This is a genomic window from Microbulbifer maximicatervae (SeqCode) (genome assembly GCF_052468295.1).
The window spans coordinates 920,977-1,036,319 of sequence record NZ_CP174340.1 but is presented as its reverse complement, the minus strand read 5'-3'; the positions used below and the strand labels follow the sequence as shown (position 1 = coordinate 1,036,319).

83 protein-coding genes (2 of these 83 only partly in view) are annotated in these 115,343 nt (G+C 48.6%); 40 read left to right on the top strand and 43 right to left on the bottom strand.

The features are described from left to right. The 6 genes from ACJJIQ_RS04890 to ACJJIQ_RS04865 all read right to left on the bottom strand — a co-directional run. Positions 1-1,315, bottom strand: the 5' end (the start) of a protein-coding gene (locus tag ACJJIQ_RS04890) for an ATP-binding protein (protein WP_445363880.1). It extends 2,333 nt beyond the left edge of the window; only the first 1,315 of its 3,648 coding nucleotides appear in the window; its start codon is at positions 1,313-1,315; the stop codon falls past the left edge of the window. 154 nt (positions 1,316-1,469) lie between these two features. Beyond that, entirely contained in the window at positions 1,470-2,234 is a 765-nt protein-coding gene (locus tag ACJJIQ_RS04885; protein ID WP_445363879.1) for a DUF4194 domain-containing protein, read from the bottom strand. Further along, the gene (locus ACJJIQ_RS04880; RefSeq protein ID WP_445363878.1) at positions 2,227-3,654 is read right to left on the bottom strand and encodes a Wadjet anti-phage system protein JetA family protein; all 1,428 of its coding nucleotides are present in this window, start codon (positions 3,652-3,654) and stop codon (positions 2,227-2,229) included. Before ACJJIQ_RS04880 ends, ACJJIQ_RS04885 begins: the two co-directional genes overlap by 8 nt. Positions 3,655-3,669: 15 nt before the next feature. Further along, positions 3,670-3,858 (bottom strand): DUF3012 domain-containing protein, encoded by a 189-nt coding sequence (locus tag ACJJIQ_RS04875; RefSeq protein WP_108733723.1) that lies wholly within the window; start codon positions 3,856-3,858, stop codon positions 3,670-3,672. Between the two features lie 114 nt (positions 3,859-3,972). Beyond that, complete coding sequence (gene cysS, locus ACJJIQ_RS04870) at positions 3,973-5,349, bottom strand: cysteine--tRNA ligase (protein ID WP_445363877.1); 1,377 nt, start codon at positions 5,347-5,349, stop codon at positions 3,973-3,975. Between the two features lie 87 nt (positions 5,350-5,436). Then, positions 5,437-7,110, bottom strand: coding sequence for a glutamine--tRNA ligase/YqeY domain fusion protein (locus ACJJIQ_RS04865; protein WP_445363876.1), 1,674 nt, complete (start codon positions 7,108-7,110; stop codon positions 5,437-5,439). 213 nt (positions 7,111-7,323) lie between these two features. On the opposite strand from ACJJIQ_RS04865, the gene ACJJIQ_RS04860 reads away from it, so the two are divergent. Both ACJJIQ_RS04860 and ACJJIQ_RS04855 read left to right on the top strand, forming a co-directional pair. Further along, on the top strand, positions 7,324-7,833 hold the full coding sequence (locus tag ACJJIQ_RS04860; protein ID WP_108733726.1) for a peptidylprolyl isomerase: 510 nt from the start codon (positions 7,324-7,326) through the stop codon (positions 7,831-7,833). Between the two features lie 35 nt (positions 7,834-7,868). Continuing rightward, positions 7,869-8,594 carry a UDP-2,3-diacylglucosamine diphosphatase gene (locus ACJJIQ_RS04855; protein WP_445363875.1) on the top strand — a complete coding sequence of 242 codons (726 nt, stop codon included), beginning with the start codon at positions 7,869-7,871 and terminating at the stop codon, positions 8,592-8,594. Here ACJJIQ_RS04855 and ACJJIQ_RS04850 read toward each other — a convergent pair. The 3 genes from ACJJIQ_RS04850 to ACJJIQ_RS04840 are packed head-to-tail and all read right to left on the bottom strand — an operon-like array spanning position 8,591 to position 11,696. After that, on the bottom strand, positions 8,591-9,532 hold the full coding sequence (locus ACJJIQ_RS04850) for an NAD-dependent epimerase/dehydratase family protein (protein WP_444936194.1): 942 nt from the start codon (positions 9,530-9,532) through the stop codon (positions 8,591-8,593). The two genes, ACJJIQ_RS04855 and ACJJIQ_RS04850, sit on opposite strands and share 4 nt — an antisense overlap. A 24-nt stretch (positions 9,533-9,556) precedes the next feature. Next, on the bottom strand, positions 9,557-10,357 hold the full coding sequence (locus tag ACJJIQ_RS04845) for a glycosyltransferase (RefSeq protein ID WP_445363874.1): 801 nt from the start codon (positions 10,355-10,357) through the stop codon (positions 9,557-9,559). A gap of 34 nt (positions 10,358-10,391) precedes the next feature. Then, positions 10,392-11,696, bottom strand: a complete 1,305-nt coding sequence (locus ACJJIQ_RS04840) for a condensation domain-containing protein (protein ID WP_445363873.1) — start codon at positions 11,694-11,696, stop codon at positions 10,392-10,394. Between the two features lie 210 nt (positions 11,697-11,906). Between ACJJIQ_RS04840 and ACJJIQ_RS04835 the strand changes: the two genes are divergently transcribed. From ACJJIQ_RS04835 to adiC, 5 genes are all read left to right on the top strand, one after another. Next, a complete protein-coding gene (locus tag ACJJIQ_RS04835) occupies positions 11,907-13,067 on the top strand; it encodes a saccharopine dehydrogenase family protein (RefSeq protein WP_445363872.1) in 1,161 nt (386 codons plus the stop codon). Between the two features lie 98 nt (positions 13,068-13,165). Beyond that, a complete protein-coding gene (locus ACJJIQ_RS04830) occupies positions 13,166-14,848 on the top strand; it encodes an FMN-binding glutamate synthase family protein (protein ID WP_282932184.1) in 1,683 nt (560 codons plus the stop codon). Between the two features lie 25 nt (positions 14,849-14,873). Then, complete coding sequence (locus ACJJIQ_RS04825; RefSeq protein ID WP_444911097.1) at positions 14,874-16,586, top strand: thiamine pyrophosphate-dependent enzyme; 1,713 nt, start codon at positions 14,874-14,876, stop codon at positions 16,584-16,586. 41 nt (positions 16,587-16,627) lie between these two features. Then, positions 16,628-18,931, top strand: coding sequence for an Orn/Lys/Arg family decarboxylase (locus ACJJIQ_RS04820; protein ID WP_445363871.1), 2,304 nt, complete (start codon positions 16,628-16,630; stop codon positions 18,929-18,931). 50 nt (positions 18,932-18,981) lie between these two features. Continuing rightward, entirely contained in the window at positions 18,982-20,421 is a 1,440-nt protein-coding gene (adiC, locus tag ACJJIQ_RS04815; protein ID WP_445363870.1) for an arginine/agmatine antiporter, read from the top strand. Positions 20,422-20,423: 2 nt separating this feature from the next. Here adiC and ACJJIQ_RS04810 read toward each other — a convergent pair whose 3' ends face one another. Further along, entirely contained in the window at positions 20,424-20,894 is a 471-nt protein-coding gene (locus ACJJIQ_RS04810) for a YpsA SLOG family protein (RefSeq protein ID WP_445363869.1), read from the bottom strand. 141 nt (positions 20,895-21,035) lie between these two features. Between ACJJIQ_RS04810 and ACJJIQ_RS04805 the strand changes: the two genes are divergently transcribed. Continuing rightward, positions 21,036-21,479 carry a DUF2269 family protein gene (locus tag ACJJIQ_RS04805; RefSeq protein WP_445363868.1) on the top strand — a complete coding sequence of 148 codons (444 nt, stop codon included), beginning with the start codon at positions 21,036-21,038 and terminating at the stop codon, positions 21,477-21,479. Between the two features lie 18 nt (positions 21,480-21,497). On the opposite strand, the gene ACJJIQ_RS04800 is transcribed toward ACJJIQ_RS04805, so the two are convergent. From ACJJIQ_RS04800 to ACJJIQ_RS04790, 3 genes are all read right to left on the bottom strand, one after another. Then, entirely contained in the window at positions 21,498-22,478 is a 981-nt protein-coding gene (locus ACJJIQ_RS04800) for a hypothetical protein (protein ID WP_445363867.1), read from the bottom strand. A 74-nt stretch (positions 22,479-22,552) separates the two neighbouring features. After that, the gene (locus ACJJIQ_RS04795; protein ID WP_445363866.1) at positions 22,553-23,182 is read right to left on the bottom strand and encodes a malonic semialdehyde reductase; all 630 of its coding nucleotides are present in this window, start codon (positions 23,180-23,182) and stop codon (positions 22,553-22,555) included. A 54-nt stretch (positions 23,183-23,236) separates the two neighbouring features. Further along, complete coding sequence (locus tag ACJJIQ_RS04790; RefSeq protein ID WP_445363865.1) at positions 23,237-23,701, bottom strand: DUF3429 domain-containing protein; 465 nt, start codon at positions 23,699-23,701, stop codon at positions 23,237-23,239. Positions 23,702-23,771: 70 nt separating this feature from the next. Here ACJJIQ_RS04790 and ACJJIQ_RS04785 point away from each other — a divergent pair, with 70 nt between their 5' ends. After that, complete coding sequence (locus ACJJIQ_RS04785; protein WP_445363864.1) at positions 23,772-24,032, top strand: DUF3081 family protein; 261 nt, start codon at positions 23,772-23,774, stop codon at positions 24,030-24,032. A gap of 515 nt (positions 24,033-24,547) precedes the next feature. Here the strand turns inward: ACJJIQ_RS04785 and ACJJIQ_RS04780 are convergent. After that, positions 24,548-25,225: a hypothetical protein gene (locus ACJJIQ_RS04780; protein ID WP_445363863.1), complete on the bottom strand. Its 678-nt coding sequence runs from the start codon at positions 25,223-25,225 to the stop codon at positions 24,548-24,550. A gap of 1,827 nt (positions 25,226-27,052) precedes the next feature. Further along, positions 27,053-27,679 (bottom strand): MiaE family protein, encoded by a 627-nt coding sequence (locus tag ACJJIQ_RS04775; RefSeq protein WP_445363862.1) that lies wholly within the window; start codon positions 27,677-27,679, stop codon positions 27,053-27,055. Positions 27,680-27,899: 220 nt separating this feature from the next. On the opposite strand from ACJJIQ_RS04775, the gene ACJJIQ_RS04770 reads away from it, so the two are divergent. Further along, positions 27,900-28,835, top strand: coding sequence for a hypothetical protein (locus ACJJIQ_RS04770; protein ID WP_445363861.1), 936 nt, complete (start codon positions 27,900-27,902; stop codon positions 28,833-28,835). 43 nt (positions 28,836-28,878) lie between these two features. Here the strand turns inward: ACJJIQ_RS04770 and ACJJIQ_RS04765 are convergent, their stop codons facing one another. Then, positions 28,879-29,328: a DUF1289 domain-containing protein gene (locus ACJJIQ_RS04765; RefSeq protein WP_413662547.1), complete on the bottom strand. Its 450-nt coding sequence runs from the start codon at positions 29,326-29,328 to the stop codon at positions 28,879-28,881. A gap of 305 nt (positions 29,329-29,633) precedes the next feature. Between ACJJIQ_RS04765 and acnB the strand changes: the two genes are divergently transcribed. After that, the gene (gene acnB, locus ACJJIQ_RS04760) at positions 29,634-32,249 is read left to right on the top strand and encodes a bifunctional aconitate hydratase 2/2-methylisocitrate dehydratase (protein ID WP_445363860.1); all 2,616 of its coding nucleotides are present in this window, start codon (positions 29,634-29,636) and stop codon (positions 32,247-32,249) included. 610 nt (positions 32,250-32,859) lie between these two features. Then, complete coding sequence (locus tag ACJJIQ_RS04755; RefSeq protein WP_445363859.1) at positions 32,860-34,659, top strand: alginate lyase family protein; 1,800 nt, start codon at positions 32,860-32,862, stop codon at positions 34,657-34,659. 21 nt (positions 34,660-34,680) lie between these two features. Here ACJJIQ_RS04755 and ACJJIQ_RS04750 read toward each other — a convergent pair whose 3' ends face one another. Further along, positions 34,681-36,060, bottom strand: a complete 1,380-nt coding sequence (locus ACJJIQ_RS04750; protein ID WP_445363858.1) for an MFS transporter — start codon at positions 36,058-36,060, stop codon at positions 34,681-34,683. Positions 36,061-36,100: 40 nt separating this feature from the next. Beyond that, complete coding sequence (locus ACJJIQ_RS04745; protein WP_445363857.1) at positions 36,101-37,489, bottom strand: MFS transporter; 1,389 nt, start codon at positions 37,487-37,489, stop codon at positions 36,101-36,103. 201 nt (positions 37,490-37,690) lie between these two features. Between ACJJIQ_RS04745 and ACJJIQ_RS04740 the strand changes: the two genes are divergently transcribed. The 4 genes from ACJJIQ_RS04740 (at position 37,691) to ACJJIQ_RS04725 (ending at position 42,739) form a co-directional block, all read left to right on the top strand. Then, on the top strand, positions 37,691-38,161 hold the full coding sequence (locus ACJJIQ_RS04740) for a hypothetical protein (protein ID WP_445363856.1): 471 nt from the start codon (positions 37,691-37,693) through the stop codon (positions 38,159-38,161). A 201-nt stretch (positions 38,162-38,362) separates the two neighbouring features. Then, positions 38,363-39,586 (top strand): hypothetical protein, encoded by a 1,224-nt coding sequence (locus ACJJIQ_RS04735; RefSeq protein WP_445363855.1) that lies wholly within the window; start codon positions 38,363-38,365, stop codon positions 39,584-39,586. A 352-nt stretch (positions 39,587-39,938) separates the two neighbouring features. Then, on the top strand, positions 39,939-41,162 hold the full coding sequence (locus tag ACJJIQ_RS04730; RefSeq protein ID WP_445363854.1) for a hypothetical protein: 1,224 nt from the start codon (positions 39,939-39,941) through the stop codon (positions 41,160-41,162). Positions 41,163-41,512: 350 nt separating this feature from the next. After that, on the top strand, positions 41,513-42,739 hold the full coding sequence (locus tag ACJJIQ_RS04725) for a hypothetical protein (protein ID WP_445363853.1): 1,227 nt from the start codon (positions 41,513-41,515) through the stop codon (positions 42,737-42,739). 180 nt (positions 42,740-42,919) lie between these two features. Here ACJJIQ_RS04725 and ACJJIQ_RS04720 read toward each other — a convergent pair whose 3' ends face one another. From ACJJIQ_RS04720 to ACJJIQ_RS04655, 14 genes are all read right to left on the bottom strand, one after another. Next, on the bottom strand, positions 42,920-44,698 hold the full coding sequence (locus ACJJIQ_RS04720; RefSeq protein WP_445363852.1) for a sulfatase-like hydrolase/transferase: 1,779 nt from the start codon (positions 44,696-44,698) through the stop codon (positions 42,920-42,922). Positions 44,699-44,950: 252 nt separating this feature from the next. Further along, positions 44,951-46,324: an MFS transporter gene (locus ACJJIQ_RS04715; RefSeq protein WP_445363851.1), complete on the bottom strand. Its 1,374-nt coding sequence runs from the start codon at positions 46,322-46,324 to the stop codon at positions 44,951-44,953. A gap of 315 nt (positions 46,325-46,639) precedes the next feature. Next, positions 46,640-51,832: an OmpA family protein gene (locus ACJJIQ_RS04710; protein WP_445363850.1), complete on the bottom strand. Its 5,193-nt coding sequence runs from the start codon at positions 51,830-51,832 to the stop codon at positions 46,640-46,642. Continuing rightward, on the bottom strand, positions 51,832-64,887 hold the full coding sequence (locus tag ACJJIQ_RS04705; protein WP_445363849.1) for an isopeptide-forming domain-containing fimbrial protein: 13,056 nt from the start codon (positions 64,885-64,887) through the stop codon (positions 51,832-51,834). The genes ACJJIQ_RS04710 and ACJJIQ_RS04705 overlap by 1 nt, the downstream gene beginning before the upstream one ends. Before the next feature lie 298 nt (positions 64,888-65,185). Then, the gene (locus ACJJIQ_RS04700; protein WP_445363848.1) at positions 65,186-66,565 is read right to left on the bottom strand and encodes an AgmX/PglI C-terminal domain-containing protein; all 1,380 of its coding nucleotides are present in this window, start codon (positions 66,563-66,565) and stop codon (positions 65,186-65,188) included. Between the two features lie 9 nt (positions 66,566-66,574). Then, positions 66,575-67,114, bottom strand: coding sequence for an ExbD/TolR family protein (locus ACJJIQ_RS04695; RefSeq protein WP_445363847.1), 540 nt, complete (start codon positions 67,112-67,114; stop codon positions 66,575-66,577). Then, on the bottom strand, positions 67,111-67,701 hold the full coding sequence (locus ACJJIQ_RS04690) for an ExbD/TolR family protein (RefSeq protein WP_445363846.1): 591 nt from the start codon (positions 67,699-67,701) through the stop codon (positions 67,111-67,113). Before ACJJIQ_RS04690 ends, ACJJIQ_RS04695 begins: the two co-directional genes overlap by 4 nt. Continuing rightward, positions 67,701-68,432, bottom strand: coding sequence for a MotA/TolQ/ExbB proton channel family protein (locus ACJJIQ_RS04685; protein WP_413662566.1), 732 nt, complete (start codon positions 68,430-68,432; stop codon positions 67,701-67,703). The genes ACJJIQ_RS04690 and ACJJIQ_RS04685 overlap by 1 nt, the downstream gene beginning before the upstream one ends. Positions 68,433-68,501: 69 nt before the next feature. Then, positions 68,502-68,822, bottom strand: coding sequence for a hypothetical protein (locus tag ACJJIQ_RS04680; RefSeq protein ID WP_445363845.1), 321 nt, complete (start codon positions 68,820-68,822; stop codon positions 68,502-68,504). Beyond that, positions 68,819-69,403, bottom strand: a complete 585-nt coding sequence (locus tag ACJJIQ_RS04675; RefSeq protein WP_413662567.1) for a tetratricopeptide repeat protein — start codon at positions 69,401-69,403, stop codon at positions 68,819-68,821. Before ACJJIQ_RS04675 ends, ACJJIQ_RS04680 begins: the two co-directional genes overlap by 4 nt. Positions 69,404-69,435: 32 nt before the next feature. Further along, entirely contained in the window at positions 69,436-72,570 is a 3,135-nt protein-coding gene (locus ACJJIQ_RS04670) for a tetratricopeptide repeat protein (protein WP_445363844.1), read from the bottom strand. Beyond that, positions 72,567-74,597 (bottom strand): tetratricopeptide repeat protein, encoded by a 2,031-nt coding sequence (locus ACJJIQ_RS04665; RefSeq protein ID WP_445363843.1) that lies wholly within the window; start codon positions 74,595-74,597, stop codon positions 72,567-72,569. The genes ACJJIQ_RS04670 and ACJJIQ_RS04665 overlap by 4 nt, the downstream gene beginning before the upstream one ends. Positions 74,598-74,599: 2 nt before the next feature. Further along, positions 74,600-75,109 (bottom strand): hypothetical protein, encoded by a 510-nt coding sequence (locus tag ACJJIQ_RS04660; RefSeq protein ID WP_282932151.1) that lies wholly within the window; start codon positions 75,107-75,109, stop codon positions 74,600-74,602. A 244-nt stretch (positions 75,110-75,353) separates the two neighbouring features. Next, positions 75,354-76,748 carry an MFS transporter gene (locus ACJJIQ_RS04655; RefSeq protein WP_445363842.1) on the bottom strand — a complete coding sequence of 465 codons (1,395 nt, stop codon included), beginning with the start codon at positions 76,746-76,748 and terminating at the stop codon, positions 75,354-75,356. Positions 76,749-77,027: 279 nt separating this feature from the next. On the opposite strand from ACJJIQ_RS04655, the gene ACJJIQ_RS04650 reads away from it, so the two are divergent. Next, positions 77,028-77,456, top strand: a complete 429-nt coding sequence (locus ACJJIQ_RS04650) for a DUF4174 domain-containing protein (RefSeq protein WP_445363841.1) — start codon at positions 77,028-77,030, stop codon at positions 77,454-77,456. A gap of 215 nt (positions 77,457-77,671) precedes the next feature. Then, entirely contained in the window at positions 77,672-78,319 is a 648-nt protein-coding gene (locus tag ACJJIQ_RS04645; RefSeq protein WP_445363840.1) for an NAD-dependent epimerase/dehydratase family protein, read from the top strand. A 109-nt stretch (positions 78,320-78,428) separates the two neighbouring features. Here ACJJIQ_RS04645 and ACJJIQ_RS04640 read toward each other — a convergent pair whose 3' ends face one another. Further along, positions 78,429-79,028 carry a CPBP family intramembrane glutamic endopeptidase gene (locus tag ACJJIQ_RS04640; RefSeq protein WP_445363839.1) on the bottom strand — a complete coding sequence of 200 codons (600 nt, stop codon included), beginning with the start codon at positions 79,026-79,028 and terminating at the stop codon, positions 78,429-78,431. Positions 79,029-79,414: 386 nt separating this feature from the next. Here ACJJIQ_RS04640 and ACJJIQ_RS04635 point away from each other — a divergent pair, with 386 nt between their 5' ends. Then, complete coding sequence (locus tag ACJJIQ_RS04635; protein ID WP_282932146.1) at positions 79,415-79,999, top strand: exopolysaccharide biosynthesis protein; 585 nt, start codon at positions 79,415-79,417, stop codon at positions 79,997-79,999. Between the two features lie 56 nt (positions 80,000-80,055). On the opposite strand, the gene ACJJIQ_RS04630 is transcribed toward ACJJIQ_RS04635, so the two are convergent. Genes ACJJIQ_RS04630 through ACJJIQ_RS04620 form a run of 3 tightly spaced genes read right to left on the bottom strand, consistent with a single transcriptional unit; the run spans position 80,056 to position 82,527 of the window. Further along, positions 80,056-80,667: a CPBP family intramembrane glutamic endopeptidase gene (locus ACJJIQ_RS04630; RefSeq protein WP_445363838.1), complete on the bottom strand. Its 612-nt coding sequence runs from the start codon at positions 80,665-80,667 to the stop codon at positions 80,056-80,058. A gap of 19 nt (positions 80,668-80,686) precedes the next feature. Continuing rightward, positions 80,687-81,214, bottom strand: a complete 528-nt coding sequence (locus ACJJIQ_RS04625) for a GDYXXLXY domain-containing protein (RefSeq protein ID WP_444907808.1) — start codon at positions 81,212-81,214, stop codon at positions 80,687-80,689. After that, a complete protein-coding gene (locus ACJJIQ_RS04620) occupies positions 81,211-82,527 on the bottom strand; it encodes a DUF2157 domain-containing protein (RefSeq protein WP_445363837.1) in 1,317 nt (438 codons plus the stop codon). The genes ACJJIQ_RS04625 and ACJJIQ_RS04620 overlap by 4 nt, the downstream gene beginning before the upstream one ends. 243 nt (positions 82,528-82,770) lie before the next feature. Here ACJJIQ_RS04620 and ahpC (ACJJIQ_RS04615) point away from each other — a divergent pair, with 243 nt between their 5' ends. Then, complete coding sequence (gene ahpC / locus ACJJIQ_RS04615) at positions 82,771-83,337, top strand: alkyl hydroperoxide reductase subunit C (protein ID WP_445363836.1); 567 nt, start codon at positions 82,771-82,773, stop codon at positions 83,335-83,337. An 86-nt stretch (positions 83,338-83,423) separates the two neighbouring features. Here ahpC (ACJJIQ_RS04615) and ACJJIQ_RS04610 read toward each other — a convergent pair whose 3' ends face one another. The 3 genes from ACJJIQ_RS04610 to ACJJIQ_RS04600 all read right to left on the bottom strand — a co-directional run bounded on the left by ACJJIQ_RS04610 (position 83,424) and on the right by ACJJIQ_RS04600 (position 88,246). After that, positions 83,424-84,617: an MFS transporter gene (locus ACJJIQ_RS04610; protein WP_445363835.1), complete on the bottom strand. Its 1,194-nt coding sequence runs from the start codon at positions 84,615-84,617 to the stop codon at positions 83,424-83,426. Further along, positions 84,614-87,970, bottom strand: coding sequence for a Gfo/Idh/MocA family oxidoreductase (locus ACJJIQ_RS04605; RefSeq protein ID WP_445363834.1), 3,357 nt, complete (start codon positions 87,968-87,970; stop codon positions 84,614-84,616). Before ACJJIQ_RS04605 ends, ACJJIQ_RS04610 begins: the two co-directional genes overlap by 4 nt. A 90-nt stretch (positions 87,971-88,060) precedes the next feature. Beyond that, the gene (locus tag ACJJIQ_RS04600) at positions 88,061-88,246 is read right to left on the bottom strand and encodes a hypothetical protein (protein ID WP_445363833.1); all 186 of its coding nucleotides are present in this window, start codon (positions 88,244-88,246) and stop codon (positions 88,061-88,063) included. A gap of 112 nt (positions 88,247-88,358) precedes the next feature. Here ACJJIQ_RS04600 and ahpC (ACJJIQ_RS04595) point away from each other — a divergent pair, with 112 nt between their 5' ends. From ahpC (ACJJIQ_RS04595) to ACJJIQ_RS04550, 10 genes are all read left to right on the top strand, one after another. After that, positions 88,359-88,925: an alkyl hydroperoxide reductase subunit C gene (ahpC, locus tag ACJJIQ_RS04595; RefSeq protein WP_444884410.1), complete on the top strand. Its 567-nt coding sequence runs from the start codon at positions 88,359-88,361 to the stop codon at positions 88,923-88,925. 76 nt (positions 88,926-89,001) lie between these two features. Next, complete coding sequence (gene ahpF, locus ACJJIQ_RS04590; RefSeq protein ID WP_445363832.1) at positions 89,002-90,552, top strand: alkyl hydroperoxide reductase subunit F; 1,551 nt, start codon at positions 89,002-89,004, stop codon at positions 90,550-90,552. 1,332 nt (positions 90,553-91,884) lie between these two features. After that, positions 91,885-92,862, top strand: a complete 978-nt coding sequence (locus ACJJIQ_RS04585) for a right-handed parallel beta-helix repeat-containing protein (protein ID WP_445363831.1) — start codon at positions 91,885-91,887, stop codon at positions 92,860-92,862. A gap of 498 nt (positions 92,863-93,360) precedes the next feature. Next, positions 93,361-94,314, top strand: coding sequence for a NosD domain-containing protein (locus ACJJIQ_RS04580; RefSeq protein WP_444916741.1), 954 nt, complete (start codon positions 93,361-93,363; stop codon positions 94,312-94,314). A 352-nt stretch (positions 94,315-94,666) separates the two neighbouring features. Next, positions 94,667-95,599 (top strand): hypothetical protein, encoded by a 933-nt coding sequence (locus ACJJIQ_RS04575; protein WP_445363830.1) that lies wholly within the window; start codon positions 94,667-94,669, stop codon positions 95,597-95,599. A gap of 399 nt (positions 95,600-95,998) precedes the next feature. Beyond that, the gene (locus ACJJIQ_RS04570) at positions 95,999-97,417 is read left to right on the top strand and encodes an alpha/beta hydrolase family protein (RefSeq protein ID WP_445363829.1); all 1,419 of its coding nucleotides are present in this window, start codon (positions 95,999-96,001) and stop codon (positions 97,415-97,417) included. Positions 97,418-97,482: 65 nt separating this feature from the next. Beyond that, a complete protein-coding gene (locus ACJJIQ_RS04565; RefSeq protein ID WP_445363828.1) occupies positions 97,483-98,589 on the top strand; it encodes a sensor histidine kinase in 1,107 nt (368 codons plus the stop codon). A 3-nt stretch (positions 98,590-98,592) separates the two neighbouring features. Further along, complete coding sequence (locus tag ACJJIQ_RS04560; RefSeq protein WP_444911135.1) at positions 98,593-99,309, top strand: LytR/AlgR family response regulator transcription factor; 717 nt, start codon at positions 98,593-98,595, stop codon at positions 99,307-99,309. A gap of 282 nt (positions 99,310-99,591) precedes the next feature. Then, on the top strand, positions 99,592-100,095 hold the full coding sequence (locus tag ACJJIQ_RS04555; RefSeq protein ID WP_445363827.1) for an ester cyclase: 504 nt from the start codon (positions 99,592-99,594) through the stop codon (positions 100,093-100,095). A gap of 117 nt (positions 100,096-100,212) precedes the next feature. Beyond that, on the top strand, positions 100,213-101,496 hold the full coding sequence (locus ACJJIQ_RS04550; RefSeq protein WP_444911137.1) for a condensation domain-containing protein: 1,284 nt from the start codon (positions 100,213-100,215) through the stop codon (positions 101,494-101,496). Positions 101,497-101,654: 158 nt separating this feature from the next. Here ACJJIQ_RS04550 and ACJJIQ_RS04545 read toward each other — a convergent pair whose 3' ends face one another. After that, the gene (locus ACJJIQ_RS04545; RefSeq protein WP_444913395.1) at positions 101,655-101,984 is read right to left on the bottom strand and encodes an SDR family NAD(P)-dependent oxidoreductase; all 330 of its coding nucleotides are present in this window, start codon (positions 101,982-101,984) and stop codon (positions 101,655-101,657) included. Between the two features lie 320 nt (positions 101,985-102,304). Here ACJJIQ_RS04545 and ACJJIQ_RS04540 point away from each other — a divergent pair, with 320 nt between their 5' ends. Then, positions 102,305-103,546 carry a patatin-like phospholipase family protein gene (locus ACJJIQ_RS04540; RefSeq protein ID WP_444907801.1) on the top strand — a complete coding sequence of 414 codons (1,242 nt, stop codon included), beginning with the start codon at positions 102,305-102,307 and terminating at the stop codon, positions 103,544-103,546. A 50-nt stretch (positions 103,547-103,596) separates the two neighbouring features. Here the strand turns inward: ACJJIQ_RS04540 and ACJJIQ_RS04535 are convergent, their stop codons facing one another. The 3 genes from ACJJIQ_RS04535 to ACJJIQ_RS04525 form a co-directional block, all read right to left on the bottom strand. Beyond that, a complete protein-coding gene (locus tag ACJJIQ_RS04535) occupies positions 103,597-105,324 on the bottom strand; it encodes a SulP family inorganic anion transporter (RefSeq protein WP_445364789.1) in 1,728 nt (575 codons plus the stop codon). A 97-nt stretch (positions 105,325-105,421) separates the two neighbouring features. Beyond that, positions 105,422-105,835 carry a protein tyrosine phosphatase family protein gene (locus ACJJIQ_RS04530; protein ID WP_445363826.1) on the bottom strand — a complete coding sequence of 138 codons (414 nt, stop codon included), beginning with the start codon at positions 105,833-105,835 and terminating at the stop codon, positions 105,422-105,424. A 55-nt stretch (positions 105,836-105,890) separates the two neighbouring features. Continuing rightward, positions 105,891-106,769 carry an MBL fold metallo-hydrolase gene (locus tag ACJJIQ_RS04525; protein ID WP_282932132.1) on the bottom strand — a complete coding sequence of 293 codons (879 nt, stop codon included), beginning with the start codon at positions 106,767-106,769 and terminating at the stop codon, positions 105,891-105,893. A 92-nt stretch (positions 106,770-106,861) separates the two neighbouring features. Here ACJJIQ_RS04525 and ACJJIQ_RS04520 point away from each other — a divergent pair, with 92 nt between their 5' ends. The 9 genes from ACJJIQ_RS04520 to ACJJIQ_RS04480 all read left to right on the top strand — a co-directional run. After that, complete coding sequence (locus ACJJIQ_RS04520) at positions 106,862-107,176, top strand: ArsR/SmtB family transcription factor (protein WP_282932131.1); 315 nt, start codon at positions 106,862-106,864, stop codon at positions 107,174-107,176. Positions 107,177-107,180: 4 nt separating this feature from the next. Further along, complete coding sequence (locus ACJJIQ_RS04515) at positions 107,181-107,624, top strand: YeeE/YedE family protein (protein ID WP_445363825.1); 444 nt, start codon at positions 107,181-107,183, stop codon at positions 107,622-107,624. Next, entirely contained in the window at positions 107,621-108,058 is a 438-nt protein-coding gene (locus ACJJIQ_RS04510) for a DUF6691 family protein (RefSeq protein ID WP_444897844.1), read from the top strand. Before ACJJIQ_RS04515 ends, ACJJIQ_RS04510 begins: the two co-directional genes overlap by 4 nt. A gap of 95 nt (positions 108,059-108,153) precedes the next feature. Beyond that, complete coding sequence (locus tag ACJJIQ_RS04505) at positions 108,154-109,884, top strand: SulP family inorganic anion transporter (RefSeq protein ID WP_445363824.1); 1,731 nt, start codon at positions 108,154-108,156, stop codon at positions 109,882-109,884. 66 nt (positions 109,885-109,950) lie between these two features. After that, the gene (locus ACJJIQ_RS04500) at positions 109,951-112,170 is read left to right on the top strand and encodes an ATP-dependent helicase (RefSeq protein ID WP_445363823.1); all 2,220 of its coding nucleotides are present in this window, start codon (positions 109,951-109,953) and stop codon (positions 112,168-112,170) included. A 61-nt stretch (positions 112,171-112,231) separates the two neighbouring features. After that, a complete protein-coding gene (locus tag ACJJIQ_RS04495; protein WP_445363822.1) occupies positions 112,232-112,639 on the top strand; it encodes a DUF1993 family protein in 408 nt (135 codons plus the stop codon). A gap of 27 nt (positions 112,640-112,666) precedes the next feature. Beyond that, a complete protein-coding gene (locus ACJJIQ_RS04490) occupies positions 112,667-113,692 on the top strand; it encodes an IS630 family transposase (protein ID WP_445362554.1) in 1,026 nt (341 codons plus the stop codon). 420 nt (positions 113,693-114,112) lie between these two features. After that, positions 114,113-114,754: an outer membrane beta-barrel protein gene (locus tag ACJJIQ_RS04485; RefSeq protein ID WP_444897848.1), complete on the top strand. Its 642-nt coding sequence runs from the start codon at positions 114,113-114,115 to the stop codon at positions 114,752-114,754. Positions 114,755-115,057: 303 nt separating this feature from the next. Further along, positions 115,058-115,343, top strand: the beginning of a protein-coding gene (locus ACJJIQ_RS04480) for an outer membrane beta-barrel protein (RefSeq protein WP_445363821.1). The gene runs 356 nt beyond the window's last position; only the first 286 of its 642 coding nucleotides appear in the window; its start codon is at positions 115,058-115,060; its stop codon lies off the right edge, out of view.

The window sequence follows — 115,343 nt, the reverse complement described above, 5'->3', positions numbered from 1 at the left end:
GCAACTTGTGCAAATCCGGCAGGTCTTCCTCGCGGGCTACCTGCTTGATCGCCTGCACCAGTGCCTTATCGGCGAAGGCGGGAATTTCCAGCTCGGCGGAGGTGGAGTTGAGCAGGTTTAATAATTCTTCAGCGGCCTCGCGGTTCTCGCGCCAGCAGGCCTCTTCGGCAGACATGGGGGTGTGCTGCTGGGACAGAAGGCTCAGGGCATTGTTAATGCGCTGTTCCAGTTCGTCCTTATTGCGCAGCGCATCGATACCCAGGCGCTGGGCTTGAAGCTCTACCAGCTGACCATTGAGCTGCTCGACGCGTTCGGAGGCGACGCGCACTTCGCGCTCATTGTTGTCCAGATCGCTGCGCAGTTTTTTCTGATCGTTCTTGCCGCTCAGATAACTCTTTTGTACCCGCTGCTGGCGGTGGCGTGCGCACAAATATTCCTGCACCCGCAACAGCAACCACTGCTCCCGGTAGAGCTCTACCGACTGGGCGATAGCCTCCAGGGAACTTACCCGCTCTACAATCTGACGGGCTTCCTGTTCCATACTGTGAATGGTTTTCATCAGCTCCGAGACGGAGCGGATGGCATCACCCAGATCGCGTTTTTCCAACACTTCCTGGGCGACAAAATCATTGATGCTTTTTACTGGCTTGTAGGCCATAAAATTGGCGAAGGTGCGCGCAGCGTGCATGGCCTCGCGATCGGAGACCGCATCGCGGCGTCCGCGCAGGGCACCGTAAAGGCGGCGCAGGTAGGCCTTTTTCTTGTCGTACTGCTCTACTTTTTCGAACTGCTTGCTTAGGACCTGGTTGAACTTATCCAGCGGCAGCAGGTGTTTGCCATCGGTGTAATCCCGGACAAAATCCCCCATCACCAACTGTTCGCCGGGGAATACGAAAAAGCGCAAATCACTTTGGCGAGCCTGGGCAGGTTTGCTGCTGTTATCCAGGTGCGCGCGAATCCCCATCACTGCGGTAAAAGGCTCAGCATCGTCTTCACCACTGGTGGGATGAAAAATACCGGCGATGTAACAGTCGGTGGGCTCTACACGAGCGTAACTGCCGTCGTCACAACCCAGTACATAGGAAGCTAGCGTCCGCACCTGTTTACCGCCGCGCCCGCGCTGGGTAGTTTCATCCTGCCCGGGGTTAAAGGTAAACAGGGTATCGTGGGCGGCAGTCATCAATGTTTGGATAGCATCGGCCGCCGTAGTTTTACCGGAACCGTTGCCACCGGAAAACAGGTTGATCGGGCCGAAATCATATTCCAACTGCGGGATATTGCCCCAGTTAATCAGGATCAGTTTTTTTAGGAACATAGTCTTTTCAAAAAAACGGTCTTTTCAAAAGCAGGGACTTTTTGCAGGCGGGAAGCCGACACCCCTCTCCGAGGCTCCCGGGCGTGATTTACGCAAGCCCGGGCGGTCGAATGTTTTGATTTTTTATAGCCGCTACTGCGGCCTCTATTTTCAACTAGGAAGCGGCTTCACTCTCAAACAGGCTGTTATCTTCGACTTCTGGAGTGATGCGTTCGAGCGCTTGCTCTTGTTCCGCTTCTTCAGCCTCATCAATTTCATCAGCTTGAGTGGCCCCGCTCTCCACTGCGGGCGGAACTTCGCTGTCGACCAGCTGGTGCAATACCGACTCGCTGACAAAGTGGGCGATGGTCGGGCGCACGCGTAACCAGACTTCCGCACTGGTCTCCACTTCTTCGCTGCTGAACTGCACCAGGCGCAACTGGCGCAATTTCTTCAACAGATTTTTACGCTCGGCGTGCTTATCCGGCAGGGACATTTTCAGCAGGTTGCGCATGCCCAGTTCCAGGGCTTCCATCGATAGCGCGGCGCAACCACTCTCATCCACCTGCCCTTCCCGCAGCGCTTTATCGTATTCCACGCGCAGGGCGAGAATCGCGGCCACTTCCTGTTGGCTGAGACGGGCGCGGAAGCCGCCGTGGTGCGGCTCTTCCTGATCCGGCAGACCCGGCACTTCGGCGCCGGGCGGATACACGCGGATAAACTGGAAACGGCTGTCGTGCTGCAAACGCAATCCCAGCGGGGCCAACCACTCGCGCACCAGCTGCTCGCAGCGCTGGAAGCGATCGTAAAGGGTGGTTTCGATAACGCTTTCATCCCGGCAGATAACGCCGTAATCCAACAGGCGCACCAACAGCTCGGAAAATTCGCTGCGGTTCAGGCGACACTGCGCCAGGGCCTCTTCCAAAGCCTGTTCAATCACTGTTTTTCAACTCCAGGATATATTCGTCAAATTCGGTGAAATAGTCATTGCTGGCGATTTCACCGGTAAATTTCACCTGCAAGTCGGCGGCGCCGCTCTGGTTCACCGCCGCCGCTTCGATCACATGGCTCATAGCGAGCAGATCACGCGCATCGCGCAATGGCAGGTTGCGGCTGTTGATCTGGCGGCCGGTGCCAAGGGCATCACTCAGATAATCGCGCAGGTTACTGTTGTTGAAATTAAACGCCTGGTCGAGCAATTGTTGCAGCTCGATCTCGCGGCGGTTTTCTTCACCGATGGGGGTTTCATCTTCGACCCGGGTATTCACCGGCTGGCGGCGGTTGCGCTGCCACAGCTGGGTTTGCTTGGGGTCAAACAGGCGCAGCTGGAAACCGCCCAGCTGTTCGCCCAGCTGTTCGAGAATTTGTGTTTTTTGCTGGCTCTCGCCGAGGCGCTGGCACAGGTCGGCAAACTCGCCCTCGGCCTGGCTGTGCAGGTAACTGAGCTGGCGAATAATAATATCCGCGCGCTTGGTAAAACCCTGTAGCGCGCGGCGCAAGGCGGGCAGTTTTACCTCGCAGGCGCGGCGCATACGGTCCTCGATGGTATCGAGCATCAGCCACAACAGGGAGTGGCCCGGCTGCATCAATTCCGGCAGCAGCTGGCGCAGGCGCTTCTCCCACTCCGCTTTCTGCATATCCTCCTTGCGGCGAATGCAGTCAATTACCCGGTTGATGGAATCGCGGTGTTTTTCCACGCTGTCCGCAGACAGTCGGATAGCCAGGTCCGGCTGGAAGCGGCTCTCCATAAAGGAGAAAAACTCATCGGTGGCCTGCTGCACCAGCAATTGGGCCTCTACTTCCCGCACCATTTCCCGCTTGCGCTCTTCCAGCTCGGCGATCATATCGGTGAAATCCGCCACGATACGCTCGCAGTATTCCCAGGCATCGATCAAGTCGTGGATTTCACCTCGGCTGGCAAAGGCTTCCAGGGCATTTAAGGTGTTGCGGGTATTGCGGTGGCGGGTGCGCACACGGGTGCCGTTCACTTCAACCAGCGGCTGAGTAAAAAGGCGGCCCCGGCGGCTAAACGGATAGGTGGCGGTGAGCGTGGCGCTGTCCACCTGCTTCTCCAGCCAACCGAACTCCACCAGGCTGTTCAGTACCCAGACGGCCTGATCGCGCAGGTTGCGGAAGCGGCCCTCAGGGTCCTGCACGCCGTCCTCGCTGTCGAGTTGGGGCGCGCGGGTCAGGGCCTCGGCAAAAATTTCCAGAATCTGTTCGCGCAGCAGAGACTCACCGTAGTCAGCCTTGGCGGTGTACAGACGCTCATACAAAAGACGCAAGCACTCAACCACCTGCTCGCGGTATTTACCGGTCAGCGGGCGGAAGAAGTGCTGGTAGGAATCGACGAAGAACAACGACTATAGGCCCGCTTATTCCTCTTCCGGCTTTTGATTGAAGACACAATATTTTGTGTAGTCGCGGGTATCGTCAAAAGTCCACTGCCCTTTGGGAATGCCATCCATTTTCTCGCACCAGGCATCGGAACCCCGTTTGGGCTCACAGCCGGTCAGTGCGATAAGGGCGATAACAGCGCTGGTCAGGACAAATACTTTTTTCATGGTTCGCTTCTACAAATGAAATTCGAATTTCACTTCCCTGGCGACCGCAATATGCCAAACCGGGGAAAATCTATCGGTGTCTCAAGTCTATCCGTGTCTCGGGGAGGGACCGCGCTATTCGCGGCGCCACTTGGTCCCTTCGCGGCTATCCTCAAGCACCACACCTTTGGATTTTAACTCTTCGCGAATCTCATCGGCGCGGGCAAAGTCACGGTTCTTCTTACTCTGTGCGCGCTCTTCGATCAGTGCTTCAACTTCTTCGGCAGAAATACCCTCATCGCCACCACGGGCCTGTTTGAACCAGGCTTCCGGGTCTTGCTGGAGAATGCCCAGCATATCTGCAGCGGCCAGCAGCAAACCTTTCAGGCGTGCTTTATCGGCCTCATCGGCTTTGTTCAGGTCGCGGGCAATCTGGTGCAACTCGCTGATGGCGATCGGCGTATTCAGATCGTCTTCCAACGCCTTGATAAAGGCGGTGTCGTTAAGATCTGCCGCTTCAGCCTCAACCGCTTCCGTTTCACGCAGTGCGCCATAGAGAGTATCCAGGGTGCGCCATGCCTGATCCAGCAAATCAGCACTGAAATTCAGCTCTGAGCGGTAGTGGGCAGACAGCAGTGCAAAACGCAGCACTTCACCGGGGTATTGGCTGAGCAGGTCTTTGACCATGCGGAAGTTGCCCAGGGATTTGGACATCTTTTCGCCATTGATATTCACGTAGCCGTTGTGCATCCAGTAGCGCACAAAGTCCACACCGTTGGCGCAGCAGCTCTGGGCGCGCTCGTTCTCATGGTGGGGGAAGGTCAGGTCGCGACCGCCGCCGTGAATATCGATAGTGTCACCCAGGTGCTTCTTGATCATGGCCGAGCACTCCAAGTGCCAACCCGGGCGCCCACGGCCCCAGGGGCTGTCCCAGCCGGGCTCGTCATCGGTGGACGGCTTCCACAATACGAAGTCGCCGGCGTACTTTTTGTAAGGCGCTACTTCCACCCGCGCACCGGCGAGCATATCGTCGAGGGAGCGCTTGGACAGCTGACCGTACTCCTGCATGGATTCCACGGCGAACAGCACATGGCCTTCGGCGGCGTAGGCGTGACCTTTCTCCAGCAGGCTTTCGATCATCGCGATCATTTCCGGCAAGTGCTGGGTGGCGTAGGGGACAATATCCGGCTCCAAGTTATTGAGCGCGGCCATATCCTCGTAGTAAGCCTGGGCATAGCGCGCTGACAGCACGCCGATTTCCTCGCCGTTATCCCGCGCGGTCTTCATGATTTTGTCTTCAATATCGGTGATATTGCGCGCGTAAATCACATCGCTGAAATTTCTTTTCAGTATCCGGTACAGGGTGTCGAACACCACCACAGGGCGGGCATTGCCAATATGCACGCGGTTGTACACGGTGGGGCCACACACATACATGCGCACCTGATCTTCCACCAATGGTACGAAGGGTTCTTTCTTCCCGGAAAACGTGTTGTAGACTTGTAGAGACATCTTTTCTCTCGAATTCTTTTTGCTGTGTGGCTGGGCCAGTCATTGACCCAGCCGCGAAAACTGCCGCTCGGGCAGCTCTCCGCTTTGCTATTTGTTTTGCTCTTTGGCCCAGCTGTCGCGCAGGCCAATGGTGCGGTTAAACACCGGCGCTTCTGCGCTGCCGTACTTGCTGTCGCGACAGAAGTAGCCGTTGCGCTCGAACTGGTAGCCCTGCTCCGGCTCCGCTTTGGCCAGGCCGATTTCCGCCTTACAGCCTTTTAGGATTTGCAGGTTGTCCGGGTTTACGCAGTCGAGGAAGTTCTTACCGCCGGCATCCGGCGCCGCATCGTTAAACAGGCGATCGTAGAGGCGCACTTCGCAATCGACATTGTTGTCCGCAGATACCCAGTGAATAACGCCCTTTGGCTTAACGCCATCGGCCGGGTCTTTGCCCAGGGTGTCCAGATCAACCGAGCAGATCACCTCAACAATTTCACCGGCATCGTTCTTCACGACTTCTTCAGCAAAGATCACATAGGCGTTGCGCAGGCGAACTTTTTTGCCCAGTACCAGACGCTTGTACTTCTTGTTGGCCTCTTCGCGGAAATCCTCTTTCTCAATATAGAGAGTGCGGCCAAAAGGAAGTTCACGGGTCGGCAGATCATCGCGCACCGGGTGGCCAGGTGCTGACAGCATCTCTTCCTGGCCTTCCGGGTAATTTTTCAGGGTAACCTTCAAAGGCTCCATCACGCACATGGCGCGCGGTGCATTTTTATCCAGATCGTCGCGAATGCTGTATTCCAGCATACCCACATCGACAACGGAATCGGAGCGGGTTACACCGATCATCTCGCAGAAGTTGCGAATGGAAGCCGGGGTAAAGCCGCGACGGCGCATACCGGACAGGGTCGGCATGCGGGGATCATCCCAGCCGTCTACATGGCCTTCGTCTACCAGTTGCTTGAGCTTGCGCTTGGACACCACGGTGTAGTTGAGGTGCAGGCGTGCAAATTCGTACTGACGCGGGCGCGAAGGCACCGGCAGGTTCTCGATCAGCCAGTCGTACAGCGGCTTGTGATCCTCAAACTCCAGGGTACAGATGGAGTGGCTGATACCCTCAATCGCATCACACTGTCCGTGAGCGAAATCGTAGCTGGGGTAAATGCACCACTTATCACCGGTCTGGTGGTGGGCCATCTTTTTGATGCGGTAGATGATCGGGTCGCGCAGGTTGATATTCGGTGCGGCCATATCGATCTTGGCGCGCAAGCTGCACTGGCCCTCTTCCATTTCACCGTTGCGCATCTTTTCAAACAGCGCCAGGTTTTCCTCGACAGAGCGATCGCGGAAGGGGCTGTTTTTACCCGGCTCTTTCAGCGTGCCACGATAGTGACGAGCTTCTTCTGCGGACAGGTCGCAAACGTAGGCCTTGCCATCTTTAATCAGGTGCAGCGCCCACTCGTACAATTGATCAAAATTATCCGAGGAGTACTTCGCCTCGCCATTCCACTCAAAACCGAGCCAGGAGACATCGCGCTTAATCGCATCGACAAACTCTTCCTCTTCCTTGGCCGGGTTGGTGTCGTCAAAGCGTAAATTACAGGTGCCACCGAATTCCTGCGCCAGACCAAAATTCAGACAGATGGACTTGGCGTGGCCAATATGCAGGTAGCCGTTGGGCTCCGGCGGGAAGCGGGTCGCGATCTGCGTAACCCGGCCCTCAGTCAGATCTTCACGGATAAGGTTCTGTAAAAAGTGAGCTGGCTTGCTCTCGGATGTCATAGGATTCTCTTAATTTACAGCTGTGCGAACGTAAACGGCGAATTATAACCTAGTTGAGAGACAGAATATCGAATTTGAAGGAACGCTTTTCATAGAAATTCACTGCAAGCGTTTGATTTTTGTGCAATTGACACAGATATTCCGACACAGCATTTTACAGCTACAGACTACAAGGTATCATGCCGCCCCAAATCAACCCTCATAGGACATTTTATGATCACCCTTCACACAACCCATGGAGATATAGCCATCGAATTGGATTTCGAAAAGGCACCCAAGACTGCTGCCAACTTCTTGCAGTACTGCCGTGACGATTTCTATACCGGCACTGTCTTCCACCGGGTGATCAACAACTTTATGATCCAAGGTGGCGGCATGACTCCGGACATGCAGCAGAAGGAAACCCGCGATTCCATCGAAAACGAAGCCAACAATGGCTTGAAGAACGACACTGGCACCCTGGCCATGGCCCGCACCATGGATCCGCATTCCGCCAGCTCCCAGTTCTTTATCAATGTTAAGGACAACGATTTCCTGAACTTCCGCAGCGAAGACTCTCAGGGGTGGGGTTACTGCGTATTTGGTAAGGTTGTCGACGGCATGGACGTGGTCAACAAAATCAAAGACGTTAAAACCGGCAGCAAAGGCTTCCACCAGGACGTACCCCTGGAGACTATCGAAATCACCGGTATCAGCATCTCTGACGCCTACGCCGATAAGTAATTCCACGGGTCAGTACCGACTCTAAGGCGGGGACATTGTCTACTTATTTTATTTCTGACTTGCACCTCGACGAAAAACGCCCGGATATTACCCGGGCGTTTTTTGATTTCCTGCACGGGCGAGCTGCCGGTGCTGAGGCGCTATATATTCTCGGCGACTTTTTTGAGGCGTGGGTTGGCGACGACGACGATGCCCCGCTGGCCCGCGAAGTGATTGGCGAGCTAAGTCGCTATAGTGGTACCGGCGTAGAGTTGTACCTGATGCACGGCAATCGGGATTTCCTGCTGGGTAGCGACTTCGCCCAGCGCGCGGGAGCCACTTTACTTCAGGACCCGACTGCGTTGTCCCTCGGTAATGAGCGCGTGCTGCTTATGCACGGCGACAGCCTTTGCACCCTCGACAAAGAGTATATGGCGTTCCGCCGCCAGGCCCGGGACCCCAAGTGGCAACAAGAGCTACTGGCCAAGTCCCTACAGGAACGCCGCGCTATTGCCGCGCAGATTCGTATGGCATCCAAGAGTATGAACAGCCGCAAGGCCGAAGACATCATGGATGTAACCCAGGAAGAAGTGGAACGGGTGATGCTCGAGCACAATGTGCTTCGACTGATCCACGGCCACACCCACCGGCCCGCCCGCCACGGGTTGACAATCAACGGTGAACAGGCGGAGCGTATTGTGCTGGGAGACTGGGATAAGAATGCCTGGTGCCTGAAAGCGGACAACGACTCACTGGAGTTGATTCACTGGCCGATCGGCTAGGAGCCGGCGTTTTGGTAGAGGCTCTGCTGTTGCTGCACAGCCTCTACCAATTCCTCAAGCGTCTCCCGCAAACACTGCACACCCCCAAATCGAAAACCTATTCCCTGTAAATAAGCGCAATCCATCACTGCTGGCGGTTTCATTTGTGGCTGGGGAGGTAGCGGTCCCTGCTGTCCGGATATCGATCTTAGAATCTTCACCAACTCGCGACTGCTAACCAGGCAATCACTACAGTTTACTGCCCGCCCCCGAGCATCTTTGTGCTCCAGTAAAAGCTCTACCGCCCGCGCCACATCTTCTCCGTGCACTTCCGTTGAAAGCCGGGAATTTAAATAGGCTTCCCCAGATATCACTGCTCGAGCGATGTCATACCACTTGCTGCGACTTAGCGGACTCACCAGCCCATAAACTCCAGTTAAGCGCAATGAAACTGTATGCCAGCCACGCTGATACGCCCAAGCAGACAGCATGGCTTCCACAGCCGCTTTATAGCCGCCGTAGAAAGTATCCGGCTGAACAACCTGCTCCTCACTTAAAGAACCGCTCAACTTTCCAGTGGCATAAACGGCACGACTGGAAATAAATACAAATTTTTTTACCTTCGCTGCATAGGCGAATTGGATTAATGCCAGGGTTCGATTGAGATTTACATGTAAAAAACCCTCAAGATCACCCCCTTCTCCATTTCGATAGCGACCGGGAAGATGCTCGAAAGCTGCATGCACCACCACATCCAGATTGCTGGCGAATGTCTGTAGTGTTGTATCAGAAGTAATATCCCCGACGCTCCACGCTAATCTGGGTGAAGCAATACTGCGAAAAAGATCTGCACTTTCCTCCCTGCGCAGTAATGCTCGCACTTCATAGCCCTGCCGCAAAAAATGCCTGACCAGAAATTGCCCCACATAGCCACTCGCACCAGTTATCCCTATTCTCACAATTCCCTCTCTCGATTTTATTTTCTAAGCACGGGCTAACTCACCCAGATCAACGGCGATATCTCGCCCTTCGTAAACCGCCCACCATAAGTCGATCAGGGGCTTGAGCTTTTCAACTTTTGAGTGCTGTTTTTGCCAGGGTTTTTCATATTGGTAGTGAATGACATGAATACTGTCCCACTGCCACAGCTGCGGTAAATTCAGGTAGAGGTATTGCAAGGCGTTATAGATATAAGGCAAGCCGTGCCAACGAGGAAAAAAGGACTGCAAAAATGTCTGGTCTGTGCGCCGCCAGAAAACCCCTGGTCGATCCAGTTGCTCAAGCATTTTTTGGTAAGTCGCTTCACTCGGTACCGCAGTAAACAATCCCGAATTCATACGATGAAATCCATCCAAGTCTTCGTAAAGATTGGGCGCTGCGCAAAATTCCGGATAATTCATCAAGTGGTCAATATTGCGCAATACCAGGGTGTCCGCATCCAGGAAAACAAGCTTATCGAATTGGATCAATTGCCACAGTGCCAATTTGCAAAAGTTATTCAATGGGTCATGGAAAGCGGGCTTACTACCCTTGTCAAAGGGCGCGCGCCGGTGCAAAGAATCGCGTTTATGGCGAAGGATAAACTCATCGGAAAAACGAGGCGTATGAACCTCTTTTATCTTACAGCCCGCCGCTTCCAATGGCGCCGGATCACAACTGTTCGGTGGCACCATACAAATTAACGGATAGGCACTGGCCGTACGATCCAATGAGTGTTTCAGTGCCTGCGCACCTATCACATAATCCGGACTATTAACCAGGGTCACAAAGGCACATCTTGACATAACAATTGGCTCTACAGTCCCTATACAGCGTTATTTACAGCGGCGGTAGAATATCTTGAGGTCCGCACAATAATCTGTCACACCAGCGACTTACCATTGCTTCTACTTGTTTTTGTTCAAAGCAATTTTCATTGTAGATAAAGCTCGAGCGCAACTGCTTCCCAAAGACGGTAATAGATAGATAGATGCCATATGGCGTTAAGCGCGTCGCCAGGGGGACAATGCGAATCTTCAAGTGGTCACTCAATTTGACCCAGTCAGAAGTTTCGCCGGTATAGACCGCAAAAAAACCTTCCCGATGTTCTTCTGTTTGCAAGAAAGTCACCAAGTAGCAATGGGATGCATCGAGGTGATGGCCAATCAGGCCGTGAGGCCCAATTGCATCAGCAGCATAAACCGTGCGCATAGCATACTTTATCTCCGCAGACAGGCGCGTGAGCTTCTCCTGCCAGGATTCATCCCTACAAACCATCAGGTTGACATACCGGCACATGGGGCCAAACACTTCCCGATACTCCCTCTTAAGCCGAAGGGATAAATTGCCATTCATCCAAAAAGAGTGAGGTATGAATTCACATAAAACTTGCTGAAATGCGGCCGCTAGATAGGCGAAGAGACTCACATTCTCCGAGCTGGCCAATGCCTTTATCTGCTCCAGCTCAATCTCATCTATGTGCTGGATTACTTCACTACAAATAACCGAGGTCTCTTCCGATTGGGGCAACAGCTCTATCTCATCTTTTTGGGATTGCAACTTTTGCTGCCAAAGATTTCGCGCCTTATCCCCCCTCGGCGATCTCAGATAGGTATTTTCATAATTCACATAATCAGCAAAGTCTGCAGTTTCCACCCTGGGTTGATAATCCTTACCCTTCACACTATCCAAATAGTGAGTCAAGGATTCAGACCAGAGGAGTGACAAGCTAATCCCATCGGCAATGATGTGGTGACACTTGGTCAAGAAAATGTATTCATCTTCTCCACTGCGAAGAACACTGAGTCCCAACAATTGGTCCTGCGTCAAATCCATTGGCGAGCTACCAAATTGACGCAAAAAGCTCTCGAAGTGAGCATCACTTAAGTGGCGGATGTCGATATAGTCCAGTTCAATATCTACAAAGGAGCGAACAGCCGGTTCCCCGCTATAACGACAGCGAAAAATCGGATAGGTGTTTACCACCTCTGAAATAGACTTCTTAAACAGTTCAACATCGAATTCTCCTTTGAAAACCATAGCGCGGGTAATCAGGTCAACCAGATCCTTGCGGTGATGCAAATCATAAATACGCTGCTCAGTGATCGATAGGGGGACCTGAGTCGATAAACTCCAACCGGCCATTCTGGTCTCCAAAAATCATTTGCCCGACACAAGATCACTAATGAGCCTGATAAAACTGCACAAGATCATCGGGAACGTTACTTTTAGAATATACAAAACGGTGAAATGACAACGGCGGTATGCTGAAGGCACAGACAAGATTCTCTTGATTTAAGTCACCGGCACGATGCATGATCTCTACAAACTATAAGGGGCAGGAGTTCCATCCAGGTGATCAATAATCTGAATAAACGCGTATTGATTCTCGGAGGCTACGGCAATTTTGGCGCACGTATTGCACAAATGCTGAGTTCAGAGCCCAATATCCAACTGATTATTGCCGGCCATAACAAATCGTTGGCCGACCGTTGCGCCCAATCACTCGGTGGCCTCGCCGAGGGGTTACGACTGGAGCGGGACTCCATCAACTTGGCTGCGCAACTGAAAGCCTTGCACCTGGATTTATTAATCCACTGCGCTGGCCCCTACCAGAGAGAAACCGATTACCGGGTGGCCAAAGCCTGCATTGAATCCCGCACACCCTACATCGATATTTCAGATGCGCGCCGCTTTGTATGTGATTTTCACCGTCTCTCCCCGGCCGCCGAGGCCGCCGGTATCGCCATGGTATCCGGTGCCAGCAGCTTGCCCGGCCTCAGCTCAGCAGCCATAGCTGAGATTCAGAAAGAACTGCCGGTCATTCGCTCCGTGCAGGCGGCAATTGCTCCGGCACACAAGGTAGAGCGCGGCCTCGCCACCGTGCGCTCTGGCTTTGAAGCGCTGGGGGAGAGCTTCCCCCAATTGCGGGATGGGCGCTGGAGAGAATCATTTGCCGGCAATCATCTGCGCTCGGTAACTCTTGCCCATCCAGTGGGAAAACGCTGGCTGTGTGACTTTGAAGTACCCGACCTGGAGTTGTGCCCAAGATATCTGCCAGATTTAAACACAGCACTATTTTCCACGGGGACAGAGCCCCTGATTCTCCAGGCCGGCCTGTCATTGTGCGCCCAACTCTCGCGCCTAAATTTGCCCGCCACGAGTTCCCGCATCGCACAGATTGCCCATAAATTGAGTGCCCGCTGGCCTGGTGGCAGCTCTCACGGCGGCATGATTGTCCGCGCACTGGGTGAAGATACTGACGGTAGGACAGCTGGTAGGCAGTGGCAAATACTTGGAATGGATGGCGATGGTGTCTGGATTCCTGCAGCACCCGCAGTGGCCTTGGCGAGAAAATTCCTTCGCGGTGAAATTTCAGACAGTGGCGCGCGCGCCTGCTGGCAACTATTAAAGCTGGATGAAATCCTGGATGAACTGAAGGACTACTCCATCGTCACTGCCATCGAGTTTTTACCTGCAGAGCAAAATTCACTGCCTGCGTTGGCGGCGAGCTAGGGGAAAAAGCCCTTTAGTTGACCTTATCAAGGCAGAACCCTTACAAATGATCTAGGTTCAGTATCGGAACTTTATGTAACGATGCTGAACCTGATTTTATGAGTAGCTCCAACCCCTGGTGCGCCTATTCCGGCCGGAATGGTATAAAGCGCGCAATAATCCCCATTACCGCTCTTATCCTGACCCCGTTCTTCTTGGTGCTCACGTTTACAGACAGCGCCTGGTGGCTGGTGGCTCTACTGATTAGCGTTTCACTGGTGCTGCTGGGAATCTACGATATGCTCCAACCCCACTGGAGCATTACGCGGAACTTCCCGGTTGCCGGCCGCATTCGCTGGATATTCCTGAATCTGCGCCCCTATTTCCGCGCCTATATGGTCGAGGGTGATGAGGAGGGGCGCCCTTACAGCATTGAAGCCCGGCGACTGGTTTATGCCCGCTCCGAAGGTTTTTCGGATATGCATCCGTTCGGCACTGAAAAAGATGTGCAGAGTGAGGAATATACCTGGCTCACTCACTCAGTGAAGCCCGAGAAAAATGCAGACACTTCCTGCCGTACTGAAGTGGGCACGGGCCGCTGCAAACAGCCCTACTCCGCCGCCCTGTTAAATATCTCTGCCATGAGCTTTGGCGCTCTGTCCGCTGCCGCAGTAGAAGCCTTGAATAAGGGAGCCTCAATTGGCGGCTTCTATCACGATACCGGTGAGGGAGGTATCAGCCCCTATCACCGCAAGCACGGCGGCGACCTAGTGTGGGAATTGGGTACCGGTTATTTCGGTGCGCGCAACGATGACGGCAGCTTTAACCCGGATCTATTCCGCGAGGCCTGCAACGACCAGGTCAAAATGACGGAAATTAAATTGAGTCAAGGCGCCAAACCTGGGCACGGTGGAGTTTTACCCGGCGCCAAAGTTACCCAGGAGATCGCTTCCACCCGCAAGGTTACACCCGGGCAGAACTGCGTCTCCCCTCGCGCGCACTCCATGTTCTCCACCCCCATTGAAATGCTTGAATTCGCCGAGCAGATGCGCGAACTCTCCGGCGGCAAACCGGTAGGCATAAAACTCTGCGTAGGGCATATCTACGAAGTGATGGCCATTATGAAGGCCATGCACGAGACCGGGAAACTGGTGGACTTTATTGTTGTGGATGGCGCCGAAGGCGGCACCGGCGCGGCGCCGCTGGAGCTGTCCAACCACGTGGGCATGCCGCTGCTGGAGGGGCTGATTATCGTACGAAATGCCCTGGTGGGGGCGGGCCTGAAAGACAAAGTGAAGTTGGCTGCCAGCGGCAAGGTTTATTCCGCGTCCGGCCTGGCACAGTGCCTGGCCATTGGCGCTGACTGGTGCAATGCGGCGCGGGCATTTATGTTTTCCGTGGGCTGCATCCAGTCCCAGCGCTGCCATACGGATACCTGCCCAACTGGTGTTACCACCCAGGATCCTCGGCGCCAGCGCGGGCTGGTGGTGGATGTGCAGAGTAAAAGGGCGGCTGCTTTCCAGGCAAAAACTCTCGAAGCACTGGGGGATATAGTGGCCGGTGCAGGACTTACCGATCCCCGGGACCTGAAACCCTACCACCTGGTTCACCGAATTAATGGCGCTGAATCCAGGCCGATAGACCGTATATGGCATTTTCTCGACACCAACTCCCTAATCGACGCACCGGAAGATACGCCCTACTGGCACTGGTGGCTGGCCGCACAGGCAGACAGTTTTCAGCCTGCGATCAAGCTCGAAGAAGGCAAGTACGCGTCAATCCGCCGCGCTATTAACCGCTAGCCCCACCCAATCTGTGGAGACTGCTATGCAGACCGTTTCAGAAATTATCGTCGATACACTGGTTAAGGCCGGCGCCAAACGGTGTTACGGCATTGTCGGCGATACCATCAACCACTTCACATCAGCGGTGCGCACTTCCGACTTGGAGTGGATACATGTGCGCCATGAGGAAGTCGGCGCTTTCGCCGCTGGGGGTGAGTCTTACCTTACCGGTGAGTTGAGCGTCTGCGCCGGAACTGCCGGGCCCGGCAGCCTGCACTTTATCAACGGCATTTTTGAAAGCCATCGCAATGGCGCCCCGGTGGTACTGATTGCCTCTCGAATCGACCGTGCGGAACAGGGGTTCGGCTATCCACAGGAGGTGGACCAGCAAAAACTCTACGAACAGTGTTCGGTCTTCTGTGAAACTATGACCCACCCGGAACAAGCCCGTCGAATGATTGTGCAGGCTGCACAAACTGCACTTACTCGCGGTGGTGTCGCGGTGGTGCAAATTAGCGGCGACTTGTTCAAGGAGAAGAGCAAAGACAGTCTGCCCTGGTCGGTACATCGCCCTGAATGGCTAGCGCGTCCGTCTGACTCTGAGCTCGACGCCCTAGCAAAGAAAATCAACGCCGCAAAAAATATCACTATTTACGGCGGTATCGGCTGCCGTCACGCTCACGATGAAGTAGTAAAACTGGGACAACACCTGGCCGCTCCTATTGCCCACACCACCAAGTCGAAAGAGTTTCTCGAATACGACAACCCCTGCCATGTGGGCATGACCGGGATTCTCGGCAATCCCGCAGGCTACCGGGCCATGGAGACTTGTGACCTGTTACTGTGCCTGGGTACCGATTTTGCCTACACCCAGTTCTACCCGGAAAAAGCCACCATTATTCAAATTGATGCGGAAGCGCCGCACCTGGGGCGACGCGCTCCTGTGGATATGGGCCTGGTAGGGCATGTGGGTCCCACCATTGAAGCCCTCTTGCCCCGATTAAAGGCCCGCACCGATAGCACCTTCCTCGATGACCTTCTCGAACGATACAAAAAAGATCGGGAAGAGATGAAGAGCCGCGGCAAAGAGAAAGACCCCAGCCTGATCCACCCTCAATTTGTCGCCCAGACACTCAACAAGCTGGCCGATGAGGATGCCGTATTCACCGCCGATGGCGGCGCCTGTATGGTTTGGATGCTCCGCGATCTCACTGCCAACGGCAAACGCTCATTTCTCACCAGCCTTTCCCATGGCACCATGGCCAACGCCTACCCCCAAGCCCTGGGCATGGCCAAAGCCTACCCCGGGCGCCAGGTCATCGCTATGTGCGGCGACGGTGGTATGACCATGTTAATGGGAGACCTGTTGACACTGGTGCAAGAAAAAATCCCATTAAAAGTCCTGGTATTTAACAATAACTCCCTCGGCTTCGTAGAGATGGAACAGCGCATTGAGGGGCTACTCGACAGCTATACCGACTTACATAACCCGGACTTCGGCCGCGTTGCCGAAGCTTGTGGCATCAGCGGTGCCAGTATCGAGAGTGCGGATCAGCTTGAGGACAGCATGAAGCGCTGGCTCGCTACTGACGGGCCGGCACTACTCAGCGTACCGACAAACCGCGTGGAACTGGTGATGCCGCCGGAAGTTACGGCGCAGCAAGTCACCTCCACCGCACTGTTCGGGCTTAAGGCAATACTCAACGGCCGCGCAGATGAGGTGGTAGATCTTTTGCGAGACAATTTTCTGCGCTGAGACTTTTTAGCAGGCCACAACAAAAGGTTTGTGCGGCACTCATGCATCATTTCGGACAGCAACGCCATAACAGCATGCTGGCCCTGATCGCCAGCAGTGAAGTCGACGACAACAGCGCTCCCGGCCGCGCCGCCATGAGGCTACAGGCAGAGTTATCAGAGCGAAAAATTGACGTAATAACAACCACCAGCGGTAGTGATGCCTGCGCCATACTGAGCACTAACACCGCAATCCAATGCCTGCTGATTAATTGGACCCTGCCCGGTGAAGCGGAATGCCCCGCCCTGGTTGTATTGGAAGAACTTCGCGCCCGCAATCCCCAAATGCCGGTATTCCTTCTGGCAGATCAGCAGACTGTCAGCACCATGCCGCGACGGGCCCTGGAATTAGCCAACGATTTTATCTGGATGCTGGAAGATACCCCGACCTTTATCGGCGGTCGCATCCAGAGTGCGATTGAAAGATACCGCCACGCCATTCTTCCCCCCATGTTTCGCGCCCTGACCCACTTTGCCCGGGTCCATGAATATTCATGGCATACACCCGGCCATACTGGGGGAACAGCTTTTCTCAAATCCCCTGCGGGTCGTGCTTTTTACGATTTCTTTGGGGAAAATATGTTGCGCTCGGACCTGTCTGTTTCTGTAACAGAGCTGGGATCACTTTTGGATCACACGGGCCCCATTGCCAAGGGAGAGCAATATGCAGCAAAAGTATTTGGTGCGGATCGCACTTACTATGTAACCAATGGCTCTTCGACTTCGAATAGAGTGATATTGATGGCATCGGTTACCCGGGGGCAACTGGCTCTATGCGATCGAAACTGCCATAAATCCGTTGAACACGCTATCACCATGTCAGGTGCAGTTCCAACCTACCTGATTCCCCTACGCAACAACTACGGCCTCATAGGCCCTGTCCCTCCCCAACAGTTGACGGCCAGCTCTGTTTCCAATGCTATTCGGCAAAACCCTCTGTCCAAGCACGCCAAAAATTCCCGTGCCGTTCACGCAGTCATTACTAATTCCACCTACGACGGTCTCTGTTACAACGTGCGCAGAGTGGAAGAACTTCTCGGCGAGTCCGTTGATCGCCTGCACTTTGATGAAGCCTGGTACTCATACGCTCGATTTAATCCTATCTATCGAGATCGCTTCGCAATGTACGATTTGGGAGAAACCGACACGAAAAATGGCCCGAGCAAATTTGCCACTCAGTCAACGCATAAATTACTTGCTGCATTATCCCAGGCATCGATGATTCACATTCGCGATGGGCGTAAACCCATTGAGCATGGGCGCTTTAATGAAGCCTTTATGATGCATGCCTCAACCTCCCCACTTTATTCCATCATGGCCTCCAATGATGTGAGCGCAGCGATGATGGATGGACCGGGCGGCAAAGCATTAACAGAGGAGTCAATTGCTGAGGCCGTAGCGTTCCGACAAGTATTGGCCCGTTTGCAACAGGAGTATCGCGATAAAGAGGAGTGGTTCTTCGGAGGTTGGCAGCCTGAGCATGTCACCGATCCCAATAACGGGCACAACTACGCCTTTCACAGCGCCCCAGCGGAACTCCTGTGTCATGAGCCCAGCTGCTGGTTATTGGACCCCGGCGAATCGTGGCATGGATTTGGTGATATAGAGCCAGATTACTGCATGTTGGACCCGATTAAAGTATCGATTACCACCCCGGGGATAAACCCTGATGGCAAACTGTCTGCATCTGGAATACCTGCCAACATCGTCAGTAAATACCTGGACAACCTCGGCATTATCGTGGAAAAAACTACCGATTTTACGATTTTGTTCCTGTTTTCTATCGGTATTACCAAGGGTAAGTGGGGCACTCTAATCAATGCTTTGCTGGCCTTTAAGCGCGACTTCGATGCCAACCGGCCCTTAAGTGAATGCCTGCCAAACCTTATAAAAAAGTCCCCAGCCTATCGCAATATCGGGCTGCGCGACCTTGCAGACAATATGTTTGCTTCCATGAAAAAATTGCAAACCACAGTGCAAATGTCTGCAGGATTTTCAGCCTTACCTAGAGCTGACTGCAGTCCGGTACAAGCTTATGAAACCCTGGTTCGCGGCGATGTGGAAATGCTTCCGCTAAGCAAGTTACCGGGACGTACGGCTGCCACGGGCGTTGTACCCTACCCTCCAGGTATTCCTCTGCTAATGCCCGGCGAAAATTTTGGCGATGAAGATAGTCCGGCATTGATTTACTTGAGAACTCTGGAAGCCTTCGACCAGCAATTTCCAGGCTTTACCCACGATAACCACGGAGTAGAGGTACGGGACGGCCACTATCATATTTACGCCCTGCGGGGAGACTCGCCATAGGCTCGCCTATCAAAGAGGAGCATAAAATAGGCCTGGTCCCCGCAACCCTGATGGTTGCAGGCAATATGATGGGCTCCGGGGTTTTTATGCTCCCCGCCAATCTCGCTGCAGTCGGCAGTATTTCTTTGGTCGGCTGGTTGATAACCATCGTCGGCGCTATCTCCCTGGCCCTGATATTTGCCAAGCTCGCCGCTATCTATCCCGCAGCCGGCGGCCCCTATGCCTATGCCCGCCGCGCTTTTGGCGATTACATTGGCTACCAAACCAATCTGGTTTACTGGCTGGCCAATGTAATCGGTAATGTTGCGCTGATTACTGCAGGCCTGGGCTATCTGACCCATTTTTTTCCACCGTTAAAAGACCCACTGACTTTTGCCATGGCCCAGGTTGCTATGGTCTGGCTGCTGACTTACGCCAATGTACTGGGCCCGCGCACCGTCGGTCGCATCCAATCCCTCACCACCGGCCTGGTTTTGCTTCCAATCCTCGGCACCGCTATTTTTGGCTGGTTCTGGTTCGACCAGCAAAACTTTACCAGCAGCTGGAATGTCTCAGGCAAAAGCGACCCCAGTGCTATTATGGCCAGCCTGACCTTCACGCTCTGGGCCTTTATTGGGGTGGAAACCGCCTCTGTATCCGCCGCAGTGGTAAAAGACCCCACCAAGAACGTTCCGATCGCAACGGTTGGGGGAGTTACCCTGGCTTCTATCGCCTATGTACTCAGCTCATCGGTCATTATGGGGATGCTGCCGAACCAGGAATTAATCAGCTCCTCCGCTCCCTTTGCCGATGCTGCTCGCCTGGCACTGGGAAATACTGCGGCCAATGTCGTAGCCCTGTGCGCCGCTATTGGCTGTATCGGTTCATTGGGCGGCTGGATACTGCTGGTGGGGCAGTCTGCCAAGGCCGCGGCAGATGATGGCCTGTTTGCAGCGCTATTTGCCCGCACCAATAACAAAGGCGTGCCTACCGGCGGATTAACCCTGGTGGCCGTGTTGATGTCTGTATTGATACTCACCACCATATCGCCAACGGCCAGCCAGCAGTTTGGCAAAATTGCTTCTGTCGCTGTGATTATGACACTGATGCCCTATATCTATTCTGCGGTAGCTTTGCGGGTTTTGGCCTACGGCAAAATGCCGCCTCAGCAGTACGGACTGTTTACCGTGATTTTGCTGATTGCAGCGGTGTACTGCCTTGTGGCCCTGGTGGGATCTGACGGGCAACAAACCCGCTGGTCCCTGATCTTTGTGATTGCGACAGTCATTTTTTATGCGCTAATTTTAAATCGCCGTCGCAGCGTTGAAGAAAAGCACTTTCTACCCGGTGGGCCAGAACCAGCCTGGGTTCACTACTTCACTCTCTTTGCCACAATTGCTGCCCTGTGCCTGTTCTTCTGGTTTTCCGTAGGGCAATACCCGGACTTGGAATTGCGCCTGCGCGCACCCAACCCCTCGGGTCATCATCTTGAGAGGCACATTGAACCCTAGACTCAGCGGGTTAGCGCCCTCTCGATGGTTTCCGCGGTAATTTCAGTAATCCCTTGGGAGTTGGATTCACGGTTACCCGCCACATTGAGCGTCTGCGGACGATTCTTGAGGATAAAGTCGCGCACCAGTTGTACTCGATTGGCATCAGTCGGATTGACTACCAAGTGTGGCCTCCCCGATGCCTGGCAGAACTCAATAGTAAACAGGGTGCCATCACTACTGGGATTGGTTGTGAAGATAACAGTGGCATCGGAGTTGCGGATATTCTCACGAGTACGCTCTTCCAGATCCGGGGACGTGTTTTCAATCAGCCCAAGCCCTCTCAGAAAATCCGGCCGATCACCGATCTCAGTCCAGTAACCCTGTGGCGCTGTGCCACCGGTGGCAATTCCCAGGCGCTGCCCCGCCAGCAGGCCACCGGTATCCGCCCCCGTCTGACCACCACTAATAATTTTCTCCGGTCGGAATATCACTTTTCTCCCCCATATCGTTCATCGTCCTACTAGCTCGAGCTAGCAGATATCAAACCAGCGATAATTGGCATTGAAATTAACGATCGCAGCCACTAATTTATCTCCAACTTTAGTCTGGCCAGCAGCACTGTGAATTACTATTTGATACTGAAAACACTGCATATCCTCTGCGCCATAATCGTACTCGGCACAGGGACCGGCATCGCTTGGTACACCCTGAGGGGCTGGCTGTCCGGAAATGCCCAAGTTATGCAGTGGGTCAGCCGGGAGACGGTACGGGCAGACTGGATATTTACCGGATCGGCGGTAATTGGTCTATTCGGTAGCGCGGTGGGTATGCTGCTAATTAATCCAAGCTGGATGCTGCAAGCCTGGTTGCAATTGGCCGCCGGTCTCAGCGCAACCGTGTTCTTGTTGTGGCTGCCGGTTGTTTACCTTCAGTACCAGCTGCGTAAACATGCCAAAGAAGACGGTAATATAGACAAAATGCGCAAGCTAATGATGGCTTGGTGCCTGCTCGGAGCTATTGCATTTCCCATGACCGTTGCCATTGTCTATCTGATGGTATCCAAACCAGTACTATAAGGAACTTATGCCTGGCCCTTACCTCCTCGCCCCCCTAAGAGTCTTATAGCTCGCTCGATGGCCAACATCTTTCCATTGCCGCTTGAAGTCATCCAGGACTACGCCAGACACAATTTCTGCATTACCTTCCGCACTTTTATCCAAACGATGTATCGCTTCTTTCTTACATAGCGGAACAATAATCGCCGAGCGTTCATGCCGGTCCATTTTCAACAGACGGCTGCGAATATGCTCTGCCTCACCACCGGTACAACTTGCATCTGTAATCACAAATACATTGGTATCACTGTCTAAATCCGAAGCTATAGTGCCAAAACCGAGATCAAACTGCCGAAATACCACCCCTTTGAACAACCCCTCCCCCACTTCCGAACCCGTTATAAAGGGCCAGGCATGTGCCAGGGTCCACAAGTAGGATTTACTTAAGACATATTGCAGGTGTTGATTGCGAACAAGCCCCAACTGGAATTGACGCTCAAAGGTTTCATCATTCAACTTGGCTTTACTGCAAATGGCCTTGGGAATGAGTTCCCCTTTGTAGCTGGTGGTCGGAATAACCACAATAAAATCATCAGCATCCCGCTTTTTTTCCAATGCCTTAAGAATGGTCGCCTGTAAATGTAAGACAAATTCCTCGGTGGTAATTACATCGTGTGGCAGCGCTGCGTTGTCCATTGCCAGGTTCATATAAAGTGTTTCCGCTCTATATGCCTGAATGATCGGCTCCAGCTCTTCTCGACTAAACAACAACTTTTCATCGAGAATCGCCTGCTCATTAATTTTCTTTGCGTAGCAATCTATCAGCAGTTGGTCTGCGGCATAGATACCGAAATTTCCCGAACTGACACAGCGGAAGTATTCCTCATCTTGCATCGACAAAAATCGCTCAACCACAGCTCGGCTTATGTCCCGCCCAAACAACTCATAAAGCGCGTCCTCTTGCCTAGGTAAAAAATATTCTTCCGGGTCAATCAACCGCTGAGATCGTTTAAGAACCACTTAATCACACCTAATTCTTGATCCACTGCCATTAACTCGTATTAACAAATACGAATTATGTTAAACGCAACAATTTACAGAGTTCTGCACACTTCATCGAAATCCAACCGAGGATTGCGCGGATATAATTTGTCAGTTTCGCCATAGCCAAGATTGCACAAGAAATTGGACTTAATATGACAATCGGGGAAGTGCTCCAGCAGAAAAGCCGGTGCTGAGCATTTGTCACTAAAGAATTCCTCATCAACTAATGCGTTATCAAACCCCGACATTGGGCCGCAATCGAGCCCCAGGGCCCTCGCCGCTAAAATAAAGTAGCCTCCTTGTAAGGAACCATTACGAAATGCTGTAACCTCGGCATATTCGGGGCTATCGGCAAACCATTCCCGCGCAGGAGTCTGGGGGTAGAGCCTCGGAAGGTGTTCATAAAAGTGCATATCGTAAGCAATAATGGCAGTCACCGGAGCCCGCATAGTTTTTTCAATGTTTCCTTCATTAAGCGCTGGCTTGAGCCGCTCCTTAGCCTCCTTACTTACAACAAACACCAATCGCATAGGGCAACAATTAGCACTGGTGGGTCCGAATTTGACCAAGTCGTAAAGCTGTTTCAAAACCTCTTTTGAAACCGGCTTATCCTGCCAATGACTATGGGTTCGGGCTTTGTTGAATAGCTGATCGAGCACCTCAGAGGAAACAGGTTGCATAAGAGCTACCCCAAAATATCTTCGCTGGTAACAGTTTAGTTTGCGCCAGGCACTTCAAAGGAGCAGCAGAATCATAAGAAGATGGCAGGCCATCACTAAATAGGTCACAATACTGCGGGTGCGAAAGTACTGATCCCTCCCGGGCAGATTGGGGTTCAACCGGGCCTCGGCCCAGACCACAAAACCGAAAGCAACTAGTAATACCGGTAGCGCCCAAGTGGTGCGAAACATCAGCAGCGCCACCCACCCCACCAACGTCACCAGGTTACTCAGTAGCGCTAAAATCATCCTGTGCGGATGCCCCACTTGATTGAGTGCAGCACCCCACCAAACACCGCAGAGAAAACTCAGAATCACGGCGCTATAGGCGGTGAACAGCAGGCGCGGAGTCACTCCCCAAAGAGAAAACCCTAACCACTGCATAATGATTCCTGCGACAAATGGAATCAAACCAAGGTAAGCCAGCCATTCAAACAGCCGCGTATCTACTGGTGGGTAGTGATGGATGTCAGTGTCCATGTCGTCTAAGCTTCCAAGTCAAAGACAATTTCGTCTCAAACAACAAGCTTAGCGGCAGGAGCAAGCAGCAATGGATGCCGAACAGAAGATTGACGTCAAACAAGCGCTGCGGGTGTTTGATAGGGCGACAAAGGAGGGGCGTAAGGAAGGTAACGAATGGCATTACCAGGGACTGGCAGTCAGCACTGACTTTGACGGCTATACGGTTTTTATCAACTCCCCAAAAGTGAAACTCACCATATTTTTTCACAATAAATTTTCTGTGGATTCCACCAGCAGTAAAGAGCTTGAAGAGTTTATTCGGCTATTGAAAAAGCTTGATTCAGAGTGAGAAAAAGGAAGCTAGAAACATCAAATAGAGAAAATCTTGAGCTCCGAAATAATGCATTGAATATTGCCAGTCATTCCTCAGAGTAGTACTACTTTAAGAATAACTCTTCGTATTCTTAAAGTAGCGTATTCTACCAAAACCAGCGTCCATGCGAGCCCATTTGAACAGCCTATGAGAGGGCATAAGGCAAAACAACATACTCAATGACAACGTCAACACGGTTTTTATGGTCAAGTATTCGCCGATCTTTTACAAAAAAGAGGATCCACATCGCCATCTGAAACGACTTCCCCGTACTGATAGAGAATTTTTTTCAACACACCAAGTACCTTACAATCGCTGGGGGCATTACAAAGTTCTACTACCAGATTTAACAATCCGACCTTGTATCTAATGACTTGACCATTAATATGGACCTTGTGATTTATTTTTGGTATTGCGTTTAGGTCTAGGCATCTTCAGCAAAACCCTTTTTCCAAGAGAGCAAGATTTAATCAAAAGAAATCCAACTAGAGCTATGAGCTCTTCAATCGATACTCTGTTCTTCTATTTTTATTTTTCCCCCTTCTAGTTTTCCCCTTCATTTCCCAGTCAGAAGCTTTAAAAGCTAGAATTCTTCCTTCGCCTGAATATGTGAAATGATACAACCTCCTCAGCAACACTACATAGGCTGCAATTAATTTTTTATCTATGTGTTTACGACCAGTTTCTGGATTTACCTTTATAAGATCGATAGTCTCCATAAACTCCTTAACAGACTTTAAGACATCCCATCGTTTTTCGGACATGCTTACTGGTTTAATCGACTCATAATCCGACCCAGGATCATTAGGTCTAAATTCCGGCCCTGGCCCTGCAAATAAATTTATAGGTGACCATGCAAACGCATTTCTCAAGGGAGCTCCTCCGGATGTACCAATAAAAGCTACTTTGTCCTCGCTACTATGCTTGCTACTGTTAGGACCACCAGATGCTATTAAAAATAGGAGTTCGAAAATTTCTATAGGGCCATTCTTATTACCACGCATGATATCACACCCTATATCGTAAAACTTCGTCATTTCCCCGATAGGAATAACATGGTGTCTACTATTACCTTCGCCTGTTGGTGGACGACGATTCCTCATCGTACATGCAGGTCTATCCGCCTCGCGATTAGATATTTTTCTCTCAAGGTTAGATTGATTTGTCACGGCAAAATCTCTATTTTTTAGGAAGTTTCGAATTAAACAAAAATAGGTGCTGACAATCAAATAAACAATAAAGTATGTAATAGCCTGTACCCTTACTTCAAAAAAGCAGTGGCAAGTGCGCTGGAAATCGGGGTCAGAGTCGGACCACTGTACCGCTTAGGCTGCTCCACAACCTCAGCTTGCCCTGAACCGATCACAGCGGATGACCTCAACCTATTCACAAGCCTAGCTTTATCCGTAGGTTCTCCCGACTATCACAAATACATCATATCTCGCACCTCTGATAATAGTTATTAATACGCCACCTGATTAGTTCAAAACTAGCAAACTGAGCCTTGATGGGAATGTTATCAGTTGCACTCCAGTAATTATTGAGATCGGTTAGGCCAATATCCTCATCCGGCCGCCATGAGGAAAAGCCAAAGAATAGATGCCTTCCAGCTCGGAAGCTTTCAAGGTTATCGACTAGAAACCCAATCCAAACCTGGTGAAGATTTGATTACATTTGTTATGCGGCAGACATTTAGCTAGACCAGACTTTTAGTCCGGGAAAGGTCCCCTCGCTGCAGAATTCCTGTATGGCAATTCCAGACAGTAGACGAAGCCTTGTGGACGGTACCCTCGTTCAAACACTCTCTAATTCACAAAAGTTACAAATGCTAACAGCTGAATTACAACATATATTTATTTTAATCAGGGCTACATACCCTACTGACGGCCGTGCAATAAAAATCTATAGGCTGACATGCATTGGTAGGGTAATTTTTGCGGAGCTCTTTAAAATCCTCTAGAAGAGGAAGGGGCTAGGCCAAGAGCAAGAGTTTAAGAAGTGTTTGATAATTTCGGACTGAAGGATTTATTGCTAAGCTTCAGCCTATAAGGCTTTCAATTGATGAGGATATCATGAAGCACATTTACTTACAGGATTTATCGAGAAATAGGCAGAAGCTCCCTCGCAAAGGTGGAGAGACGAGTTGATTCATTAATTAAGCTGCAAGCGCTCAGTACCGTAATGTTCGATTCCTTCCAAGGTTTTGATCGATTAGATTAGGCCCTAACGCCCCAGGTAGCTTACTTCTTGTTTAGTTAGATAACCTTTCTCAGCTTTCCGCACCTAGCTGTCAGCCGAGGAAATTTATCTAGAGAGTCATAGGTGATCAGGGGCTATGGATATAGATTTCGGATCATAAAGGATGTATTTATAATATATCCGGTTTTCAATATATTCTTGCTGGACCAGCAATAACCAACTAATAAAAATATCTGGCTAGAAGTTGGCACTTAAACCTCTAGAAATTAACACCAAAAAACCCAGATCCCATGCTCTTAAGATATACAAACCTGGCTTTGTTATTTTAGTAGAGAGGAGGTTCGGAGTAAGCCAGATAATCCGTACAATAAGTAACTTCTCTGTACTGCTGTCGACAGGGAATAATTGGATTGCCCCCGGCATTCCAATTTGATTTTCCAGCACGCAAATGCTGGAATAACTTACAAGTATTCTATAGTGTAAAGTAACTGGCACTTGCCATTTATCTATGACATTCGATTAAGCAGTGCCGAGTAATACCAACAAGATATTAAAGCGATTTGCACTGATTTTTAAAGCACCAACGTAGAGCAGGGCAAACGTAATAGGATCACTAGGCAATCCCAAGATAACACCACGGCCAACGATTAGAGCTACTGCCGGAATGCCCCAATTTAGTGAGCTTAGGCAGCGAGTATCCTGACGTTTTCACTAAAGAATCAGGAAGCTTGTAGCCAATAAACATCAATGCAAAAGCTTCCTGAAAATCTGAGTCAACTTAGCAGGCCGAGCTAGAATTACTGCCCTGCACTCTTCGGCACACCACTGTGAAAGCGGAACTGTCCATCACTGCCTTCCACTAATTCCTTTTCTTTCTCCAGCAGTACCTGAACCCTAGATTGAATATCTTCATCGGAAGCCTTCTGGGCAAGATGTAGGTAATCGCGGAAGTGACGCGCCTCAGATTTAAGCAGGGAGAGATAAAACTTCTGCAACTCATCATCTAACTGAGGCGCAATCCGTGCAAAGCGCTCGCAGGAGCGCGCCTCGATAATAGCGCCACAAATCAGCGTGTCGATCAGTCGCCCCGGCTCCGCACTGCGGACTTCGGCACGAAGACCGGCCGCGTAGCGGGAGGCACTAACGTGGGGATAGGCGATACCGCGCTTCTCCATAATCGCCAGCACCTGCTCAAAGTGGCGCAACTCTTCGCGAGCCAGACGCGACATTTTGTTCAGCAGCTCAAAGTCATTCAGATAGCGAAACATCAGGTTCAGGGCAGTACCCGCCGCTTTTTTCTCGCAGTTGGCATGATCGATCAGCATCATTTCCGGCTCCTTCAATGCAGCCTCCACCCAGGCATCGGGCGTGGGACACAGCAGGAATTCATTGATAGCGGACAGATCTGGGATTTGAGCATTCATAGGGCGAACAAACTTAACCGGAGCAAAATAACTTGGCGCGGGATTATAGCGGCCCCAAGCCACAAACGCCCGCTTTTAAACCTCTAGCGGGCACTACTTCACCGACTGACAGAGCCTGGCAGCAATTACCCAAGAAAGTCCCTAGTGATAAATACACTCAACTTGATAACGATTTATTAAGTGCATTAATATAAAAATCACTTTTTATCCGGCATATCTGATGAATGACTACAGAACCCAGGCAAAAGCTATCCCACCGCTATTAGAAAATGTCCATGGTGCCACCCAAGCCTTGAGAGAATCCCTGGAATTGCTGCAAAATGCCGAGAAACCCTGGCAGCACTATCTACTTCAGCCCCCTTTCGCACAGGATGCCGCACTCAGTCTCAATCAGAGCTTTGAACGCCCCTATTCACTGTCAGGCGCTCTCTACTCGCAACTCGACTATCTGGAGCCCATTAGCGCCGGAGGAGATGCCCGCGCTACTTTACAGGTACCGGGTTTATTGGCGGTGCCGACCAAAGCCCTTGAGTTTGCTCAACAACTCAATAACCACAAAGAGATCTTTGCCAAGGCTATCGCCGAACTTCGCAGCGCCCTGGCGGAGCGGCCAGTAGCAGAGCAGGATCGCACTGTGCGGGAAATCCTTGCGGATGCTGGCTACCCCCGCGCACATCTGCGCCAATGCTATCGCCTAGTGTTGATGTGCCCGAAGCGACCGGATGCCATCACCCTTTCATGGATCAAGGCGCGTAAATCTATTCGCAAGGTCACGGTGAAATGGTGTGAAAAGAAGTTGGTGCAGCTCGACCCTCAAGGGTCCGATCCCGGTATCCAATATCAGCGCCAGCTACTCGCCGGGCTACACAAAAGCCAGCAGGAGGATTTACGCCAGGTGCAGGTACAGAGTCGCCCTAATCTCCAGGTAGCGGAAATCTTCTATGGGCACGAGCTAGGCGAGGAAGAGGAATATCATCAGGTCGGCTATTCCTCCATGCCGATTCTGGTAGAGGCCAACGAAGCCGGGCAACTGCCTGAATTCACCCGAGTTGACCACCAACCGAGCTTGAGTCGGCGGCGCCAGCGGCGGGATCTGGCAATCGCCAGTGAGCCCTTTCTACCGGCGCTCAGAGTATTTTTGCGCCAGCAGCGCTAAACCCAGGCTCTCAAATGGAGCTGCCATCAACTATTGAACCTTCCTATGTAATACCAGGCGCCACATAGCGCTGGTAATAGGCGACAGACAGTGCGTAAAAATCCTCATCGATAAGGCGGCGAATTTCCACCAGTGGGACGCCACGCGCCTGTGCAGTGAGTTGCAACCCAAAAGCCTTGAGGTCTGATATCTGGCTGGCCCCTGCCCTCAACAGTTCGAACACCCAACAGTAGGGATTTTGACTTTCATCAAAACGGACCCGCTGGTGATGAAGCTGCTCCAATAGCAGCTCGCGATCCACGATCTCCAACTGGCTGCGTACCGCATTCACCAAATACCCTTCTCGGCGCTCGGCAATTACCCGGCGCTGCTCTTCACTGTAGGCATTCCAATCAATCACCTCGTGCGCAAAACGCTTGCAGCCACGGCAAACATCATCGCCAATTCCCGTGGAACAAACACCGATACAGGGCGTGCGAACCTTCTTATACATTAACTATCCGACCAACCTATTTATGCCGCCCGCGCGGCCTTCAAATTGCGCGTAGCCTATTTTGTTTCCGCCGCCAAGAAAAGGGGGGGAAGTACCAGCTGCCAAACTACTAAAATTCACCTAGCAAATAGTGATAATTCACTTAAATTATTGATTTTTCGATAAACTTAACAGCAGTAGGGCTTTCCTGTAGTATTCGCCCCCCGCCATCAGCGGCCTCGAAAAAAAAATCCCGGCTGACAGTTAATAGACCGGGAATTCCACCCGCTGTAGGTGCCACCCCACACACCAAGAGGGACTTATCAGTGCTTGAAGCCTATCGCAAACACGTCGCCGAGCGCGCCGAACAAGGCATTCCGCCAAAGCCATTGGACGCCGAGCAAGTCGCCGGCCTGGTTGAATTGCTGAAAAATCCGCCAAAAGGCGAAGAACAGGAACTGGTTGACCTGCTCACCCAACGCGTTCCGCCGGGCGTTGACGAAGCCGCTTATGTTAAAGCAGGTTTCCTGTCCGCCATTATCAAAGGTGAAGCAGAATCCCCGCTGATCGATCGCAAACACGCTGTAGAACTGCTGGGCCAAATGCTGGGCGGTTACAACATCTCCACCCTGGTCGAGCTGCTGGACGACAAAGATCTGGCCGAACTGGCTGCCGAGCAGCTGAAAGGCACTCTGCTGATGTTTGACGCCTTCCACGATGTGGAAGAGAAAGCCAAAGCCGGCAACGAATTCGCCAAAGCGGTAATGCAATCCTGGGCAGACGCCGAGTGGTTCACCAAGCGCAACAAAGTATCCGAGAGCATCAAAGTTGCCGTATTCAAGGTAACTGGCGAAACCAACACTGACGACCTGTCTCCGGCACCGGATGCCTGGTCCCGTCCGGACATTCCCCTGCACGCGTTGGCCATGTACAAAATGAAGCGCGACGGCCTGGAGCCAGAAGAAGCAGGCGTTACCGGTCCGCTGAAGCAGATCGAAGAAGTTAAAGCCAAAGGCCTGCCCGTTGCTTTCGTTGGCGACGTAGTAGGTACCGGTTCTTCCCGTAAGTCCGCCACCAACTCCGTGCTGTGGTACTTCGGTGAAGAAATGCCTGGCGTACCCAACAAGAAAGGTGGCGGTATTTGTATCGGCGGTAAAGTTGCCCCGATCTTCTACAACACCATGGAAGATGCCGGCGCACTGGTATTCGAAGCCCCCGTTGACGAACTGGGCATGGGCGACGTTATCGAGATCCGCCCTTACGACGGCAAGATCCTGGCCGAAGACGGCAAAGTCCTGTCTGAATTCCAACTGAAGTCCGACGTACTGCTGGACGAAGTTCAGGCTGGCGGTCGTATCAACCTGATCATCGGTCGCGGCCTGACCGGCAAAGCCCGTGAAGCCCTGGGCCTGGCGCCTTCCGAGCTGTTCCGCAAGCCTGAGCAACCTGCCGACACCGGCAAAGGTTACACTCTGGCGCAGAAGATGGTTGGTAAAGCTTGTGGCGTTGAAGGTATCCGTCCGGGCACCTACTGCGAGCCGAAAATGACCACTGTGGGCTCCCAGGACACCACTGGCCCCATGACCCGCGACGAACTGAAAGACCTGGCCTGCCTCGGCTTCTCCGCCGACCTGGTAATGCAGTCTTTCTGTCACACTGCGGCCTACCCCAAGCCCGTTGATATCAGCACCCAGCACACCCTGCCGGACTTCATCATGAACCGTGGCGGTGTTTCCCTGCGCCCGGCAGACGGCATCATCCACAGCTGGCTGAACCGCATGCTGCTGCCGGACACCGTAGGTACCGGTGGTGACTCCCACACCCGCTTCCCCATGGGTATCTCCTTCCCGGCAGGTTCTGGTCTGGTAGCTTTCGCCGCCGCTACCGGTGTTATGCCGCTGGATATGCCTGAGTCCGTACTGGTGCGCTTCAAGGGCAAAATGCAGCCCGGCATCACCCTGCGCGACCTGGTGCACTCCATTCCTCTCTACGCCATCAAGCAGGGCCTGCTGACCGTTGAGAAGAAAGGCAAGAAGAACATCTTCTCCGGCCGCATCCTCGAGATCGAAGGCCTGGAAGACCTGACTGTAGAGCAGGCATTCGAACTGTCCGACGCCTCCGCCGAGCGCTCCGCTGCTGGCTGTACCATCAAGCTGTCCGAAGACACCATTTCTGAGTACCTGCGCTCCAACGTAACCCTGTTGCGCTGGATGATCGCTGAAGGTTACGGCTCCAAGCGTACCCTGGAGCGCCGCGCGCGCGCCATGGAAGAGTGGCTGGCCAACCCGAAACTGATGGAAGCGGACGCCGACGCTGAGTACCTGGAAGTAATCGAGATCGACCTGGCCGAGATCAAAGAGCCGATCGTATGTGCTCCTAACGATCCGGACGACGCTCGCCTGCTGTCCGACGTTGCTGGCGACAAGGTAGACGAAGTGTTTATCGGCTCCTGTATGACCAACATCGGTCACTTCCGCGCTGCCGGTAAACTGCTGCAAGAACACAAAGGTGGCATCTCCACTCGCATGTGGATCTCCCCGCCCACCAAGATGGACGAGCACCAGTTGATGGAAGAGGGTTACTACAACATCTACGGCTCTGCCGGTGCCCGCACCGAGATGCCCGGATGTTCCCTGTGTATGGGTAACCAGGCACGTGTGGCGCCGAACGCCACCGTACTGTCCACCTCTACCCGTAACTTCCCCAACCGTCTGGGCGATGGTGCCAACGTGTACCTGACCTCTGCTGAGCTGGCTTCTGTAGGCGCCATTCTGGGCAAACTGCCGACTCCGGCTGAGTACCAGGAATACGCACAGAACCTGGACTCCATGTCCAGCGAGATCTACCGCTACCTGAACTTCGATCAGATTGAAGACTTCCAGAAGTCTGCCGAAGAAGGCAAGCGTATCGCCGCGACTGAGATCCAGGAAGTGAATGTCTAATTGACAACCTGATCCAAACGAAAAGCCCCGCTAACTAGCGGGGCTTTTTTTGCCTATAGGAAAGATCTCAGCTTGCCCTGCACAAAAAAATAACTTTTAAGCTGGCGCACTTTACGTCTACATGGCTCGACACCAAGCTCTAGAATCTAGCCGACTATAATTAACTCCGAATCACGAGAAAAAATTTGATTGCCGGCTTTCCGTCAGCAATCAATGAGCACTCACTAGATTTCTCTATATCTAACTATAAGAATACGCTTCCATGCCAACGCCCGTAAAACAGCTAGCCTCCGAACAGGAAACAACATCACTCCGTGAGCACACTTTTTGGCTAAGGTGGCGAGATCGCTGTATATTTTTTTCTCAAAAGCTAAAAAGAAAAACCCTAAAATATGCCAGGCGCCTAGCCAATATTATTATGCGAAGGTATCGCCACTTTCCCAATTTCCACTATCCGAGCAGTCGTTCCCCCTACCCCAAAACTACGCCAGTCAAATCTCATAAAGCCACAACGAATAGAACCCAGACCTTTATTCTCTACAGAGTCATCGGCAACGACTTAGCTCCCCGGCATAGTGTGGGACAGTCCCGCAAGAATCTCGAATTTATTTTGAAGCATGAGCCTGAACTTGACAACTGCGAAAAAGTATTTATCCTCAATCGAATAGTCGACCCTAATGAAGAAGCAGCCATCATTAAACTGCTCGACGACCATCAACAAACCTTCATCAGAATCCCCTTTAGTTGGGACGACTATCGAAAAATAGAGTGGAATATTCTCGATCACCCCATCAGCTATGCCCCCTATAAATTAAAAGGGCTACGATTACGCCAGGACTTAGCGGTTCAGGCAGAGCTGAGCCTTTACCGCTATAAAAACAATTATGTAATGAACAATAATGGGGCCAGAAATCTCGCCCTTCAGGACGGTAAATCAAAAGCCGACTGGATTTTACCTTGGGATGGCAATTGCTTTGTAACCCCAAAAGCCTGGCGAGCAATAAAGCAACAGGTACTTCACAACAACGCTTACCCCTACCATGTTATTCCAATGACAAGACTGCTGGATAACCAATCCATTCTATGTGAGAACTTCAAACCAACTCCCACTGAAGAGCCACAAATAGTATTTCGATCTGATAGTACAGAGGTATTTGATAGCCGCTACTGCTATGGCAGGCGACCCAAGGTTGAACTTTTATGGCGGCTAGGCGTATCGGGAAAATGGGATGAGTGGGCGATTTTCCCATGGGATCTCCCCTGCCCGGATTACTCGGAAGCCGCAGGTCACTATACTCAAGGAGCCTGGGTAGCCAGACTATTTTCTGGAAAGCCGCACCTGGAGCGGACAGATCAGCAGTCCAGCCGGGATCGAGGCACAACTCGCTCTGAAGCTATCCTTGCCATGCTGGATCAACTCGATGATTCCAGCTTCTCCGCCGACACAAGTACCCCTGGCAGCAAGTTGACCACTGCAAACAGGTGCGACCTTTCCTATCTAATGCTATTAAGAGAGGCCACGCAAAGATCGGTAAAAGCAAAACAGAGGGCATGGCCCAGTTCGATTAACAGCCTGCTTCAGGATTTGACCATTGTCGCCCTTGCGCAATCCCGCTGCTCGAAGCCACAATTCATTCAATTTATCGACAATAGCCTCATCAAGCTATTCCCCGACAAAAATGAAACGAAATACAGTAAACAATTACAATCTGTAAATCCCAACCTACTGGCCCACACCCTTTCTACTTTAAGAGAACTTAAACAAGAACAGCAGATTCGCCTGATAGGAGTTGAGCGATTAGACTACCATCTGGAGCAATACCTTAGCTGGTTGATAGATAGTCATCGCGGGCAATCAATGCGTCCAAAACTTGGGCATCTTGGCACACAGTATGATTTACAAGTTGTAGCTTTAGCGCTATATCTCAATCAAATACAAACTGCCAGAAAAACTCTTAGGGACTCCCGCTTCCGAATATTAGAGCAGTTTGATCACTCAGATAACCAAGTATCGAAAACCAAGAGTAAAAATAGTGTTCATTATGAATGCCTCAATTTTCAATTATGGATTTATCTTGCCAGTCTCGCAGAAACAATTGATGAAAATCTCTGGAACTTCACAGCAAGAAATGGGGCTGGCATCCAGCAGGGAATAGATAATTTTACACAAGCATTCGAAAACAACAAGGGCGCCAAGTATTTCGATCGGCAGAGACTGATCCCAATAGCCTATGCCTACAGACAACATTATGGAGAGCTAAAAATAGAACTTAATGCCATACCAATCAGCCAATGCAAACCTGTTTTCCCAATCGAAACGGGAATTTCCCCATTTTGGAACCTCGGCAAAGAAGCACAAACTTTACCTTCAAAGGCTGCCGATCAATTAACAACTGAAGTGGAAAGATAGATAATGGATAGATTATCAAAGTCAAACTTCAGGCTTTTTATCCCCGACAAATAAAATGCAAATAATAAAAGCAAACAAGGCGAGATAGGCATTTACAGTAAATGCATATTCAATACCCGATGGCATATCAGTGGCCATCGCCACTATCGTAGTATTCAACCCTAATCCTACGGCACCACCCGCTATTTGAAACATAAAAATGATTGCACCCGCTAAACTTGCCCTACTGCTATCAACAACCGTTATAGCTACAGTTGTAATGGTGGAATTGAACAAACCAATACCAGCACCCAATATCACAAGCCCGGGAACTAAAGACATATATTGAGTATCTTTGTGGATATGAGATAGAAGATACATTCCCAGCGTCATCAATAAAGTAGCTGCCGATACTATCTTCTTTGCTCCAATCACATCATATAGTTTCCCTGCCAAAAAGCCGAAAACGCTAAAGGAGAGCATCATAGGGATCAGCCCCATCCCCGCCTTCATTGCTGAGGTGTCACGAACATTGGTTAGGAACTGTGGAATAAAAAACAGTCCAGCAAAGAAAAGCGCTGAAATCAATAACGTGGCAACAGAGGCGAAGACAAACCGTTTATTCCCAGCCACATCCGGTGGAATCAACGCCTGTGCCCCAACTCGTTTCTCAACGACACTAAACAAGCAAATAAGTAAGAAAAAGGCGGCGATAAGGCCGAGGACCAATGGGCTTTTGAAACCGACATCAACAACAAGATCGAACGCCAGTAACAAGGCAAATAGAGCCATCGACAGCGAAGCGATCCCGGCATAGTCAATACGCTCATCACAAGCTTCTGGAGAGTCATCAGGAATCACTCTCCAACAAACATATAAAGCAATTGCCGATACCGGCAGGTTAATAAAGAAAATCCATCTCCAACTGGCATAATCTGCCAGCGCGCCACCCAGTAGAGGACCGACCGAATTAGCGATACCGCAAACAGTGATCACCAATCCACCTGCTAACCCAGCTCGCCGTTCAGTCATCAGGCCATAAGTCATGCCGAGGATAGAGGGCCACATCATCGCTCCCCCAACCCCCATCAGCGCCCTGGATATCAACAACATTCCCATATCGACTGCAAGCCCACCTAAAAGCGAGAACGCCATAAATACCAGGGTTCCAATAAAGAACACCTTCCTCCTGCCATACATATCGGCAAGGCGACCACCAGAAATGATCAGTACCCCAAAAACCAGAGCATAACCATTAATGACCCACTGCGTCGTTGTAAGGTCTGAATGAAATTCATGCTCCATTACCGGCAGTGCTGGAGAGAATGCCGTAAAGTCATTGGCGACAAGAAAAATCGCCAGAGACAGCGCCAGCAGGCCTAGATAAAGGCCTTTATCAACCGCTGGTTTTTGACTATCCATGCCTGGATTCTCAAGTTATATCCTGAGGAAAGAATGGCTTTCACTGGCTACATCTTTCTTTTGAAAGTCCAGAAAAGAAAACCAAGGAAATCAGGAATCCAAGTAGTGCCAGATAAGCATCAACCACAAAGGCCCGCTCAATCCCAACAGAGATATTTGGAGCCATTGCCAGTAAAGTCGCATTAACCCCCAGCCCAAGTGCACCACCCACAAATTTAAACATATAGATAATCGACCCTGCCAAACTGGAGTCACTGGGCTCAACTACGCTAATTGCCGCGGTAACAATCGTAGGGCTATATATGCCAATACTGCTGCCTACTATCAAAAGCCCAGGAACGAAAAAAATATAAGATACTTGAGGCTTCATAGCCGACAGTAGAAATAGCCCTATACACATACCCAAAGCGCCAGAACAAATCAAAATCTTGGCGCCCAACCGCTCGTATAAAGTGCCAGAAATATAGGCGACAACACCAGAGCTGACCATTAATGGTAACAAAGCCAACCCAGCCCCAAAGGCAGAAAAGCCCTTCACCTTGATAAATAGCTGCGGGATATAAACCAGGGTTGCAAAGAATGCGATAGCGACAAAGAACATACTGAGTCCAGCGGCGATAAAACCTCTATTCTTTATCAACTCACCAGGAATTAGCGCGTTATTCGGATCAACAGTTTCAACAAGAGCAAAAACTATCATGAGAAATATGGACAGTACCAATAGGCCCCACACATAGAAGTGGGACAATCCATACTGAACCACCAGATCCATAGCAAGGAGGAAACTAAATAGAGACCCACAGAGGGTAATAACACCCCAATAATCAATTTTCTTAGTGCTTCTCTGCGTATTAGCTGGAGGATATTTTCTCCAGCACAGAAGAATAACCAGCAAAGCAATGGGAATATTGATAAATAATATCCAGCGCCAGCTGGCAAAATCAGCCAACAGACCACCAATCACTGGGCCACTGGCATTGGCCAACCCTGTTGTAGTGAGAATCAATCCTCCGGCCAGCCCAGCCTTATCCCTGGGCAAGAGGGAGAAGACCATACCCAGGATCGCAGCCCAGGCCAAGGCGCCTCCCAACCCCATCCCAGCACGGGCGAATAATAACGTCCCTATATTTCCCGCAAACCCACCAACAAGGGAAGATGCAGTAAAGATATAGATGCCGGTAATGAACATTCGCCGGCGACCATAGATATCAGCCATCCTGCCCGTAGACACAATCAAAACGCCATATACCAGGGTATAGGCATTAACGACCCAATGAATGGTGGTGATATCGACATTAAACGTCTTTTGAATCGCCGGGAGTGCCGGCGAAAATGCCGTATAATCATTGGCAAGAAGAAATGCCGCCAGTAGCAGGGCAAAAAGCCCCCAGTAGTGAGTGGGAGTTAAAGAGCTTTCATTGGATGCCATCGATTAAATCTACCGGTACTTTATATCCAGTATGGTGTATTTATTCCAACATCCACCCCAGCAAAAGCCTCAACTCACGATCAAAAATCTATATAATTCGAGCCACTATCGTATTTACATGACAACAGCTAATGATTACCATTAATTAAGCAACATTCCACTTGAAAAAAACAGATTTAAGCGAGTTTCATCAAGAAGTACATGCCTACAAATTATTACAAAGCGCCTAAGGCCAACCTGGAAAGTAAAACCACTCCTGCACCCAAAACTATATCCTTCCTTATTGCCCTTAAAGCTACTGCGCTAACCTGTGTCGTATTGCCAACTATTATTGCGGTTTTTTCCTTGCCAGGTGCTTCCGGAATTCAGATTCTTAGTGGCACAGTCCCCATGCTGACATTCTATCTGATGACTACCCTGATATCCTTAATCGCCACCCTAACCTACGGGAAGCTTGTAGAGTATTTCCTATTAAAGATGCAGAGATATAACCGAGTTTCTATGATGTTGGGTGGTGCTCTTCCAAGTATTCTCCTTTGCTGTGCTGGAGTTGCAACTGCAGAATCAGGTTTCTTTGCTTCTGCACTTGTTATCGCTTTATATTCAATTCCTATTGCATTTTTATGCCATTACTTTGTTAGAAAATCTGACGATGGCATAGAGAGCAACTAAAAAACTGCCACCTCACCCTCACTCAAGAAAGAAAGAAAGAAATAAAAGCCTACATTCGCGTTTGGGAATTTCTTCTCAGAATATTGATAGTTAATTCCCAGGGCAAACACCCTACCCATAATCAAAAATCGGAGGGTCATCCTATAACGTCATCCGATATCATTTTAACGATAGTGCTTTGGATGCCAGTGGTAACTTTGGGTGAAAATAATTCAAGTAATTACCCAGGGATTTGAGAGCCGTCTTTGCCTAACCAGCTATTCAGCAGAGTCCCAAATCGACAAACAGGCAGTAATCCGCTTGATAGAACTTAATATGTTGATTTGTAAGGAAATAGATATGAAAACCTACGCCTCCATTGCTGCGGCAGTCGCTATCGCCATCAGCGGGCATGCTGCCGCCAATACTACTATCATCAATCAAAATGGTGTTGGGAATACAGCCACATCCAATCAGAATGACGCCTCAACTTCTGGCAACTTTGCCATATTTACGCAAACTGGTGACAATAACGCCTCCACCACATCCCAGCTAGTCAACACTACGAACAGTGTGATAAACAGTACCCAAATTGGCGACAACAACACTGTTTCATCGATTGATCAAAGCGATGCTACCACGTCAGTAGTTACCGTAGTGCAAAATGGTCAATCCAATTTATTTAACGCACTTCAAAGTACTACCACCTCAAGCACCTCGACGACTACGCAAACTGGCACTTCCAACCAATATACAACGGTACAAACCAATTCATCCCTGGATACTACCGTAATCACCCAAAATGGTGATTCCAATAGCGGCTCTATTGTTCAATCATCCGGTTCGGGGAATGGACTTTTTGTCACCCAGTTTGGAACAACTAATGTTGTAGGCGGCTCTCAGTCAAGTGAAACTTCAAGTACTTCCACGACATTTCAGAATGGCACATCAAATTCAGCCTCCTTTGGCCAGGGACTCGGCACGGGGAATAACCAAACTACGACCCAGCTGGGAACGAGTAACACATCATTAGTGGTGCAGTTTACCTCAACCGGCGATACTGCCGAGTTATTACAAGATGGTGATTCAAACGATGCTGATATTTCCCAAGAATTTGGTACCGGTAATAATCTCTACGCCGAACAGCTGGGCACCACCAATACGGTTATGACTTATCAAACTGGTGCAAGTAATGATGGTGAAATTCTCCAGGATGGATTAAGTAACTCAGCAGATCTATCGCAGGATGGCGACTTTCTCGTAGCCTATATAGAACAAATCCAGACCTCGAATACTGCAACAATTACCCAAACATCAACCAACAATAATGCCAGTACTATGCAGATGGGTTTCGCCAACTCCCATGACACCACCCAGGCAACAAGTGGAAACTCAGCAACCGCTACTCAACTAGGGACCAGCAACACAGGTACCATCTTGCAGTAATTCATCGGCCGGCCCCAGTGAGTCTCAAACTGGAGCCGGCCATACCTGATGATATAGTGACATTTACTTTGCTATAGTAAATCTTTCGACAATTAAAGCCACCAAAGTTTTTACCCTCCCCTATTTTAAATGCATAAAATAAATGGCTAACGTCATTAGTCACTTCTTTTTTATGTAAGACAAGCAGCAATAAAGGCCAGCAACTATCTCTTTAGGGATTTCTTCTCAGTAGATTGATAGTTAATTCTCAATGAAAACATTGAACACCTGACCGAAAATCGTGGAGTCATCCTATTACGTCACCCACTATCAGTTTAACTGATAGAGGTTTGTGTGACAGCGGTAACTTTGGGTGAAAATAATTCAAGTAATTACCCAGGGATTTGAGAGCCGTCTTTGCCTAACCAGCCATTCAGCAGAGTCCCAAATCGACAAACAGGCAGTAATGCGCTTGATAGAACTTAATATGTTGATTTGTAAGGAAACAGATATGAAAACTTACGCCTCTATTGCTGCGGCAGTCGCTATCGCCATCAGCGGGCATGCTGTAGCCAATACCACCATTGTCAATCAAAATGGTATCGGGAATACTGCCACAGCTAACCAGGCTGACCCAACCACCTCCGGCAATTTTGCCATATTTACACAATCAGGTGACAACAACTCATCAACCACATCCCAGGTAGTCAATTCTACCAATAGCGTTATCAATAGCACCCAAATTGGCGACAACAACACTGTTTCATCGATTGATCAAAGCGATGCTACCACGTCAGTAATTACCGTATTGCAAAATGGTCAAACTAATTTATTTAATGCAATTCAAATGGGCACCACATCAAGCACCTCAACAACCACACAAAATGGTACATCTAATCAATATACAACGGTGCAAATTGATTCCAACCTGGATAATGTCGTCGTTACCCAGATAGGAGACTCCAATAACGGCTCAATGGTACAAGCCTTAACCTCCAACACATCTCAATTTATTACCCAGCTGGGAACCTCAAATACTACCGGAGGCACTCAATCAAGTGAGACATCTAGTGTCGTCACAGTATTTCAAGATGGTACAACGAATACTGCAAGCTTTGGGGCTGGAGGCGGTTTGGGAAATGATCAAAGCACCACTCAGCTTGGCCTTAGCAATACATCTCTCACAGTACAATTCACAACACTTAATAACACTTTGGATTTAGTGCAGGATGGCGATTCTAATGATGCTGATATAGATCAGGAGTTTGGCTCAGACACATCCATAGAAGTCACGCAACTCGGCACCACTAATATGGTGATGACATACCAAACTGGGTCAACTAATGAGGCAGAACTTGAACAAGATGGCCTCAGCAACACCGCAGACCTCTCTCAAGATGGAGACCTACTTGTAGCCTATATAGAACAAATCCAGACTTCGAATACTGCAACAATTACCCAAACATCAACCAACAATAATGCCAGTACTATGCAGATGGGTTTCGCCAACACCCATGACACCACCCAGGCAACAAGTGGAAACTCAGCAACTGCTACCCAGCTAGGTACCAGTAATACAGGTACCATCTTGCAGTAATTTATCGGCCGGCTCCTGTGAGACTCAAGCTGGAGCCGGCCATACCTGATGATATAGTGATATTTATTTTGCTATAGTAAATCTTTTAACAATTAAAGCCCCCAAGTTTTTACCCTCCCCTATTTTAAATGCACAAATGAAATGACTAACGTCATTAGTCACTTCTTTTTTATGCAAGACAAACTGCAATACAGGCCTGCAACTACCTCTTTAGGGATTTCTTCTCAGTAGATTGATAGTTAAATCCCAAGGAAAATACTGCTCACCTGACCGAAAATCGTTAGGTCATCCTACACCATCACCCAATATCATTTTAACGATAGTATCTTGGGTGTGAGCAGTAACTTTGGATGGGAACAATTCAAGTAATTACCCAGGGATTTGAGAGCCGTCTTTGCCTAACCAGATATTCCGCAGAGTCCCAAATCGACAAGCAGGCGGTAATCCGCTTGATAAAGATTAATATGTTGATTTGTAAGGAAGTAGATATGAAAACTTACACCTATATTGCTTCGGCACTTGCTTTAGCAATCAGCGCGCATGCTGTCGCCAATACCACGATTGTCAATCAAAATGGCACCGGGAATACAGCAACAGCCAACCAAGCAGACCCCACCACGTCGGGCAACTTCGCGATATTCACTCAAACCGGCGACAACAATTCATCAACCACATCACAGATAACCAACTCTACAAATAGTGTTATCAACAGTACCCAAATTGGCGACAACAATACCGTTTCGACGATTGAGCAAGATAATGCGACCACATCGACAATTACTGTACTGCAAAACGGTCAAACTAATTTATTCGATACCACTCAAACCAATACCACATCGGTAACTTCGACAACAACACAAATTGGCACTTCCAATCAATTCACCACAACACAAGCCAATTCCTCCCTGGATACTGCCGCTATTACCCAAAACGGTGATTCCAATATCGGCTCAATTATTCAAGCAAGCAGTTCAGGGAATGGGATTGTTGTTACCCAACTTGGAACATCCAATGAAGTCGACGGTACTCAGGCAAATGAATCCTCTAGCACGGCAACTGTATTTCAGGATGGGACATCAAATATAGCTACCTTTTTTCAGGTCGCCAACGGATCGGGGAATGCTCAGAGCACAATCCAGTTAGGGACGGGTAATACCTCACTCATAACACAATTTACATCTACCGGTGGTACTGCCGAGCTAATACAGGATGGCGATTCAAACGATGCTGATCTTGGACAGCAGGACGGCCTCGGTAATAACCTTTTTGCCGAACAACTGGGTACAACCAATATGGTTTTTGCCATTCAATTTGGTGACAGTAACGATGCTGAGATCGAACAGGATGGCTTAAGCAATTCCTCTACGCTATTCCAGCTTGGAGATTTACTGGTTGCCGATGTGGAACAGATTGGAGATTCCAATACGGTTACGATTAACCAATCAATGACGATGAATACCGCCAACATTATGCAAATGGGCACAACAAACACCCATGATACCACCCAGGCAACATCTGGCAACTCTGCAACCGCTACGCAAGTGGGAACCAGTAACACCGGCACAATCTTGCAGTAGTCCACAGGCCGGTCTCCAGAAACACGAGCGAGGCCGGCCATTTTGTTTGATCTATCGAGGCCTGTATCTCAAGAGAATGACTCCCGCCACCCTATTTAATAGCCGTCAAAATATTACATACTTATACGGCTCAAGCATAAATCCACTTATAGAGTTAAAGCTACATTTCAGGGATCAACTCTAAGGCCAGGGATACTTACCAGTACCCTCTTTCTCAAACTGCTCCAACTTCTCTTTCGCCTGAGGTAAGAGGTCATAGATTGGCGGATTGTTGGATATGAAACCGATCTTGAATTGTGGGGGGTATTTGATGAGTTCTTTCATGTAGTCCCCTGCTGTTGTCATCACCGGCACAAGCATTGGCAAATGACGCACACCGATACTGACATCTTCCTGAGGATTGGAATAAAGGTTAAATAATATTGCCCCGCCACTCTCAACAAAAATGGGACCACTGAACCCGCCCCAGTTTCCCCTCTGTACGACACCATTTTCGATTTCTGCCGTCCATACATATTTGAACTCATCAACACGCATGGCAGAAAAATACTGATTCATCGTATAGGGCCGACTACGGCGTGCAGACTGGCCATTATCCGCCAACAGCATTCCCGTTTGATCGATACCATCGATATATCGATCTTCATTAACAAAACTTGCCACCTCCCTACCGGGCTTGCCCGCTATTGAAATGGCTGTGTTAAAGAGATCAGCCAAATCAAACAACCCTTCAGTTCGGCGCGGCTTTATCATCCCCTTCCAATAGGCAAATGTCGGCACTCTTACTCCACCCTCCCAGCTCGTACCTTTACAACCCCGGAAAGGGGTTCGGCCATAAGGGGGAACCTCGCACTCGGGGCCATTATCCGAGGTGAAGAAAATCAGAGTGTTATCCAGCTGGTTTGTTTCCTGCAAAGCACTAAATAGCTGTGCAAGTACATAATCCATATGAACCATACAGTCGCTATATACTGTACGAGCCCTGGATTTTCCTGCCCACTTATCGGATGGGTAGTTGTCAAAGTGACAACCACGGGGAGCGTGATACAGGAAAAAGGGCCTTTCAGCGTCTTTCATCTGCCTAATGAAGTTTACGCTGTATTCCATCCATTGATCATCAAGCACTTTGATAGTGTCCAGGTCAATCAGATGGAGATCTTCACACCGCTCCGTGTCCTGCGGCGTGCAATGAACCTCACTATGACTAAATGGCTCCTTCTGCATCATGGCAAAGCGCTCTGGAGACAGCGCCACTTCTGGATTGAAATAAACGTCCCGCCATTCCGTATACATATCTGATACACCGAGAAACCCTCGGTAATCGTCATAACCAACATTCTGCGGTAGTGAGCCCTTATTCTCTCCCATATGCCATTTACCGACCCCCTGGGTCACGTAGCCTAACTTTTTGAGTACCGCCGGCATGGTTACTGCTCCGTCCAAGCCGCCAGCCTCACCGTACATTGGGGGGCGTAGGATTCCATGGTGTAGCGGATTTTGGCCGGTATGAATCGTAGCCCGTGTTGGTGAGCATGAAGGTGTTGAGTAGGCAGAGGTTAGAATAAGCCCCTCATTCGCCAATTTATCCATAGTGGGTGTGGCATTGCCGACAGCAATACCTCCACCATTAAAGCCAACATCCATCCAGCCTACATCATCAAGTAAGAAAATCAATATGTTAGGCTTTTTGCCAAACTTCTCCTCCAGAAGAGCCAGCTTCTGTCTAGCTTGCTTTTCCTCTTGCGGATGCTGAATTACCGGATACATGTTGTCAGCCAGCTTTACAGGCTTTAAATGGAGAAACTGATCCGGGTGACTGTATCCAGGTGCAGAGGTCGGTCCCGTGGTGCTTCCCCGCAGGTTTTCTGCCTGGACAGTAAAACTTGATATGACAAAGATTGAAGCAAAGTAAGCAATAGAGAGTTTTCTGCGAAAGAAACACAGCCAAGACAGCTTCATATCCGACATCCCGTTGACGTAAATATTGACTTGCGGCCGCTAAGAGCACAATGCCGTAGAAACCACCAAAGTTAAATTGCCAATAGCCTATACGAATAAAAATAGAGATAGCTTTCCCTAATGTTCATTTAAGGATAGCTCTGAGTGCTGACCATATACTTTACAAAAACATTTGAAAGATATAAGAAAACGAATACGCCTGTGAAAGACAATAAAAAGCTAGATTACCAGGAGTGAATAGATAACCCTTTATCACCTTCCCTTCTTCTCTTGGAAGAAGAGGAGTGAAATCAAGAAACCTATAAGAACAATAAACCCATCTACCAGTAGTGCTCGGTTTACACCGGTAGCAATATCCGGCGCTGATGCCAATATGGCTGAATTGATCCCCAAACCCACAGCGCCACCTAAAAAACGGAACATATAGACAACAGCGCCAGATAAACTGGATTTACTGGCCTCTACGGAAGTTATTGCGGCAGTCACAGCGGCAGGACTAAATATACCTAACCCAATTCCAATCAATAACATACCCGGTACAAAGACCAGATAGACGATATGATTACCGTGAACCGAGAGCATAAAAAGCCCCAGACTCATCGCCAGAGCACCTGAGCAGAGCAGCAGCTTTGGGCCAAGCCGTTCATGAATTGCTCCAGATACAAAGGCAAAAACGCCAGAAGAGACCATAGCTGGCAACAAAGCCAATCCGGCCTGAAATGCGGAATAATGATGCACGCTAATAAAAAGCAGAGGGATATAGACAAGGATTGCAAAGAACGCGATGGCGACAAAAAAGACACTAACTCCTGATACCATGAAAACGCGATTGCTAGCCAAAATCGCTGGAATCAGTGCATCATCTGCCATATGTGATTCAATTATGATAAAGCTAATCGCAGAGATAAGCGACACCACCAACAAGCAAACAATCAATATTCCAGAAGTGGTTTTTTCTGTCATAAAATCTAAGGCCAGCAAAAATAGGAATAATGACAGGGAGAGTGTCAACACACCTAGATAGTCAATTCTCTCCACTTTTTTTTCATATTTTTCTTTGGGGTACTTTAATCCATAAAAAGCAATTACCAAAATAGCAACGGGAATATTTACAAATAGAATCCAGCGCCAACTCAAAAAATCTGACAAGATCCCACCTATAACAGGGCCGCAAGCTGTAGCCACGCCTAGCGCAGCCAAAATAAATCCCCCGACAAATCCAGCACGATCTGATGGCAACATTGTGTAAGCCATCCCCAGCATTGCCGACCAGGCCAATGCACCTCCCAACCCCATCAATACCCTGGCGATTAACAGCACCCCTACCTCACTCGCAAACCCTCCCAATAGCGATGAGCAAGAAAATATACCAACACCAATTAAGAAAACAGTTTCACGCCCATAGATATCCGCCAAACGCCCACTGGTCACAATAATGACTCCATAGGCCAAGGCATAGGCATTCACTACCCAGTGCACAAATGAGATGCGGACAGAAAAGTCTTTGGCGATAGCGGGGAGAGCTGGTGAAAAGGCGGTGAAATCGCTGGCGATCAAAAATACTGATAAAAAGAGAACAAACAGTCCCCAGATTTGCCCCTCTGAGATACTCTTCATTTTTGTCATTTTTCGATACAAGCTCTCTAAGGCCCTACTTAGTGACACTCTAGTCCATGGGGTCAGAGGAAGAGTCTCATAGCTTGTATAGCTCCATATATTGCATCTGGCGACGGTTGATACGTAGACAAGTAGATTGGGAGGCTTACTGGCTGAATCCGTCTAGTGACGGCTAATAACGTCATTTACTCTTTACTTAAAAGTGGAGTTAAATAGTGGGATTAAAAAACCCGACTCTTTTCCGTTTTAATAACTCCACATTATTGTTTGAAGCTCAAACGAAAGGGATAAGAATTAAGGCCCAGCTTGTACCGGGCCCTAGAATCACAACTTGCCAATAATATTAATAAACACCCCATGACTGTCATAGTCCAGCTGGGTGAGGTCATCAGAGAAGTCGGTAAAGTTGTAGCCCACCCCCAACTTAAGGTGGTCGCCAACATGGCGATACAAGCCGATTAGGGCGCCGCTCTTGCTATCCTGGGCATCGGGTAGGTCAAGCAGGCGGGCTTCCAAGAGGAGGTCCCAGCGTTTGATAAAATGCCAGTCGGCACGCAGTACATAAAGGCTGGCACGGCTATCGAAAAACTCCGGGTCTTCCGTGTCCATACTCAGCTGACCCAGACGATAGGCGTACTTACCACCCAAGGTCCACTGTCGATTGAGATCGTAACTGGCGTCTATCGAAAAGATATGACTCTTCTGGATAAATTCAGTGGAGGTATTTTCAACCGTAACCTGATCCTGGGTCGGCACATTATAGAAATAGGTGTACTTCATCAGGGTATTCAGGCGGTCGTTATTCACCGGGCGATAGGCATAACCCATTACCGCTTCGGTAAATTTACCATCGTAGAATTCACCTTCCGAACTTTTGCTGTCTGAATAGTTGAGCTTGCCAACCAAGCGCCAGTCTGGAGTAAACTGGTAGTTAAAGGTATTTTTTAATAACCATGTATTACGCTCATTTTCCGATACGGTATTTTCGTCCGATACGGTTTCCGATATATCCGTACGGTATTCCAGCGCTGATGCTATACGTATAGCATCACGGCCATAGCCCATATTAAAGCCCATGGCATTGCGTTCGGTTTTGGCTCCTGTATCCGGATCTTCGAGCGTACCCGCCTCCAGGGTAGTGCCATAGCTCCAACGGTCATTGGGCGCCAGATCCATACCCAGAGCGTGGGTCAGGCCAGTGGAAACATCGCCGTGACTGTAGCGCTCTTCACCATAAATATTGAGCGTATCGGAATAGCGGCTGCGGAAGCCTGTGCTCATATTGCCCTTGCGTGCACGCACACCGGTATCACTGCGCTCGTTATCCAGCGCATAATTCATATAAAGGCTGGTTCTGTCAGTCACCAGAAAGTCCGTACCGAGCCTGGCAGCTGTGCCGGTATCACCGCCGGAAACCTCACTATCCATTGTCAAACGGTCACTCACCCGATAAGCACCACCAAGTCCGATGCGATTGTTCTCTTCCCGGGTACCGGTCACCTCCATCGTATTCTGCACAAAACCAAAGGCGCTCCAACTCTCACCGGAGTCATAGCTGGCCTCGACAGCAACATCCGTTCGATCCCCTTCTGTCTGGGTTGCGGCGACAACTTCGGATTCATCCTCGCGGCTGTCATTGCGAACCGCAGAGGTGAGACGCCAGTGATCATTGATGCGGTAGCCAAGCATCAAGTCCATGGCATTGGTTTGCAACCCCTGCTCTTCCTCTTTGGTGTCGGCTTTGATTCTTACATCAAAACTTTCGCCGATCGGCAGGTTAACGCCACCGCCATATTGGATGGTATCGCCATCCACAAATTGGCCTGGACCGGAAAAACCAGCTTCACGCTCTTGATGGTAGAAATTACCAGAGCCACGCAAACTCTCGAAGAAATCTCCCAGCTGTAAAACGCCTTCCACTTTGGTTGCACTGGCAGCAACCGTGGAATCCAGGCTTTCGTCATCAAAGGTATAGCCGCCATCGAGTGAACTGACGCTATCGAGATTACTGCCCTCGCTGTCGGCCACTTCAATTTTTACCCAACTACTGGCGCTTTTACGCAAAGTCAGGTCAATACCCTGCAAGGAACTTTCATTCTCATCTTCATCTTGCTGAATACTGCTGAGGCCCAATTTGACGTGATCGCCCAACCAGTAGTGGGCACGCCCACCGACAGCCAGGGTATCCATTTCTTCAAAACCTGGTGTGTATTCGTAGCGTGCTACCAGGTATTGGGGATTGCCGTTGTAAGCGCCATCTTCAATGAGCAGTTCATCATTTGCCAGGGAAGATAAGGGGCTGTTAAGCAGGATACGCCCTTGGATATAGTCGATGTCGTAATCAACTACTGCGGTGAGAGTCTTAACTGCGAGCACCAGCCCGGAATCTTTATCCCGAACTTCTACTCGTAAACTTTCCGAACCGCTGGAAATGTCCTGGTGACGGAGGTAATACAGGGAACCGCCGGTTCCACGATACTCATCGCGCCCGGCAATGGTTCCCGGCTCTGCTCCAAAGGCATCTATTTGAAAGCGCTTCTCACCAAAGCTGGTCATCGCATCGGTTTCAAAGTGACCACTGCCGCCGTAGAGCGTCCGGTCAATTTGGGCGAGCTCATTATCGGCGTAGTTGGCTTTGAAATTACCCCAGAGACCGTAGTCATCGTACTTGGACAATTTCACATAAAACTTGCCTGACGTGGGGGCGTCTTCAACTACGGTGGAGTCATCGCCAAACGTCGGGTAATACAAATCACTATCCAGGCGGCGGAACAAGGCATCGGGAGACTTTTCCATAAAGTTGGAAAACAGATCCTCTACCGGGCCCTCTTCGGTATCTGCACTGGCCGACAGACGCCAACCTTCCCCGAAACCGCCGTTGGTGTAAAACGCCAGACGGCCATCGTAGCTTACTGAATTGTCATAATGAGTTTCATCACCGGTAACCAAGGCTGCTGGGCCATTGGTTTTATCGTAACCCACAGTAAGGTCGGCAATACCTACAGTAAACCAGTCGTTTTTGGCAAAATCCAAATCCCGCAGGAAAAGTTCACCATTACCCTCATCATCAAGTATCGCCACTTCAACCGTGTGCATACCCGGCTCAAAAATTTGCTCGGCGATAAACTGGCCTTGACTGTCGACCGGTACCGGATTGCCCGCTAACCATACGGTGTGCCCGGACGGCACCTGAGTGCCATTGACCAATACACTGTTACCATCCAGAGGAATGTTCCGCTGCGCTAAGCGGTTCTCACCGTAGCCTACTAATAATTCCCTACCAATATCTTCATTTTCTGCAGACTCTTCAATTTGATCTACCAACCACAGGGTCTGTTCCAAGGTCTCGTCATAGCGGCCCTTGTTGTCATAGGCACGCAGTACGTAGTGTAATTTTTTTAGAGGCGCCTGGAATTCAGAAAATTCTGCATGCCATTCCCCTTTGCCAAAGTGATCCAGCGGTACAATTGCCAGAGGTGTATCGCGCAGAGACTGTCCCTCTTCGAACAATCGCACTTCGGTACTTTTAATAAAAGAGGGATAGTTGGTATAGCTACTGAAAAATACCCGGTTCTCTGCCAGGTCGGTATCCGGGTTATCTGCGTAACGGATGGTATTGGGCCATGCTGTCACATTCAGGCGCGGTTGCATTTTTTTATTGTCGAAGCGAAATTGAATATTCGCTTCTTGCAAGGCCACATCAGTACAGCGCTGTAAGTCCGCTGAGTTTTTATAGGGATCGTATTCCGGGCTGCCGTCGACAGTGATACGCATTAAGTTAAGTGCGTAGGGATTATTCGCTATGGCTTCACGATTAATGCGCTCGATTTCCAGGCGATCACTTTCAGTGAGAATTGCCAATTCATCGTACAGGACTTCGATCTCAACCCTGGCGCCATCCCGCTGCTCAAAGCCATTGCTCACTACATCCGCAGATTGGACGTAGCCGCGCCCCTCAAACTCCACCTGGGTGTCTTCGAGATTCAGTAATTCCTGTACCTGTGCCATAGCGCGCTGAGCGCGGGCACCGGACAGTCCCTGGTCATCGCCGTAAACCATCGCTTCGCGGCGATCCATACGCTGGTTATCGCTGTAGCCAATAAAGCTCAGACGAACATTCGCTTTATTGGAAATTTCAGCCATGGCCGCACGTATTTGTGTCAGCTGTGCCTGACTGATAATCGGATCGCCATTATCAAAACGAATCGGCGACAGTTTTCCAGCGGCAGATTCATAGGCAATGGTGAGAGTTTCCGCAGCGGCAGCTTCCGGACAGGCCTGAACAGAATCTGTAGCGACTTCCAATGGGTCGTCATACCAAAATTCCACTTCTACGCGACGGTTGAGGGCTCGGCCTTTCGGAGTATCGTTGGCCGCTATTGGTTGACTTGCCCCCTTGCCACTGCTGGTGACCATGGCCGCAGGCAAATTCAGTGCAGAACCCAGGGCCTGAGCGACACGGCGGGCTTCGCTATAGGATCGCTCCTGATAAGCACTCTGTTGGGCTTCCGGATTTTCACTCACGTCCAGGGGGCGGGCGTCGGTATGACCAATAAAGTGAATGACTAAATTATTTTTATCGGCAAGGTTGGATCGAACCTCGCGGATACGGCGAATAAAGGCTTCCGGCAATTCTGTTTGCCCGGGCTCCATCCTCAGTGGCGTCACCAGGTTTCTAAGGCGTGCCCGCTGTTCACTGCCTGCGGCATAAGTAAGTCTGCACACCGTTTCCTGGCGGCATACTTTCACCCGGTTGAGCAACAATGCTTCCGCACGGGCACGGTCCGCCATGGCTTTTTCATCCAGGGCGTCATAGGTTACTTTTACCTGTACTCGACGATTCTCTTCACGACCTGCGGTAGTAATATTATCCGCTGTGGGTTCTATATCCCCTCGCCCTTCAACAACAATCATTTGCTCAGGCAGTTCAAGGGCCTCTTGAAGGAAGTCCGCCACGAACTGGGCCCGTGCCAAAGTAAATTCTTCTTTGCTGGCAAAGTCTGCTACCTGTTCCCCGGTAAGGGGATCGGAATCTGTATGGCCAATAAAGTGCAACTTAAAATTGGGCGTCTCACCCAAGTCATTCAAGCTCTGGCGCAGTAACTCCACTGCCTCCAGAGGTATTTCATCCTCAACGCCATAGAACAGGATTGGGTCGATAAAATCTTCCACCACGATCGGGTCCAACGGTGCAACAAATTGAGTTGCATCCTGCAACCATTGATTTGTAGGTGCGCGCAGCAGCATACCTTCAGTATTACTGCCTATCGACTGCTCTTCGAGTTCGGATTGAGCTCCACTTTCTTCAGAACTCAGGCTTGGAATATTTTGCCAGACCTGCCACCAACTAGGCTCATCTACTTGCGCACCCGCTTCCTGGGCCTGCGCTGGAAGTGTCAATGCCAACGCGATCGCAGTGGCGAGACGGCAGTCCCGCCGGGGGAAAAAGCGGGTCGTCTTCGCGGCAGTATTTATCGAGCAAGCTCGCTGATCACGATTCCGTTTTGCAAAGGACATCACTCCAAACCTCCTTTACCAGGAGGCGCTCCACGGCGCCAGAAAACTTCAGTTTCTATGGTCAAATCGTAGTCACCTTCACGGCTCTCCCAGTCCTGGGCGACCTGATCTTTAATTGCCTGCAGACGCTCGTCCACCAGATCCGGATCTTCATTCTCCCCAAGATAGGCAAGGCGTAAAACAGAGGGAGCTTCACTGAGTTTTTCCAACAATAAATCCATTCGGGAATGCCATTGCGGGCGCAATTCTGTTGTGCCCGGTTCAAATACCGCTTCGGCAATATCCAGGCGCACTACCCGGTGCAAGCTGGCTCCAAAGTTGAACTTCAGCATCTTGCCTCGGGTGGCTCGCAGCACACGCGGGTTTTCAGTGGTGAGACGATACCCGCTTGGCAAGCTGCGATCGTCGAGCTTGAGCACAAAATTGGAACCTCGATCCCCATTCGGCACCACTGCGCAGGTAATATGGAATCGACCGTGGGAGTCCGCTGTCGCATTCAGGCCGGTAGCAGTCACCACTCGAGCACCCGGTAAACCACCCTCTCCTTCATCCTGGTAGCCATTCATATTTTTATCGTCAAACACTTTGCCGATAACATCGGTACAGTCGAAGGTGGGATCGGGCACCACGCGCACAGTGGCTGAGGCCTCACCAGAGGCTGCCTGTCCAGAGAGCTGATTAAACATACGGGCGCGGTTCACATATTTGCCCTCGCCCACACCGGAACCCACAACCAATAGCAGTTTCAATACACGGGTTTCTTCCGCTTCCACGCGCAGATCTGACCACCTCAATTGCAGGCCTTCGCTTTCAGGCTCAACCGCTTCTCCATCAAGGCGCGCCGAGCCCGCGACATATTTGAAGCCTGCCGGGAAGTAATCGACTAGCTGTAGATCTGTCAGTGGAATTGGCAGTGTATTGCCAAAAGTGATGGTGTAAGGAACCAACTGACTGCGGGTTACGTTGAGCATGGCCGCGGTTTTGGTGATAGAAAGCGCTCCCTCCAACTCCGGGTCCATGGCGACATGATTGTTGAACAGCTGGCTTTCCCCTGGAATCTGACCATCATCCAAAGTCATTCGCAGGTAGTAGTCCGTTGCCGCATCCCGCGCCTCGACATCAAGAGAGGGGTGAGAGAACGATTCCTGCACCTCACAGTGATTTGCGGTCGCAGGAACCATATCGGCGTTGCTGCCCAGGCAACCAGCCACATCAAAACCGGCAGTTTCTCTGTTTGTCTGAGAAGGAATTACCAGTGATTCACCACCCACATAATCCTCATCCGCGATATCCACCTGAATCAGGTAATCCGCGTTGGATGGACAGGCTGCATCGCTGAAGTTGATATCAAACTTGTAGTAACCCCCAGACTGGGTTACCTGCCCTTGTTGTTTCTCATCATCAAAACAACGCGCAGGCAATTCCTGACCGGAACTCACCCTCAACATAGTGAGGGTGGCACCCTCAATGGCAGAGCGGGTTACTGAATCGTAAACCACGCCATTGGGTGTTAGAGGCAAATTCAAGTCCTGCGGGTTCGCTCCCGAATCTACATAAATTTCACTAATGGACTGCGGGCCGTTGGTGAAATCAGAAACAGAGTTACCCAATGAAGCTGTACTTTCAGTAGCATCTGGTGCGGTGTAACGCATTTCATAGCTAAGGCCACCATAGCTGTTCGGTACGAGCCCCTGGAACTGGAAGTAACCATTTTCATCAGACTGAACTGTTTCCATCAATTCGTCATTGAAATACAGGTCTACCGCCCAATTAAGCAACAGGCTCTCATCCGTATCCAAGGCATCATTGAAATTCACATCGTGCCACAGATAACCAGCCAGGTTGGCAATGCCCGGGGTACCGCCAACGTCAATGGCAACACTGGCCTGAGCGCTGGAAGCCGGATCATTCCACTGTACTTCTGCGGTATTTACTACAGTAAAACCATAATCCAGGTTTTCTGACATCTGCGCCTGGAAACGCAGAGTAACCATCTCTCCCGGTTCCAAATCACCGTAAGTTGTGGCGTAGTCTGCAGTGATTAGCGTGTCGACAACCGTTATTCCATCGGTCTGCCCGTTGAGCATGGCCGAATCAGCGATATAGGTAAGAACTCCATCTCCGGCTATAGCCAGGTCATCGGTGATCTCAATATAAGTTGCTGGGACACCGCTGATATTTTCGACGGTTACCAGGTATTCCAATACCGCACCCGCTTCTGCGGCACCGCCACCGACAACCGCAACTTCTTTCACAATGGAGAGCAACTGGGCATCACCCACGACAACGTCAGTTGGCTGTGCACCATTGGCTGGGTTGCCATCTGCATCGGTCAGGGTAAGTGCCAACTCATCTGCTTCGACACTACCCTGGTTACTGATAACTGTGCCTGTCGGGGTGCCAGCATTCACCATTACCTCAAATGTGACAGTGGCAGTTTGACCCGAGGTAATAATGCCTTCATTGGCTCCTGGTAGCGGCGGAGTCAGGTCATCGGATGAAACCGGTAGGGCAGAATCCAACTGTGAATTACCACCACCGTTATCCGCGACCACTTCACCATTTAAAGTGGTGGTGCCAGCAACATAAGTAGTGTCATTTGGTACCTGGTCGGTAAGCGCCACTTCGAGAGCATCTACACCACCCATATTGGTGATTGCGATGGTATAGCGAAGTACATCACCCGGATCGACAATTCCTGCGGAAATATAGTCTTCGGCAATCTCCACCGTCTTGTGGGCAATTAACAGGGGTACATCGCCAACAATATCGATCGTGGGATCATTGGGAGCATCGGTATTCGGATCATCGGAGGGCACTTCATCAAAAGTACCGCTACCCGCACCTTCACCATTTACAAACGCTTGGTTTGAAATAACGGTGCCATCATTAACGTCATTAATGGTGACATCAAAGGTGATGACCACTGCGGCTGCGCCATTGGCCGTTGCGCCGATAAAACCATCGGCTTCACCATCGGTATTAATGCTCATACCTGCAGCCAGAGGAGAGGTGCCGCTGACATCAGACAATGTGGAGCCATTCAGGGTGGTAGAGCCACTGACATAAGTTGTATTAGATGGGATCTGATCCAATATCAGGGCATTGATCGCATTCTCATTACCGGCATTTTCCGCGGTAATGGTATATCGCAGGGTATCCCCAACCATCAGCAGATCTGCATCATCAGTCATATCTGCCGACGTTTTTTCTACCACCAGTAATGGCTCTGACTCAATCAGTACTTCTGTGGGATCTTCATCACCCGCCGTATCCGGATCATCGGTGCCGTTGATGTTGGGATCATCACTGTCTTGCAGTAATTGCCCGGGAAGCTGAACCTGGGCCTGGTTGAAGACTTGGGTCCCACTATCAATAACTGCTGCCAGGGTAACTTCATAAACAATCTGGATAGAATCTCCCGTGGTACCGCTCGCCGTAAGATCCAGATTACTGACTTCCAGATAGCCACTATTCCAGGTACCGGCAGAGGCATCGATAGCACTGCTGTCACTGCCAGTCGGAGCACTTACCAACTGTAAAGTGCCCGATTCAAACAGTGCAGAATTATTTAATCGACCCAGGTCATCGGTAATCTCGACTCCGCTCACATCAACACCACTCGTATTGGTCAGTGTCAATGTGTAACGTAAAACTTCCGTGGGACTGGCTGCAGTGGCCGGGTTTTCTCCACGGCTGATATTTTCCACTACTTTGTAGAAAGTCACTTTCGGCACAGAGGCGCTAATCGAATAAGCGTCCTCATGATCCAGCACACCGGGAGTGCCATCGGTGGGCGCCGCACGGGTGTACTGGCGAACTTCAGTGAGGCTGCTATCCCAGCTGTGCCACTGAGTAACACCAGCAATGTTCGTCAGCGTATCCCCATCGACGGTGTCGGCATCCAAATAGGCATCGTAACCAATCAGCAGATGGTAATCCGCATCCAGCATTGCCACTGAACCAATGGAGGTAATTGTGAGGGTGCAGCTATCGTTATCGAATACCGCGCTAAAGTCGGAACCCTCTGTCAGGGTGGCCGTGGTAGTGCCGGCGCTGTCAGTAATTTGCGCGGTGAAATTGGCTGGGGCCGTTTCACACATTCCACCGGGATTATTATCCGGCAAAATATCGGTAACACTAATATCCCAGGCCGGGCCCGTACCGGTATTGTGCAAATCTAAAGTAAAGGTACCGCCTACACCGGACTGGACACTGGTGGGGCCAGTTTTAGTCAGGGTAATAGCCGTGGGCTCTACTACCGTCATGTCCGCCGTAGTATTGCCGCTACCCGCACCCTGCCCCGCTGAGGCATTATCATTATCGTAGTTGTAGTTGTAGCTGGCACTGGTGGCAAAATTCAAACCGTCCACATTCGGCGGGTCCATATCCAGCAGTCGCAGTGTTACATCAATAACCACTTGCTCGCCGGCGGGCACATCAATTCCGTTAGTGCTATCTGCAATACTGAGACTGGTGGAGCTGCCGTTATTTTCCGGAGTGAAAGATGCACTGCCAGATACTTTACTGGCACTGACAAATTCCAGATCCGCAGCAGACGCAGTTAGATCCATCAGCACAGTAACATCGTGAAGCGCTGTGGTCTGCGCCGTTTCTGGGATGGTAATGCGATAGTTAAACGGCTCGCCAATGGAGGCTGTTAATTGGGTAACTTCAATCAACAGTGGCGCGGCATTAGGAGTATTAAATTGGACACTCACTGGAGAAGTCGGGCCATAGTCCTCGCGTAAATCGTCAGTGACCGCCACGGAATTCAGAGACGGCAAATCGTTATCATCAAGCGAATAATAAACTTCAACATAGGCCGCATTTTGCAGGCTAAGTCCAGCCCCCAAATTAGAATCCGCTTCAACGCGATATACCATTTCCATGGACTCACCAGCGCTGATTCCGTAACCCGTACCTGCGGCAAAATCCCAAAAGGCTTCGCCAGTACTGCTATCGAAAGTAGGTGCAACCACTGTTGCTGCGGCACCATTTACTGTGAGGGATTGGACACTGACACCCCCTTGGCGCAGACCTAAAGGAATCACATCGCGGAATACCGGATCATAGGCTGGTGAAGAACCGTTGTTGGTTATCGTAACGGTATATTCAATGGTATCACCGGCGGAAAGCGTGCTGCCATCTGCGGGAGTTGAGCTAATAGCTACGGCGAGGTCCGGCTGTAACAGATCCAGTGTTTCGCTATCACTGCGGGTTTCGGCTCCTGTGGCGGCATCAAAACCAAACTCTGCGGTATTGATTAGAGCAGTATTCGTTGCCGGCCAGGGGTGGGAATCCTCATTGAGAACCCGGACAAGGTAACGCACAACAAATTCATCGTTGCTGGTATCGTTATCACCCGTGTTGACCAGGTCGGGAATGCTCCAGGTAACCGTAGTGGCACCAGTAGAAGGATCACCAGACTGCACTGGCTCTGCAATATCGGTGTGGGTAAAGGGCGCCGCAGCCGTAAATGGTGCTGAAGTCTGGCCATTAATTGAAAGTGTGCTTACAAACACCATTCCCTGGGGCAAAGTATCGACAATAAGCCCATTGGAGGCCGTGCCCTCTGGTAGGGAGAGGGTAATCTGGTATTCAACCAAGTCGCCCACTCGCAATTGCTCGTCAGCGCTACCATAGCTGTCATCTGAACGGATTTTGCTAATTGTGCTGTCATTGGCAGCATCTAGCTGAGCAGCAATATTTTCCAGCAAGTAATCATTCAGGCCGCCGCTGCCATCAGCACCGTTACGTTCATAAATACTGCTGTTATCTTCATCGAGACTGGTCCATTCCACGCTGGCAGTTGCGGACAGCGCCGCCGCCGGCTGTACATTGTCGAGTACAACCACATCGAAAACCAGTTCACTGTTATCACCAGCGGCAATATCCAGATCACTATTGGCCCTATCCCAAACCAGGTTTTGCGCAGTAGTAATTCCGTCACCAGTTACGATGGGATCTGCCTGGGAGGCTCCGGCAAAGGTCACGGTGCCCGGTACAAACTCAAGTCCCAGGGATAACAACTCATTAACCGAAAGATCGTAAGCTGCAGAATTTTCCGCATTACCCGCAGCACTGAGGTCCAGGGTAAAACGCAGTACATCGCCCGCATCCGGATCGTTACCGGGATTGGTTTGATTTGCGACAGAGGCAATTGCACTTATCTCTGGCTCGACGATGGTGAGTGTCGCTGCAGTGCCGGTGCCTCCGGACTGAGAAGTGCCACCATCAGTCGCGGCATAAGAATAAGTCACCTCATTTTCAAAGCTGTGGCCAGCCTGGGCTGTGGCATTGTTGGCAACCCGGGCGCGAACTTCAAAAATTGCCACGGTACCGGCTGGGATAATATCGATTGCCATATCGATATTATTGCCACTGGTATTATCGGTGTAGGTAAGCCCATTAATTTCCTGCAGTTGCACCAACTCCAGGCTGGGGTCTAATACATCGTAAATTTCAATATCGTAAATGGCCGAGGTGGTGCCGCTACCGGGGACCTGTATCTGGTATACGACCTCGTCACCGACAGCGGCAGTAGTCGCTGTTTGCAGTGTTTTTTGCGGGGCAGTCACACTGGTCGCAACAGTGCCCATCGGATAGGGAGTGCCCAAAGTAACTGCAGAGTACTGTTCGCCATTGCTAGCTTCCAGCGACCAAAATTCATCGACGGTAAAAGTATTAACCCAGCTTTCACCGCCACTAATATCTGTATAGAAACCGATCTCATAACTGATTTCCAAACAGGTACCCGCTTCGACCGGTACCAGGAAATCGAAGCCCATATCAGCACCCCGTGTTGCCGGCGCACTATAGGTGTAATCTGCTCCCTGTGTCAGTACAGCACCGTCGAGACTCACCTGGAGATTGGCAATGGAACTCTCATCCATTTGCGTCGCTAAATCGTCAGTTAGCGATAGGTTGTAGGCGGGGGCAAGACCCGAGTTACAGGCCTGCAGGGTAAACTGCATAATATCGTTGGCCGGGTCCACATTCATATGGGAACTGGGCCAGGTAGCATCGGTCTTGGTGAGATTGTCGATCACCGGTTGCAGTACAGTAATATCGGCACTGTCCTGCAAGGTACTGGCGCCACCGGTGTAATTTAGCTGGGCCGTATTGGTAAGAGTTGCGGTAGGCGCGGTGATTCCCGAACCCGCCACTACTTTAGCGGTGTACTCAATAACAAAGTTATTGGTATTACCGAAATTACTGGTGATATCTCCTAGATCCCAGGAAACTGTACCGGTATCGCCGGCAGTGGGAACCGAAATCGCTGAATAGGTAAAATCATTCAGGCTATCGTCGTAGGGAGCAGTGGTATCCCCATTCACGCTGACAACAGTGTCAAATTCCAAACCACTGGGCAGCGCATCATCAATAGTTACCGCTGGTGTTGTTCCCGCCTGTAAATTCAAGGTGAGCTGGTAAGTGACAATATCACCAACACGCAAGGTACCCACTGCAGTTGCGGTATCTGTATCGGCAATTACTGTTTTTGTAATACTGGTATTGTCTACCGTATTGATACTGGCTTCTGCAGGACCAACACAGTAATCATCAGGTGCGGAAATACTGGGGCATCCAGCACCGTCGCGCTCATAGGCCTGGTCATTGATACTGCCATCGTCCAGGGAGGTCCAGTCCAGCATCACACTGTTGCTGATAGGCGAACCAAAAACGCCTGTAACCTGGGTTCGGTAGGTGAGCACCAGAGTTTGACCCAGCGCTAAATCCAGACTGTTATCGCCGTTGTCACGGCCCCATACGAGTGGACCTGCTGGAGCTGCCGCTGGTGTGGCGACAAAGCCGGATACTGCGGTACCGCCTATTTCTGCGGTGGGTGTAAAGCTGCTGTCAAACGTCAACTCTGTAGGCAGCGCATCGACTAAATTCAGCTCATAAGCTGCGGCACTGGAGCCCGCATCGTGCTCCACAGTAATAACATATTCCAGCACGTCACCACCCACCGGCAGATTGCCGGGATTAGTGGCATTAGTCACTGTCTTGCTAATCTCGAGTAACGGCTCTACTACCGTTACACTATTTGTGCTGTCGTTGATATTTTCTGTGCTGCCACTTTCCCCATTGCTGTAAGTAAGCGCGGCATTATTTTGGCGATTGTCACCATCATTAGTGGCGAGATCATTTTCGATGCGGGCAAAATAGGTAATTCGAATCAGCGGAGCAATTGTGCTTCCGGCCGTGTCATTTTCACTGCTGGTATCGACGGTGCCGATATCCCAGGTAGCATTTCCGGAAGTATTATCCCCCGGAAAACTGTTAAAGGCCGATTCAGACGGCGCGCTGCCATTAATAGTTTCAATACCGACAAAATCGTAAGTGATATCGTAGTCAGCATTGTGAGAGAGCACATAACCCTCGGGGCTACCCAGCTGATCAGTGATAACTACATTTTCACTGATACCTTCCGGTAAACTAATCTCCAGTTGGAATTGTTTATGGGCACCGATGGTGGGGACTACCGAGGTGTCCAAATCCGTTTTAGTCAACGCCAAAGACAGCACTTCGGTCTGGGCGCTGGCAGTGGTTTCATAATCGTTGATGGGATCGCCTACATTAGGCAAAACACCAATACGCATGCCGTCAGCGGCACCATCAATGCCAATAGAGTTGCTACTATTAAGGGCAACATCTATACCAGGTAGGGATTGCCAGCGGGCCTCAATGGTGTTGTCCAGGATTTCATGGGGCTCAACGCCCTGCTCTACCTGGACTTCAAAAGTGAATATTTTTGTATCGCCAACCGCAATAGTGTAATCGCTATTGCTGCGATTCCAGGTAAATATGGGGGCATTGGTGCCCACCGTAGTGACATCGACATTATTGGGGGGATCGTTGCCGCCCACATTGCCCAGGTAAATAAGATTGCTACCGGTGAGATCGTCGAGCACCTGCAAGTTGTAGGCATCGGCACTGCCAATATTTTCTGCTGTAACCTTGACTGTCAAAATATCGTCAGCATCACTATTGGTAACAGCAAAGGATTTGGTCAGCTGTATTTGTGGCTCGAGTACTGTTATTTCATGGGCATCAAATGGCACCGCTACCGCTGCACCGGACTCATCCACATAGGTAACTTGCGCAGTGGTATAGCTGCCGCCATTACCCAAAACATCACCGTCATTGGTGTTACTGCTGTTTTCAATACGGGCAATAAACTCTACCGGAAAATCAAACAGGCTACCGGATACGGTGGTGAGTTCCTGATCACCAAAATCCCACTCAACGTAATCTGCAGTACCTGTACTGGTACAGGTAGCATTAAAAGTACCTCCCGGTACAAAGCCAGCGGCATCATAAGGGGAGGCACTTAAATCGATAGTTTCCCCTTCGATACAGCGCATACCTGCCGGCAACTCATCACGAATCACAAAGTCTCGCAGTTTCGCAGCCGGAATCTGTGCTATCAGTTCGTAACGTACCTCTTCACCGACAACCGCTGTATCACTGCTGGTTCCACTGGCCGTGCCGTTGGAAAACTCAAGGGCTTTCTTCGGCTCCGCCTTCACCTCAATAATCTGCATCTGCGCTTCGGCATTGCCAGACTGGTAGTGACGAGCACGTCCTGCTTCGGGAGCGCCATCACCGACACCATCATTGTCCGTGTCACTGTCAATTTGCGGAGAAGTCTGATTACCAAAATCGCCTTCCAAGCTGTCATAGCGAGTGAAGAAAGTATTGGTAAACAGCTGCAGTGGTGCCACTGACTGATGTGGTTTCACACGGTAATACAGAGTTACGGAGTCACCCGGGTTAATTCGCTCAAGGGCAGTGGAATGCTCATAGGAAAAAGTGATAATCGCCGGTGTACCACCATCACTACAGTGGGTAGCTTCCGAATAGTTATTTGCACCGGAGGTAATTCCCACCAAGCCATCGTCGCCACTGACAGTTTCCGAACTGCCATCAGCATCGTTATCCAGGCTATCGGTATCCATTGCCTGCACACACATCTGGCCGGAAGAATCCAGGGTATCAGTTACGACAACATCGTATGCGGGAGCGCGATCAACACCGCTATCCGCAGCCCGGTTAGTCACCGTGAGACGGAAGATATAAGTCTGGTCCCGGTGCCCTTCATCGGTAAAATCCACAAAATTGCTACAGCTTGTTCCAGTGCCGTAGAGATTTTCATTACAGACTTTTTTATCGACTTCTATCGAGGGTTCAGTAACAGTGACAGATTCCGACCACTCGGTGATATCTGGGAAACCGGGAACCGTGGTTGGAACACCATCAATATTGGTCAGGGTTCCACTGGTATTGTAGTTATCTACGATAATCGTTTCAGTATCAAAAACCGCAGTAAACTGGGCGCGAGCGTAATCGATACTGTCATTTGCGTGTTGATTCGGATCAGTGTTTTCTGTATCCACTGGGTCATTCAACAAGCGGGTTGTCATATCCGCAAGGAACCAGCGATCTTTCGCTGTAATATTGGTAGTAATATCCCACTGTAAATCTGTCTCACTCAGAGAGTTATTCAGACCACCGCCCTCGACAATATCACTGCTCGAAATAACCACACAATTTGCCTGGGAGGTGGGATCAGGAAGGCTGACATCTGAACAATTTAGCGCTGAATCCGCAATATAGCCCTGGCCGTCGGGAAGGTCATCGATCACATCAATGTCCTTCACTTCTATCAAAGTAAATCCCGGTGTATCGAATCCAAACCAACCACCGGCTTGAATTTCAAAACTACACTCTTCACCAATCAATACACTGCTATTTGGGAAAGCAGCTTCACTGGTCAGCTCAGTACATTCATCGGAACGGTCCTTGACCAGGTTAAAACCCATTACCCGCGCGCGCATACCATCAAGGGTGTAATTGTTGGCCAGCTGCAAGTTTGGTGTTGTTTCGGTAATTACGGCAGGGCTCGGAAAGTACAGAGGTGTACCATCATTCAGAGTGATCTCGCCGACCACATCCGCGCGAAAAGTCAGGTCGTCATCGGTGGCCAAGTGATTCTTTTCAACCACAAAAATCACCCGCTCTGTATCACCGGGTCCAATTTCACCACCAAGATCACCACTGTCACAGCGATACACTGTTGAGGAATCTGGCAAGTAATCCGGCTGGTTCCATACAGGGTGCTGAGGTACAGTGCCTACATTCGGATTGCCCAACGCCGTACAGCTGCGGTCGTTAGACAATACCCTCATCGCCTCACCGAAGGTGACATACACTGAATAATCATTCGCATCGTGGCCACCATTATTGGTGATATCCACTGTTAGTTCTGAAGTGCCACTATCGCGAACAATATAGAGGGGGTGAACAGTACTAACATCCAGGTCTTCGGGATCGGGCGTAACCGATTCCGTATCTACCTGAGTAGCAGGGCTGGTTGAAGAACAAAAGTCCTCGTAATCAATAGTGAGAACATTGTTTGCCAGAGCGATATTACTATTAGGATCAGTACTGGTGGTGGAAGACTCTTCCTCTACATCCAGGTCCGCATCCAGGTCATAGAAGTCGGGCTCAATCGTAACGATGCGGAAACGAATTTGAATTTCATCTCCATGTCGCATCATGTGCTCTTGGTCTGAGTATACCGAGTGAACTGTACTACTCAACAAGCGGAATTCCGGTTGGTTGTTATTAAGTGGATCCGTATCCCATTGATTCCAGTTAGAGCCCACACGCCATTCCAGAGTATCAACTTTGCCGTCATAGTCTGAGCCGTAGTTAGCGCTATGGCTATCAATACCGCGGCGCTCTCGGGTAATTTCCGGTGTAAAGGTGGTATCAACCACATACTCATCGGGCAGATCGCTGACAAACTGGATATCTCTTACCGAGCCACCCGTCCGGTTATTTACGGTTAAAGTAACGTAACCGGAAGCACCGAGAGGTTGATTCAAGTTGGTACCGGTAATCTCCTGGGTAATAGTGAGATCAGTTAAAACCTCAACACGCATTTCCGAAGTATCAGAGCCTGGATCTGAGGCTTCTGCAGGGCTTGAAATACCGCCCACACCCGTATCACCATCAATCTCACAACCCCACTGTAAATCTGACACTGTATTAGTGCCATTGCTACAGGAAGTATTTACTTTACCTACTAAATAAATATCCAGGTTGCCACCAGACGGAACGTCAGTGCGTCCTGAGCCACTGGAAAAGTTACCATCCAGCTCAAAGTTATTAATAGAATTACTTGCGGAAACACAGCTACTGCCACCGGGCGCAACACCATTATTATTGGCAACAGCTTCAGCGGCACTTTCACTCGGACAAGCGTAATTGATATCCATGTTGGGGTTGGACATCAAATCATCAAAACGCGCATCCTGCATATCCGCGTCACCATCATTTGAGATACGAATACGCCAGATCACATCATCTTCAATATTGCCATAGACATTATTGGTGTAATTCGTTTGCGCCGCATCAATATTACGGCCCCGCTTGTCCATGGAGGGTTCCGGCTCACGGATCGCCAACTCCATGCTGTGAGTATCTGTAGTGGTGGGGTAACTGCAGTAATCAAAAGTTGCGGTAGCATTTAAGGTGCGATTCTTAACAACCAGCTCTTCCTCTTCGTCATCCTGACTGCGCACATTAAAGGTAATCGTCAAGGTAGTATTTTCGTCGCGCTCAGCGAGTGCCGACAGGTCATTTTGATCCCAAGTTATTGTGGTACCACTAATAGTGGGTTCACCCAGAACAAACCCAGAACTCACTGAAGTAGAGCCAGTCACATACTCGAGACCGGAGGACCCGAGGTTCTCCCTAATAACGATATTCTGAATGGACTGAGTACCTGATAGGCCACTGAAAATACTGGGCACATCAACTTCGATAGTTACCTGTCCATCACCACATAAAACGCACCAACTTTGGCCGGAGCGGTGACTGAGAATATTGAACCCTGCAGGATCATCGGTAATAGAAGGACAGCTAGATTGAGCAAATGCCTGCGGTGCAGCTAATAGGATCGCCGCACAGACCAATAAAAATCCAACAATCACAGACTTGCAGGATTTTTGCTCAACAAATTCCGACTTTATTATCACTTAACGGCCGCCACTTTCTAATACAGATATTTGGAGATAAATCTGGCATTTACACCAGACATTCCACGGTGGGCGAACTTTAATTACAACCCACTTAGGTAGCCGTGAAACAAGTCATAATTAGCCAGCTAGCAAGTGGAACTTTTGTAGGGATTGCCAAGTGGTTCTCAGGCGGGCCCTCTGTGAGGGAAAATTTAGTTCAGAACGGACAAATAATAACTGAATAGGTATGACGAAAATTTCATCAGTTTGAAACGACCGGAACCCACTATTCAGTGGGCTCCGGCCAATTATCAGCCTAGGTTGGTGGGAAGAAGTCAATCGGATAAAGAATGGTAATGGTCGGCACTCCGGCCTTTTCACCAAAGTTAAATCGTTTGACCCTAGCCACAATTTTTGCATTGAGCGACGGCGAATCCACATCACTGGAATCTACACTCACGGCAGAAACCGATCCGCTGGGTTCAATAGTAATCTTCAACACCATCTTACCTTGCAGCGCGGGATTATTACGAAGCTCACGATTGTAGATACGATACAAGGTGGCTTTGTAGCGATCGAAAACAATCTGGATTTCCTCATCTGTCCGCGACGGTCCAGCACCATCACTGAGAGGACGGTCCTCGCCGGCAAAGTCACCTTCAGTACCGATAGAACTCTCAACTCGTGCAAAGGCAACGCCACCCAAGTCCGAACCAGATCCACCCACATTGCGACTCAACTCTGCCGTATTGATACCACCACTTCCCGCGGTAGATGCTGCGATGATCAGTGAGCGCTGACTGCGGTTCTCTTTTTTACCGGCTGTGCTCAGCTGGGTTTGCTGGCCGAGGCGGTTATCCAGATCATCCTGTATCAGGTCCTGGAAATTATCCTTAAAGGCGAGAACACCGGATCGCTCAGCTTTTTTACGCGCCTGCTTTTTCTCCGTCTTGGAGGGTTTCGGGTCCTGCTTGGCCACTTTCTGCTCAGGCTTCTTCTCCGGTTTTTTCTCCTCTTTCTTAGGCTTGGCTTTTTCTGGCTCCGGCGGTGGCTTGGGCTTGGTCTTCTTCTCAATAACCAGCTTGGCCAGGCGCTCGGGAATTTCCACTATTTGAGACTCAGGCTGGGGCACCGTATACAGAGGAATCAGGTAGCCCAGCAAGGCGGCGATAAACAGTGAGGCAAAGACACAGCGGCGAAAACGCTTTTCGTCCTCGCCTTGCTTGTGCCATGGCATCACCATAGGGCGGAACTTAGGCTGTTCGAATTCCCGTGTTATCTCGAACTCGAACTTTGACTCTTCCTCCTCGCGGCGCAGCTCATCCGCTCGTTCATCCAGCGCAAAGATCTCTTCCTGGCACTCGCCTATGCTGCTCTGTAAAGCACTGCGCTCATCGCGCAGCTGCTCCAGACTCTGGTTGAAACTGCGCGTCGACTGACCGATCCGCTCGATAACCTGAGCAGAAGCATTCTCCCGATAATCCTCCGCCCAGAACATTTCTCCCGCACCCGCTTCTTCAAGCTTGCGCAGGCGTTCGGAAATCTCGTCGAGCAACTGGTACTTGGACCCCTGGTCCTGCAATTCAGCCAGCTTCTCTTCGATCTGGTGCCGCTCATCCTCGAGCAGCTGCATGCGATGGTGAACCGCCTCAAGCGCCTCACCTACCGCCCGCTGTTGTTGAAGAAAATTACTCACAAACTTCCATTAACCCTGAGATGCTTTCTGAATAACCGCCAGTGAAACTTTGGTATAGCCAGCGTCTGTACAGCTGGACATCACCTTTTTCAGCAAACTGAACGGAATGCCTCTGTCCGCGAGAATATTAACCTCCGGTGGTTCTGGATCCTGGCCTCCCTCGACGCCGCCCTCACCTGAGTCTGCCGAGGCCTGGGCAACACCAATTGCCTTGGCCAGCTCCGCAACCATCGCTTCCTTAATGGCCGCAATAATGGTTTCCTCACTTTCCAACACTTCGGAAGTGGCAATTACCGAGTTGGATTCCACCAGGATTTCATCATTGGTCACCACCAAGGTCACCGTTTCCCGGGGCTTGGTCTCCACCACTGAGTCCGGCAAGGTAATCACCTTGGGGGGCTCCAGGGCTTCATTGCTGGAGGTATTAGTCAGCAGGAAAAACACCAGGATCGTAAAAACATCCATCAGGGAAGTCAGGTTCATACCTGAGGTTTTCTTGCGCTTATGGCTTCGCGCCATACGCTTCATGCGTCGGCTTTCATTTCTCATGGCGCATCTCCTATGGAAATATCAGGAAATAAAACCACCTTTTCCACCGCATCCAGATCACTGGGATCACTCCCCTCAACCCGCACTTCAGCTCCGCGCACAGTATCCATAATGCCCACCAAATGCTCATAGGCGATTGTGGGCTCCATCAGGATGATGGAATCAGTTTTTTCCGGATAACTGGCCTTAACTTCCAACAAAAACTGCGTAAGCTTCTTTAGGTCATACACCTCTGCTGTGGGCAGCACAGCAAGAATCTCAGTCTGTTCAGTATCTGCTCCAACGGGAGCCTCAATAGGAGCATTTTCACCCTCACCTTCGATATTCAGGTTGGGGAAACGTGCGATAACCTTTTCACCATCACTGATTTCCACGGCCTGTTCTCGCACAACCACCTCCACCGTAACCGTGGGATCATCCGGTGCTCCACCACCGGCACCACTCGGCATATTCAGTTCGAGAATTGTCACCCGCGAAAATACCGCCGATACCAATAGAAAAGGCACCAATACCACCATCAAATTCAAGAAAGCAGTGATATCCAGCTCAGGAGCTTCTTTATCCCGCCCGTGGCGCCGCCTTCTCATTACGCAGTTTCCGCTTGCTGTGCTACTGGATTGGTTTTGGCTGGGGCAGTTTTTTCACTAGACGGCTTGGATTTTGCGGGCTCCACTTCAAAACGGCGACGGGTTGCACCATCAATCAGGTTGGATGCTTTTACTGAGACCATCTCCAGGCTATCGATAATTTCACCGGTGAGTGAGTTCAGCAGTGCGTGGACGATCAACAACGGGATACCAGTCATCAGACCGAAGGCGGTGGTGTTCATCGCCACGGAAATACTGGCGGAGAGCAGGTCCGCTTTTTCTGCCGGGTTGGCATTGGCTACCGCCGTAAAGGCCTCGATCAGACCCATAATGGTTCCCAGAAGCCCGAGCAAAGTTGCGATATTTGAAAACAAAGCGACGTAAGGGGTGCGTTTTTCCAGCTGTGGAGTAATCTCCATCATGCTCTCTTCCATCGCGATTTCGATATCTTCACGACGGCGAACAGCCCCCTGCCGGGCCAGCCCCATAGACAATAATTTGCTCACACTGGATTCGTCCTGTTTTACCAGGTTGCGGGCGCGATCGAAGTCTCCTGAAGCTAATACCGGCTGCAGCTTATCCCACATATTGCGGTTGCTGCGGCGCTCCAAATGCAGTCGGATAAAGCGCTCGATAGCCACTGCACCACCCAGTGCGGCAACCACGAGAATCGGGTACATGAAAGTACCGCCCGTCTGGAAAAACTCGATGACGTTATTGAAAAAGTCCATTACAAACCCTCTTGAGAAATACAGCTAAATCTTGGTGCTACTCCGGCGACAGCCAGAATCAATATGGCGTTAATCGCCGGACAGGCTGAGTTGATAGAACTCCAACTCACGCATGAAAACTTCCTTGTCGAGCGGTTTGAGTTTGTCGTCCATCAAGCTGGAGACAAGGTCGCTTTCGACACCCACTTCGGAACTTTTCCAGGGGACAATATAGAGAGACTTAGGGGCTTCCTTGTTACCGATAATAGAAATACCCGACAACTCCTTAATTTTTGAATCCACCTTATTATCGGTGGATTCTTTTTTCTCCTCTCCCTCAGACTGAGCCAAGGCATAAGGAAAAACCATAAAGCTGGCCACGAATGGCAAAGCCCAACGAAGTTTAATCATTTACCAGCCCTCCGTTGAATATCAGCTAACCAGATAGTGACATCCCGGTCCTCTGGTTCCAATTGAACATATTGTTCGAATTGTGCCAGAGCACACTGGAGATCTTGCAGATACAGATCACACAATATGCCCAGATTTTTTATCAAAGGTAGATATTCTGGATTTTCTGCCAAAGCATTCACATATATTTTTCGCGCTTCGGCAAAGCGCCCTTGCTTTCGGTAGAGAACAGCCAGTTCATTAGTTGCCACCGGATGCTTTTCATCCAGCGCCAATGCCTTTAAAAAAGCCTCTTCCGCTTTTGCCTCATTGCCACTTTTGTAGTGGGCAATACCCAGATTGATATAGGGTGCCGGAAGGCGCTGCTCGCGCTCTACCACTGACTGCAGAAGCTCAATAGCACTCGCATAATCCTGCTCGGCAAGATATTCCAGGGATCGCTCAAAGTCCCGACTCACACTGCCTGATACCCGCACCGAAGAATAATCAGAGATTTTTCCAGACTTGGTTTGGGTGCTGGCGCAAGCTGCTAACAACAAGGCTAAGCCCACCAGAAAAAACAAACGCATTTGTTTTTGCATAACTTTCCACTCCAAAAGGCAAATGCCTGTTATTACTGACCCGAAACTGCTGATCCCGCAGAGGGCAATTCCGGCTCTGGCGGCAGGGGTACAATAGTCTGGAGATACTCTCCAGCCTCTTCCGCCCGTGCATAGCGAGCGGGCATTAAATTGGCAAGCTTGCCAATACTTTTATCAATCCAGGGGTTATAAATACCGACGCCCAGCAACTCGACATTCTTCTGGTGAACAGAAATGGCTTTTTCCTCGAAGGGATAAATCTGCTCCTCCAATGCCAACTCATACTCTTCCAGCTCCAGGGCATTCAGGTTGGCTGGACGTTCAGAGTCCTTCAGGGCCACACTAAAGTGGAGATAAATTTCAGCCAGGTAAAAGGTTGCCGCAGCGGTCACATCGGCCACCTGATAATCAATCAGGTCAGTAAATGCACGGGTGGCTGCTTTCATACGCTTGCGCTTGAGGTTGAGGCTTTTCTCGATAGGCGCAACCAAATCCACCTGGGTGAAAGCCTCAAAACTGGGTTCAGCCAATAGCAGGGCCGCATTACCTGCGAGATAACGGGTGCGGTCGCTGCGCTGGGAACCACCGCGAGACTCAACTTTCACCAGTTCACGAAGCTCTGCCATATAAAGCTTTTGATTCCCCGACACTTTGTAGATATCGGCAATTTTCTGGCGGGTCTCCAGCGCCGGCTCCATGGGTTCGGGGAAATAATCGACGTAGCGACGCAAAACAGACAGCGCTTTAGCGCTATCTTCTGCCGCTGCATAAAGATCTGCCGCCTGGGTTAAGGCCTCACGGCGTATTTCATCGTCCTCGGATTCCCGCTCAATACGCTCAAATTCCGCAGCTGCCAGCAATAGCTCACCGCTCTCCTGGTAAACCACTGCCAACTTCTTGGTGACATCTTTCGCCAGCTCATGCTCCGGGAAGTGACTGCGGAAGTTATTCAATACCGTTGCCGCTTGTACCCAATCCTTAAGCACGATCAATGATGCGGCAGCATCGTACTCCGCCGTAGCCAGAATGGTCGCACCGGGTGCAGCACCTCGAATACGCAGGAAATGATTCGCTGCGATTGCATGATCCTCCTGCTTACGGGCCATATCACCCTGCTGGTAGATAGAAGCCGCCAGGTTATCTACCAGACCTGCCCTATCCTTCGCATCCTGGGCAGTCAGTGTCAAAGTTTCACCGTAAGCGGTTTCTGCATCCGCAAAGGCCGCAGTATCGAAAGAAGCGTGAGCCACCAGCAGCCAGGCAGAACGTCTAATCTCCTGCTCCGCAGTGGGGAACTGCTCCAACAGTGAACGGCCATTGGCGATCGTCGGGGCATAGTCTTTTAACCCGTAGAGATCCTCCACCGCGCCGAGCATGATCTGAGGGGCTTTGGCATGCTCAGGGAATGTGGCTGCAAATGTCAGCGATGAACGGATAATTTCCCGCAATAGTGGTGCACGCTGCTCATCCGTTGCATCTTTTAAGTTATTGGCCAGATGTTCGCGATAAGCGTAAACCGCTGCGTAGCCTGCTTCGCTGGAATCCTTGTGCGCAGGATATTCATAGGCCGTGCGCTCATACTCCAGAGCTGCACCATGGAAATCCCGGTTTTCCAACATCAATCCGGCAAGCTGATAATTGATTTCCGGTGCGCGCTCAGTTTCCCGGAAGGAATCGAGATAGCTTCGATACCAGTGAATCGCCTCGCGATAATTCTCGGCCTTCTTGTCTTTTAACTTCTTATTCTGGTAAGCCGCATGGTAGTGCCCGGCGAGGTCGATCAGGTTGGTCTGCAGGAAGGCAACCACCTCTCCGTATTCATTAATATCGAAGACAGTCCAGTAATCGGCATTAAGTGCATAAGTAGTGGCGAAATCCTTCTTCGCTTCCAGCACCAGTTTGGGGAAGCCGCCTTTACTGTAGATCTCAATAACACGAATTGAGAAATCCGCAGATACTCTGTGTAACTGGTTTCGATCAACAAACGCAATATAGGATTTTGCCGCATCCTGGTAGCGACGCTTCTCCAAATAATATTCACCCAGCTGGCTGTATACCCGGAATTCGTAATCTCTATTACCCTTGCGGGAGAAGTAATCGACAACCGAATCAGGGCCTTCCAGGTAAGAAAAGCTCAAGCTGACCACACGGAAAGTATCGTCAATATGCTTGCGCTCGCCCTTATTGTTTTGCTGGTCGAAGTCATATCCCTGGGAGACTTTGTAATCCAGCATGGCGATATAGTCATCCAGGGCCATTTCATACATATCCTGCTTAAACAGCGCCCAACCGCGTTTATACAGGGCAAGCTCGTAAAAACTGGATATCACACCAATATCGATAACTTTTCCGTAGGACTCTTCCGCATCGAGAAACTTCTTGCGGGTAAAATAGTATTCGCCCAACCGGAACCAGGATTCATCGATATGTCGCGAGTCCGGATAGTTGGCCACCAGCTGGCGCAATACATCCACCGCTGCATCAATCTCTCCCGCCTCTTCATAAGCCCGGGATAACTGATACATCACCTGGTCGTTGCGGTGATACAGGGGGTACTTTTGCAGCAATTTAATATAGAGATCGATGGCCTCGCGGGCATTGGCTGACATCATCTCTTCAGAATCAACGCCCGGCGCTTCAAGCGGGGTTTCATCTGCAGCTATTTCTATGCTGCCACTAGCCCGGGTTTCAAACTCCTCATCAGACTCGACAACCCCAGGGGCCTGCGCCTCAGTCACTACCGGCTCTACCTTCGCCACCGGCGCTGACGTCTCTGGAGCATCCAGGGTATTTTCAGCCATAGCTTCTGACGCATCGACAGAGATCACCGCCCCGCCTCCAGCAGCTACTCCAGCAAGGTTATCGAATTCTGCATCTTCCGCGCGGTGTGCCTGCTTGATTTTCAGGTCGGCAATCCTGCGCATCGCCTCGGGGGTCAGCTTGGATTCAGGGGTTTCCTGCAAGTACTTCTGGTAGCTGGCCAGTGCCTTCTCCAGGCTGCCATCAATATGCTCTTCCTTAATTTCTACTTCGACATTTTGAAGACTGCCGATGGTCTTGCCGCTATTTCCCGCACAACCCCCTAGCACTATAAGTGCAGAGAGAAGACCGGCGGCGCGATTGAGAGATTTACCAGCTCGAGATTTAGATTTGAGCAACTTACTCACGAATCACCTCCCTCTGCTGATTCTTCTTCCTCCACCGGCTCCATCTCCGGCGGATTGTCCTCAGGGATTTGCTCTTCCAACAGTGCTTTGTGCTGCTCTACCTTGAATTCATCTTCACGCTGCTCCTGCAGCTCATTAGCGCGGTCGTAGCTGTCTGCCAGGGCGAAGCGGGCTTTAATTTGATAACTTTCCAACTGTGCGCGACGGCGTTCCAACTCAGCAATTGCCAATGCCTCAAGCATGGTGCCCTGGCGCGCCATCAGGGTTTTCAGTCGCCGTTGGGTTTGCTGGATACGCGCGCGCAAACGAGTAATATCGCGGTCGTAACCGGTATAGCTGTGAGTTGCCGCCTGGCGACTACGCACAAAGGAGTCGTAAACAGACTGGAGACTTTCGATCTCCTGGTTTAATTCCGCCAGGTGTTTGTAGGCTTCGGTCAGTCGCTGGTCGTACTCAAAGGAAAGACGCAGATCCAATACACCTTTGAGCCGCTGAACCCGCTCCAAAGTAGTTTCAGTAAAGCCTTGGGGATACTCAGCAATTTTTCCGCTAAGCTCCAAGAGCTTCAATCGCGCTTCCTGCTCTTCGGCCGTTGCCAGATATTCTGGTCGGCGGGAGATCAGCATCTGCTCTATGCGATTGGCAAATTGGTCACGCTGCTCCATCCGCAGCTGGATACGGGCATCGAGTTCACGGAATTGCCTGTCCAGCTCCGGCAATAGGGGTTCGTAATAGTTGCGGCGAATACGAATAATATCTTCGTAGGCTGTGAGGCTTTTTAGCCACTCTTCATTGCGCTCATATAAATCGTTGAGGTCGCGATAATTCCGCAGAAACTCCTGGTAGTCATTGGACGCCATCAGGTCGAGTAAGTAATGAGTCTCGGGGGCTTCCGGTAAATTGCGCAAGGCCACTACCCAGTTCTGTACCTGGGTGGCCTCTTTACGACGCAGCGCCTCAAGGAACTTACCTTTGCGAATACTATGAATAGACTGAGTGAGGGTATCGATCTCACGCCCGAAAGCGTCTAACGCGCGACCGTAATTAATTGCAGCAGTACTGTGGACATCCAGTTTGCCGTAGGCATAGGGCACCGCCAACATGACCTCTTGCACCGGCTCATTGGTGCCTTTGCGGTCTTGCAACAGCTTCCAGGGCACCAGTGCCCGGTCATAGCGGCCCGCGCGGGCCTCTACCCAGCCAGCACCCAGCAGCGCCCTGTTTGAAAAAGGGCCATCGAGGTTTACACGATCAAAATAGGGGCGCGCCAGTTCCAGCTTGCCCAGCTCCATTAAATGGGAGCCCAATAAGAGATTGGTTTTATCGTAAAGGGCCTGCAGGGCCGCCTCTGAACTGCGCTTTCTTCCCAGTGCAGTCAACTCCAGAACACCGCGCTCCTCTTCTCCCGCCTTCAGTTGGGCAATACCCAAATTGAAGGAAACAAATCCCTCAAGGGACTCTTCACCCTTCAGATCTTGCAGCAGGTCTACGGCTTCTTCGAATCGACCGAGCTGCATATAGACTCGAGCACGCAAAAACTGCTCATCTGCACGGACCCTCTCGGGAACCCGCCCGTCAATCATTTCCAGGGCGTGTAAGGCGTTGCGCGGCTGTTGTTTGTGATAGTGAATTTTTGCCAGTCGATACGCGGCTTCATTGCGCACCGGCTGGGAAACATTTCCCTGCAGTACAGCCTCAATAGCCCGCCCGGCCTCCCTGTGCATTCGGTAGGACAATTCCAAGTCACCCACCGAAAACTCAGCTTGCCCCAAGTGCGCACTGAAAGGATCGAGTTCGGGCTGATCTAAGCGGTGATACTGAGCAAGTTCTGTGTCCAGTGCCACAATCGCATCAAAATAACTTTCCTGATGGGCATGAAACATTGCCGCACCGAAAAACAGGTCTTTAAGTTCTTCCTGCGATTCAGTCGCCGCTGCAGCAGGGAGAGCAGCCAAAGAACAAAGGGATAGAGCACCAAGCATCATCCTGGTTTGACAGGACAACACATTTACCAGGGACCTGAGCATGATTACCAGTCCTTGAAGTTTATCGTGGACTCGGTTCCCAGAACCTTAATCTCGACAAATTTAGGACCCACTGCTTTCTCCACGGTGTAGGAAGCTGTAGCCCGATACTCTTTTCCTGATGGGGTTTTACCGAGAAAACTAACCTCTAATGGATGCCCACCCACTTGCACATTGCCAGTGTATATTTTTTGTACCCCACCTTTTTGCAGGGACTCAATTTCCCGGTAGGTATAGAGATGATGGGCAACTAATTTGCCATTCAATGTGACCTCAACCGACTCCAGCTCGAAGGGCTTTTCATCAGCCACTGAGACAAAAAGAGCTACCTGCGTATTAGAGGGAAATAGGAGCTTTTCCTCCAGCTGTGACAACTCAGCAGTGAGATCAATTACATCTTTCTTAACATCCTGGATCTGCTCATCCAGGCCACGGATATCATCTCTATCAATAGTCTGAGCATGCCCAGTACTGGCCAACAGAAAGAAAAGTACAATCTGAAGAATTCTGAACATGTGGCCTACCTCCGACCCAACCCTAAACTATCAATTCCTGCCAGAGAACCTGGAACAGGACCACAATAAACCCAGGCACAACAGGGCCTTGAGCTGCGGCATTGTATTGAATAGAGGGCTAATCAGATGTGAGGAAATTCAAATCTCACAAAAACTCAAAGAATGGATAAATTTTGAAAAAAGCACTTCAATTAGATAAAGGAGATCTACGACACAAAAGAAGTGAGACGCGCTTCACTTGCAATCAAGAAAGCTCTCCACTTTGGCTCTCTGGCCTACCGATCACAAAGAACATGCAAACAATCAAACCAACCAAGGCTAGGTAAGCATTTACTGTAAAAGCTCTATCTATTCCCGTAGGTATATCTGGAGCGAAGGCGATGATTGTAGCATTCATACCCAAACCAACCGCACCCCCACCAATTTTAAACATATAGAGGATTGCGCCTGCCAAGCTGGCACGGTGAGGTTCCACCACCGTAATACCCGCAGTCGTACTGGATGGATTGAACAGCCCAATACCCACTCCCAACACGACCAAGCCCGGACACATATCCAGAAAACCCGTGTCCGAAGTCAGGTTCGAAAGCATGAACATTCCAACACTCATCCCCAGAATACCTAATGAGACGAGTAATTTTGGTCCAGCTAGCTCATAGAAGCGGCCGGAGATAATAGCAACCAGCCCCGATATAACCATTAAAGGAACCAAAGACAAACCGGCCTGAAATGCTGAGTAACCACGAAAATTCGCCAAAAACTGTGGGACATAGAGAATTGCCGATAGGAATACTACGGAGATTAGAAGTGTCGTAACACCTACCGCTAGGAACTTCCGGTTCTTTGCAATATCAGGGGGAATCAGGGCATCTTTACCAACTCGATACTCCACGATGGTAAACAGGCAGAGCAACACCAGGAACACAACGATCAGGCTGATAACCACAGGATGCTTGAAACCAATTTCCGCGGCGACATCCAGTGCAAAAAGCAGACAAAATAGCGAGGTGCATAGTAGTAGCACACCGAAGAAGTCTATTTTTTCCTCGGTGTCACGAGGTTTATCGGGGGGCACTGCCCACCAACAAGCCAGCATTGTTGCCAGAGTGAGGAGAATATTAACGAAGAAAATCCATCGCCAACTGAAAAAATCTGCGAGCACCCCACCCAAAACTGGTCCAGCTGCATTCGCTAACCCACAGGTGGCCATCAGGATACCACCCGCCAACCCTGACCTTTCATAGGTCAACAAGTTAAAAGTCATTGCCAAAGTGGACGGCCACATCAATGCCGCACCCACTCCCATCAATGCGCGGGATATCAATAACATCCACATATCCATTGCCAAGCCACCCAGCACGGCAAAGAAAACGAATATTCCCGCTCCAATCATAAATACTCTGCGGCGGCCATAGATATCCGCCAAGCGGCCACCGGTTATGATGAAAACACCAAAAACCAAGGCGTAGCCGTTAATGATCCACTGGGATCTAGTTATGTCTGCATTGAATTCTCTTTCGATGGCAGGTAGTGCGGGGGCAAAAGCGGTATAGTCATTACTAATAAGGAAGGCCGCGAGAACTAATGCAGCCAACCCCAAGTACTGATCTCGTGTAATTTTGCCGCTCTGTTTAGCCATACTGCGTAATTCACTCGACACCCGAGCCGCTCAGGTAATCCTTCAGAACCTAATTAGCTTGCGATATATTTTTAATACTCCCGCCTAGAGCCTAGACCACTCGCTAATTTACACGCCTTTTGACTAGTCAGTTTTCACTGTCGATACCGATCATCATCTGCCTTGTAACTGGCAGCTCATATCTTATGCTTAAAGGGCATCCAAGCGCCGGAAAATTGAATTAGTGATTGGATAGCCTGCTTAGCCCCTTAAGATCACGCTAATAGATGAGATTAGTAAATGCATAAGTTCATTGTGCTTGTCTTGGTTCTGTTGACTTCTTCTACACTCGCCCAGGGATCTACGGTGAACGACCTAAAAGATTTCCAGTGGAAAAACCGCATTCTATTACTGAATATCCCGGAAGATCCCAATAGCACAATCAATGAATTACTCAAGTTAGCGCCGCAGTTTGCAGAGAGAAACTTGATATGGTTCCTATTCTCTAACGGCACCCTTGAGACTAACTTCCCCGGTAAAGTCACAGACAATTTTGCTAAAAATGTACGGGAAAAATATCTGCAAGGACCAGCAATGCAAGTACTTCTTATAGGAAAGGATGGGGCAGTAAAGTATAAAGCCAATAAATTCTCAGCCGTCGAAGTTTTCCAACGTATCGACAGCATGCCCATGCGACGCAATGAGATGCAGCAAGGATCTGCACAGTGAACAATTATTGAACATCCACAATGATAGAGAATTTTTGTATCCTCCAGTGTTACTGAGGAATCCCAGAGTTAGATTTCCCTCAGTTAATTACGCTTCGGCCTTCTTTGCTCACCAGACACCCTTTCCAGCTGGCAACTTTTAACAAACATAGACATCTTTGCGCTAAAGTACGCTATTAGCCTTGCGAACATATACCCAATGGAAATAGACCTCCAATGACCAAAAGAGCCATTATCCTCGGAGCTACGGGCCTTATCGGTGGCCATCTCACAGAGCAACTGGCTGGTGAAGAAGTCTTTGATGAAGTACTTACCCTCACTCGACGCCCCAAAGCCACTGCAAGTCAAAAAATACATAATCATATTGTCGATTTTGATCGGTTGGAGGAGGCTGCTCCTCTTTTTCAGGGAAATACTCTATTTTCCTGCCTGGGAACCACTCGCAAGCAAGCCGGCAGCCTAGCCGCCCAGCACAAGGTTGACGTTGAATATCAATACAGAGCGGCCCAATTGGCAGCGGAGGCAGGAGTCAGCCATTACTTACTGGTTTCATCCAGCGGAGCCAATGCCAATAGCGCCAGTGCTTACTTACGTATGAAGGGTGAGCTGGAAGAGAAAATCAAGAAACTTCCATTTAAGCGCATCAGTATACTGCAACCCTCCCTACTCCTCGGAGATCGTGCAAATGCCCGACCCGGTGAGAAAATCGGAGGCATCCTCCTACCAGTAATTTGTATGCTGCCGGGGCTGAGACGTTATAGGCCCATTGAGGGGCGTGAAGTAGCCAAAAAAATGGTTTATTTAAGTCGACAAGAACGAACAGGTGTTGAGACCCTGCGTTTGGAAGAGTTATTCAATACGTAAAGAGCCTCTGAATAATTCCGTAATGTCTCGGCGAATCTGGGAGGCTCCTTAAACCTCAAAGGTTAAATTCGGGAGCTTAAAATAAGTAAATCGCTCCCGAATATTGCGGTTATTCCTTTATCTTAATCCCTAACCAGTGCGGGTATTGAGTCAAAAAAATAAGGACAATTGCATCGTAGACTGCATGCCAGATTATCACTCCCAATAAGCTTCCGGACACTTGGTAAACCACTCCTAAAACCACACCAATTCCCAAAGTCAGAAAGAAATTGGTCCACGATGAGAAATGAAGTAGCGCAAATGCAATTGCGGAAATTAATAACCCCAACAATGGCGAGCTAAGCTCTGACAACCAGGACTGCAAAAAACCCCGAAACAAAAGCTCTTCGCAAATTCCGACTACAATAGAAATCAACAGCAGCTGAAAGAAAGACAATCGTGAAAATAGCGGAATCAAGGCGATCGATTGACGCCGCATTGACTTGCCAAGGGTCGTTTCTGAGCGAGTTAACGACAACATCACACCGTAGGTAGCCATTGCACCAATGATACCAATTGTTACTTGCAACCCTACACTATCACCAATGATCACTACCTTGGGTGAAGCTAGATAAAAGCCCAGAAGGGCCAGCAACAAGCAAACAACCTGAGTGCCAACTAATAAAAGAAAAACTGGTGGATTCCCTTTTGTTTGGTCAACAGCATCCATTTGTGACCGTCCTTTTTTTAGTAGTTTATCGAGGTAGTCGAGTGGCTCAGTACCTAAATAGACTGCCTAAGGATTCCGTATCAACTAGAAACCACATCGAAATTCAATTAGCCGAAATAAGCACACCCGCCATCGACAATAATCTAACAGAAAATGATGGCAGGCATAATCCTCCGCCAACAGCCGATCTCTATCCGTTTAGTTTGACGTCAGACAGCTTAGCTTATCTCCTATGAAAAACTGTCTGACTTTAGCCGAAAAGCCAGTCACAGTGCTATGCTCGACAATATCAACGGAACCGGATAACTCCGAGAGACTACCCGGTTTCCAGCCCTCTTATCAGTAGATTGTCTTGCAAAGAAACTACACAGCAACTAATTCCAACCATGACACAAGAAATCATAGGACTGGGCCAGCTGCTGAAGGATATTGAGGAGAAAAGTCAGGGGCAGGAGAAAATCTCCATCCAGCATGTTATTGAGGCTGTGGGGCTTCGATCCTTTGCCCCATTCCTTATCCTTATCGGGTTGATCCTGTTTTCCCCTCTGAGCGGTATTCCCGGAATGTCTACCGCGATGGGCGTATTGCTACTACTGTTTGCCCTACAACTGCTGATGAAGCGCAACTATATCTGGCTTCCTCAGTGGTTAATCAACCGCTCCATATCCAGCGAGAAGCTGATGGATGCCCTGCACTGGATGGAAAAGCCCGCCCGGTTTGCCGACCGCTGGATTCAGCCACGGATGGATTTTATCGTGCGCCGATATGGCACCTACGCTATTGCTGGAACCTGCATTTTTATTGCATTGACCCTGCCAATAATGGAAGTAATCCCCTTCTCTGCCTCAACGGCTGGTCTCGCTCTCACCATTTTTGGGCTATCGCTGGCAGCTCGAGACGGACTCTTAGCGCTTATTGCTTTTATCCTAACGGCCTCCCTGGTACTAGTGGTGATCGTTGCCGTGATCTAGGAGCCCGCGAGTAACTCCGTAATATCTCTGCAGGTCTCCAGACCAAAGCTAGCTACTTACCCTCGCTTAAAGACTTGATTTTTTAATCCGAGCAAATGGGGAAAGTGCACTATGGCGAAAATTGCCAAAAGGTCGTATACCGCATGCCAAACAATCGCCCCCACCAAGCCCCCGGACATTTGGTAGAAAATGCCTAAAATAAGCCCAATCATAAAGGTAAGGAAGAAGTACACCCAGGAAACACAGTGCAGTAATGCGAATATCAGTGATGCACCCAATAAACCGAGGAATGGCGTACTGAGCTGGGAGAGCCAAGACTGTAGAAAACCACGAAACAACAGCTCCTCACAAACACCCGCAGCTAAAGCAACCCATACCATTTGTGATGGGGACAACTTGGAAAATAGCGGAGTCAATTGAGTACAGTGGAGCCGCAGCATTTTCCCAAATAGCGTCTCAGAACGAGCCAATGTCAGTACTACCGCAAATGTGACAATAGCGCCTAACAATCCCAACAGCAGTTGCAGCCAAACCGTATCACCAATAAATGAAACTTCCATTGGCACAAGGTAGAGCCCTAGAGCCGCAAACAATAGACAGCCCAGTTGAATATCCATTAAAAAAAAGAAAACCGGCAGGCTGCGCCGTGCCGGACCAATCGCTTCCATTCCTGATTTTTCCCTTTGCCTATTGATTTCCTGAGCCTCTGACAACCTTCAAGCTCGCTCGCCCATCCGCAGAAATCATCAATTCAGCCACGCCACCATCCCGCAGTTGTTTTTCCAGATCCAGGGCTTTTTCCTTCGGAGCAAAGTAGGCTTCAATACCGTAGCGAATCCGGTAGCTATCTGATGAATTCCAAAAATTCTGGCCTGCTACCCGCCCTCGAATAAAGACTCCGCCTTGTGGTTGTTCAAGGCTGACAGAGGCGCGTTCATACAATCCGGATGCCCCTTTCTCTAAGCCCACATAAACCACCTCTCCCTGACGCAGTCGTCCCTGCCCTTTAAACAAGGCTTTATCTAAGGTGGAAAAGGCGTAATTTAATTGGGCATAGTTACCCCGAAACAATGAGCGCGGGTCTACAGGAACAGTTTTCACTGAGACAGGCTGGCCCGTCCACAGCGGCATTTGAGCCTTAATATACATTCCTAACAATATAAAAAACTGCACGCCAATGGCGGCAACCAGGCCAATCACAACTCTACGTTTCATCGCAAACTTCCCCCCGCCTGGTGATATTTCCAATACTTGGCTGCTGCCAGCAATAAAACTGCGAAGAGAATAAACAGGAGAGCAGCTCCTATATAGTCGCCAATCAAGTCAATATAGCGCAGCAGAGCCGTCAACAGGACCGCCATAACTCCGAGGAAGAAGTAGTGTGAGATACCATCGTGAATACCCCTGAAGATCAACCAGATTCCACAGGCAATCAGGGCGAAGTTTGTAAAAATTTGTAACCAAACTGCGTAGTCACTGGAGCTGGCATTTGTTACGAACGCAAGTACTGCCGCAAAAACACCGCACAACCCCAGTCCGAATAGCAACCTCTGAGACAGCAGCGCCAACACTATCGACACAGCAGACATAGTCCCCACTACCGCCCACATAGAAGGTAAGTGACTCCAGGGGGCTTCTATCATCTCCTCCCAGGGATATTCAAAGCTAAAAATCAGTAAGCCAATTAAAGTAAACCGAAGGCACCAAATAGAGATTACTGCTGCGTAGTCCTTGGCTACCGCCGACGGGCGAGTTGCCAACCAATGGGCAAAGCAATACATCAGGATAAAGAGCGAGACTGCAACGGCAAGGTTTTCTGGATAAATATCCGCACTAAATTTCCCATCCTGCAAACGCCAAAATTCTGATAGGGAAAATTCCAGCCAAAAACCTAAGCCAAAGATAAAGGTCAGCAAGAGAATCACGCTCGCACGACCACTTAACAGGATATAGAGGGCTCCCAGCAAGAAAATTGGGAACAGGGCGGGGTAAAAGCCTAAACTCGACTCCAGGAAGAACCAAAGCAAAGCCAATAGCAAGGACTGCTCTGCAATCCACGGGCTGCGGGTAATTAAAGCAAATGGCAAACTACCCAGTGCCCACCAGAAAATACCATCTGGCATATGTTCGCCCAAATGGTAAACCTGTGCGATCAAAATAATCGCCGCACCAAAAAACAGGTTGCCCAACAAGAACAAGCCCTCTCCGGCTTTCCGATCTCCAGACAGGTAAACCTTAAACGCCACTCCCTGGGTCACCAAGGTCAAAGCGATCAGTCCCCCCATTCGCAGCGCTCTGGGGATTTCCTCCCAATTGGCTCCAATCAGTGTAATCACCGCCAGCCCGATAAAGAGATAGGCCAACCCAATCAAAATACGATATCCAAGTGTTCTTTCTTGCGCCCGGTGGTAATCCACTTCATAGCGGGCACAGATCTGCTCAGCCTGAGCTTCACTGATCACACCGTCTTCAACCCAATCTCCGGCTTCGCGGGCCAGATCATGCTTAAGCAACCGAATCAATCGCATAGATGCGCCTTGTGAAAAATTACCCATACCCGATGGATGGGTATTAATACTTTGGTCCCGAGTATCCCCGATGTAACCAGCGACCTCAAATTGGTACGGATTGCAGACTAAATTATCGCCAGGCTGCCTAGATAGCAGAAAACTATCTCAGATATTTAAATTGTTAATTTCTATTATTGATCGCCAGCCAATAGCATAAACAGCATCAAAGTTAAGAGCCAGGCACCCAATAAGGAGCTAACCATGTCCCGCTATATCGAATCCGAACTCAAGCCGTTTAACGCCAAAGCCTACCAAAATGGCGAATTTCACGATGTAAATGACTCTGACGTCAAAGGTAAATGGGCCGTATTCTTCTTTTACCCCGCCGACTTCACCTTTGTATGCCCCACTGAATTAGGCGATCTGGCAGACAACTATGAGGAGTTTAAGAGGCTGGGTGTAGAGATCTACTCAGTCTCCACAGACACTCACTTCACCCACAAGGCCTGGCACGATTCCTCTGACACCATCGGTAAGATCCAGTACCCGATGATCGGTGATCCTACCGGTACCATTACCCGCAACTTCGGTGTAATGATTGAGGAAGAAGGCATTGCCGACCGTGGTACTTTCGTAATCGACCCGAAAGGCCGTGTTCAAATTGTGGAAATTACTGCTGGCGGTATCGGCCGCGATGCCAGTGAGCTGCTGCGCAAGATCAAAGCTGCTCAGTACATCGCTGCTCACCCCGGTGAAGTTTGCCCAGCGAAATGGAAGGAAGGTGAGGAAACCCTGGCCCCCTCTCTCGATCTGGTAGGCAAAATTTAAGTCTTCCCAAGCCCTCACAGGATTGGAACTGGCCTTGCCCGCCCTTTTGGCGGGCATTGTCGTTAATCAAATATTGCAAATCGGTGTTAATGGCTTCTTTGCTTCGCAATAAGTGACAAAAGCAAGCAACATACAACTCCTCCCAAGAGGAACACGGGAACTACAAAGATTGCGGTTTGTATTCCGTAACTTTCATCTAACCACCCCACCAAAGCATGCGCCAGAATCAAGAAAATTCCCCCCATACCTAAGGAGAATGAAACTGTAAAAGGGGGATTCTTACTACAATCTGTCAACCATTCCATGGCATAAGGAAACAAGTAGGATAGTGTCAATCCGCATACTGGGAACCATAGTGGGCTCACCCAGTAGCCCAGAGAAAATACGGCTGCTGTCGATAAAAAGGAGACTATCAACCAGAAAAAAGCACTTCCCTTCAGCAGGATAAAAGTGAAGGCCACTCTCCCTAAACAAAGCAATCCGAAAAAGATTGAAAGCAAAATATCCGCCTCAACGGCCCAATGCCCTCCCCTAGCTTCAAGAAACAGCACCATCCTACTCGCCAATATATGTTCAGCGCCGTTGTAGGCAGAAACAATAAACCCACCACCAATTGCGATCCACCACTCTTTCGGTTCTTTATCTTGTTGACTTGTCTCTTTATAGGCGCCAGGGTTAAAAGAACTCCCATTTTTCCTCAGTTTTCCTTTTCTTCTTATTAATCCAGACAAGATAAAAAATAATATGCTTGCTGCTATCCCCCCAAACAAATAGAAACCGCCCTCCCATCCAAAGTGAAATTTATATAACAACCCGGGTAACAAAGGAGACAATATGGAGGCCACCCCATAGGTACTATGTAATCCACAATAACCTTGACGAGTTAAGTTTTCAGGCACAAAAAGGGGTATTGCCACATTAATCAAAACCATGCTCCCTCCGGCACCCAAACCAAAGAGGAAGCTACCCAGAATAAGCAGGGTAAACGAGTACAGATATCCAGAAATACCTGAAAGGACCGACCCTACCCCCATAAAAACTACGAATAATGCTAACCCAGAGATCACTCTGATTTTTTTCACCCAGAGAGTCCCTGACAAAGTCATAAGTAAGGCAGAAAAAGTGGACAGGAAGAAAAAGGTGGAGCCCTTTGTTGGGGAAACAGAAAAAAAATCTAAAATTTTGGGGTAAATTGGAGCTTTATAGACCTCTACAAAGCCCAGTAAGAATAGAGCCCCATAGCATGACAGCAATCCAAACCAATAGATGTTGCGTTTCACGCAGCCCTTCTTTTGATATATTGATCACACTCTTCAATCATTCGGATTGCTTGTATAGAATCGGCAAGAGGAAGATCCGGTGATTCTATGAAGTTTTTTTCAATACATAATTGAACGGCCTGAGCCTCATAATAAAGACCCTCAGAATTTGGATAATTAAACCTACCTCTTATTCTCGGTAACGGGAATTCGTACAACTTAGTCTCATTATCTGTTCTGCGATCCCCGGTGATCTGCGTCACTGACACCCTAGTTGGACAATGTGCCGGGGCAAACACTTTTATCCGCCCTTCTGTGCCATAGATTTCCAACTCTTCCGCACCCTCAACCAGATGACTCCAGGAAACTACAGCTGTTGATCCACTATCGAAGTGCGCATAAATGAGTCCGGCACCATCCTCCTGGAAACCGTAGTTATCCAGCACCCCAGAGAACTCCAGGTCTGATATCCCCCTACCCAATACCATCAGCGCCGTGTGGACAGGATACACACCGGCATCCATACCAGCTCCCACCTTCCATTTTGGAGACTGCAACCCTTCATCCTTGCGCAGATCAAAGCTCAAATCTGCACGAAGCTGGCTTACCTTACCTATATTTCCAAGACTAATAATATCTCTACAGTATTTAATAGCAGGGAAGAACCTCATCCACATCCCTTCCATGCAAAACAGCTGTTTTTTATTGGCAAGCTCTTTAATCCTTACAGCATCCTCAACTGTTAACGCCAGAGGTTTTTCAATAAGAACAGGCTTACCTGCCATTAATGCTAATTCAGCATGTTGTCGGTGTAACTCGGGGATAGTTGCAATATAGACAATGTCAATATCAGGATCAGAAACAAGTTCCAGGTAACTGCCATAAGCCCTACTTGCTCCATGACTATTCGCAAACTCTCTCGCTCTATTAAAATCCCTGGAAGCTACAGCAAACACTTCTGAGGAATCCAGGTAATCGAGGACTAATGCAAAATCATTTGCTATTCTTCCACAGCCTATAAATCCCCAGCGCAGCCTTCTCAATGGTAGTTTTTTAGCGCTTTGATGACTGGTCAAGTCTAATTGCTTAGGTAAATACTCCTCCTCTGCTATTTCATCAGGATCCAATATGAGCTCTGGATAACGAGTAAGCCTTTCTTGCAGGTCATACCAAGCGCTCTCCAGGTGGTTCGCCTCTATCTTATTGACCCAAATACAGTTTCCTAGAGGGGCTGGGAGAGGCGCTCGCAAAGTACCGGAGCGATGAATCGAGATCTGTTTTATTGCCGTCTTGTATACATCCAGGCTCAGCCCTTTGACACTAGCTGCAAGTCCCAGCTGCACGTAAATTCCAAACAGTAACTCAACGTCTGCGTTAGATATCAATCCCATTTTTTCAGCTACCAGCGAAGTAAACAGGCAATCAATGCCCACAGCTTCACCATGCATCAACCTAAAAGCCTCATCACGCTCCAACCAGCGGGATAACGTATGTCCAAAGTCCATTGGTCTGGATAAGTTCTCTTCTTTTAAGTCTCCCGCAATACTATCCAGCATGGCATCAATACAATTTATCAGCAGTTTATAGGATGCATCTCCCGGCAGGCCATCAGGTTCTAAGAAACTATTTTCCAACAGAGTGGCACCCTGAGCTGACAAGGTATCGAGCACATCCTTATTGAATACCACTCCAACCTTAATCATTTCACCAATCGCACTTTTTAATACCCGCTGTGGATTAGTTTTCAAGAAAGAGGGATCAATAATGGTATGCAAGGGACAATGAAAAGCACCAATCCCATTCTTAATATTGTGGTTCACACTGACTTTAATGCCGATAGAGGAGTCAATCATTCCCATTAGAGTCGTTGGAATACGTACCCAAGGGGTATTGCGTCGCCACACCGCACTGACAAACCCAATCGTATCGGTTACCGCCCCTCCGCCCATAGCTAAGATTGGCTCCCTGTAGCGAAGAGGATTTACCTTCCATATCTCATCAATCATACTGATAAGACTATTAATATTTTTTGACGGTTCGCCACCCTTCATAACTATCGGGATGAACTCAATCCCCATGGACTCTTGCCACTCTATAATACCCTTTCCATAGAGTTCCCATACCTTGTCATCAACACAACAAATAATTCTGTTCTGCGGCGGTCTTAGAAGTTCTATAAGGAATTTATTACCAGGATTAAAGAGCCCATGGTGGTACCAAATTCTTTGGTTCGTTGGAGCCTGACAAATAGTGTCTGAAATTTGTACGATAGAATGATGGCTTTCATCTTCTCTTAATTGAGCCTTAATACCGGGCTCTATCGCTGCGGCTAATTCGAGAACACCACATGCATGAAGCAGTCGCGGTAGGCTCAGGTATTTCTCATCATCGCTATCTAGAATGGATTCAATAAACAGCCGCTTCAGATTATAATAATCTCGCTCAAACAAGTAACAATACCACACCCCTCCCTTTTCTTTTCTAGTAAGTTCAAGTGCCCGATCAAGCACATCTTCCATAGCCTGGCGAATAAAAATAGGCCTACCTCTAAGTCCTTTTCGCATCACTATGCAGCTTTCGACGCCCTCACAACGGGTAGCCAGAAAAGAGAAGCTTACTCCCAAGTTAGTTTTTAGCGTAAAAGATAGTTTCTTGAAGTCTTCAATATCAGCGAAGCGCTTTTGTACTGTTTCATCTCGATTCACCACTACATCAATAATATTGTGAGGAGCAAGGTTCCACTTTGCTATACAGAGTTCAAGCTCATGGCAGCATTGGTTTAGCAGCATACCTTCGGAATTTTGCCTAAAAATGCTTTCCAGGTTGGATTCCGGATGCGGGTTGTGATGAATGAATCCGACACTCCTGGACTTCAACTTCCATTGCTCGTTAAGCCTCTCGGCTCTATCCACGTAATTTGCAATATGCTTTTGATAGCCAACAACAACATTTACTTCATTTCTGTCGGCGATCCTTTCCATTTCACGTAGCTTTTCCAGCGAGTCTGCACCAGGTTTTTCAAGGTATATATTCCTATATCCTTTATTAACTACCCATTCAAAAATCCCCTTCGCGAGTGGAGTCCTCACAGAGATAACAACCAAATTTTTTAAGGAGGGATGCGCATCAGGTATTTGCTCCACCGAGGAAAAAGTTTTGAAATCGCCATACTGAGCTTTTAGCCTTGCCATCTCATTTCGGAAAACCATCCCTTTTTCAGATGACTCGACATCACTGGAAAGCCAATACTCTTCAACAATCGCATCTACCACTACATTTCGCATATTCATTAGCTGAGACAAATGCAGCCATCCGATTGACTCCCCAGGCAGACCGACACCTACCACCGTGACATGCACCACATTCTGGTTCATAGCGGCAACATTTAACCTCACATCCGCTGGCACTTCCCAGATCGTCAGAACTGGGCTTGCACTTCTAACTTATTGCTAATGTGCGCTGATTTACGACTCAACTCTTTTTTGATGCCTGAGGGTATAGACCGCGATCAACACTTCGATATGTCGTCTTTGCGGCTCAATAGACATCAGGACGCGCCGATAAGGCTTCACCTGAAGGCTATCGCTTTGCAAAGCCATTAAATAGCGACTAATCACCCAATCAATCAAATAGCCAACAACGATTGCCAAAAGCTATCACACGCATTTACATTAATAATTTTTATCAAAGGCTGTCGACCGATAGTATAGATCCCACTTCCAAACAACGACCGACAAGACAGTGATGAATAAGGAGCTATCCATGTCACGTTACATCGAATCCCAGCTGAAACCCTTTAACGCCAAGGCTTATCAAAACGGCGACTTCTTCGATATCAGCGACGCCGACGTTAAAGGCAAGTGGGCCGTATTCTTCTTCTACCCCGCAGACTTCACCTTTGTCTGCCCCACTGAGCTAGGCGACCTGGCGGACAACTATGAAGAGTTCAAGAAGTTAGGCGTTGAGATCTACTCCGTATCTACCGATACCCACTTCACCCACAAAGCCTGGCACGACTCCTCCGACACCATCGGCAAAATCCAATACCCGATGATCGGCGACCCCACTGGCACCATCACCCGCAACTTCGGTGTGATGATCGAGGAAGAAGGCATCGCCGATCGCGGCACCTTTGTAATCGACCCAGAAGGCCGCATCCAAATTGTCGAGATCACTGCCGGCGGAATCGGCCGCGATGCCAGCGAGCTGTTGCGCAAGATCAAAGCTGCCCAGTACATCGCCGCTCACCCCGGTGAAGTCTGCCCGGCCAAGTGGAAAGAAGGCGAAGAGACCTTAGCCCCCTCCCTAGATCTGGTAGGAAAGATTTAACCCAAATACCTCTGACCCGGCCCATCAAAAGGTGGGCCACAACTAAGCCTTAAATTGTTAGAGAAAGGACACACCGATGTTGGACGCAAACCTGAAAAAACAACTGGACACTTACCTGCAGAATATCGTCAAGCCGATCGAGATTCGTGTGTCCACAGATAACAGTGAAAAATCCAAAGAGCTGGAAGCCTTGGTAGATGAAATCTCCGGACTCTCCAACAAAATTACTGCACAGCAGAGTCAAGCCAAGCGCACGCCGAGTATGGCCATCGCCCCTGCCGGAGAGGAACCCCGGGTTAGCTTTGCTGGCATTCCCCTGGGACATGAATTTACCTCACTCGTACTGGCACTGTTGCAAGCGGGGGGCCATCCCTCAAAAGCAGACCCGGAGCTACTGGAGCAGGTACGAAACCTGAAGGGTGAATTCCACTTTGAAACCTATATCTCCCTCTCTTGCCAAAACTGCCCGGATGTCGTCCAAGCGCTGAACCTGATGGCAACCCTCAACCCAAACATCACCCACGAAATGATCGACGGTGGCCTGTTCCAAGAGGAAGTTGAAAAGCGCAATGTTATGGCTGTACCTGCGGTTTACCTCAATGGTGAACACTTCGGCCAAGGCAGGATGTCCCTCGAAGAGATTGTTGGAAAACTGGATACCGGCGCAGCCGAGCGTAAAGCTGAAGAACTGAATGAAAAAGCACCCTACGATCTTTTAGTGGTAGGGGGTGGCCCAGCTGGCGCAGCGGCTGCTATTTATGCCGCTCGCAAAGGCATTCGCACTGGCATAGTGGCAGAACGCTTCGGCGGCCAGGTAATGGATACCGTAGGCATCGAGAACTTTATCTCTGTACCTTATACCGAGGGCCCCAAGCTCGCAGCCAGCCTTGAGCAACACGTAAAAGAGTATGGTGTCGATATCATTACCGATCAACGCGCAGCCAACTTGCGACGCAACGAAATGGTAGATATCAAACTACAAAGCGGTGCGACCCTATCCAGCCGCTCAGTAGTATTGGCTACCGGTGCCCGCTGGAGGGAACTGGGGGTTCCCGGCGAAGCCGAGTACCGCACCAAGGGTGTAGCCTACTGCCCCCATTGCGACGGCCCCTTCTTTAAAGGTAAGCGCGTAGCCATTATCGGTGGCGGCAACTCGGGCATCGAAGCAGCGATCGACCTCGCCGGAATCGTCGAGCACGTCACCGTACTGGAGTTCGCCGACAAACTACGTGCAGACGAGGTACTGGTACGCAAGGCTCAGTTAATGGACAACATCGATATTATCGTCAATGCCCAAACCACTGAAGTCCTCGGCGATGGTAACAAAGTGAACGGCCTGGCCTATACCGATCGAGAGAGTGGTGAAAATAAGCAGGTCGAACTGGCTGGTGTTTTCGTACAGATTGGCCTGGTCCCCAATACGGAATTCCTTAAAGAAACCGATGTGGAGATGAATCGCATGGGCGAAATTGTGATCGACGAGCGCGGCGCAACTTCAGTCCCCGGCGTCTACGCCGCCGGCGATGCGACCACTGTCCCCTACAAACAGATAGTGATCTCTATGGGTGCAGGTGCAACTGCTTCGCTGGGCGCATTTGACTACTTGATTCGATCTTCGATTGACTAGCCCTTAAGCAAGCACAGGTCGGCACTTTGCCGACCTGTGCTTAAACAATTAAGTGCACAATAAACTTTCACTGGCCCCAATTTAAGATTTAGGATACTTCCAAAAGTAACTTAGTGTTTAAACACTGACTCTAACCCTCCCCATTAACTTCAGGGATAGGCCCTCCAACACCTGAATTGCCCTATACTTTGATTTTCACCTACTTTTCAAAGGTATACCCTCTATTCGCTGGCGACTAATCCCACTCATTAAAGAAAGCCATCTAAGTAAGATAGGTAAAGCTGGCAGATTAACTTCCATATAGATCATGTAGATGCCCAACTTAAATAGCTGTTACACCTTTCTAAAAGAGTCTTGAAGAATTAGGCGATGATTAACAGCTTCACCGTCATCTTTGGTTTTTCCGCATTCATCATTACTTTTTTTCTCATTCATAAATCTCTTCACATAGTTATTAAGAGCAGCTCAAAGGACAACATCGATAAAGTATGCCAGCTAATTTTGTACACTATTTTAGTCATATTTGGCGCTATCGCACTATATCAAGAATACGAAAGTATCGGCAAAATTGGCGCAACCAGATTTTTTCGACTTGCATTGCTGTATGGCGTATCAATGTATGCGTTTGAGATAATCTTCTTACAGATAAGTCGATTTAATCAAATACATCATATCTACTACATTATCCTTGGGATGATATTCATATACCAAGATTATTATCTTGCAATATTTCCTGCTATCTATTTTGTCGAGCTAACCGTTATTTTTGATCTAATCAGCTTTCTCACACGGAAAAGCAAAACTATAGGCTTTAAATTTTACGCTTTTTCGCTAATGGTTCACGGCTTTGTCTGGTCAATACCTTTATTTCTTTTTTATCTGATTCTTCAAGATGGATTCCCCAACGATACCTTTTTAGATTCCATTCTTCTCATTGCACTTTCTATAACCTTTCTTGCGTCAATCGGGCTCGCCAACAAAGCACCTACACTTATTACCAAGTTTGTTAAGTACCAAAGGGACAAATCTCCCTAGAAATAAAGAAAATTGTACTCGCATCAAACCGATCCGCTTCCAAAATTCTGGCCAACACCTATATAAGACGCCCAACTTCGCATACAGAAACAGCAATGGAAGGTGTGGTTTCACATGCCACTTTAGCTCCATATTTACAACAGAAACTAAACCTCTTCCTTTGATTTATATATATTATTAACAAACAGAAAACCAAGCCGATAAATTCGATAGAATATCAACCGGAATAACTCATTCATTCCCACCCCCGAACATGTGCCCACTATAAAAATTTAGTTTATCGACCTGGGAGCCCCCATGAAGAAGCCAAATTTAGCGCTATTTCTCAGTCTATTATCTGCCCTTGGATTACCTTTAGCCTCAAACAGTTTTGCTGTGAGCTGTGGCGACACGATTACTACCCAGGAATCCCTCACAGAAGATCTCTCTTGCGAAACCAATCCAGCCCTCACAATCGACGGCCCCGGTGGCGGGCTGAACTTAAATGGGTTTACTGTTACCTGTATAGAACCATTACATGAGGGCATCTATCTAACAGGGCTAGCTGCAAGCCTGTTTGATGGTGTAATAGACAATTGCAATGACTCAATAGCACTTACGGAAGATGGTGTTCATTTTGTCAGTGATATTGAGATTAACAATCTTGTAGGTGTGGGCGTACGTATTGAAAGTAACAGTAATTTTGTTACCGGCATCGTGATACCTTTTAATGGTACGCAATATGCAATAGGCATAGAAACAGCTAATCCCGCAAGCCTCAATCAGATCACTGGAAATTTTCTAGAGTTCCCGGGATTTTCAGGAATATATATAGAGGGGCGAAGCAATACAGTCACCGGAAATGAAATTCTTAACCCTGGTGATTTTGGCATAGCTCTTGATTCCGATGGAGGGAGCAACTTAATCCTACTTAACACTATAATCAGTGACAGTAAAGCGAGAATATTCAACACTCTCAATGGCGATGGAGATGTGGGAATATCTGTAAGTTCAGATTCAAATCTCATTTCTCAAAATAGTATATCGAACAGCACCACTGGAATCAGAATCAACAACAGTGACAGCAATACCGTAAGCAGCAATGAAGCTGACAATAACATTGACTATGGCATAGTGATCGAGGGAACTAGCGCAGAATTCAATAACATTTTATCTAATACAGCCAATGACAATGGTATATTCGACCTTTACTCCCCTGATGATCCGAACTGCACATCTTCGAACAACTGGATTGGCAACATCTCTACAACCAACGATCCCAACTGTCTGGACTAAATATTCACTCGATTACATTCACACTCCCTAATTTACAAGCAATAGCTGAGTAGTATATCGCTGGCTAACAAATAGCATAAATAACCAGGGAGCCTCTGAATAGCTCCGTGATGCCTCTGGCATACAGAGCGGTTCACAATCAAGGCGTTGTTGCGTAGGGATGTCTAGACCTTCCAAGAAGTCGCAACGCGAAGTGTGAACCGCTTTGCATGTCAAGAGATAAAACCTTCAGCCATCCTGTCTGTCTACACCTAAGAAACCCCAACAATAAATAGCGCCCTAGAACAGACAAACAGCCCACTTAAAGGCGTAGTAATAGATTCATATTAGAAATAGCCCTTAAGCCCTCCTCTATCATTTAAATTAAGTATTATTAAAAATCATTAAAACAACTAAATATTGCAGGGGGAACACTGATATATCCTCACGAAATTCACCCAGACTAAAAAACTGCCTATCTAAGGTATCCGCAATAATTACTGACATGGTAAAAACCCTATGAAAAAACTAACAATAGCCCTTTGTTACATCCTTTTAACAACCGCCGCAATATCAACCTCTATTAATAGCTATGCCGTTACCTGTGGAGGCAGTATCACTACAGCGGAGACGCTAACTGAAGATTTAAATTGCACTACAAATTTTGCATTCAGCATTGTGGGTCCATCAGGCAGCCTTAATATGAATGGCTTTACCGTTACATGCCCTCTCACAGCAAATAATGGTATAGTTCTTGGTGGGTTTTTTGCGAGAATATCCTCAGGGACTGTCGAAAACTGTAATAATAGCATTACATTAACAGGAGACGGCTCCCACCAGGTTGTAGATGTTGATATTGTTAACCCTACCTCTACTGCATTATTTGTTAGAAGCGATCACAACTTTATCTCCGGTGTTCAGATACAGTCGAACGTCCCTGACTCTAACTTTGGTATACGAATTGAAAACAATGATTTCAACCAGGTTTTCGGAAATACTGTTGATGGTATGGATAACGTTGGCGTGCAAATAGAGGGGTCTTCAAATAGTGTTTCTGGCAATATAATCACCAACACCTCTGACACTAATGGCTCTGGTGTTGGTATATCTATTGAACCTCCTGGCAGCTCCAACATAGTTACATCAAACATTATCGATCAGAGTGCAGGTGAAGGCATATTAACATTTGAATCAGATTCAAACCTTATATCTCAAAATGTAGTAACAAACAGTCTAACCGGCATCGCAATTGATAATGCAGATAGCAATACAGTCACTATAAATAGCGTTAGCGATAATACGGATTATGGAATATCTATTGAGGATGCAAATGCTAGTGGCAATAACATTTTATCTAACTCATCACTAAACAATGGGATTTTTGACCTTTACTCCCCCGATGATCCAAGCTGCACCGCCAATACTTGGTTAGGTAATACTTTTGTTACCAGCGACCCTTCATGCCTGAATTAAGCGAAAAGATTACTCAATCTAAGGTTTAGTTTGAAGACGATAATAAAGCTCCATATCGTCTTCTTACATAATTACCAACGCAACTTTAGGATTTACATTGAATTGGAATGCTACGCCTTTATCAACAGCATCACTATTTATTTATCAGTTTTTAAAAAAAATAAGTAAAACCTCCCATTAAACTAATGTCCCACTAAATCAGCACTTACCTCTCATAGCGCCTATCTAGGCCATCTATCAAACTCATACTTGTATCAACCCCATTCACAAGGAGTACGTGCCAGATTGTCGGCCAAGTTCCGACGATCAGGCTAGTGAGCGGTGATTGATACGACCTCAACCTTGAAATGCAATGGAAAACGACATTGGTCGTACAGTCTCATCACTAAAGGAGTTTATGATGAAGAATATTGCACCTCTAGCCGCCAGTATTGCCCTGGCAATCATTAGCCAGGGCGCTATCGCCGACACCAATACTGCAACGGTTTACCAAGAAGGTCTTGGGAACACTGCAACAGCTGATCAAAGTGATCCAACCGCCACAAACAATACCATCAATCAAACTCAGATCGGTGATAACAACACCAGCTATGCGGAGCAATCTGCTAACAGTGATGGCGGCACAATTATTCATAATCAAACTGGCGATATGAATACCGCCGAGTCCTATCAGGATAACTCTGTAGGCGCCTATATCGAGATCAATCAGGGAGACAACAATCAATACGTTCTCACCATCCAGTCATTTATTGACGGTAGCACCATGTCCATTACTCAAGATGGAGATGGTCACAGTGCAACCTTAACTCAAACCAATAGCACTGATGATGTTATTGTGGTGAATCAGGCTGGGGTAAACCAAACCGCAGTTGTAACCCAGTCACTGACATCAAACAGTGAAGTCCATGTAGATCAACTCGGCGACTCCAACCTGGCGACCCACAATCAAGTCAATGGAGACTCCAACTACTCCTACTCATATCAGGACGGTACTACCAATACCCTTAATGTGATTCAAACCAACGATGATCACGAGAGCAACCTCTGGCAAATTGGCGACAACAATGTGGCCATTCATAGCCAGACGGGCTCTGATCACTACGCACTGACCGAGCAGCTCGGGACTTCTAACTTTGCCAATATTACGGCAACGGGTATTGGTTCTTCCGCTCAAACTTACCAGAATGGTGTGGGTAACGCCCAAACGACAACACAAATTGGCGATGCGCAATCCGCTATTGCCAATCAAACTGGAAACGCAAACGTAGGTGTGATTCTACAGTAAACGCTTCATCTCGCAGTGCTGCCCATAAATGGGCAGCACACATGGACTCATTGGCACCGAAAGATCATCTTCCAAAGAGTTATTTCCGAAACAACTCTTCCCTTACATCCACATCCCCAGTAATGGCCCAAATTTTTTACCAACGTATATATGCGATTCCGTGCTCGTCATAGGTACAATCCGCACAGTTAGTTAGTCTCTCCGTCCCAACTATCAGGATAAGTCGCCTCTATCTGATGACGTAATATACCTTTGCCCCACGCCTAACTAGACAAAGGGTAGTCAAGACTTCCTCGCCGTTCAGCAGCCCTATTCGCCACTTATCCTAATTTTAATCCAGAAGAAAAAGATTCCTCTAAGATGACAAGCATTCAGCAGGAGAACACAGAGAGAATAGTTATGGGATATATTCAAACTAGATTTTCAAAGACAAACGCAAAGTTAAAGACGCTTTTCTTAGCCGCCAGCCTGTTTTCTACTACAGCAAGTGCTGGTGGCATTGATGGAGAATGGAAGGCCACTATCCAAACAGATAACGACAAGGTACTTCCAATTGTCCTCCATTTTGATCAGGATAACGATAAATGGACGGGCGTACTGGATAGCCCTTCACAAAATGCCTATGGCATAGAGATGTCATCCTTGGACATTAGCGGCAACAACATATCCTTCGAAATTGAAGACTTACAAATCAGCTACGAGGGGGCGTACAACCCGGTAGTTGAGCTTATGTTCGGATCATTTACTCAAGGGAAGTCACAAACTCTTAACTTCAGAAAGATAAGTACTACTAAACCGGATAACCGTCCACAAATACCAACAGGCCCCTATCCCTATACTATTGAGGAGGTAAGTTTTAAAAGTACAATCACAAATAATATAATCTCTGGAACATTGACCAAACCAAACTCAAGGATAAAAGCTACTGCGATCCTGATTAGTGGTTCGGGGCCGCAAGACCGGGATGAAACCGCATTCGGCCATAAAGCATTTGCGGTAATTGCCGACTATTTAACCCGGCAAGGGTACGCCGTATTGCGCTATGATGAACGAGGAATTGGTGACTCTACCGGGAGTTTCTCCACGGCAACTACCGAGGATTTTGCCAATGATACCAGTGCAATTGTGGATTATCTGAACAGTCGTAACGATCTCCCCAAAGGTAAAACGGGCTTAATTGGGCACAGCGAGGGGGGGATGATTGCCCCCATGGTAGCCAGCAATCGTGATGATATTGCGTTTACAATTCTTCTCGGCGGCCCGGGAGTTAAAATGCAAGAGCTTTTTCTCGACCAGTGGTACAGGGATAGAAAACACAGCGGTATGACTGAGAAAAACCTGCAAGAGTTACGCAAGCTTGATGAAATTGTTTTTAAACAATTTGCTCGTCTTCCCACAGGGGGAACTATCAGTGATGAGTTACATCAAGCTCTTTATAAGAGTGTTGAATTCGAAGGCTTGGAAGGAGGCAAACTGGAAGCTCAAGTTGAGGTACTTAAGAAACAGTATTCAACCCCTTGGTTTCGTTATGCACTTAACTTCAACCCTGAACCCTATTTAGAGGGTACAAAATGTCCTATTTTAGCTCTTAACGGCTCACTGGATTTTCAAGTTGATGCGGAAATGAACTTAGGCAATATAGAAAAGGTGTTAAGTAAATCCAATCATAAAGATTATGAAATTATTGAACTCGATAAAATGAATCATCTCTTTCAAACAGCCGAGACTGGTAGCTATGCCGAGTATGCGGAAATAGAGAAAACCTTTTCCCCTATTGCCCTTGAGACGATGTCAATCTGGCTGAACGAGAGATTCTGATTTTATTTTCAACTAAACTCTGTGGCCCCAGAACAAGGGGCCATTTTATTAACATGTATTAATTTATGAAGTTACTGAAGTCCCCCGCACCTACGACAAAGTTCTTAGCGTATCATTTTGGCGGCTGGCTAATATTCGCCCTAGTGAACTCCATTTCTCGCGGCTTACTTACCGATGAAAATTTCGAGCAGCTCGCCATACATGCACTCACCCTGATATTAACCTGCGGAGCTTTAACGCTAATCATCCGAGAAATGATTTATCGCTTTGACCTCTTAGATAAAAACTGGAGGCAACAGTGGCCCTACTTCTTTCTATCTTCAATATTACTTGCATTTCTATGTGCCTATATTTCAGTTATTTTTCTATTCTCATATTATAATTTAATGGGATACACCACTCCCGACTCAATTTGGCACAACGTACTTGGCAACTGGCTTGTCATGACTATTTTATTAGTAAGCTGGACCCTAATTTATGTTACAGCAGTTAATCAAGACCGTTTACTCAAAGCTGAACAGGAAGCCATTCAACTTAACCTACAGCTCAATGAGGTTAAAATGGCAGCACTTATGGGGCAGCTTAACCCACACTTCCTATTCAATGGACTAAACAATATTCGGGCCTTAATTCTTGAGGATGCTACTAAATCAAGAACGATGCTGACAAACCTCTCTGATCTACTGAGATATACATTGATGGCACATAAACAGAAAACCGTGCCACTCAGAGATGAGCTGGAAATTGTTTGTCAATATATCGACCTCCTCAAAATACAATATGAAGATCGTTTGACTTTCAACTTGATAACTGATCCAGAGTTGATGGGAGAACGAATCCCTCCTCTTATTATCCAACTGCTTACAGAAAATGCGATACGCCACGGAATTGAAAAGTCCAAGCATGGCGGTGAAGTAACCATCAGAGTATCCCATGAAGAGGAACACCTAGTCATCACGGTAGCTAACCCAGGGACCTTAGAACTAAACGCACCTATAGAAACAAAGCCCAGCAAAAAGAAAAATGAAAATACCGGATTGGGGCTAGCAAATATACAAAAACGATTGACTCTTCAATATGGTAACAACACATCCTTCCAGATAAAGCAACAAGGGCAGCAAGTTATTGCCCAATGCCATATTCCTACTTCATCTCTACAGTTGGCGGTATAATAAGTGAAAGCCATTATTATTGAAGATTCCAGACTCGCTCGCAATGAATTAAGAGAGCTGTTAAAGCCTCACAAAAATATAAATTTAGTTGCAGAGGCAAAAGATTGTGAGCAGGCAGTTTCTCTGATTCTAAAAGAACAACCAGACTTAATTTTTTTAGACATTAATCTACCAGATGGGACAGGCTTCGATATACTAGAACAGCTTGAAACTGCACCCCAGGTTATTTTCACAACGGCTTATGACGAATACGCCATACAAGCATTCGAAGTCAACGCATTAGACTATCTCCTCAAGCCGATCAACCCGGAAAAATTAAAGCGAGCCCTTAACAAAACACTAAGTGATTCTCCTTTACAGGATGATAATCACTCATCGAATTACCTAGACACCAATAACAAGATCTTTATCAAGGACGGAGAGCGTTGCTGGCTAATAGAAATAGGGAATATCCGTTATTTTGAAAACTGCGGAAATCATGCCCAAGTATTCTTTGATAACAACAAGCCGTTTATTTATAAATCATTATCCAAAATTGAACAGCGTTTAAATCCTGAGGTTTTCTTTCGCGCCAATCGCCAGCAAATCATAAACCTGAATTTTATTCAGGATATTCAACCATGGGTCAACAGCGGACTACTAATAACAATGACCGATGGAAAAGAAATAGAGGCTGCAAGACGCCCCGCTACTCGCTTACGGGAAATGCTAAGTTTGTAGTTCAGCCGTGCAACCTGCTGCCAGGCATAATGCTGGCAGCAGCACCCCTATTACTCGCCTCGCATAAATACTAAGCCGCTAACCTGAAACATCAACTTTAGCGGCGGAATTTTAATCCAGCAAAGTCTAAAGATGGACAGCTTGCCAAACTACCTGAATATCGATTCACCTTATTGAATATGTGTCCATAATAGGAGATGACACAATTCTTTACTCATTTTCAATGTCGTTTACAAGACGTCCTGAAACACACCCTAATTTATGTAGAAAGGAATCTATCAAATGTTCAAACGAGCTTCCTGTTTGGTTTTAACAGCCCTTTTATTCAGTATCACCAATTTGGTGGCGGCACAGCCAAATAATTTAGAAGAGAATAAAAAACTCGCAATGCAAGCTGTAGGGTTGTGGCTAAGCGGAAATAAGATAGATCCTAAGACAATTTTATCTCCTAACTATATAAACAACCTGGATTCTTCGACAACGGATAGCGCAAGCCCACAAAAGCGTAACCTCAAACAATTTGAAGAAGAGGTGGCTAAGTTTCACAAAGCTTTCAAAGACATCAAGGCGGTCAGTACCAAGCAAGTAGCTGAAGGAGATTTAGTCGCAACCCATGTTACAGTCAGCGCTAATCATGTCGGCTCGTTTATGGGGGAAACTCCAACCAAAAAAACAATCACCTGGGATACCGTGGAATTCTCCAAGATTCAGGACGGCAAAATAGTCGAGACTTGGGTCACTTGGGACAAATATGGATTCCTAAAGCAGCTTGGTGCACTGAAGTAGTCAATTGCGGAGTAATACTATCCTTGACAGCAAGTCAGGATACATTCCCGAATACGGCATTCATGCTGCGCTGACCCCAAATAATCAAGATCGTCGATATTTTGGTCGGTGTCTTATATGAGTTTAGAAACTCCATCTCGAGAACTTGGTCCCCAAGAGGCCTTGTTTATAGAGATGACAAGGCTGTCCTATGGTGGCTTACAATTTGTTTCTTTCATTAGAGTCTGCAAATCGTTAAGTGTTGACACTTTACGCACAGGATTAGAGTATCTACACAAACGCCACCCTCTTCTACGCGCTCGTATCCAAAGAGGGGAAAAACTTCGCTGGATTTGCGACGTTGACTTTAATGATATCCCATTAAATATAAGCCAAGTTAGTGACACTCTCAATTTAGAGGATGAGTTTAAAGTTCACGGCATAAACTGCCTGGACAGTGAAAAATATGTATACAGCATAAAGCTATACCTCAATAAAGAAGGTCTCGTAGAGTGGATTTCCGTCATCAATATACATGCGGCATTTGATGGCAGATCAGTAATGACTATATTTTCAGACTTAGACAAATTCCTGCGATCTAACGAAACACTTGAACAAGCCAAGTCACTTCCACTACAAGAGAGCATTGCGAGCCAGCTAGAGTCAGCTGGATATTTTGGAGAAAAGGGAGTTGAACATAAGAACACTGACGATTTCATCTGGCCGGTAGAAAAGCAAGCCGCTCCCAATGAGCGCAAGTCCTGTGCAATTTCATATCTTATGTCGCCAGAAAGAACTAAAAAACTCGCTAATTGGGGCAAGAGTAACGGCATAAAAATTACTGCTATTTACTGTGCCATTGCATCTATTGCTGCACGAGCAGTACCTATTGACAAAAAATTAACAGAAGTAATTTTATCGATGGATGCCAGAGGGCTATGCTCCCCAAACATTCCCATAGGGCATATTGGAGCCTTTTCCGAAACCGCTAGCTTGAAGCTCCCCCCAAATATAGAGTCTGCGAATGTTATTGATGTTGCCAAAATGCTACAAAAGCAAATCTTTTCGGTACTGCTCAAGCAGAGGCCTATGACAAAAAATCTCAGTTCAGACTATACGATGAGCGATATAACTCATATGGCTTCAGAGATAACAGCCCAACAGAAGTCCTTTCCAGCAGGGATTATTGTATCCAATGCAGGCAGCATACCTCTTTTAGCCGATGAAATGGAGTATTTTGAAATTCAGATGCCGATGATCACTCTAACTAACGGTATTAACCCATTAATGGCTGCTACCTTTACCACTTACCGTAATTCGGTCTTTGTTTTTGGGTATTGTGAACCATTGATTAGCAGACATAGTATTGATTTATTTGTTAATGAATATATGCGTATATTAAATGGCCTTATTTCGGAATAGCATTCCATGCAAGCAAATACTTTAAGCAAACAACCCTAAAATGGAAACCCTGAAAGCAGCCATTAAAAAATTAACTCTTATACAAACAAGCACCTCACAAACCCGCTAAAAATCAACTTGCTCTTTGAAGTGCCAAGCAATTATTTATATTAGCAAAGCTACTTAATCTGGAACATATTGTTCACCCCATAAGCTGAATAAATTTCTTGCATCGTCTCTTCTGTGGCCTTGTTAATTTTCCTAATCATGGAATTTAATCCTGTACCATCAACAGTTGTTCTAAATGAATGTTTACCAGGCTGAACAATCAGAGACTGAATGCCAAATTGAGCCAGCTCCACGCGGTAGTTTTCTCCGATTCCCTCTATTGCGTGCTTGGTAGTATTATATGAGCCAAGAAAAGGTAATACGAATTCCCCCAAAATACTTGATATCTGGACAATAGCTCCACTACCACGCTGTTTCATTTGCTGCAAGACCGCATGAATTAGTTGTTACAATCCAAACACATTAATTTCAAAAACCAAGATACATAATCTAGCTGCATTACTTCCGCTAGATATCATTGCAAATGATATATCAATAGAAAGGCGGAGCTTACCAGCGTCGGATTTCGAGACAAGTCACCACCACTTAGAACAATTACACTTTCTACTTAAGCTCCGCGTAAACTCCTTACTATATTGCTTATAGATTTTGTTTTATTACCATTCAGCCTTTGAAGATATAAAATAAAAGTTAATATACTTTTGGGAGTTTGTCTTTAAAAAGGCAAAACCCATAAGGAATAGATGGTTTTGGGTACAACATGGCAAGTAAGTTCAACGCCTCTTTCAAAAAGACTATTATTGCACTTGTGTATATTGCTGTTGGTTATGCTTTTTTCGCCTACGTTTATAACAATTTTTTTACGCAAACAACCACATTCCCCCGAGAGTCGGTCACGTATGATCTTACTCACAATACCGATTATCTCCAGCAAAAAGACACGATTAATATCCTCGTCGTAGCAGGCGGAGGAGTCAGAGGCTTAATTCCTCTACATGTACTGCAGTATATTGAAGACAAATTAGGGAAGCCCCTTGATCAGGTGTTCGACGTTTTTTCAGGGGTTTCCACTGGAGCCATTATCGCAACAGGCCTCAATATTCCTGATGAAGCTATTCCCAGCAGAAACGGGCAAAAGCTATCCCATCTCGACTATCTGGTTGATATCTATGAGAACGAAGTAAATTACCTTTTCTCTCCCCCTTGGTATCACAAGTTCCTAACCGCAGGCGGTCTGTTTTCACCCTCTTACTTTGGCAGCCGATTACATGAGGTAATGGAAAAACATTATACTAAAGACCTTAACTTTACTGAACTTGAGAACTACGTAATCATTCCTTCTTTAAACTTAAAGGACGGACAGATACATCTTTTCAAGAACAAAGGTGAGACGGTTAATTATCTCCCCACCGATCGGCTTTATCAATTAATGACAGCCGCGGTAAGTGCTGAAACTGCTTTTCCACCTGTCGTATTCAATTATTCGGAAGATGAAGGTATCCAGCATTGCGAGCCTGAATTTGCAGAATCGGAAAACGAATCCCAATGTGTGTTTGCAGATGCAGCTATAGCTATGAACAACCCGGCCAGTATGATTCTTCGAGATGTTATCAACGAATTTCCCGATAAAAATTACTACATCCTGGTATTAGGTGCTGGCAGCCCTCGACTCCTTAGCTCAACAACAAACTACGACACATTGAAAAACTGGGGACAAATAAACTGGTTTCGAGATGCATTAACAAATATGCAGCGCTCAATGGATACACACCAGCTCCATACACTGGAAATTGCAAAGTCTTTATCTGAAGAAGGGAGGATAGAATACGACTATCTAAATATCGAAATTCGAGAGCCTTTTATCGGCATATTTGAGCATAAGAAGCTCCCAAAGTTAAAGGACTATTCGGACCAACTAATCAAAGACAATCAGGCCCAAATCGATCTAATTATCGACCATTTAAAAAGTGAGAGCATTAAAAATTCAAGTGATAAGTCTTGACAGGTGACTCTTAAATCAACATGGGGGAAACCTAGAAGGTTTCCAGGCATCTATGTGTTACCTCCTTGCCCTACCTGTATATTTACAAATGCCTGGTACTGACTTAAAAATACTTCGCCAGAGAGCTTTTGTAAAAAGCTACTTCTCTCCAAACGGTCCATCACCGGACCTTTAACTTCAGAAAGATGAAGTCGAACACCTCTATTAAGCAAGTTACTGTTTATACTTTCCAGTACTTCCAAGGCACTCCAATCAATTTCATTAACGGCACTACACATCAGGATAACATGCCTGACCTGGGAATTACCTGCTAGACGGGTATAAATACGCTCTTCCAATGTACTTATATTAGAGAACATCAGACGGCCATCTACTCTAAAAGTAAGAATCTCAGAAGCAGTTTTAACTGGGTGTCGATCTATATTGCGGAAATGCTCAGTGCCTTCGATTAATCCTACCTCTGCAATATGAGGCTTTGATGCGCGCCAAATGAATAATAGTAGCGATGCCCCTACTCCACAGAGCACGCCCGACTCAACGCCAAATAATAGAGTAACGAAGATTGTCACCGCTACAGCAAGAAAATCCGCCTTGGAAAATTGCCAAGTTTTACGCAAGATAGAAAAATCTACCAGTGAAAGTACTGCAACAATAATAGTGGCAGCGAGAGTAGCTTTCGGAAGAAAATATAGTGGTGACGTTAGAAAAAGAGCCGTGAATCCAATGCCCATTGCGGTAAATAGGCTGGCAAACTGTGTTTGTGCTCCCGCGTCAGCATTTACAACTGAGCGTGAGAAGCCACCACTTACCGGAAATCCACCAGAAAAACCTGCTCCAACATTCGCAAACCCTAAAGCCACCAGTTCTTGGTTGGAATCAATTCTTTGTCTACGTTTTGCGGCTAAAGTCTTTGCCACGGATATCGATTCTACATAGCCGATGATAGCAATCATTAGCGCAGGTAACGCAAGTGACTCAAATAGGGAAAGCGACAGCTTTGGCAAGGTAAATTGAGGCAGCCCCGAAGGAACACTGCCAACAAGGGCTACTCCCCATGCTTCAAGGTTAAAAGTATATGAGAAGTACACGGTTATCAGCACCGCTACTGCGGGGGATGACTTAGACAGAAGTTTAGCGGTATCAGCTGTAATTCCTAATCTTTGCAATAGTTTTGCCGCACAAGCTCTAGATAGGTATAGAAATAGCACCACCCCCAAACCGACTAACAAGGTCAACTGATTATAGCCACCCAAGTTTTCAAACAAGCCAGGCAACAGCTCTAATATTGTATCTCCATGGACCGATAGCCCCAGCAATTGGGTAACCTGATTAAGTGCAATTAATAACGCAGAAGCAGTTATAAAGCCGGAGATTACCGGGTGTGATAAAAAGTTAGCGAGAAAACCTAACTTTAATATACCTAATACGATGAGAATTCCCCCGGACAAGAGCGCCAATACCGCTGCTGCAGTGAGGTAGTCTACCTCACCGCTCGCTGTTACCTTTCCAAGAGTAGCGGCGCTCATTAAGGAGATTACCGCTACAGGTCCTACGGATAGTGTTCGACTGCTGCCTAACAAGCCATAGACTAGCAGCGGAACAATACTCGCATAGAGGCCCACCTCAGGTGGCAATCCGGCAAGCAAAGCGTAAGCAAGGGACTGGGGAATAAGGAGCACGGTAACAATTGAGGCCGCCAGTAGGTCCTGGGTTAGCAGCTGCCGATTATAGGAGTGAATAGTAGCCAGAATGGGAAACCATCTGGTGAGATGCTGCATCGCCATGATCTGTTTTCCGCTCTGGCCTTACGGCCTGAGTTCTATCACCTTAAAAGAAGGGTTTGAATTGCAGCACCGAAAGTGCTGCATTTTAGAGCTAGGGTTCAATCGATATCAGCACTGCACCAATATCGAATCCTGCGGCCTGGGCCTGGGAGTTGAGCTGCTTTTTATCTGCCCCCATCAGGACCTTAGCGCCGGCCCATACCTGGCTGGAACGATTACCCGTCCGGCAAAACGCGTGCACTTTGTCTCCTTCCTGCAAAACATCACGAAATGCCTCGCAGTGATTTCGCATCATACGTCCGCGAGTAAAAGGAATAGCCACAAATTTAATGCCCACCGCCAATGCGGCCTGCTCCATTTCCACATAGGAGGGGTGTGCTTCACTCTCACCTTCCGGGCAATTGCATACTACAACTTGTACCCCACTCTGAGCCAATGGCACCATGCTTTCACAGGCTATATGCTCAGAAACGCTCACCTGTTCATCTAATTGTTTAATATTCATTGTCACCTCAGTTCTATGCATTCAACTGAATAAATATATCGATCAGTAATTTCGTCTAAAGCTGATTAAGCGGCACTTTCAAATAAACGGTGCCATTCGATTCTGCCGGGGGCATTTGCCCAGCACGAATATTCACCTGCACAGACGGTACTATCAGCCGCGGCACAGATAAAGTGGCATCACGCTTGCGGCGCACCGCGACAAAATCGTCCTCGGCAACCCCATCGCGCAAATGAATATTCTCCCTGCGTTGCTCTCCCACGCTGGTCTCACACTGATAGCCCCGCTTACCTTTAGGCGGGTAGTCGTGACACATAAACATGCGAGTTTGGTCGGGAAGGGACAAGATCTTACGCACTGAGCGATACAGCTCTGACGCATCGCCGCCGGGGAAGTCACATCGCGCACTGCCAACATCCGGCATAAATAAGGTATCGCCAACAAAAAGCGCATCGCCGATTAGCCAGGCCATATCTGCGGGGGTGTGGCCGGGACTGTAAATCACTTTCGCTGTCAGCTTACCGACCTGGAAAGTTTCACCATCCTTAAAGAGATGATCAAACTGACTACCATCTGCCAGGAACTCCCGCTCAAGGTTAAATACATCGCGGAAGATTTTCTGCACCTGGCAAATGTGTTCACCGATCCCGATACGCCCACCCAATTGCTGGCGTAAAAACGGTGCCGCTGATAAGTGGTCAGCATGGGCATGAGTCTCCAGTATCCACTCCAGAGTCAGGTCTTTCTCTTGTATAAATGACACCAGCTCCTCAGCACCTCGGCTACTGGTGCGACCTGAGGCTGAATCAAAATTCAGCACAGAGTCCACAATAGCGGCGGAACCCCCTTCCCTGTCGTACACCACATAACTCCAGGTTTCTGTATCCCGATCCAGGAACGGCTGCACCCGGGCACAGTGTTCTTCGTGAGCCATCTTCTGCTCTCCCGTATTCACTACACCAACAATATACAATGTGATATTATATAAAACAATATATTGTAATTGTGTAAATTGATTTAGTACCTATGCCTGATACTGAACATCTCGATCTCAACAAAATGCGCGATTCCGCTGGCCAGGCGGCAGCGATGCTGCGCTCCCTGGCCAATCAGGACCGCTTGCTACTTCTATGCCAGCTCAGCCAGGAAGAGTTAAATGTAGGCGAATTGGAAGAGCGCCTGGGTATTCATCAACCAAGCCTATCCCAACAACTGGGTGTCCTCCGCCGCGAAGGCCTGGTCGAAACACGCCGCGAGGGAAAAAACGTCTTCTACCGGGTTGCAGACCCGCGAGTACTCGCCCTGCTGCAAACCCTTTACCAGCTCTACTGTGCGGAGTAATCCCATGACCATCGATTGGACCGCTTTCACCCCGGGCACTGCACTCGCCGGGGGGCTGCTGATTGGCCTCGCCAGTGCCGCTTTACTCGCCTTTAACGGTCGTATCGCAGGTATCTCCGGCATCATTGGCGGACTGCTTGACCAAATCCAGGGCTCCCTATGGCGCCTGGCCTTTATCGGGGGGCTATTGATAAGCCCTCTTGCCTGGAAAATCTTTGCAGCAGTGCCCGACATTGATATCCAGGCAGGATATCCCACCTTAATTGCAGCGGGATTACTGGTGGGCCTAGGCACGCGGATGGCTTCCGGTTGTACCAGTGGCCATGGTGTTTGCGGCTTGTCCCGACTCTCCACTCGCTCGCTAACCGCCACCCTGATATTTATGGTTGCGGGCTTCGCAACAGTGTTTCTAATGCGACACCTCCTAATCAGCCAGCTGGGGCAATGATGATGAAAACCAATATCAGTGCACTTTTGGCCGGGCTCACTTTCGGCCTGGGGTTATTGCTCTCCGGTATGGCCAACCCGGAGAAAGTTCTGGGCTTCCTCGATTTAGCCGGCGCCTGGGACCCCTCTCTGGGACTGGTGATGTTTGGCGCTATCGCCGTGGGCCTGCCACTATTCCATTTCATCAGACGGCGGGGACAGTCTATCTGGAAGCAACCGCTTCACCTGCCGGCAAGTAACCAGGTTGATCGCCGCTTGGTATTGGGCAGCCTTCTATTTGGCGCCGGCTGGGGACTGGCGGGGTTTTGCCCCGGACCGGCGATTGTCGCTACCGGGGCGGGACAACTTAAAGCGGTAATTTTTGTACTCGCCATGCTCACGGGTATGGGGATATTCCAACTCTTCGGGATCAAGCGCACTGCCGCAGTGGAGTAACTTGCGCCCAAGCACAACGGTGAGGCAGCCGCCGTCTATCTTGTTTGAGCAGTTCACACAATTGCGGCAGGAAGAGAGCAGAAACAAGCGTAAGGATGCGGCTACTCCACCTAATCCCTCCATGGCTTCGACGCTACCAGCCCAAGTGGCTGGTGGGAGATAGTGTTGCCGCCCTCCTGGCCAGCATGATGCTGATTCCACAGGCCCTCGCCTATGCTGCACTTGCCGGCTTACCCCCGTATCTAGGGCTCTACGCTGGGCTGCTCCCATTAGTAGGATACGCACTGTTTGGCTCCAGCTCGGTGCTGTCAGTAGGTCCAGTGGCCGTGCTCGCCCTAATGACCGCTTCAGCTCTCACCCCCATAGCCTCACCGGGAAGTCCCGAGTACATTTCCGGCGCCATATTATTAGCACTCTTGAGTGGAGTAATCCTGCTATTAATGGGGTTTCTTGGCCTCGGTAGCCTCGCCAACCTTTTGAGCCTTCCGGTTGTTGACGGTTTTGTCTCCGGCGCCGCGCTGCTGATTATTGCCGGGCAGATTGCCCCCTTGCTGGGAATATCAAGCAATGGGGATACGGTTCTCGAGATATTGATCAGCACCTTTAACCACCTACCCGAAACCGATCGGGAAGCAGCTCTGCTAGGGCTCATTGCACTGGCCAGCTTAATTGCCGCCCGTCTAGGTTTGCCCTTCCTGCTCAGGAAAATCGGGGTCGGCCCAGCACGATCCAAATTACTTTCACGGTTGGCGCCCATGCTTATCGTGGTGATTGCCATTGTGCTTACCACTATTTTTCACTGGGAGAAGGAATTACCCGTTGTGGGAGTTATTCCCGCTGGCCTACCAAACCTAAGTATCCCCTCTATTAACCCGGGGCTGATTTACAAACTGCTTTTGCCCGCCCTGATTATTGCCCTGCTCGGTTTTGTCGAGAGCTTATCTATTGCCCACTCTATCGCCCAGCGGCGCGGCGAGAAGCTCAACACTAATGCGGAACTGCGGGGGCTGGGCGCCTCCAATCTACTCAGCGCATTTTCAGGAGGGTTTGCGGTGACCGGCAGCTTTGCACGGACGGCCGTTAACGATGAGAGTGGAGCAAAAACCCCTCTCAGCGGCGTGATAGCCGCAGTGCTAATCGCACTGCTACTCCTGTATGCCACCAAAGTCTTTACTGAGCTACCAATCTGCGTGCTAGCCGCCACCATCATTGTTGCAGCCGCAAACCTGATCAACTTCCAGGGTATGGCCCACCACTGGCGCTACGATCGCACCGATGGACTGGCTATGGCCGGCACATTTCTCGGGGTAGTGTTTTTTGGTGTGGAAACCGGGATTGCCTTGGGTGTCGGGCTCTCATTCGCCACATTGATCTGGCGAGCCAGCCGGCCACATATCGCTGTCGTGGGGCGCGTACCGGGTACTGAGCAATTCCGCAATGTACTTCGCCATACGGTGAAAACCGACTCTGAGATTTTGTTCCTGCGTATTGATGAGAACCTGTTTTTTAGCAACATCAATGCGATTGAGGAGCGACTTTTTGTAGAGATAAAGCGGCATCGCAATACCCGCCATATGGTACTGATCTTATCGTCTGTTAACCGGATCGACAGCACAGCGATAGAGCGACTACTGCAGGTAAATCGAGATTTACAAAGTCGGGATATCCAGCTGCACCTGGCAGAGGTAAAGGGGGCTGTACTGGATCGCCTGGGCCACTCCAAGCTACTACAGGAATTGAGCGGCCGCGTGTTCCTCTCCCCCTACATCGCTGAGCTTGCCCTGCGCCACCATCAAATCTCCGATAGCGACAAACCATCCGAATAAGGTTGCGCGACTTGTAAGACAGCATCAAACACTGGCAAAATATCCAGTATTTGAGCAAAGAGCGCGATGGGCGGAAATAACCTTACCTCTGAACAGCAGGCAATTGCAGATCATGCCGGTGGTCACGCCAAGATCATTGCCGTTGCCGGCTCCGGCAAAACCACTGCTCTGTTGCACTACATAAAGAACCGCCTTGATGCAGGTATCGCCCCCGAACGACTGCTCGTATTAATGTACAACCGCAGTGCTCGAGAGGACTTCGACCGCCGCTTACGGCAGCTGGCTGAAGGCTCGATACCAGCGGTACATACCTTTCACAGTGTTGGATATCGTTTATACCGACGCATGATCGCCAATGACCATATCGCTGCTGCCAACCTATCCCCCCTCCCCCAACCCACAATCCAATTACAAATCTGGAAGGCCATTGAAGAGTGCGCGCCCACTCACGAACTCGAAGAGATTAGAGCACGGAAGCAATCTGAGATTGAGGCCGCTGAATTTTTTATTGACTACACCAAAACGATTCTGTCGGGAGATCTAAGCGCATTTCAGGAACTGAAGCTCGGCGATGAATACATGTATTTTCTGCAGGTATTTCGCACTTTTGAAGCTTGGCGCCGCAGCCAAAATGCGGTTACCTACGCCGACCTGATTTATGACCCAGCCATGCTGCTCAGCATGGATGAGGAAATGGCCGAGGAGTACGGCAGCTATTACGAAGATATCCTGGTGGACGAATACCAGGATATCAATGAGATACAGCACTTTTTACTGCGAGTTCTCTACGGAAAATCTGGCAACGTCATCGCGATTGGCGACCCAGACCAAACAATTTACGAATGGCGAGGCTCCAAACCGGATTTCCTGCTCACATTTTTCGATGGGGATTTTCCCCCCTCGAATATTTATCACCTGAGCCGCACTTTCCGTTACGGCCACCAGCTATCCCTGGCCGCCAACCACTTTATTGAGAACAATCGCGATCGCGCCGATATATTCTGTGTTTCTGCCAATGAAGATCAGCAAACAGAAATCGAGCTGGTAAAAACCGATAAGGAGGGGCGCTGGCTTGTAGAGCACCTGCGCCGATGTCAAAAGCAAGGTCAGTCACTCAGGGATGTCGCCGTATTGGTGCGGCTGTGGTCTATCGCCGCTCCTATTGAACTGGCACTGCTGGCCAATAATATTCCCTACCGTTCAGCAAGCCGCAACACCGTCCTTTCGCGCCGGGAGCTGCGCCCCTTATTTTGGAGTTTAAATATTGCCTCCGGTCGATTCGCCGAACTTCCACCCAAGCGTCGCCAGCAGGGACTTTACGAATGGCTGACCTCTCCCCATGTGCGTATTCCGCGCAAAGTCCTGGAGCCCATCTGTTCCTCTCTGGCAGCGCTGGACAAAGGCTGGGGCAAGAAGCTAATTGCCCTACTACCTGAAAACCTGAGCAAGCCCCAGATCAAGCGCTTGCGCCAACGGGCAGACCTGCTTACCCAGATCGAGAGCTGGCGCGGTCACGCTGGAGAGCTACTGCGTCGCCATATCGGTGAACTGGAACTTCTCAGCGGAATCGCTGACGACGCCTTCACCCGCCAACAAGGGGAGGAGAGGCAGCAAACCATCCTCGCTTTCTGCAAATACCTGGACACACTGAAGCAGCCACCCGCTGAAGCCCTGGCACATCTACAAGAGCTGCAACGCCAACACCGGGAGGGCGAACAAACCGAAGCGGATGCTATACAGATAACGACTATGCACCAGGCTAAAGGTTTGGAGTGGGAACAAGTGATTATCCCCACCCTCACCCAGCACAATATGCCCTATCAACCTCAACGGGACTTCAGCACACCCGCGTCACTGGAGAGCGAACGCCGCTTGATGTACGTGGCGATGACCCGAGCCAAGTCAAAACTCTTCTTGTTGGCCCCTGCAGAAGACTCCAAAAAGAATGATCCAGAGGCTTCGCAGCCTTCATTATTTATTAATGAAATGCAGCTTCCTTTAAGTAAATTGATGGCAGACTCCTTAAAGGAGCGTCCGGAAAAAATCGACACCGATGTACCGGTTTCACGCCAAGCGCTCCACTATTTAGAAGCTTGTGATTACAACCCCAATATCAGTGCACCCAGGGCACCAATGCGAAAACCCGAACCTGGAGAGGGACTGCGGCATCGAAAACTTGGCTATGGAAGGGTTTTGGGATGGGAGGACAAGCGTATCGAGGTTTTATTTAGCGACGGTAAGGCTCGGCGGTTTGATTGGGAGACTTTGTCACAATATCTGATGTAGCAATACCTAGGAACGTGCGTACCAAAAAAATTAATTCACTCCGCTGTTATCAGGTTACCTAATGCAAATATCTATCAAGAGCCTTCTTCATAATCATCTTTCCCAACTGCTTTCCATTACGACTAAAATTCCGCAGGAAATATTTCACAAGCAGCTGGCACCTGACATGTTCAGCTTAGCTGAAAATGCAAAAATTGCGGCCAATTTTTCTCTTCGCGGATACTGCCCGCTCGTTGACCAGAAAATTGTGACATTTGAAGAAGATGGGAATACAAAGGAAGGTATTCTGAGAACTATCCAAAAAACACTAAACTATTTAGATTCTTTACCCGAAGTAACCGATCTGGACAGTAGTAGAAGAATCAATGATAAAGCAGGTTTTACAACCGTGGATCTCCCACAGCCACAATATATCCATCAATATATACTTCCAAACTTTCTATTCCATATACTAGCGGGGCAGAAATAATCAGTACACCCTGGTAATATAAACTGCATGAAATACGATGCCAGAAAACTTAGTACTGAGGAGCAGCACCTCATACGTAAAATTGCTGTTCAGCGAGTATTTGATGGAGAATCTGCGGCGGAGGTTAGTCGTAGCTTAGGGCTGGGGAGCAGAACTATTTTCCCATGGTTAAGGACTGCTCGGGAGAAAGGTATTGAAGCGCTATCTCCAAAAATTAGACCTGGACGCGGTAGAAAACTGTCAGCTATTGAAGAAGAGGAAGTCAAACGATGGATTATTGGTGGCGATCCAAGGCAATATGGCTTTGATTTCGGATTGTGGACACGTCAGATCGTATCGGATTTGATTTTTGAGAGATTCAAAATTGAACTTAGCGTTTCTAGTGTCGGCACACTTCTACATCGACTGGGCCTGACGCCACAAAAGCCTCTACGAAGAGCTTACGAGAGAGATGAGAAGGCGGTGAATAAATGGGTAAAGGAAGTCTATCCAAAGATTAAATCTTATGCGAAAAAAACTGGTGCAGAAATATTTTGGCTGGACGAGGCTAGTATCAGATCAGACGATCCACTCCAAAGGACATGGGGAGAAAAAGGAAAAACTCCAGTGGTAAAAACGAGTGGTCAAAGACAGTCAATCAATGCGATCTCAGCTTTATCGAATAGAGGTGGCTTCTGGTATCATATTTATAGTGGAAAGTTCACGGCAGAAAAGTGCGTAGAATGCTTCAAAAATTTCCAGAGAAGTCAGAAAAGACCAGTGATTCTCATTGTTGATGGGCACCCAGTACACAAATCGAAAAAGGTATTGGAGTATGTCGATTCACAGGATGGAAAGCTTGAAATGGTGTTCTTACCGCCATATGCACCAAACCTAAATCCAGATGAGTTGGTCTGGAATCATATGAGAAATATAGGGACTTCAAAGAGGCCGCTGAAAAAAGGTGAGACACTACTGAGTCGTGCAAATGCAGATTTGCAGAGCATCAAGAAAAATAGAAAACTTGTGAAATCATTTTTTCAAGAGTCGACTGTATTCTTTGCTGCTGCCTAGGTAGTAAGCATGGTTTATGCAATTGCACGCCACTGCGGTGTAACCCTTAGCAAAGGCGATTTTGATGGGTTACATAAGTACCCTGACAATTTTAGCTTTGTAGATAGATTTTAAAAATGACACAGTTCCATATGTACTACAGTGGCAAGTTAGAAAAACTATAAAAAGCTCTTCAAAAAACCTGCCACAAGTAGAACCAAACTCAGACAAAAAAGGCGTGCAGACCGACATTTTGATAAATCAAAAGAAGACAGATTGGCAACCAAATCAGACAAAATGCCTCTTTAACGCACAATCAAGCCTCAAAACCATCCAACTCTAATTAAACAACTTGACTGAATTCTTCAGACAAAAGCAATATAGATACTGTCTATTTTGACACTTGAGCACTTCGTTACTTTTACACCTCAGGAGACCAACATGAAAATTTCAAAAATATTTCTATTGATCCCTCTATTAGCCAACTACAATTCAGCATTTGCAAAAGAAACCCCTTTCTACGCTGGAATTGGATACGGGACTCAGGATTTTGATGGGCAACAAGAACTTACAGATTATTATGTAAATAATAATTTTAAAGATACCACCAGCTCCTTTGATATTTACGCTGGCTACCAACTAAATCAATTCTTCTCTGTAGAGGCAGGATACAGCCATTTTGGTAAAGCATCCGACACCTATATTCATCATAGTGCAGTAATAGCTCAACTTGACTATAACATCATTAATGACAAGGAAAGCTTGGATATTGACAGCGTACAAATAAATTCTGTCTTCGAATACCCAATGCTAGATAATGTCACTGTCAGCGCCTACCTTGGCCTTTCTTACACTAAAATAGATAGTACTTATACCGCCTACATGAGCATCGCGGATATTGATGGAAATTATGAAGACAATAAACCTTTCAAGTCCAGCGAAAATGATTTTGACCTAACTTACGGTATCGGCGTCAGATACGACTTTACCAACCGGTTCAGCGGCAAACTGCAATGGAAAAACATCAATAATGATGTCGTAGATATCAGTGGCATACATTTGTCTATAGAAACCCATTTCTAAGGACATCTATAAAATGAATATCCGAGGGTAAAAACTGCCTTTATTTTTACCCTCACGAAACTGGCCTCATATTCTAAACCCCTAAACTTCCAGCTTTCATTTTATTGCTAATACCCTACACTTCCATAGTTAGCTCACTGAGTAGTTTATAGACGCTTAATGGGCCAAGCCAAAAATAGATTGAATTGATCGGGCAAAAGGTCCTAACTTTACTTGAAAGCGAATATAGCGCAACGGTAACTAGCGATTTACAACCTATCAAAGAGATAAAACCGCTCATTTAATGGAATAAATGGGGCCAAAATGAAATACACTAGACTAGCCATATTACTATTAACCATTGCAAATGCTTCTATCGCGGCAGAGAAGTCAATCTACGCCGGAATAGGATATGGATACTTTGACTTTAAGGGCCAGAACAAACTTCCAGAACCCTATATAAGCTCTCAACGCTTTGGCGATCACGCCAACAATGTCAACATTCACGCTGGGTACCAATTCAATCAGTTTCTTTCCGTTGAACTCGGGTATGACCACTTCGGTAACACCTATGATGAATTTGTTGCATTAGTTAGTTTCTATGACAGAG

What these genes read in the sequence shown, in the direction of transcription:
- ACJJIQ_RS04875 (WP_108733723.1), bottom strand. Translation starts at nt 3,858, where the DNA reads ATGAAAAAAGTATTTGTCCTGACCAGCGCTGTTATCGCCCTTATCGCA.
- cysS (WP_445363877.1), bottom strand. Translation starts at nt 5,349, where the DNA reads ATGTCTCTACAAGTCTACAACACGTTTTCCGGGAAGAAAGAACCCTTC.
- ACJJIQ_RS04865 (WP_445363876.1), bottom strand. Translation starts at nt 7,110, where the DNA reads ATGACATCCGAGAGCAAGCCAGCTCACTTTTTACAGAACCTTATCCGT.
- ACJJIQ_RS04860 (WP_108733726.1), top strand. Translation starts at nt 7,324, where the DNA reads ATGATCACCCTTCACACAACCCATGGAGATATAGCCATCGAATTGGAT.
- ACJJIQ_RS04845 (WP_445363874.1), bottom strand. Translation starts at nt 10,357, where the DNA reads ATGTCAAGATGTGCCTTTGTGACCCTGGTTAATAGTCCGGATTATGTG.
- ACJJIQ_RS04840 (WP_445363873.1), bottom strand. Translation starts at nt 11,696, where the DNA reads ATGGCCGGTTGGAGTTTATCGACTCAGGTCCCCCTATCGATCACTGAG.
- ACJJIQ_RS04830 (WP_282932184.1), top strand. Translation starts at nt 13,166, where the DNA reads ATGAGTAGCTCCAACCCCTGGTGCGCCTATTCCGGCCGGAATGGTATA.
- ACJJIQ_RS04825 (WP_444911097.1), top strand. Translation starts at nt 14,874, where the DNA reads ATGCAGACCGTTTCAGAAATTATCGTCGATACACTGGTTAAGGCCGGC.
- ACJJIQ_RS04820 (WP_445363871.1), top strand. Translation starts at nt 16,628, where the DNA reads ATGCATCATTTCGGACAGCAACGCCATAACAGCATGCTGGCCCTGATC.
- adiC (WP_445363870.1), top strand. Translation starts at nt 18,982, where the DNA reads ATGGTTGCAGGCAATATGATGGGCTCCGGGGTTTTTATGCTCCCCGCC.
- ACJJIQ_RS04795 (WP_445363866.1), bottom strand. Translation starts at nt 23,182, where the DNA reads ATGCAACCTGTTTCCTCTGAGGTGCTCGATCAGCTATTCAACAAAGCC.
- ACJJIQ_RS04790 (WP_445363865.1), bottom strand. Translation starts at nt 23,701, where the DNA reads ATGGACACTGACATCCATCACTACCCACCAGTAGATACGCGGCTGTTT.
- ACJJIQ_RS04785 (WP_445363864.1), top strand. Translation starts at nt 23,772, where the DNA reads ATGGATGCCGAACAGAAGATTGACGTCAAACAAGCGCTGCGGGTGTTT.
- ACJJIQ_RS04775 (WP_445363862.1), bottom strand. Translation starts at nt 27,679, where the DNA reads ATGAATGCTCAAATCCCAGATCTGTCCGCTATCAATGAATTCCTGCTG.
- ACJJIQ_RS04770 (WP_445363861.1), top strand. Translation starts at nt 27,900, where the DNA reads ATGAATGACTACAGAACCCAGGCAAAAGCTATCCCACCGCTATTAGAA.
- ACJJIQ_RS04765 (WP_413662547.1), bottom strand. Translation starts at nt 29,328, where the DNA reads ATGTATAAGAAGGTTCGCACGCCCTGTATCGGTGTTTGTTCCACGGGA.
- ACJJIQ_RS04750 (WP_445363858.1), bottom strand. Translation starts at nt 36,060, where the DNA reads ATGGATAGTCAAAAACCAGCGGTTGATAAAGGCCTTTATCTAGGCCTG.
- ACJJIQ_RS04745 (WP_445363857.1), bottom strand. Translation starts at nt 37,489, where the DNA reads ATGGCATCCAATGAAAGCTCTTTAACTCCCACTCACTACTGGGGGCTT.
- ACJJIQ_RS04740 (WP_445363856.1), top strand. Translation starts at nt 37,691, where the DNA reads ATGCCTACAAATTATTACAAAGCGCCTAAGGCCAACCTGGAAAGTAAA.
- ACJJIQ_RS04725 (WP_445363853.1), top strand. Translation starts at nt 41,513, where the DNA reads ATGGGAACAATTCAAGTAATTACCCAGGGATTTGAGAGCCGTCTTTGC.
- ACJJIQ_RS04720 (WP_445363852.1), bottom strand. Translation starts at nt 44,698, where the DNA reads ATGAAGCTGTCTTGGCTGTGTTTCTTTCGCAGAAAACTCTCTATTGCT.
- ACJJIQ_RS04715 (WP_445363851.1), bottom strand. Translation starts at nt 46,324, where the DNA reads ATGACAAAAATGAAGAGTATCTCAGAGGGGCAAATCTGGGGACTGTTT.
- ACJJIQ_RS04710 (WP_445363850.1), bottom strand. Translation starts at nt 51,832, where the DNA reads ATGTCCTTTGCAAAACGGAATCGTGATCAGCGAGCTTGCTCGATAAAT.
- ACJJIQ_RS04695 (WP_445363847.1), bottom strand. Translation starts at nt 67,114, where the DNA reads ATGAGAAATGAAAGCCGACGCATGAAGCGTATGGCGCGAAGCCATAAG.
- ACJJIQ_RS04690 (WP_445363846.1), bottom strand. Translation starts at nt 67,701, where the DNA reads ATGAGAAGGCGGCGCCACGGGCGGGATAAAGAAGCTCCTGAGCTGGAT.
- ACJJIQ_RS04685 (WP_413662566.1), bottom strand. Translation starts at nt 68,432, where the DNA reads ATGGACTTTTTCAATAACGTCATCGAGTTTTTCCAGACGGGCGGTACT.
- ACJJIQ_RS04680 (WP_445363845.1), bottom strand. Translation starts at nt 68,822, where the DNA reads ATGATTAAACTTCGTTGGGCTTTGCCATTCGTGGCCAGCTTTATGGTT.
- ACJJIQ_RS04675 (WP_413662567.1), bottom strand. Translation starts at nt 69,403, where the DNA reads ATGCAAAAACAAATGCGTTTGTTTTTTCTGGTGGGCTTAGCCTTGTTG.
- ACJJIQ_RS04665 (WP_445363843.1), bottom strand. Translation starts at nt 74,597, where the DNA reads ATGCTCAGGTCCCTGGTAAATGTGTTGTCCTGTCAAACCAGGATGATG.
- ACJJIQ_RS04660 (WP_282932151.1), bottom strand. Translation starts at nt 75,109, where the DNA reads ATGTTCAGAATTCTTCAGATTGTACTTTTCTTTCTGTTGGCCAGTACT.
- ACJJIQ_RS04655 (WP_445363842.1), bottom strand. Translation starts at nt 76,748, where the DNA reads ATGGCTAAACAGAGCGGCAAAATTACACGAGATCAGTACTTGGGGTTG.
- ACJJIQ_RS04650 (WP_445363841.1), top strand. Translation starts at nt 77,028, where the DNA reads ATGCATAAGTTCATTGTGCTTGTCTTGGTTCTGTTGACTTCTTCTACA.
- ACJJIQ_RS04645 (WP_445363840.1), top strand. Translation starts at nt 77,672, where the DNA reads ATGACCAAAAGAGCCATTATCCTCGGAGCTACGGGCCTTATCGGTGGC.
- ACJJIQ_RS04640 (WP_445363839.1), bottom strand. Translation starts at nt 79,028, where the DNA reads ATGGATGCTGTTGACCAAACAAAAGGGAATCCACCAGTTTTTCTTTTA.
- ACJJIQ_RS04635 (WP_282932146.1), top strand. Translation starts at nt 79,415, where the DNA reads ATGACACAAGAAATCATAGGACTGGGCCAGCTGCTGAAGGATATTGAG.
- ACJJIQ_RS04630 (WP_445363838.1), bottom strand. Translation starts at nt 80,667, where the DNA reads ATGGAAGCGATTGGTCCGGCACGGCGCAGCCTGCCGGTTTTCTTTTTT.
- ACJJIQ_RS04625 (WP_444907808.1), bottom strand. Translation starts at nt 81,214, where the DNA reads ATGAAACGTAGAGTTGTGATTGGCCTGGTTGCCGCCATTGGCGTGCAG.
- ACJJIQ_RS04620 (WP_445363837.1), bottom strand. Translation starts at nt 82,527, where the DNA reads ATGCGATTGATTCGGTTGCTTAAGCATGATCTGGCCCGCGAAGCCGGA.
- ahpC (WP_445363836.1), top strand. Translation starts at nt 82,771, where the DNA reads ATGTCCCGCTATATCGAATCCGAACTCAAGCCGTTTAACGCCAAAGCC.
- ACJJIQ_RS04605 (WP_445363834.1), bottom strand. Translation starts at nt 87,970, where the DNA reads ATGAACCAGAATGTGGTGCATGTCACGGTGGTAGGTGTCGGTCTGCCT.
- ahpC (WP_444884410.1), top strand. Translation starts at nt 88,359, where the DNA reads ATGTCACGTTACATCGAATCCCAGCTGAAACCCTTTAACGCCAAGGCT.
- ahpF (WP_445363832.1), top strand. Translation starts at nt 89,002, where the DNA reads ATGTTGGACGCAAACCTGAAAAAACAACTGGACACTTACCTGCAGAAT.
- ACJJIQ_RS04585 (WP_445363831.1), top strand. Translation starts at nt 91,885, where the DNA reads ATGAAGAAGCCAAATTTAGCGCTATTTCTCAGTCTATTATCTGCCCTT.
- ACJJIQ_RS04580 (WP_444916741.1), top strand. Translation starts at nt 93,361, where the DNA reads ATGAAAAAACTAACAATAGCCCTTTGTTACATCCTTTTAACAACCGCC.
- ACJJIQ_RS04575 (WP_445363830.1), top strand. Translation starts at nt 94,667, where the DNA reads ATGGAAAACGACATTGGTCGTACAGTCTCATCACTAAAGGAGTTTATG.
- ACJJIQ_RS04570 (WP_445363829.1), top strand. Translation starts at nt 95,999, where the DNA reads ATGGGATATATTCAAACTAGATTTTCAAAGACAAACGCAAAGTTAAAG.
- ACJJIQ_RS04565 (WP_445363828.1), top strand. Translation starts at nt 97,483, where the DNA reads ATGAAGTTACTGAAGTCCCCCGCACCTACGACAAAGTTCTTAGCGTAT.
- ACJJIQ_RS04555 (WP_445363827.1), top strand. Translation starts at nt 99,592, where the DNA reads ATGTTCAAACGAGCTTCCTGTTTGGTTTTAACAGCCCTTTTATTCAGT.
- ACJJIQ_RS04550 (WP_444911137.1), top strand. Translation starts at nt 100,213, where the DNA reads ATGAGTTTAGAAACTCCATCTCGAGAACTTGGTCCCCAAGAGGCCTTG.
- ACJJIQ_RS04540 (WP_444907801.1), top strand. Translation starts at nt 102,305, where the DNA reads ATGGCAAGTAAGTTCAACGCCTCTTTCAAAAAGACTATTATTGCACTT.
- ACJJIQ_RS04535 (WP_445364789.1), bottom strand. Translation starts at nt 105,324, where the DNA reads ATGCAGCATCTCACCAGATGGTTTCCCATTCTGGCTACTATTCACTCC.
- ACJJIQ_RS04530 (WP_445363826.1), bottom strand. Translation starts at nt 105,835, where the DNA reads ATGAATATTAAACAATTAGATGAACAGGTGAGCGTTTCTGAGCATATA.
- ACJJIQ_RS04525 (WP_282932132.1), bottom strand. Translation starts at nt 106,769, where the DNA reads ATGGCTCACGAAGAACACTGTGCCCGGGTGCAGCCGTTCCTGGATCGG.
- ACJJIQ_RS04520 (WP_282932131.1), top strand. Translation starts at nt 106,862, where the DNA reads ATGCCTGATACTGAACATCTCGATCTCAACAAAATGCGCGATTCCGCT.
- ACJJIQ_RS04515 (WP_445363825.1), top strand. Translation starts at nt 107,181, where the DNA reads ATGACCATCGATTGGACCGCTTTCACCCCGGGCACTGCACTCGCCGGG.
- ACJJIQ_RS04510 (WP_444897844.1), top strand. Translation starts at nt 107,621, where the DNA reads ATGATGATGAAAACCAATATCAGTGCACTTTTGGCCGGGCTCACTTTC.
- ACJJIQ_RS04505 (WP_445363824.1), top strand. Translation starts at nt 108,154, where the DNA reads ATGCGGCTACTCCACCTAATCCCTCCATGGCTTCGACGCTACCAGCCC.
- ACJJIQ_RS04500 (WP_445363823.1), top strand. Translation starts at nt 109,951, where the DNA reads ATGGGCGGAAATAACCTTACCTCTGAACAGCAGGCAATTGCAGATCAT.
- ACJJIQ_RS04495 (WP_445363822.1), top strand. Translation starts at nt 112,232, where the DNA reads ATGCAAATATCTATCAAGAGCCTTCTTCATAATCATCTTTCCCAACTG.
- ACJJIQ_RS04490 (WP_445362554.1), top strand. Translation starts at nt 112,667, where the DNA reads ATGAAATACGATGCCAGAAAACTTAGTACTGAGGAGCAGCACCTCATA.
- ACJJIQ_RS04485 (WP_444897848.1), top strand. Translation starts at nt 114,113, where the DNA reads ATGAAAATTTCAAAAATATTTCTATTGATCCCTCTATTAGCCAACTAC.